116 protein-coding genes and 1 pseudogene (2 of these 117 cut by a window edge) are annotated in these 115,343 nt (G+C 44.4%); 83 read left to right on the forward strand and 34 right to left on the reverse strand.

Going from position 1 to position 115,343, the window contains the following annotated elements:
- Positions 1-273, forward strand: the 3' portion of a protein-coding gene (locus INP83_RS10990; protein ID WP_219123949.1) for a hypothetical protein. 240 nt of this gene lie to the left of the window's left edge; 273 of the gene's 513 nt are visible here — the last part of the coding sequence; the start codon falls outside the window, past its left edge; its stop codon occupies positions 271-273.
- 652 nt (positions 274-925) lie between these two features.
- Entirely contained in the window at positions 926-1,147 is a 222-nt protein-coding gene (locus tag INP83_RS10995) for a helix-turn-helix domain-containing protein (protein WP_219123951.1), read from the forward strand.
- Positions 1,148-1,447: 300 nt separating this feature from the next.
- Here the strand turns inward: INP83_RS10995 and INP83_RS11000 are convergent, their stop codons facing one another.
- On the reverse strand, positions 1,448-2,620 hold the full coding sequence (locus INP83_RS11000; RefSeq protein ID WP_219123952.1) for a hypothetical protein: 1,173 nt from the start codon (positions 2,618-2,620) through the stop codon (positions 1,448-1,450).
- Between the two features lie 295 nt (positions 2,621-2,915).
- On the opposite strand from INP83_RS11000, the gene INP83_RS11005 reads away from it, so the two are divergent.
- Together INP83_RS11005 and INP83_RS11010 are read left to right on the forward strand one after the other, a co-directional pair.
- The gene (locus INP83_RS11005) at positions 2,916-3,563 is read left to right on the forward strand and encodes a GDSL-type esterase/lipase family protein (protein WP_255563119.1); all 648 of its coding nucleotides are present in this window, start codon (positions 2,916-2,918) and stop codon (positions 3,561-3,563) included.
- Positions 3,564-3,805: 242 nt separating this feature from the next.
- Positions 3,806-4,834 carry a PAS domain-containing sensor histidine kinase gene (locus INP83_RS11010; protein ID WP_219123954.1) on the forward strand — a complete coding sequence of 343 codons (1,029 nt, stop codon included), beginning with the start codon at positions 3,806-3,808 and terminating at the stop codon, positions 4,832-4,834.
- Between the two features lie 6 nt (positions 4,835-4,840).
- Here INP83_RS11010 and INP83_RS11015 read toward each other — a convergent pair whose 3' ends face one another.
- Together INP83_RS11015 and INP83_RS11020 are read right to left on the reverse strand one after the other, a co-directional pair.
- Positions 4,841-5,197: a PleD family two-component system response regulator gene (locus INP83_RS11015; protein ID WP_219123955.1), complete on the reverse strand. Its 357-nt coding sequence runs from the start codon at positions 5,195-5,197 to the stop codon at positions 4,841-4,843.
- Positions 5,194-6,795: a PAS domain S-box protein gene (locus INP83_RS11020; protein WP_255563120.1), complete on the reverse strand. Its 1,602-nt coding sequence runs from the start codon at positions 6,793-6,795 to the stop codon at positions 5,194-5,196. Before INP83_RS11020 ends, INP83_RS11015 begins: the two co-directional genes overlap by 4 nt.
- A gap of 235 nt (positions 6,796-7,030) precedes the next feature.
- Between INP83_RS11020 and INP83_RS11025 the strand changes: the two genes are divergently transcribed.
- The 4 genes and pseudogenes from INP83_RS11025 (at position 7,031) to INP83_RS11040 (ending at position 9,504) form a co-directional block, all read left to right on the forward strand.
- Positions 7,031-7,615, forward strand: coding sequence for a Crp/Fnr family transcriptional regulator (locus INP83_RS11025; RefSeq protein ID WP_219123957.1), 585 nt, complete (start codon positions 7,031-7,033; stop codon positions 7,613-7,615).
- Positions 7,616-7,714: 99 nt separating this feature from the next.
- The gene (locus INP83_RS11030; RefSeq protein WP_255563121.1) at positions 7,715-8,653 is read left to right on the forward strand and encodes a zinc-binding alcohol dehydrogenase family protein; all 939 of its coding nucleotides are present in this window, start codon (positions 7,715-7,717) and stop codon (positions 8,651-8,653) included.
- Between the two features lie 129 nt (positions 8,654-8,782).
- Positions 8,783-9,214, forward strand: a pseudogene (locus tag INP83_RS21360) (DoxX family protein); the annotation flags it as partial.
- 62 nt (positions 9,215-9,276) lie between these two features.
- On the forward strand, positions 9,277-9,504 hold the full coding sequence (locus INP83_RS11040) for a hypothetical protein (protein WP_219123959.1): 228 nt from the start codon (positions 9,277-9,279) through the stop codon (positions 9,502-9,504).
- A gap of 715 nt (positions 9,505-10,219) precedes the next feature.
- Here INP83_RS11040 and INP83_RS11045 read toward each other — a convergent pair.
- Positions 10,220-11,053: an alpha/beta fold hydrolase gene (locus tag INP83_RS11045; RefSeq protein WP_219123960.1), complete on the reverse strand. Its 834-nt coding sequence runs from the start codon at positions 11,051-11,053 to the stop codon at positions 10,220-10,222.
- 718 nt (positions 11,054-11,771) lie between these two features.
- Here INP83_RS11045 and INP83_RS11050 point away from each other — a divergent pair.
- Entirely contained in the window at positions 11,772-11,993 is a 222-nt protein-coding gene (locus INP83_RS11050; protein ID WP_219123962.1) for a helix-turn-helix domain-containing protein, read from the forward strand.
- A 70-nt stretch (positions 11,994-12,063) separates the two neighbouring features.
- Here the strand turns inward: INP83_RS11050 and INP83_RS11055 are convergent, their stop codons facing one another.
- Positions 12,064-12,432, reverse strand: coding sequence for a phage tail protein (locus tag INP83_RS11055; RefSeq protein ID WP_219123964.1), 369 nt, complete (start codon positions 12,430-12,432; stop codon positions 12,064-12,066).
- A gap of 345 nt (positions 12,433-12,777) precedes the next feature.
- Between INP83_RS11055 and INP83_RS11060 the strand changes: the two genes are divergently transcribed.
- The 4 genes from INP83_RS11060 (at position 12,778) to INP83_RS11075 (ending at position 17,230) form a co-directional block, all read left to right on the forward strand.
- Positions 12,778-13,326: a ferritin-like domain-containing protein gene (locus tag INP83_RS11060; RefSeq protein ID WP_219123966.1), complete on the forward strand. Its 549-nt coding sequence runs from the start codon at positions 12,778-12,780 to the stop codon at positions 13,324-13,326.
- 1 nt (position 13,327) lies between these two features.
- Positions 13,328-15,538 (forward strand): catalase, encoded by a 2,211-nt coding sequence (locus INP83_RS11065; RefSeq protein ID WP_219123968.1) that lies wholly within the window; start codon positions 13,328-13,330, stop codon positions 15,536-15,538.
- 14 nt (positions 15,539-15,552) lie between these two features.
- A complete protein-coding gene (locus tag INP83_RS11070) occupies positions 15,553-16,032 on the forward strand; it encodes an ankyrin repeat domain-containing protein (RefSeq protein ID WP_219123970.1) in 480 nt (159 codons plus the stop codon).
- Between the two features lie 703 nt (positions 16,033-16,735).
- On the forward strand, positions 16,736-17,230 hold the full coding sequence (locus INP83_RS11075; RefSeq protein WP_219123971.1) for a TetR/AcrR family transcriptional regulator: 495 nt from the start codon (positions 16,736-16,738) through the stop codon (positions 17,228-17,230).
- A gap of 142 nt (positions 17,231-17,372) precedes the next feature.
- On the opposite strand, the gene INP83_RS11080 is transcribed toward INP83_RS11075, so the two are convergent.
- The 4 genes from INP83_RS11080 to INP83_RS11095 all read right to left on the reverse strand — a co-directional run bounded on the left by INP83_RS11080 (position 17,373) and on the right by INP83_RS11095 (position 19,661).
- Positions 17,373-17,609: a hypothetical protein gene (locus tag INP83_RS11080; RefSeq protein WP_219123973.1), complete on the reverse strand. Its 237-nt coding sequence runs from the start codon at positions 17,607-17,609 to the stop codon at positions 17,373-17,375.
- Entirely contained in the window at positions 17,606-18,712 is a 1,107-nt protein-coding gene (locus INP83_RS11085) for a S1/P1 nuclease (RefSeq protein WP_219123975.1), read from the reverse strand. Before INP83_RS11085 ends, INP83_RS11080 begins: the two co-directional genes overlap by 4 nt.
- A 1-nt stretch (position 18,713) precedes the next feature.
- Positions 18,714-18,947: a hypothetical protein gene (locus INP83_RS11090; RefSeq protein WP_219123977.1), complete on the reverse strand. Its 234-nt coding sequence runs from the start codon at positions 18,945-18,947 to the stop codon at positions 18,714-18,716.
- A gap of 363 nt (positions 18,948-19,310) precedes the next feature.
- On the reverse strand, positions 19,311-19,661 hold the full coding sequence (locus INP83_RS11095) for a hypothetical protein (RefSeq protein ID WP_219123979.1): 351 nt from the start codon (positions 19,659-19,661) through the stop codon (positions 19,311-19,313).
- Positions 19,662-20,526: 865 nt separating this feature from the next.
- Between INP83_RS11095 and INP83_RS11100 the strand changes: the two genes are divergently transcribed.
- The 27 genes from INP83_RS11100 to INP83_RS11230 all read left to right on the forward strand — a co-directional run bounded on the left by INP83_RS11100 (position 20,527) and on the right by INP83_RS11230 (position 41,011).
- On the forward strand, positions 20,527-20,811 hold the full coding sequence (locus tag INP83_RS11100) for a hypothetical protein (RefSeq protein ID WP_219123980.1): 285 nt from the start codon (positions 20,527-20,529) through the stop codon (positions 20,809-20,811).
- Positions 20,812-21,014: 203 nt separating this feature from the next.
- A complete protein-coding gene (locus tag INP83_RS11105; protein ID WP_255563122.1) occupies positions 21,015-21,326 on the forward strand; it encodes a hypothetical protein in 312 nt (103 codons plus the stop codon).
- Positions 21,323-22,255, forward strand: a complete 933-nt coding sequence (locus INP83_RS11110) for a hypothetical protein (protein ID WP_219123982.1) — start codon at positions 21,323-21,325, stop codon at positions 22,253-22,255. The genes INP83_RS11105 and INP83_RS11110 overlap by 4 nt, the downstream gene beginning before the upstream one ends.
- 41 nt (positions 22,256-22,296) lie before the next feature.
- Positions 22,297-22,797 carry a plasmid mobilization relaxosome protein MobC gene (gene mobC / locus INP83_RS11115; protein WP_255563123.1) on the forward strand — a complete coding sequence of 167 codons (501 nt, stop codon included), beginning with the start codon at positions 22,297-22,299 and terminating at the stop codon, positions 22,795-22,797.
- Positions 22,798-23,092: 295 nt separating this feature from the next.
- On the forward strand, positions 23,093-23,998 hold the full coding sequence (locus INP83_RS11120) for a relaxase/mobilization nuclease domain-containing protein (RefSeq protein WP_219123983.1): 906 nt from the start codon (positions 23,093-23,095) through the stop codon (positions 23,996-23,998).
- Positions 23,999-24,009: 11 nt separating this feature from the next.
- Positions 24,010-24,651, forward strand: coding sequence for a ParA family protein (locus tag INP83_RS11125; RefSeq protein ID WP_219123985.1), 642 nt, complete (start codon positions 24,010-24,012; stop codon positions 24,649-24,651).
- A complete protein-coding gene (locus tag INP83_RS11130) occupies positions 24,626-24,949 on the forward strand; it encodes a hypothetical protein (RefSeq protein WP_219123986.1) in 324 nt (107 codons plus the stop codon). The genes INP83_RS11125 and INP83_RS11130 overlap by 26 nt, the downstream gene beginning before the upstream one ends.
- On the forward strand, positions 24,946-25,227 hold the full coding sequence (locus tag INP83_RS11135; protein WP_219123988.1) for a hypothetical protein: 282 nt from the start codon (positions 24,946-24,948) through the stop codon (positions 25,225-25,227). The genes INP83_RS11130 and INP83_RS11135 overlap by 4 nt, the downstream gene beginning before the upstream one ends.
- A complete protein-coding gene (locus tag INP83_RS11140; protein WP_255563125.1) occupies positions 25,224-25,517 on the forward strand; it encodes a DUF4134 family protein in 294 nt (97 codons plus the stop codon). Before INP83_RS11135 ends, INP83_RS11140 begins: the two co-directional genes overlap by 4 nt.
- Before the next feature lie 136 nt (positions 25,518-25,653).
- Positions 25,654-25,959, forward strand: coding sequence for a DUF4134 domain-containing protein (locus INP83_RS11145; protein WP_219127650.1), 306 nt, complete (start codon positions 25,654-25,656; stop codon positions 25,957-25,959).
- Positions 25,960-26,247, forward strand: coding sequence for a DUF4133 domain-containing protein (locus INP83_RS11150; protein WP_219123989.1), 288 nt, complete (start codon positions 25,960-25,962; stop codon positions 26,245-26,247).
- A gap of 94 nt (positions 26,248-26,341) precedes the next feature.
- Positions 26,342-28,639: a TraG family conjugative transposon ATPase gene (locus INP83_RS11155; protein WP_255563127.1), complete on the forward strand. Its 2,298-nt coding sequence runs from the start codon at positions 26,342-26,344 to the stop codon at positions 28,637-28,639.
- Position 28,640: 1 nt separating this feature from the next.
- Positions 28,641-29,306 (forward strand): hypothetical protein, encoded by a 666-nt coding sequence (locus tag INP83_RS11160; RefSeq protein WP_219123992.1) that lies wholly within the window; start codon positions 28,641-28,643, stop codon positions 29,304-29,306.
- On the forward strand, positions 29,303-29,968 hold the full coding sequence (locus INP83_RS11165) for a hypothetical protein (RefSeq protein ID WP_219123994.1): 666 nt from the start codon (positions 29,303-29,305) through the stop codon (positions 29,966-29,968). Before INP83_RS11160 ends, INP83_RS11165 begins: the two co-directional genes overlap by 4 nt.
- Positions 29,965-30,624 carry a hypothetical protein gene (locus INP83_RS11170; RefSeq protein ID WP_219123995.1) on the forward strand — a complete coding sequence of 220 codons (660 nt, stop codon included), beginning with the start codon at positions 29,965-29,967 and terminating at the stop codon, positions 30,622-30,624. The genes INP83_RS11165 and INP83_RS11170 overlap by 4 nt, the downstream gene beginning before the upstream one ends.
- Positions 30,621-31,397 (forward strand): hypothetical protein, encoded by a 777-nt coding sequence (locus tag INP83_RS11175; protein WP_219123997.1) that lies wholly within the window; start codon positions 30,621-30,623, stop codon positions 31,395-31,397. Before INP83_RS11170 ends, INP83_RS11175 begins: the two co-directional genes overlap by 4 nt.
- Positions 31,394-32,548: a plasmid transfer protein gene (locus INP83_RS11180; RefSeq protein ID WP_219123999.1), complete on the forward strand. Its 1,155-nt coding sequence runs from the start codon at positions 31,394-31,396 to the stop codon at positions 32,546-32,548. The genes INP83_RS11175 and INP83_RS11180 overlap by 4 nt, the downstream gene beginning before the upstream one ends.
- 57 nt (positions 32,549-32,605) lie before the next feature.
- Complete coding sequence (gene traK / locus INP83_RS11185) at positions 32,606-33,220, forward strand: conjugative transposon protein TraK (protein WP_219124000.1); 615 nt, start codon at positions 32,606-32,608, stop codon at positions 33,218-33,220.
- Positions 33,198-33,602, forward strand: coding sequence for a hypothetical protein (locus INP83_RS11190; protein ID WP_219124001.1), 405 nt, complete (start codon positions 33,198-33,200; stop codon positions 33,600-33,602). Before traK ends, INP83_RS11190 begins: the two co-directional genes overlap by 23 nt.
- Positions 33,602-34,750 carry a conjugative transposon protein TraM gene (gene traM / locus INP83_RS11195; RefSeq protein ID WP_255563128.1) on the forward strand — a complete coding sequence of 383 codons (1,149 nt, stop codon included), beginning with the start codon at positions 33,602-33,604 and terminating at the stop codon, positions 34,748-34,750. Before INP83_RS11190 ends, traM begins: the two co-directional genes overlap by 1 nt.
- A gap of 1 nt (position 34,751) precedes the next feature.
- On the forward strand, positions 34,752-35,549 hold the full coding sequence (locus tag INP83_RS11200; RefSeq protein ID WP_219124002.1) for a DUF4138 domain-containing protein: 798 nt from the start codon (positions 34,752-34,754) through the stop codon (positions 35,547-35,549).
- Positions 35,550-35,617: 68 nt separating this feature from the next.
- A complete protein-coding gene (locus INP83_RS11205; protein ID WP_219124003.1) occupies positions 35,618-37,591 on the forward strand; it encodes a type IV secretion system DNA-binding domain-containing protein in 1,974 nt (657 codons plus the stop codon).
- Positions 37,592-37,611: 20 nt separating this feature from the next.
- A complete protein-coding gene (locus tag INP83_RS11210) occupies positions 37,612-38,022 on the forward strand; it encodes a hypothetical protein (RefSeq protein WP_219124004.1) in 411 nt (136 codons plus the stop codon).
- Entirely contained in the window at positions 38,019-38,447 is a 429-nt protein-coding gene (locus INP83_RS11215; protein ID WP_219124005.1) for a M23 family metallopeptidase, read from the forward strand. The genes INP83_RS11210 and INP83_RS11215 overlap by 4 nt, the downstream gene beginning before the upstream one ends.
- Entirely contained in the window at positions 38,440-39,630 is a 1,191-nt protein-coding gene (locus INP83_RS11220; protein ID WP_219124007.1) for an ArdC family protein, read from the forward strand. The genes INP83_RS11215 and INP83_RS11220 overlap by 8 nt, the downstream gene beginning before the upstream one ends.
- Positions 39,631-39,632: 2 nt before the next feature.
- Complete coding sequence (locus INP83_RS11225) at positions 39,633-40,406, forward strand: DUF4099 domain-containing protein (protein ID WP_219124009.1); 774 nt, start codon at positions 39,633-39,635, stop codon at positions 40,404-40,406.
- Positions 40,406-41,011, forward strand: coding sequence for a hypothetical protein (locus INP83_RS11230; protein WP_219124011.1), 606 nt, complete (start codon positions 40,406-40,408; stop codon positions 41,009-41,011). Before INP83_RS11225 ends, INP83_RS11230 begins: the two co-directional genes overlap by 1 nt.
- A gap of 569 nt (positions 41,012-41,580) precedes the next feature.
- On the opposite strand, the gene INP83_RS11235 is transcribed toward INP83_RS11230, so the two are convergent.
- Complete coding sequence (locus tag INP83_RS11235; protein WP_219124012.1) at positions 41,581-41,847, reverse strand: hypothetical protein; 267 nt, start codon at positions 41,845-41,847, stop codon at positions 41,581-41,583.
- 198 nt (positions 41,848-42,045) lie between these two features.
- Between INP83_RS11235 and INP83_RS11240 the strand changes: the two genes are divergently transcribed.
- Positions 42,046-42,225 (forward strand): histone H1, encoded by a 180-nt coding sequence (locus INP83_RS11240; protein WP_219124014.1) that lies wholly within the window; start codon positions 42,046-42,048, stop codon positions 42,223-42,225.
- Positions 42,226-42,567: 342 nt separating this feature from the next.
- Here the strand turns inward: INP83_RS11240 and INP83_RS11245 are convergent, their stop codons facing one another.
- Positions 42,568-43,071, reverse strand: a complete 504-nt coding sequence (locus tag INP83_RS11245) for a PA2169 family four-helix-bundle protein (RefSeq protein ID WP_255563129.1) — start codon at positions 43,069-43,071, stop codon at positions 42,568-42,570.
- A 139-nt stretch (positions 43,072-43,210) separates the two neighbouring features.
- Here INP83_RS11245 and INP83_RS11250 point away from each other — a divergent pair, with 139 nt between their 5' ends.
- From INP83_RS11250 to INP83_RS11260, 3 genes are all read left to right on the forward strand, one after another.
- Positions 43,211-43,834, forward strand: coding sequence for a histidine kinase dimerization/phospho-acceptor domain-containing protein (locus INP83_RS11250; protein ID WP_219124015.1), 624 nt, complete (start codon positions 43,211-43,213; stop codon positions 43,832-43,834).
- Between the two features lie 13 nt (positions 43,835-43,847).
- On the forward strand, positions 43,848-44,618 hold the full coding sequence (locus tag INP83_RS11255) for a DUF421 domain-containing protein (protein ID WP_219124016.1): 771 nt from the start codon (positions 43,848-43,850) through the stop codon (positions 44,616-44,618).
- Positions 44,619-44,827: 209 nt separating this feature from the next.
- Positions 44,828-45,301: a DUF421 domain-containing protein gene (locus tag INP83_RS11260; RefSeq protein WP_219124017.1), complete on the forward strand. Its 474-nt coding sequence runs from the start codon at positions 44,828-44,830 to the stop codon at positions 45,299-45,301.
- 583 nt (positions 45,302-45,884) lie between these two features.
- Here the strand turns inward: INP83_RS11260 and INP83_RS11265 are convergent.
- A complete protein-coding gene (locus INP83_RS11265; RefSeq protein WP_219124018.1) occupies positions 45,885-46,976 on the reverse strand; it encodes an ATP-binding protein in 1,092 nt (363 codons plus the stop codon).
- Between the two features lie 255 nt (positions 46,977-47,231).
- On the opposite strand from INP83_RS11265, the gene INP83_RS11270 reads away from it, so the two are divergent.
- Positions 47,232-48,359, forward strand: a complete 1,128-nt coding sequence (locus tag INP83_RS11270; protein WP_219124019.1) for an ATP-binding protein — start codon at positions 47,232-47,234, stop codon at positions 48,357-48,359.
- A 117-nt stretch (positions 48,360-48,476) separates the two neighbouring features.
- Here INP83_RS11270 and INP83_RS11275 read toward each other — a convergent pair whose 3' ends face one another.
- A complete protein-coding gene (locus INP83_RS11275; RefSeq protein WP_219124020.1) occupies positions 48,477-49,676 on the reverse strand; it encodes an MFS transporter in 1,200 nt (399 codons plus the stop codon).
- Between the two features lie 67 nt (positions 49,677-49,743).
- The gene (locus INP83_RS11280) at positions 49,744-50,019 is read right to left on the reverse strand and encodes a helix-turn-helix transcriptional regulator (protein WP_219124021.1); all 276 of its coding nucleotides are present in this window, start codon (positions 50,017-50,019) and stop codon (positions 49,744-49,746) included.
- A gap of 102 nt (positions 50,020-50,121) precedes the next feature.
- Here INP83_RS11280 and INP83_RS11285 point away from each other — a divergent pair, with 102 nt between their 5' ends.
- On the forward strand, positions 50,122-51,087 hold the full coding sequence (locus INP83_RS11285; protein WP_219124022.1) for a hypothetical protein: 966 nt from the start codon (positions 50,122-50,124) through the stop codon (positions 51,085-51,087).
- 816 nt (positions 51,088-51,903) lie between these two features.
- Here INP83_RS11285 and INP83_RS11290 read toward each other — a convergent pair.
- Together INP83_RS11290 and INP83_RS11295 are read right to left on the reverse strand one after the other, a co-directional pair.
- On the reverse strand, positions 51,904-53,082 hold the full coding sequence (locus tag INP83_RS11290; protein ID WP_219124024.1) for an alpha/beta hydrolase-fold protein: 1,179 nt from the start codon (positions 53,080-53,082) through the stop codon (positions 51,904-51,906).
- Between the two features lie 6 nt (positions 53,083-53,088).
- Positions 53,089-53,433, reverse strand: coding sequence for a hypothetical protein (locus INP83_RS11295; protein ID WP_219124025.1), 345 nt, complete (start codon positions 53,431-53,433; stop codon positions 53,089-53,091).
- 103 nt (positions 53,434-53,536) lie between these two features.
- Between INP83_RS11295 and INP83_RS11300 the strand changes: the two genes are divergently transcribed.
- The 8 genes from INP83_RS11300 to INP83_RS11335 all read left to right on the forward strand — a co-directional run bounded on the left by INP83_RS11300 (position 53,537) and on the right by INP83_RS11335 (position 60,677).
- Positions 53,537-54,088 carry an RNA polymerase sigma factor gene (locus INP83_RS11300; protein WP_219124027.1) on the forward strand — a complete coding sequence of 184 codons (552 nt, stop codon included), beginning with the start codon at positions 53,537-53,539 and terminating at the stop codon, positions 54,086-54,088.
- Positions 54,085-54,366, forward strand: a complete 282-nt coding sequence (locus INP83_RS11305; RefSeq protein ID WP_219124029.1) for a hypothetical protein — start codon at positions 54,085-54,087, stop codon at positions 54,364-54,366. The genes INP83_RS11300 and INP83_RS11305 overlap by 4 nt, the downstream gene beginning before the upstream one ends.
- Before the next feature lie 181 nt (positions 54,367-54,547).
- On the forward strand, positions 54,548-54,979 hold the full coding sequence (locus tag INP83_RS11310; protein ID WP_219124031.1) for a hypothetical protein: 432 nt from the start codon (positions 54,548-54,550) through the stop codon (positions 54,977-54,979).
- A 384-nt stretch (positions 54,980-55,363) separates the two neighbouring features.
- Entirely contained in the window at positions 55,364-56,173 is an 810-nt protein-coding gene (locus INP83_RS11315; RefSeq protein WP_219124032.1) for an SDR family NAD(P)-dependent oxidoreductase, read from the forward strand.
- A gap of 8 nt (positions 56,174-56,181) precedes the next feature.
- Positions 56,182-56,949: an alpha/beta fold hydrolase gene (locus INP83_RS11320; protein ID WP_219124034.1), complete on the forward strand. Its 768-nt coding sequence runs from the start codon at positions 56,182-56,184 to the stop codon at positions 56,947-56,949.
- A gap of 71 nt (positions 56,950-57,020) precedes the next feature.
- Complete coding sequence (locus INP83_RS11325) at positions 57,021-57,920, forward strand: SDR family oxidoreductase (RefSeq protein ID WP_219124035.1); 900 nt, start codon at positions 57,021-57,023, stop codon at positions 57,918-57,920.
- Positions 57,921-57,987: 67 nt separating this feature from the next.
- Positions 57,988-59,706 (forward strand): glycoside hydrolase family 15 protein, encoded by a 1,719-nt coding sequence (locus INP83_RS11330; RefSeq protein WP_219124037.1) that lies wholly within the window; start codon positions 57,988-57,990, stop codon positions 59,704-59,706.
- Positions 59,707-59,855: 149 nt separating this feature from the next.
- Positions 59,856-60,677, forward strand: a complete 822-nt coding sequence (locus tag INP83_RS11335) for a glycosyltransferase family 2 protein (RefSeq protein WP_219124039.1) — start codon at positions 59,856-59,858, stop codon at positions 60,675-60,677.
- A 4-nt stretch (positions 60,678-60,681) separates the two neighbouring features.
- Here the strand turns inward: INP83_RS11335 and INP83_RS11340 are convergent, their stop codons facing one another.
- Together INP83_RS11340 and INP83_RS11345 are read right to left on the reverse strand one after the other, a co-directional pair.
- The gene (locus INP83_RS11340) at positions 60,682-61,740 is read right to left on the reverse strand and encodes a glycosyltransferase (protein WP_219124041.1); all 1,059 of its coding nucleotides are present in this window, start codon (positions 61,738-61,740) and stop codon (positions 60,682-60,684) included.
- Positions 61,730-62,815: a glycosyltransferase family 4 protein gene (locus INP83_RS11345; RefSeq protein WP_219124043.1), complete on the reverse strand. Its 1,086-nt coding sequence runs from the start codon at positions 62,813-62,815 to the stop codon at positions 61,730-61,732. The genes INP83_RS11340 and INP83_RS11345 overlap by 11 nt, the downstream gene beginning before the upstream one ends.
- Positions 62,816-63,075: 260 nt before the next feature.
- On the opposite strand from INP83_RS11345, the gene INP83_RS11350 reads away from it, so the two are divergent.
- Both INP83_RS11350 and INP83_RS11355 read left to right on the forward strand, forming a co-directional pair.
- Positions 63,076-63,705, forward strand: coding sequence for an alpha-ketoglutarate-dependent dioxygenase AlkB (locus tag INP83_RS11350; RefSeq protein WP_219124045.1), 630 nt, complete (start codon positions 63,076-63,078; stop codon positions 63,703-63,705).
- Between the two features lie 87 nt (positions 63,706-63,792).
- On the forward strand, positions 63,793-64,878 hold the full coding sequence (locus tag INP83_RS11355) for a spore photoproduct lyase family protein (protein ID WP_219124047.1): 1,086 nt from the start codon (positions 63,793-63,795) through the stop codon (positions 64,876-64,878).
- Between the two features lie 412 nt (positions 64,879-65,290).
- Here INP83_RS11355 and INP83_RS11360 read toward each other — a convergent pair whose 3' ends face one another.
- Positions 65,291-66,166: a hypothetical protein gene (locus INP83_RS11360; RefSeq protein WP_219124048.1), complete on the reverse strand. Its 876-nt coding sequence runs from the start codon at positions 66,164-66,166 to the stop codon at positions 65,291-65,293.
- A gap of 442 nt (positions 66,167-66,608) precedes the next feature.
- On the opposite strand from INP83_RS11360, the gene INP83_RS11365 reads away from it, so the two are divergent.
- Together INP83_RS11365 and INP83_RS11370 are read left to right on the forward strand one after the other, a co-directional pair.
- Positions 66,609-67,118, forward strand: a complete 510-nt coding sequence (locus tag INP83_RS11365) for a hypothetical protein (protein WP_219124050.1) — start codon at positions 66,609-66,611, stop codon at positions 67,116-67,118.
- Between the two features lie 15 nt (positions 67,119-67,133).
- Positions 67,134-67,814 (forward strand): hypothetical protein, encoded by a 681-nt coding sequence (locus tag INP83_RS11370; protein ID WP_219124052.1) that lies wholly within the window; start codon positions 67,134-67,136, stop codon positions 67,812-67,814.
- A gap of 19 nt (positions 67,815-67,833) precedes the next feature.
- Here the strand turns inward: INP83_RS11370 and INP83_RS11375 are convergent, their stop codons facing one another.
- Complete coding sequence (locus tag INP83_RS11375; RefSeq protein WP_219124054.1) at positions 67,834-68,730, reverse strand: hypothetical protein; 897 nt, start codon at positions 68,728-68,730, stop codon at positions 67,834-67,836.
- Positions 68,731-69,022: 292 nt separating this feature from the next.
- On the opposite strand from INP83_RS11375, the gene INP83_RS11380 reads away from it, so the two are divergent.
- Positions 69,023-69,268: a hypothetical protein gene (locus INP83_RS11380; RefSeq protein WP_219124055.1), complete on the forward strand. Its 246-nt coding sequence runs from the start codon at positions 69,023-69,025 to the stop codon at positions 69,266-69,268.
- A gap of 529 nt (positions 69,269-69,797) precedes the next feature.
- On the opposite strand, the gene INP83_RS21365 is transcribed toward INP83_RS11380, so the two are convergent.
- The 5 genes from INP83_RS21365 to INP83_RS11405 are packed head-to-tail and all read right to left on the reverse strand — an operon-like array spanning position 69,798 to position 72,456.
- On the reverse strand, positions 69,798-69,995 hold the full coding sequence (locus INP83_RS21365; protein WP_370630564.1) for a hypothetical protein: 198 nt from the start codon (positions 69,993-69,995) through the stop codon (positions 69,798-69,800).
- The gene (locus INP83_RS11390) at positions 69,995-70,516 is read right to left on the reverse strand and encodes an SDR family NAD(P)-dependent oxidoreductase (protein ID WP_219124057.1); all 522 of its coding nucleotides are present in this window, start codon (positions 70,514-70,516) and stop codon (positions 69,995-69,997) included. Before INP83_RS11390 ends, INP83_RS21365 begins: the two co-directional genes overlap by 1 nt.
- Positions 70,517-70,543: 27 nt before the next feature.
- Positions 70,544-71,233: a hypothetical protein gene (locus tag INP83_RS11395; RefSeq protein ID WP_219124059.1), complete on the reverse strand. Its 690-nt coding sequence runs from the start codon at positions 71,231-71,233 to the stop codon at positions 70,544-70,546.
- Between the two features lie 20 nt (positions 71,234-71,253).
- Positions 71,254-72,144 carry an AraC family transcriptional regulator gene (locus tag INP83_RS11400; protein WP_219124060.1) on the reverse strand — a complete coding sequence of 297 codons (891 nt, stop codon included), beginning with the start codon at positions 72,142-72,144 and terminating at the stop codon, positions 71,254-71,256.
- Positions 72,145-72,195: 51 nt separating this feature from the next.
- Positions 72,196-72,456 (reverse strand): hypothetical protein, encoded by a 261-nt coding sequence (locus tag INP83_RS11405; RefSeq protein ID WP_219124062.1) that lies wholly within the window; start codon positions 72,454-72,456, stop codon positions 72,196-72,198.
- 289 nt (positions 72,457-72,745) lie between these two features.
- Here INP83_RS11405 and INP83_RS11410 point away from each other — a divergent pair, with 289 nt between their 5' ends.
- The 8 genes from INP83_RS11410 to INP83_RS11445 all read left to right on the forward strand — a co-directional run bounded on the left by INP83_RS11410 (position 72,746) and on the right by INP83_RS11445 (position 81,284).
- The gene (locus INP83_RS11410) at positions 72,746-73,141 is read left to right on the forward strand and encodes a TraR/DksA C4-type zinc finger protein (RefSeq protein ID WP_255563130.1); all 396 of its coding nucleotides are present in this window, start codon (positions 72,746-72,748) and stop codon (positions 73,139-73,141) included.
- A gap of 4 nt (positions 73,142-73,145) precedes the next feature.
- Complete coding sequence (locus INP83_RS11415) at positions 73,146-73,907, forward strand: HAD-IIB family hydrolase (RefSeq protein WP_219124063.1); 762 nt, start codon at positions 73,146-73,148, stop codon at positions 73,905-73,907.
- A 40-nt stretch (positions 73,908-73,947) separates the two neighbouring features.
- Positions 73,948-75,189 (forward strand): sodium:proton antiporter, encoded by a 1,242-nt coding sequence (locus INP83_RS11420; protein ID WP_219124065.1) that lies wholly within the window; start codon positions 73,948-73,950, stop codon positions 75,187-75,189.
- A gap of 161 nt (positions 75,190-75,350) precedes the next feature.
- Positions 75,351-77,888, forward strand: a complete 2,538-nt coding sequence (gene uvrA / locus INP83_RS11425) for an excinuclease ABC subunit UvrA (RefSeq protein WP_219124067.1) — start codon at positions 75,351-75,353, stop codon at positions 77,886-77,888.
- Between the two features lie 64 nt (positions 77,889-77,952).
- A complete protein-coding gene (locus tag INP83_RS11430; protein ID WP_219124069.1) occupies positions 77,953-78,582 on the forward strand; it encodes a Crp/Fnr family transcriptional regulator in 630 nt (209 codons plus the stop codon).
- A gap of 77 nt (positions 78,583-78,659) precedes the next feature.
- Complete coding sequence (locus INP83_RS11435) at positions 78,660-79,334, forward strand: NAD(P)H-dependent oxidoreductase (RefSeq protein WP_219124071.1); 675 nt, start codon at positions 78,660-78,662, stop codon at positions 79,332-79,334.
- A 242-nt stretch (positions 79,335-79,576) separates the two neighbouring features.
- Positions 79,577-80,521, forward strand: coding sequence for a tyrosine-type recombinase/integrase (locus tag INP83_RS11440; protein WP_219124073.1), 945 nt, complete (start codon positions 79,577-79,579; stop codon positions 80,519-80,521).
- A gap of 31 nt (positions 80,522-80,552) precedes the next feature.
- The gene (locus INP83_RS11445) at positions 80,553-81,284 is read left to right on the forward strand and encodes a methyltransferase domain-containing protein (RefSeq protein ID WP_219124074.1); all 732 of its coding nucleotides are present in this window, start codon (positions 80,553-80,555) and stop codon (positions 81,282-81,284) included.
- Between the two features lie 2 nt (positions 81,285-81,286).
- Here INP83_RS11445 and INP83_RS11450 read toward each other — a convergent pair whose 3' ends face one another.
- Entirely contained in the window at positions 81,287-82,291 is a 1,005-nt protein-coding gene (locus tag INP83_RS11450) for a hypothetical protein (RefSeq protein ID WP_219124076.1), read from the reverse strand.
- A 378-nt stretch (positions 82,292-82,669) separates the two neighbouring features.
- On the opposite strand from INP83_RS11450, the gene INP83_RS11455 reads away from it, so the two are divergent.
- Positions 82,670-83,134 (forward strand): hypothetical protein, encoded by a 465-nt coding sequence (locus tag INP83_RS11455; RefSeq protein WP_219124077.1) that lies wholly within the window; start codon positions 82,670-82,672, stop codon positions 83,132-83,134.
- A 133-nt stretch (positions 83,135-83,267) separates the two neighbouring features.
- On the opposite strand, the gene INP83_RS11460 is transcribed toward INP83_RS11455, so the two are convergent.
- Positions 83,268-87,026 (reverse strand): hypothetical protein, encoded by a 3,759-nt coding sequence (locus INP83_RS11460; RefSeq protein ID WP_219124079.1) that lies wholly within the window; start codon positions 87,024-87,026, stop codon positions 83,268-83,270.
- A gap of 215 nt (positions 87,027-87,241) precedes the next feature.
- Here INP83_RS11460 and INP83_RS11465 point away from each other — a divergent pair, with 215 nt between their 5' ends.
- Positions 87,242-89,146 carry an AAA family ATPase gene (locus INP83_RS11465; protein WP_219124081.1) on the forward strand — a complete coding sequence of 635 codons (1,905 nt, stop codon included), beginning with the start codon at positions 87,242-87,244 and terminating at the stop codon, positions 89,144-89,146.
- Positions 89,143-90,357 (forward strand): hypothetical protein, encoded by a 1,215-nt coding sequence (locus INP83_RS11470; RefSeq protein ID WP_219124083.1) that lies wholly within the window; start codon positions 89,143-89,145, stop codon positions 90,355-90,357. Before INP83_RS11465 ends, INP83_RS11470 begins: the two co-directional genes overlap by 4 nt.
- A gap of 24 nt (positions 90,358-90,381) precedes the next feature.
- Here INP83_RS11470 and INP83_RS11475 read toward each other — a convergent pair whose 3' ends face one another.
- The gene (locus tag INP83_RS11475) at positions 90,382-91,419 is read right to left on the reverse strand and encodes a hypothetical protein (RefSeq protein ID WP_219124085.1); all 1,038 of its coding nucleotides are present in this window, start codon (positions 91,417-91,419) and stop codon (positions 90,382-90,384) included.
- A 183-nt stretch (positions 91,420-91,602) separates the two neighbouring features.
- Between INP83_RS11475 and INP83_RS11480 the strand changes: the two genes are divergently transcribed.
- Genes INP83_RS11480 through INP83_RS11490 form a run of 3 tightly spaced genes read left to right on the forward strand, consistent with a single transcriptional unit; the run spans position 91,603 to position 98,840 of the window.
- The gene (locus tag INP83_RS11480; protein WP_219124087.1) at positions 91,603-97,956 is read left to right on the forward strand and encodes a hypothetical protein; all 6,354 of its coding nucleotides are present in this window, start codon (positions 91,603-91,605) and stop codon (positions 97,954-97,956) included.
- A complete protein-coding gene (locus INP83_RS11485) occupies positions 97,901-98,602 on the forward strand; it encodes a hypothetical protein (RefSeq protein WP_219124089.1) in 702 nt (233 codons plus the stop codon). The genes INP83_RS11480 and INP83_RS11485 overlap by 56 nt, the downstream gene beginning before the upstream one ends.
- A gap of 52 nt (positions 98,603-98,654) precedes the next feature.
- Positions 98,655-98,840 (forward strand): hypothetical protein, encoded by a 186-nt coding sequence (locus tag INP83_RS11490; RefSeq protein WP_219124090.1) that lies wholly within the window; start codon positions 98,655-98,657, stop codon positions 98,838-98,840.
- Positions 98,841-98,878: 38 nt separating this feature from the next.
- On the opposite strand, the gene INP83_RS11495 is transcribed toward INP83_RS11490, so the two are convergent.
- Complete coding sequence (locus tag INP83_RS11495) at positions 98,879-99,232, reverse strand: hypothetical protein (protein ID WP_219124092.1); 354 nt, start codon at positions 99,230-99,232, stop codon at positions 98,879-98,881.
- A gap of 34 nt (positions 99,233-99,266) precedes the next feature.
- Here INP83_RS11495 and INP83_RS11500 point away from each other — a divergent pair, with 34 nt between their 5' ends.
- Both INP83_RS11500 and INP83_RS11505 read left to right on the forward strand, forming a co-directional pair.
- The gene (locus INP83_RS11500; protein ID WP_219124094.1) at positions 99,267-100,571 is read left to right on the forward strand and encodes a hypothetical protein; all 1,305 of its coding nucleotides are present in this window, start codon (positions 99,267-99,269) and stop codon (positions 100,569-100,571) included.
- A gap of 10 nt (positions 100,572-100,581) precedes the next feature.
- Positions 100,582-101,583, forward strand: coding sequence for a hypothetical protein (locus INP83_RS11505; RefSeq protein WP_219124096.1), 1,002 nt, complete (start codon positions 100,582-100,584; stop codon positions 101,581-101,583).
- Between the two features lie 1,156 nt (positions 101,584-102,739).
- Here INP83_RS11505 and INP83_RS11510 read toward each other — a convergent pair.
- Positions 102,740-103,933: an NAD(P)/FAD-dependent oxidoreductase gene (locus tag INP83_RS11510; protein ID WP_219124098.1), complete on the reverse strand. Its 1,194-nt coding sequence runs from the start codon at positions 103,931-103,933 to the stop codon at positions 102,740-102,742.
- Between the two features lie 77 nt (positions 103,934-104,010).
- Positions 104,011-104,868: an AraC family transcriptional regulator gene (locus INP83_RS11515; protein ID WP_219124099.1), complete on the reverse strand. Its 858-nt coding sequence runs from the start codon at positions 104,866-104,868 to the stop codon at positions 104,011-104,013.
- A 518-nt stretch (positions 104,869-105,386) separates the two neighbouring features.
- On the opposite strand from INP83_RS11515, the gene INP83_RS21370 reads away from it, so the two are divergent.
- The gene (locus tag INP83_RS21370; protein ID WP_370630618.1) at positions 105,387-105,566 is read left to right on the forward strand and encodes a S1/P1 nuclease; all 180 of its coding nucleotides are present in this window, start codon (positions 105,387-105,389) and stop codon (positions 105,564-105,566) included.
- A complete protein-coding gene (locus tag INP83_RS11525; protein ID WP_219124101.1) occupies positions 105,563-105,796 on the forward strand; it encodes a hypothetical protein in 234 nt (77 codons plus the stop codon). Before INP83_RS21370 ends, INP83_RS11525 begins: the two co-directional genes overlap by 4 nt.
- A 144-nt stretch (positions 105,797-105,940) precedes the next feature.
- Here the strand turns inward: INP83_RS11525 and INP83_RS11530 are convergent, their stop codons facing one another.
- Complete coding sequence (locus tag INP83_RS11530; protein ID WP_219124102.1) at positions 105,941-106,477, reverse strand: helix-turn-helix domain-containing protein; 537 nt, start codon at positions 106,475-106,477, stop codon at positions 105,941-105,943.
- 569 nt (positions 106,478-107,046) lie between these two features.
- On the opposite strand from INP83_RS11530, the gene INP83_RS11535 reads away from it, so the two are divergent.
- The 5 genes from INP83_RS11535 to INP83_RS11555 all read left to right on the forward strand — a co-directional run bounded on the left by INP83_RS11535 (position 107,047) and on the right by INP83_RS11555 (position 113,297).
- Positions 107,047-107,349, forward strand: a complete 303-nt coding sequence (locus INP83_RS11535; protein ID WP_219124104.1) for a hypothetical protein — start codon at positions 107,047-107,049, stop codon at positions 107,347-107,349.
- 29 nt (positions 107,350-107,378) lie between these two features.
- Positions 107,379-108,716, forward strand: coding sequence for a TlpA disulfide reductase family protein (locus INP83_RS11540; RefSeq protein ID WP_219124105.1), 1,338 nt, complete (start codon positions 107,379-107,381; stop codon positions 108,714-108,716).
- 61 nt (positions 108,717-108,777) lie between these two features.
- Positions 108,778-108,993, forward strand: coding sequence for a carboxypeptidase regulatory-like domain-containing protein (locus INP83_RS11545; protein WP_219124107.1), 216 nt, complete (start codon positions 108,778-108,780; stop codon positions 108,991-108,993).
- A 29-nt stretch (positions 108,994-109,022) separates the two neighbouring features.
- Complete coding sequence (locus tag INP83_RS11550; protein ID WP_255563131.1) at positions 109,023-111,902, forward strand: SusC/RagA family TonB-linked outer membrane protein; 2,880 nt, start codon at positions 109,023-109,025, stop codon at positions 111,900-111,902.
- 69 nt (positions 111,903-111,971) lie between these two features.
- Positions 111,972-113,297 carry a RagB/SusD family nutrient uptake outer membrane protein gene (locus INP83_RS11555; RefSeq protein WP_255563311.1) on the forward strand — a complete coding sequence of 442 codons (1,326 nt, stop codon included), beginning with the start codon at positions 111,972-111,974 and terminating at the stop codon, positions 113,295-113,297.
- Between the two features lie 34 nt (positions 113,298-113,331).
- On the opposite strand, the gene INP83_RS11560 is transcribed toward INP83_RS11555, so the two are convergent.
- Positions 113,332-113,586: a hypothetical protein gene (locus INP83_RS11560; RefSeq protein ID WP_219124113.1), complete on the reverse strand. Its 255-nt coding sequence runs from the start codon at positions 113,584-113,586 to the stop codon at positions 113,332-113,334.
- A gap of 117 nt (positions 113,587-113,703) precedes the next feature.
- On the reverse strand, positions 113,704-114,126 hold the full coding sequence (locus tag INP83_RS11565; protein ID WP_219124115.1) for a MauE/DoxX family redox-associated membrane protein: 423 nt from the start codon (positions 114,124-114,126) through the stop codon (positions 113,704-113,706).
- Between the two features lie 84 nt (positions 114,127-114,210).
- On the opposite strand from INP83_RS11565, the gene INP83_RS11570 reads away from it, so the two are divergent.
- A protein-coding gene (locus INP83_RS11570; protein WP_219124117.1) for a lantibiotic dehydratase crosses the window boundary here: on the forward strand, positions 114,211-115,343 show its 5' portion. Its footprint extends 1,885 nt past the window's final position; the window shows 1,133 of its 3,018 coding nt (coding positions 1-1,133); the start codon lies at positions 114,211-114,213; the stop codon falls past the right edge of the window.

The raw sequence follows: 115,343 nt of genomic DNA on the forward strand, positions 1-115,343 counted from the left end.
TACGTGGATTCGGCTGATGATGTCAAAATCATGCTTGCGGATAGTAATTCGATCGCTTTGAAAGTTGATAACCGACAACGCTCAGCATTTGGTGGAATGGGTTTCGGCAACTTTATAACCTTGGATTTGGAACTTTCTGATGAGCAGTACGAGCTACTTCATTCCGGAATTGTACAAAAGATCGAAGTACCTTACAGCGAAGGGATTTTTTTGTTCGAACTTAATGACCAGGCTGCTTTGGTGTTCAAAGAAACAATGGGCGGAGTAGAATAGATGCGAAAGCGTCGCATAAGATCTATAATCCTCCGAATTGGCGCGAACAGTCCTGATTTTGACTTAGCGCACGATAATGCTATTGCAGCCTATCCTGGCAACACAGCCAATTGTATAAAGCTTCTGTGAGGTCATACGATGGCCTTATTCGATCATGGGTACAATTTAAATTGCATATTATCATTGCTCTTATCGTTTGGTGGTGATGATCGAACGTCCTCTTTTTGCTAGATATCCTCAATGAATTTTGCCCAATCGAATGCTTATAAAGAATTACTCCACCATCAGTTTTTAGTAGATGATAGGGGGAGTATTTTAACGAAACCCTCTGAAGTGTTTAACGTTCCTTTTACATAACAGAAAAAGGATAGTAAATAATGCTGATTCATAACTACTTATCAATAGCTTGTTAATACTGTTTATAACCATCGACATCGTGTTTCAATGCTTCAAATGCTATCATTTACAAGTTTGCTTAGATTTAACTAGTGAAGTGTCTATATACATTACAATTATGGTTTAGTTTCGTAATTAGGTGTTGTGGTCTTCAAAGGGCTTTGCCATTAGCCCGACTGAATGGCATTAATATTGCCAAAGAACGATTAATGAAAAAAAAAATACCCCTGCTTACTTAAAATCATCAATTCAAGCTGTGACTGACAACATCCGACGTCTCAGAAAAACAAAAGGTATAAGTCAAAGATTCATGGCAGAAGCTCTCGGAATTTCCCAAAACGCCTATTCAAAAATAGAGTGTAACTCCAGCAGATTACAGGTGCAAACGCTGATTGTCATTGCTTCTGTTTTAGAAACTTCTGTAAATGAATTAATGAACTTTACGCCACCTGCAGCTCTGGATAGATCAAGCGCCTGAGGGTAGCATTTCGGTAATCAAATAACATGCGATTTCGCATAAATTTTACTGCTGTCCATGAAAAGCCCGGCTTTATATTTGGTGGGGTTTTTATGTGCTGCATCGATGATTTTGGACGGACTATATTTGCTTATAAAAAGCGAATAGTGGTTAAGGCCCAATTGTCCGCTTGTTCAATCTGATATAAATAACAGGTTCACCACATGTTTGAAAATTTACAAATCATTAGCAAATTTACATTATTATTAGAATGTTGGTATTAAAGATTTGTTGGTATTAATGCTGTCAACCGGCATGTGCTTATTTATGTTCGTGTAACGAATTGCAGGTAACATCGGACAGGAGGTCTCTGATCATGGATAAGCCACTGTTCCACCGCTTTAGCCGGTTAATTTCTCTAATTTTTTGCCTTTCCTTGACGGATTGATCAGGCTCATAGTAATCCTGCATCAATTTTTTCATTTCATTATGTATATCGGTGGCACAACCCTTCAGTACGAGCTCAGGATTTATGGTTGTCAAATCAGCTAACGCCTCAGTCATGCTTGTGACATAGTAGGGGCAATCCCAATCGTGACGGTAAGGCTGATCACCCTTTACGTTAACTTTTTGCAAGGGATGAGACAGGTCCTCGATAACTTCGCTTATTGCATCGCCAAATACATTGGTGTACTCGGCTACGAAGTGAATCCACCAACGCGGATGATGAGGTAAGTCTTTAACTAGTGTATCACAGACTAATACACGCTTTGGAAAATGAGGAGTTGATGGATCAATGATGACCAGGGAAGCGCCGAAATGACCCTCCTTTGGTGAATGCCGGCTGCAAATTACAAAATATTGGTAGCCAAGATTACCGGTGTCGTGCATCGCCATCATTTGCTCTTTGATCTCCTGAAGGCGATCTTCCAGATAGCCCCTTTTAAAAATTACCTGCAAGTGGCCTGCACCTTTCATCGCGAATCGCTTGCTGTTTTCATCAAAAACATTGCTGTTTGCCGGGCGACTGGTAAAATGGTTGCCGCTGTTGTAGCGTAAGTTTTCAGAGTCAGGCGGGTAACTGGCAATATTGGCCGTGTCACCTGGTTCGGTTTGCTTGGCAGGTTGTACCGATCGAAAAGGAACATGTAATCGCTCACTACTCAATCGGTGGGCAAGGTTATATATCCGCTGTTCCGCTTTCGCAAACAGCGGATCTCTGCTGACTTCGTCGAAATAAACTTCATCAGCACGTCGGCTCAGGTGACGCGCAATGACATCCGATTGGAGTAATTCCTTCAACGGATTTTCAGAATGAAGGAAGAAATCCCTGAGTGCGTTGTTTGTTAAATATTCCTCTAATGATTGGTCAAATCGCAGTAATGTTTTGCTTTCATACTGAGAAACCCAGATGCGTAAAAAGGACTGCACCGCTAAGTCAAAATTATAATTCGCAGCTTGTGCGATTTCCAGTGTACAGGTAACTTGCGACATAAACCGTTGTCCTGATAAAGTTTTATTATTTATTGTAAATCAATTGTTGCTGAACCCTTTAAACAAAGGTTGATCGATAATAGTACTTACAGCGCTAAGCATCGAAAGGCTTATGCGGCAACATTTGGGCTCGGAAAAAAGATAACAGTTGGCGCAGTTAATTTTCATCTTATACATTTAATAAAAAGTGATTTGGCCAACGGATTTATGACACTTCTAAAATAAGCAAAAACTTAGGGTTCTACACTCTGAAAAATAAAAAAACACAATCTATATTTAAACTTTTTTAATTAACATGATAGATTCTTTACCTATCATTTTATTAGGTTTGTCTTTTAACTATATGAACATGCTTTGGTACGAAGTCGAGATACAGCTTTTGGAAGATCAGCGTGCCAGTTTCAATTATGAACCTGACACTTTGTTTTACGGAAGTTCTTCAATCAGGCAATGGACTACCCTAGCCGATGATTTTAAAGGATTAAAGCCTGTAAATCTCGGATTCGGTGGTTCTACGTTGGCGGCCTGTGCTTGGTTCTTTGACCGAATAACTGATGGATTTCAGCCTGAACGGATAGTTGTATACGCCGGAGATAATGATCTCGCCGATGGACGCCATCCTCAGGAGGTTGCAATTTCGTTTAAATACTTAGCGGATTGTGTGATGGCACGGTATGGACCAATTCCATGTTATTTTATTTCCCTAAAACCAAGTATCGCGCGCTGGGGGCTGATAGCCCAATTTAAATATGCTAACGAACTCTTAGCGGATGCCATCAAAGGCAGTCACCAGAATTGGCATTGGGTGGATATTTTTACACCCATGTTAAACGTTAAGGGGCAACCGGAGGTGAGTTACTTCAACGCTGACGGACTTCATCTCAACGATGAAGGCTACCGGCTTTGGAGTAGCGTCTTGCTTGATACTTTGAATCCAAAATAAGCATATCGGCCGCAATGTTTAAACGGTATTGCTCCATCCGGAATATAGTCAAACATTGAATGCTTATCGAGTTATTGATCGAAAGAGAAACTACATTTACTAAACATCACAAACATAAGATCAATTAGACGCTTTATATCTTAGATCATGTTTCATCTGATCTAATTTATACGCTTGCTTAACTTATACTAAAGCCATTGTCAAAGTCTTACCTACACCCGTCGGAAATTACCGATAAGCATATGCAGATAGCCCTGGACCAGGTGAAACTGGGTTTCTGGGAGTGGGATTTAAATACCTGCGAATTAAAAGTAACGGTCCAAAACAAGCTCAATTTCGGTTTCTTCCCCGACGACGAATTCAACATCGATAGTATCAAAAATGCGATCTTGCCAGAAGATCTGCGTCGTCGCGATGCTGCACTTAAGGCAGCACTGGATGTAAACTGCGGCATCTACTCATTTGAATGCCGTGTAAGGCATGCCGATCAGCGTGTTCATTGGCTTCAGATCAGCGGAACGACGATTTTCGAAAATGGTATCGCTCAGCGGATCATCGGTACCAGTTTGGATATCACTGAGAAAAAGGATCTGGAAATCCTTCGTGACGAAGTGCTGAATATTGCTAATCATGAGCTGAAGACGCCCCTGTCAGCTGTGAAAGGCTATTTGCAATTGTTACACCGATTTGTGGCAAGATCCGGGAACGGACACTATGAACAGATCGCCTTTCGCGCACTAAGTGCGACCGACAAGATCACACGGCTTCTGGACGATGCCCTGCAAGCCGACAGTGTTCAGGCAAATGAGATGGTCCTCAGGAAAGAGCCGATCGATTTCCAAAACCTGGTAGAAGAAATTATCGCCAATACCATGCTGGTCAGCCAAAGTCATCAGATCGATTTGACGTCAAGCGGAGATTTGCCCAAAATTAGCGGTGACAGATACCGCCTCAGTCAGGCATTGACCAATATCATGAATAACGCCGTAAAATATTCGCCCGATCATGACCGGGTAGAGGTCAGCCTCGATCAGGACGAAAGTAACGTGCGTATCGTGGTCCGCGATTATGGCATCGGTATTCCACCGGGCGAAGCAGATCAGATATTCAACAAGTTCTACCGCGTTCAAAATGGCCACGATGCGATCACCGGAAGCGGCATAGGCCTGTATTTAAGCGCCGAGATTGTCGCTAGGCACGGCGGAAAAATCGGAACAATGCCGTTAAGTGACGGGCATGGCACGTCTTTTTACATTACCTTGCCTCATTAAAGCCGTCTAGCAAAGTCGACCGATCAGCTCGTTAAGCTCATCAAGATCAAATGGTTTGGCGATGAAAGCATTGGCACCGGCATCCATTGCTTTGCTTTCACCATCTTTGCTAGCGGAGAAAATGATCACTGGTATCTCTTTTGTGACCGGTTGATTTTTGATATATCGGGTTAACTGATCCCCTGTGATTTTAGGCATCCACATATCAAGCAGTATCAGGTCCGGCCGAAATGCATCAGCATTCCGCATCAGGCGGGTACTATCAATCTCTGTCTTTACCTGGTAATCGTCTGACAGAACTAAGTCGACTAGATCGAGGATGTCCTGATCATCATCGCACACCAATATTTTCTTTTTGATCACGCTTTTAAGTAAGGAATGGTGAAATTAAAAACAGAGCCATGGCCTTCCTCGCTTTCTACCCAAAGGGTGCCGTTATGTTCTGCAATGATTTGATTAGATACGTATAAACCTACCCCCAGACCCTGGAAACTATATTGAACGCTGTCAGCGCGGTAAAATCGCTCAAAAATCTTTTTTTGATCTTCCCGTTTAACCCCGACACCGCTGTCGGTGACCGCTACTTTTAAAAAACCTCCAAGCACATTCAAATGCACACCGATCTCCGAAGCCGAGGGAGAATACTTGATGGCATTTGTCAGTAGATTGATGAGAACCTGCTCGAGCCGGAAAAAATCGGCTTTGACCTTTTTGTCGGCCGATCCGGTTACCACAACCAGATGGGTGTCCGTGGATTCCCTTACCGCCTCTATTGCATTGTTTACCACGTCCATGAAGTTGAACTCGGTTAGGTTGAATATCATTTTGCCGGACTGTATTTTGGATACATCCAGCAGGTCATTGATCAGCGTATCAAGTCGTTCGATCGATTTGGTGGTAACTGCCAATGACTTCAGATCGGCCTCAGCATGAGCTTTATTCGCACGTTTTGTTAATATTTGTATATGACCTTTGATCGTCGTTAAGGGCGTCTTCATCTCATGGCTGGCTATCGAGATGAAATCCTCTTTGCGCTGTTCTGTCTCCCGGTGATTTGTAAAATCCTCCATGGCCAGTAGGATTCTGTTTTTATATTTACCTTTTAAAGTGATCTGGCGGGCGTTGAGTACGAGTAAACGTTTGCCGATGTGCGGGAAGTTATGTTCCACTTCAAACCCTTCAAATGGATTGCTGTGAGGCAGAATATCTTCGAGTACGACACGCAACTCCGGTATGTCCCATGCTTTGTCACTGATCTCGTAAAGCAGTTTCCCGACCACTTCCTTGCTTTCCAGTTTAAAAAATTTACAGAAATGCTCGTTGACCGACAAGACATTGATGTCTTCATCCAAAACGACGAGGCTTTCCCGGATCGTTTCGACTATACTCCCCAGATACTCTTCACTTTCCTGAAGATCTTTAGTCCGGCTAGCTACTCGGGATTCCAATAATTGTTTCTCTTTCTGCAATTCCTGCTCCGCTTCCCGTCGCCTGGTCACATCATTTTGCACACCGATGAAATGGGTCACCTTGCCATTCGCGTCGGTCAACGGGCTAATCACCAGCTGATTGAAAAAAGGTGTGCCGTCTTTTTTATAGTTTCGGATCTCCACATTACAGTTTTCGCCGCGTTGGATCGTTTCGCGTATGATCTTTCGCTGTTCCTGAGCCCGGTCGTTTCCCTGAAGGAACCGGCAATTGTGACCGATGATCTCGTCCTGACCATAACCAGTCAGTTCCTCGAAGGCCTTGTTGCAATAAATGATCGGATTGTCGGGTTGCCGGTTATCGGTGATGACGATCCCATTTACGGTCGCATCCATTGCTGCGGCGAACAGTTGAATTTCGGATTGGTTGAGATCGGCAAAGTGCTTATTTTCTTCGTTCATAAAAGGCCCGGAGTGACCGGCAGCTATCATAAAAAGTATTGATGTACCAATTTGCAAATACCTGACAATCATCAGGCCAAATATTGCTGCTTGTGCAAGTGGGGCATTGTATCACAATAAATTTAAGGTTATGCCTAATTGAATTAAATTGTACGCATCGATTACTCCCTGGACAATCAGCAGGAGGTCACTTAAGTCTTATACAGCTTATAGTGGGCTGATCCTGACAGGTTTTGTTTGTCAAATGTTGATCCAAACTCCTAGATTTGTGCAGTGCCGACAGTGGTACGAAATAATGTAGCGGACCATGATTTTTCAATTTCAAAAGCAATTTCCGGAGTTGAACAGTTACTGGGAGAGGTATCTGCCACATCAAAAGCGGCTGGAGATCCCGGCCAGAACGAAGCTACTACAGGAAGGCGCGTTTTCACAGCAGGCCATCTACATAGATCGGGGTTGTCTGCGCGTTTTCTTTAACAACAAAGGCGAAGAAAAAACCGTACAGTTTTTTTTTGAAGGAGAGGGGTTGAGTTCACTGGATAGCTTTGTCAATCATTTGCCGAGTCCGTTCACCATCGAGTCCATGGAGCCATCGATAGTATACCTGCTACCTAAGCGTTATGTGTTGGAATTACTGGAAGAAATGACGCTTGGTCCGGGCTTTTTGATGTTGTTCCTGAAAATGATGGCCAGCCGCCTTAACCATTATTCCGGTGAGTTTGTTTCCTTTATCCGGGATACGCCTGAAGAGCGTTACCAGCGCCTGATTAAAGAGCGCCCGCACATCGTTCAGCGGATAAAGCAGCATTACATTGCCTCTTATTTAGGAATCAGCAGCGTGCATCTGAGCCGCATCAAAAGCAAATTGGCCAAAGGGCAGGCACATTTCTAATTTCATAACATATGTTATGGTTCAAGCATGGACACCGCTGCAACTTTGTAAGCAAAACACAACTAAACGAAAGCTGCAGTTATCTATACGAAAGGCGAATTGCCACAATACGTAGAATTTTCCGTTCCGGAACCTCAAAACGAAGATGAGATCCTGGTAAAAGTCAAGGCCGTAGCCATTAAGCATTTTGATAAAGGCCTGGTTAATGGCACGCACTATGCAAGTTCAGAGCCCAGATCCGGTGGAAAAGTTATTGGGGGAGACGGCGTTTGCATGCTGCCAAACGGAAATCGTGTTTATGCTATTGGTATCAGCGGTATGCTGGCTGAAAAGGCGACGATCAATAGGCACCGCTGCGTTGCCATACCTGATAAGCTGGACGATGCAACAGCAGCTGCATTACCTAACGCTGTTTATGGAGCAGCGATGGCCCTGAGATTTAAGGGCAATATACAGTCTGGCGATACTGTACTCATCAACGGCGCTACAGGCTTCACCGGAAGGGTCGCCCTACAACTGGCTAAATATTACGGTGCGGGCAAAACCATCGTTACCGGCCGGGATCGGCAATCTTTAGGTGATCTACTTTTGTCAGGTGCCGACGAAGCTATTTCTGTAAAATTGAATGATGATGCTTTCTTGTCCGCCGTACATGAGCTCCACCAAAAAACGCCGATCCAGGTAGTGATCGATTATTTATGGGGGCGTACAGCCGAAATAATCTTGTCGGCCATCAAGGGTCACGGCGACTTTACTGTTCGTACGAGGTTCGTTTCTGTAGGCAGTGTGACGTGGGATCTCATCAATCTTTCAGCAGCCAGCTTGCGCGGTACTGATTTACAATTGACAGGTTCTGGTCTGGGAGCCTGGAGCGCAGCGCAGGTCGACGAACTGTTCAACAATATTTTACCGGAGACCTTTGCCTTGGCGGCTGATGGCAAATTGAAAGTCGAAACCTTACAGGTGCCAATAGCAGATATTGGTTCGCTATGGGACCTGCAGGTGCCCGGCGGCAAACGGCTGGTAGTCACCGTTTGATCAGCCGGATGGTGAAATGGCTAACGGTTGCGTGCTTGCTGTTAAGATTGATGTTCAGCTTATGGATGCTGTTAACGCCAAAGCTTACCTATTCAGTGAGGAAGCAAAAGTTTTTGCCGCCATTTCGGTTTCCCTGATTATTTCAGGGTAGAACTGGCAATAGTTAAGATACTGGGAACGGTCGTCTTGTTTATTCCTGGTTTGAACCGCATCATGAAAGAGTGGGCCGATGCTGGGTTCACCCTCAAGATAAGCCCAGGTTTTATAGCGCACATCGCATCCGGCGAATCCCTATCATCTGCTTCTACGTCTTTGCTTGCGCTAGCACTGCTGCTGATCGCTTATTGGGAACACCATGCCAGCCAGGATTATTGGGCATACTGCAACCAACCTCGCAAAAACAGACCTGTAGCTGCCATTAACTGTAGCGTGATCCGCCGATGTACAATCATACAAATTACTTCAATATACGGTGTAAACAGGGGCCATTCTTTGTTGTCACAGTCGATTAGCCCTATCATCTTCACCTTCAAACGCTGTAACATGAGGCCTTTGACGTGACTGTAGCATGAAACATTATTTTAATTTATGATGTTAAACTATTAAACCCTTATGATAATAATATGAAAAAGATCCTTTCACTGGCTGTAGCCCTCATGCTCGGAGTGTCAAGCATCACATTTGCCGGAACTTATCAGGACAGCACAAAATTGACCAAAAGCGGCAAGCTTGATCGCAGATACAATGTTAACAAGCACTTAAAAAAGGATGGTACGATGGATATGCGATACAAATCCAGCAAGAATGCCACAAAAAAGACCACCACTACGGTAGTCAAAAAGAAACAATAACAACCAAGCCCGGGAAGCCCGGGCTTTTCTCTGTTCTCTACATGCGCATATATAACGCTGCGACAAAGCCCTTGCCAAATCAACGAGGCTTTGTCGTATCACCGTACATCGGAAAGCGCCGATCAGTCACTACTATCCATAAGCCACGATCGATCGTTAAACGTATGCAGAGGTTTGAACTACCTACTGGCGTAGCCGCCCGGCCTTCATACCGCGCCGGCCGTAAGCCTTTACCAAGTTACAGCCTATAAGATCATGTGCATCAACCGTCTCAAAAGAACGCGTTCGTCAAAGAAGGATATATTGTAGCAATGACGTTCTGATAGTGGTTTAGCGACAGCAGCTTAAAGCATATTTAAGATATTTGCCACGTATCGTTGGAAATATAGATTGCTTAGTCATGGTCACTGCAATTGCTTATTTCGACTTGTAGTGAAACCGATTAGCTGGAATTTCAGATTTTGCAAACTGTGAACGCTTGCCGGTGATACTCGAAAAGATTCATTTGGCTTTTAGTCCGATCCGGGTGGTTTGGACCGATATCCCACTAAGACATTTGCCTGCCGGAAATTCCAGCAATGGCGCGAACCAAGATCAGCAGATTAAAGAAGGACAGGTGAAGTTATTTGCTGCTTTTAGCTAAGTAGCTGTCAGAAAGCTTGCTCAAGAATTTCTGACAGCTAACCTCGGTCTATGCAAACCGATTAGCAGTAAACTATTGGCGTATAAATTCGATCAGGTCCTGATTCAGTTGGTCTTTTGCCGTAATAAATAATCCATGCGGTTCACCCTCATAAATGATAAACTCGGCGCCGCTGATCATCTCAGCTGCTTGCTGACCGGTCGCGGCGATAGGAACTGTTTGATCATTATCGCCGTGAATAACCAACGTTGGCACGTTGATGCTTGACATATAAGGGCGGAGGTCAGTACTCGAGAATGCCGTTGCGCATTGTAGCGTAGATTTAAGTGTTGCCTGCATGGCACATATCAAATCATAAGTGAGCCGCTCGCTGCTAACGGGATTAGAGAGAAGACCTACACCATAAAATTGCTTGCCGAACGTACCGAGAAAGCCAGGTCTGTCGGCTTGTAGGTTTGCAGCGATCTCATCAATCTTGGCTTGTGGCACACCATCCGGATTATCCTCGGTTTGCAACATGAACGGAGCAATCGAACTGATCAATACTGCTTTGGTGACGCCTTTGCCACCGTAGTTTGCAAAATACTTGACTACCTCGCCGCCGCCCATGGAAAAACCAACGAGTACGGCATCTTCGAGCTGCAGTTCATCGATTAACGTTCTCAAATCTTCGGTCAGGGTATCATAATCATATCCATCCAAAGGCTTATTGGATTTGCCGAAACCTCTGCGATCGTAAGCGATGCACCGAAAACCTGCGTCGGTCAATGCTGCAATCTGGTAATCCCACATCGTGTGATCAAGAGGCCATCCGTGTATGAGTATCACTGGCCTGCCGGCACCAAGGTCCTCATAAAAAATTTTCGTTTCGGTTCCATCCGAATTTTTGCTGGTAATGAATTTCATAAGAGATGTTTATTGGTCAACATGGAATGCAAACAAATGTTCCGGTTTCGAAACTCAACTTCTTACAACCAAATTAAAACCAAAATATTGATAGCCTATTCACACAAATGGCAACAAAAAATTATTCAAGATTGTCCATACCATTTGCCTATAGTCATACGAGCACACAATAAATCGTGGTCCTGGAAGGTATGATTATTTGTTTGGTCAATGATTTAGGGTATATCCAATATCTAACCGGATTTTATGTGCTAAAATTTGTTCGCAAATGATTTTACCCTAGTAAAATGATCAAAGTAACCACAGCGCAACAAGTCAGCATTGTTGCCGATCAAATTAAAAATAGACGCTTAGGACTTAATCACACATAGGAATATTGTGCCGGAAGGTTGCACATATCACAGATTTCATACAGTAAAATTGAACGCGGATATAACAACCTGACAGCCGCTAGGCTGTTCGAAATTAAAATTATTTGAAGATTACGGTTAGGACATTTTAGCTATTAAGTAAAATATAAAGCCTTTGCCTCGCGCTCCGGCATTTTCCTATGAAAATCAATGATATGTATTTTTTTCATAAGAAGGAAAAAAACATCAACCTTAGCCAATAGCTGGTGAATGAGCGTCTCGTCAATCGGCACTATTGTTGTAAAGGCATTGTACTTTCAGTCTTATAACCTCTTTCATGGGTATATGATCTTAAAGCCCAGGAAAGGATGAGAAAATTATACATCGAAAAAACAAATCAAACTTTAATCAACGTTCGAAAAATGCGTGAAGCACGAGGACTTAGTCAGCGTTTTATGGCTGATAGATTGTTCATCTCTCAGAATGCTTATAGTAAGTTCGAGTTAGGCTATACAACTGTGAAATTAGAACACATTTATGCTATAGCTGTAATTTTTGATGTAAAGATCAGTGACATAATTATAATTTAATCGCGGAAAACTTTCCTACAAGTGATCAAAAGATTGAAATACCTGCTGAAGTAAAGAATTTCCGCGAAAACTAAGCTGAACATCCGGTTTGAACTAAGCTTCTATACGCCATGGTCACTTCCTCGATCAAAGCCGTATGATCATCTGAAATGCCGGAATTTAGAGAGAGACTTATCGGGTAAGCGCCGTCGATTATCCATTCGATAAGGTCATTACCTTGATTGTCTGCAACGATCAATCTCAGATCAGCTACTTGAATAGGTCTGTTTCCTTCTATGATATTCGATAGCCAATGATATAAGGCGGAATCCTTGGAAATAATCCCATGTTTTAAGGTCAAAGGTTGAGAGGCCATTGCGGTAGGCAACTGGTGTGCGTAAACTCCATCTTCCAGTACGTTTTGTTTGTCCTCATCCTTTTGAATCAAACCTGATGCCATGTCAAAAATTACCTTATTGTCTTGATAATGTAGTTCAAAGTAAAACAGTCATGATTCAGCGGAATATTTCATGATCTCAAGATATCATTTTTTAAACAGCATATGTGGTGAGCTGAATTATGCCTGTTGTTGATGACCGTGTTATCAGATACGCAGGGTGCACTAAAGGGCTTTGATTTAAGGTATCATGTTTTGATAATAATTCAAATGTTTAAATATTAAATAAAATAAAGAACAAATAGTTGATCTGAGGGTTTAGATTGGACTACTCTTTGCCGCAGCCCCAGTTTTTTTTGCAGATCAAACCAATATCCACCATCCATACATTTTTATTTTTTGATTATCATGAAGAAAGAATCAGGGGAACCAAAATTCAGCACTAAAACATCTCCCAAAGAACAGCCGGCTTTGCTGGAGTTGTTCACAGATGGCATCAAAGATATTTATTGGGCAGAGAACCACCTGGTAAAAACCCTGCCGAAGATGATTGCCGCAGCAACGTCAAAAGCGCTTGCCAAAGGCATTACCGAACATTTGGAAGAAACGAAAACCCATGTATCACGACTGGAGCAAGTCTTTGAACTCCTGGATGAAAAAGTACAGGCGCAGAAATGCGATGCCATGGAGGGCCTGTCTAAAGAGGGAGAAAGCATCATTGAAAGTACTGAGGCCGGCACAGCGACACGCGATGTGGGTATAATTCTGGCTTCTCAAAAAGTCGAACATTATGAGATCGCTACCTATGGTGGATTGCATCAGTTGGCAGTTACGCTGGGCTTGGATGACGTTGCAGCATTGCTTGCAGAGACTTTGGCAGAAGAGAAAGCAGCAGATGAGAAATTAACACAGGTTGCAGAGAGCGACATCAACTACACAGCAGCAAACGAAGCATAACATGGCAAAGAAACCCTCACCTAAAACGGGCACCGAAGCAGCTGTCGACAAACAGTTGGCACCGCAACCCGAAAACGCAAAAACGCAAAATCTTGCACACCATACAGCTGATGCTGCTGGCGAAAAGATGAATACCAACACCGGACTACCGATCAATGATGATCAAAATTCCTTAAAGGCGGGAGATCGTGGTCCGTCCTTGCTGGAAGATTTCCTCTTCCGCGAAAAGATGACGCATTTTGACCATGAGCGTATCCCCGAAAGGGTGGTACATGCCCGCGGTTCCGGCGCTCACGGCGTGTTCAAATTGTATAAACCTTTGCCTGAATATACCAAAGCCGCCTTTTTAAATGATACCGAAGTAGAAACGCCGGTGTTTGTTCGTTTTTCCACGGTTGCCGGCTCAAGAGGTTCTTCCGATCTGGCTCGTGATGTGCGCGGTTTCGCGACGAAGTTTTACACGGCTGAAGGGAATTTTGATTTGGTAGGTAACAATATGCCGGTATTCTTTATCCAGGATGCGATCAAATTTCCCGACCTGATCCACGCGGTTAAGCCTGAGCCTGATAACGAAATCCCGCAGGCCGCTTCCGCTCATGATACCTTTTGGGATTTTATATCTTTGATGCCCGAATCCGCGCATATGATCATGTGGGCGATGAGTGACCGTGCGCTTCCGCGCAGTTACCGTATGATGGAAGGGTTTGGCGTTCATACCTTCCGCCTGATCAACGCTGAAGGTAAAGCCAGTTTCGTAAAATTCCATTGGAAACCATTATTGGGTGTCCATTCAGTTGCCTGGGACGAAGCGCAAAACATTTCTGGAAAAGACCCTGATTTTCATCGCCGCGATCTATGGGATGCCATTGAAAGCGGTAACTTTCCCGAATATGAACTTGGCTTACAGATCATCCCAGAAGAGGATGAATTTAAATATGATTTTGATCTGCTCGACTCAACCAAGCTTGTACCCGAAGAATTGGTTCCCGTGCAACGCGTTGGTAAATTGACGCTGAACCGTAACCCGGATAACTTTTTTGCCGAGACTGAACAGATCGCTTACCATATCGGGCACGTAGTGCCGGGTATAGATTTTACAAATGACCCGCTCTTGCAAGGCCGTTTGTTCTCCTATACAGATACGCAGCTGACCCGTTTAGGAGGACCTAACTTCCAAGAGATCCCGATCAACCGTCCAATTGTGCCGGTACATAATAACCAGCGCGACGGCTTTATGCGCCAAACCATCAATCGGGGTAAAACCAGCTACAACCCAAACTCATTAGGTGGCAATGATCCGCAGCAGGTCAAAGAATCATCAGGCGGATTTGTGAGCTACCGCGAACGGATTGAAGCCCGCAAAGAGCGCCTGCGCAACAGGAGCTTTTTTGATCACTTTAGCCAGGCCAGGTTGTTTTTCAATAGCCAGTCAGACCCGGAAAAGAATCACCTTGTTGACGCACTTACTTTCGAGTTGGGAAAAGTAAAAACCATCGCTATTCGTGAGCGAATGTTAGGCATACTGTTACAGATAGACAAAGGCCTTGCAACCCAGGTAGCGTATGGATTAGGATTACACCTGCCGGAAGTGTTACCTACCAATCAAAGTATTCCTGCTGACGGAGATCCGTCACATTACCAATCGGTACAGGTAGATGGCGCGCTCACCAGTTCAGAAGCTTTAAGTATGGCCAATACGGTAAAAGACTCCATCAAAAGCCGCAAAATAGCGTTGCTGGCCGCAGATGGCGCAGATGCTGATTCTATAACTTTAATTAAAGATGCGTTATCGGCTGAGGGAGCGACCGTGGAAGTGATCGCACCGCGGCAAGGTTTTATAACCGCTACGGACGACACGCAGATCATGGTGGATCAAAGTTTCCTCACCGCTGCTTCCGTGCTGTTTGACGCTGTTTATGTCGCAGGCGGCACCAATGCGGTGGCCACGCTGGAAGCAGAAGCCAATGCTATTCACTTTTTAAATGAGGCATTCAAACATTGCAAACCGATTGCTGCGGCAGAAGATGCAACGCAAGTGATCGACGCTACCTACTTCAGTAAAAAGCTGCCTCCTGATTTTTCTGAAGAATCAGTATTACGAGAAGGAATACTGGTTGGGAAGGTCGATAAAAACTTTACAACGTTGCTGATCAAAATGATATCGCAACACCGTTTTTGGGAGCGTGAAAAACCGAGGTTGATACCTGCATAATTGATACCGTATCTATGAATGAAACGATCCAAGCGATCATCAACGCCGCCCGGACGGGCGACGTTGATGCTTTAAAAGACCTGATCAATGCTAAGACGGATTTGAATGCGACTGATGAGAAAGGGTATACGCCGCTGATCATTGCCTGTTACAACAACCGACTGGAAGCAGCTGAACATCTTCTAAAGGCGGGTGCAGACCCTAATGCTGCAGACTTTGGTGGTAATACAGCGCTGATGGGTGCTTGCTTCAAAGGTTATCCGGAGATCGTGGAGTTACTCATCGAAAATGGCGCAGACCTAAACCGGCAGCATGGAAACGGTGGAACAGCGCTTATGTTCGCGGCTATGTTTGGCCGCAATCAGTTACTCAAGTTGTTATTGGAACACGGTGCAGATATAACGCTACTGGATAACCGTGGTATGTCCGTGTTTGATTTGGCTGCGCAGCAAGGCAATGAAGACGGTATTGTCATGCTGGAAAACTATCAATAGGCTGGGTGAATTTGATGTTTGATCAGCGATGACGAATTAACATTGAAAAAGTCTGCTTCTCAACCCTGTATTTCTTAGCGTTTAAACTGGTCAGTTATTCGCTCAGCCGAATTAGCTGAAACTTGCATTCTCGACATCTATAGGTATCGTATTACTTGAGATACGTTATCTATGATGTTGGCTGAGTTTGGAGTATCTTTCCTTAAAAATCCTGCTAAGAAATGCTTGTAGACCACTTTTCGAAACCGATCAAAGCGAGTGAGCCTTTAGACTTTTAGGAAATGAGGTTGAAAACAGATTACTGTTATGCATATTTCACTTGTCGCTGACTTGCGCCATCTGCTGACATCTGACCGACAAGGTCAATCTTGTTGCAGTTAGAGAGCGCAGGCGGATAGAAACCAATCGTTTTGTTTTGATACATTACTCAGAGCTGTTGCTAAACGTCAATTAGCTTTACGATTAAACCTATACAGCCATTTTGGTAATCTTCTGCAAAACCAATAAAAATATAAAAATAAATTCCAAACACCTGCTGTTAGTCAAAGGATTAAATCGTGTCGAGAAATTTGCTCTTTTGATAGAAGAACAAAGTGAAAATAATGCTAAGTTAGCCAATCGACGAAATAGGTAGGTTTTATCACCACGAATATGGAAGCTTGATTATCCAACCACTGTCCAAAAGTTTGCCGCAAGGGCAAATTTGGATCGGGAACTTATTTACAATTATTTTGGAGGATTTGAAGGATTGATCAAGGTATATTTGAACAGCAGGGACTATTGGACAGTCAGCCCGGAAGAAAAAGATGTCCTGATCGCGCAAAGCAAAGCGGATTTCGGCAAAAAAACAGTGAATGAACTTATCGATCAGCAGTTCGATTCTTTGATGTCAAATGAAGAAATGCGAAAAATCATCAACTGGGGACCATCTGAAAATCGTATTCCACTCCAAGACCTGGACATGGAACGCGAAGCGCTTGGTGATGAATTATTCAGGGCACTGATCGATGATCACTTTGAAGGTAAAGGCAAAAACCCCCGCGCGGAGATAGGAATTGCTATCAGTAGCATTTACTACCTGACGCTACAGGCTAGAATGAACGTTGCAACCATGTGTGGGATCGACATCAATACGGAAAAGGGTGCGTCCGAAATCAAAAATGCGCTGAAGCAAATTATCGAATGGGTTTATGAATGATCTTGTCTCAACCGTTAAAATAGCATACCTGATCCAAAGTCACCGATAAGCCGTATACTGTTAATCTTCTAAAGCCGATTTAAAGCCTGTATGCGGTAAAGATGGTAATATGAGACTTCTACAACTCAAAATATCTCTGGATTTAGCGGCTTAGTGCTACCAGTTTCTCGGCTACCCTTTGCAAGATTTCCATTGGGATTTCAGCCGTATCCGCCGTATTCAACGCACGATATCCACCTTCCTCGTCTGGCTCAAAAACGACCATCGTTTCCGCTATCAATACCGAGATCCGGTGCGTATAGCCCCAACGTTCGAACCGCGCTTTATATTCCTGTTCTGCGCCTTGCCAGGTAACCGTAATGAGAAACGGCCCGTTCATCGAATTTTGATGTTTCCAGGATCGCTTACAACAATCTCAGGTTTACCTTTATAATTGACAACATCCCCGGTTACCGTTATGGTCTTATCAGCCAATTGGAGGCCTAATGCTTTAGCTTTACCTTTCAGGGCAAGTGTCAGTAACTGATTGGGGTAAGCCCCGCCCAAATTCACCAACACCATACTGCCGATATCCTTTAAACTATAGACCTTGCCGCTGGTACTAATGCGCTGGCCAACAAAGCCTGCAATGTTTTTTAAAGCAATATTTCTATCAGCTACAGCTTGGGTTGCATTATTCTCGGCCGGTATCGTCAGGTCTGCAGCTGGCGGATTTGCATTATTCAATAGCTTGTTCAGTTCCCCCGCAAGTCGTATTCCCGCCTGTACAATCCGGTGATGGACGACCTGAATGTATTTTTGATAATAAGCATCATTGATCGTTTTCCCTGATTTTGTTAGGGTGTACAGCTCAGCGCTGATCTGATAGCTTTCCCAAAGCCATTCCACCGGGCTGTCGGACTGCCATTTCCTGATCTCTGCTGCAGTTGCGTTATCGTACCGTTTCAAGATCTCCTGCTCCGTCAAGCCTTCGTGTTCGATCAATTTGCTGTCCCACAAGCTGTGCAGGTTCGTCCCCTTGTCGTCGTAGCGTACTTGTATGGTATTTCCGCCCTTGTCCTCTTTCCGACTGACATGCATCGGTTGGTGCGCATCCCCGATAAGGTGGATCAGGTATTTCAATGCCTCATTTTTTGCGTTAGCAGGAACATTTTTGTCCTTTATACTGGCTTCTGTTTTTAGGATGGCGGTGTAAACATTGTCATCACTTTCTATGACCGCCTTCACAAAAGCATCATGATCCAGGCCTGAAGGCAAATTCAGATAGTGCCAGGATGCTGTTTTAGGATCTCGGTGCTCATCTGCCCAGGTGGCAACGTCTGACATAACATCTCCCTTCAGGTATGCGGAAACCACATAGGCCGTATTACTGGACAAATGCTTTTGAGCGATCATGGCAATGGCACGATGGCCTATGTATCCCCAGGAGGCCAGGGTCAAGATGCCGGATATGGCGGCGATAAATAACAAACTTCTCTTCATTTTAAAAAAAATTGATCTGCGAGAGGTAGGGAGCCAGTTGTTGAGTCGCTGTAAAAGAACGCAGGTCCGCGATTTTATTAGTTTTCCGGTCATAATAAACTTCGACATAAAAACCTGTGAGCGCGTATAACTGGACCACCATCCCTTCGGCCTCACGGTCTGCCAGGAACGTGCCAAGCCATACAGCCTCGGCCTTTTCCGGTAAATCGAGTGCGTTGAATTCAAGCTGGGTCATGGACTGCAAAGTAATTGAAATCGCTCCTGAATTTCAAATTTATCCTTCGACGCCGGAGCTGCGAAGATGAACGATGATTCATTTCAAGACTTTCAAACTCACCTTCGCTACATTTTTCAGCAACTCATCATACAAGCTCTCATGCACCAAATAGAAACCCTCTACTTCAAATTTTGACCTCCTGAAAAAGGATTACTCATTTCGTATGGCCTGTACTCAGCAATGGTGTTTTCACACCGCTCCTCAGCGTCGCTCCTGCTTTTGTAGACGACTGTTTTATTTTGTGTAGAGTTGATGATTTGCTTATCCTGGCAAATAATGAACACTTGCCTGAAGCGATACTTCTTTCCCATAAATCCAGTATCAATCAAACTTAAATGCTTGCATTGCCGGAGGACAGAGGCTGGATGTGCGCGGTATACGTTTAACATAAAATTCGGTATCCAGCAACGAGGTGAAAAAAAAATCGACGGCACGATTGAACTCCTCCAAACTCACATCTGCGACAGGCTTGTCCTGACTATCTAAAGCTTCAAACAGGTAACTACAGGTTTGCACAAAACTGCCATCTTCCTTATAGACGGAAGCCTCAAGTAGCGCCGTGCTGCAATCTTGCGTCAACTTCACATTTTTCCTCACCCTCATCTTGAACGGCCTGCTGAAGTTTTCTATCGTAGTCCCTTCAGCAGATAATTGCACCTTGTAGTCACTCATGTTTGTAAGATTAAGCACGACGAATTTATGCTAATATTTTTAGTAATCGCAAATGTCGGGGCACTTTATTTTTCAATCGCGAAAACGATCTGTGACATAACAACTTGTTGAGAGATCGAGGTAAGCGCTGCGTTACTTTGAATATTTATCGCTAGTAGGCTATTTCAATTCGTATCAAAAAAGAAATTCAACACACACGCTCAATAGTATAAGCATTTCATTATCCGCACCCCCGGAAAAGCCGCCATCATCTACATTTGGCACCTCGCGTACTGGCGTAAGATCAGCTAATTTTCAGCGTGACTTCCAGAAAAAAAGGAAAAAAGCGGCGTTAATAGCAATTGCGACTCGTCAGGACCGATCAACGATACGCTGGTTATGCACAAACTCAACAATCCATTAAGGCGTTTTAACAGACTTATAATGGAAAGTGTCCATAGCTGACCGAAACGGGAAAAATGCTTTCACGATTAAACCTATCCCATCTTGGATTGACAGGCGGGCTAGGCTCTTGCTCATCAGGACCTATCACGGTAAAGGCAATTTTACATGCTTTCAAATTATTTGACTTCAAACTCCTTTGGGAATAAAAAGTCTCTAATCAATATCTATCATTGATTTAAACGGTTATTCGGATTTGTCCGCCACAAAATTTAGGTGGTGATTTTTTGCTCCAGAATTTGAATGCTGCTATCGCTTGGTTTGCGGTGCTGTATTTTTTTATCGTAAGTCGTAAAATGTTGATTTACAGATAGAAATTTGGTTTTTGAAGTTCATTTGAACAGCCTTCTCCTAAAGGGGGTGAAAGGATTTTTTCACCCCCTTTCACTGTTTTAGCGATCCCTGATCAGCTTGCTTTGTCCCCATGAACATCGAAGAGATATCATTCCTGATGCAACATGCTGTTCATCGCGGATCGGCGAAAGCCGTTGACCAATGCGGAGCAATCACCGCGTTGGTCAGCAAGGCTGAAGCCTATCGCATTTATGGCAGGAGCAACGTAGACCGCTGGTTGAAGGAAGGCTTGATTTCTCCGATGAAAAAGCCTGGTGAAAAGTCCAAACTATTTCTTGACCGGAAAAAGCTGGCCGGCATAGCAGCTGCCAGCAACAGGCATACTTATTTGCCGGTGGCAGATAGAAAGCTGTAGGCGCTTGGCTTGCGACGCTCTTTGACGTACGGGGATGAAGCATTATCCTGTTAGCCGCAGGAAATTTTGCGAAGCTGAGATCATATCAATAGAGCGAAAACGCATTGGCAGGCGCAAGCCCGGATCGTAGGATCTGACGCTGGTAATCCCGAAATCTCTGCCGGCAGAAATGAATTCACGGGTTCGTTGCCCGCTGCCGGCACATGGAAATCAATCCCTTTCAGCTCAGACTGATTGCGGAAGCCACGGCAGAGCTTGGCGCACTATCCGCACTTATCCTGACAGGGCAGGTAAAACCCTATCTCAACAGATCAGAAGCTTTTAAAAGGTTTGGCCGCGCAAAAGTTGAAAACTGGGTTCACATGGGTTTGATCTCCGTTCATAAAGACGGCGATCATTCAGCCGCCTGGCGTATCGAACGTTTTAGAGATCGAAATTCTCGCCAGATCCGCTGCCATTTCCAAGCTTTTGTAACTGCAATCATTTTATCAAAAATCAAAATTTTTATCGTATGACAGTACAATCAACAGCAAAGGAACTGAAAGAACAGGCGTCTATTGTCAGTTTTCTGGCCAGTTTGGGTTATCAACCCGTCCGCAGGACGGGCAAAGACAAAATGTATCTCAGCATGCTTCGGGATAATGACACCAGCCCATCATTAAGTGTTAACGATGAATTGGGTGTTTGGTTCGATCACGGCACCGGAAAGGGCGGCACCATTATTGACCTCGGTATGGCTATCTGGACCCAGCTTACATTTGGTGAGGTTGTCCGGAAGATTTATCAAACCTGCAACCTTCCCGTAGCCGGCGAACGCCCGCGACGGCCCCGGGTAGCCGTTAAGGTGCCCAATTATATCGTTATGGAAACCAAGCCGATCGGCGGCAATCCCGTCATTACCGATTATTTACAGCAGCGGAGGGTATTTGAGGCAGGGAGGAATAGCTTACAGGAAGTCTATTATTTCATAAAGGATGAAAAAGGGCTAAAAAAAGATTACTATGCGGCGGGCTGGAAAAACGAAAAGGGGGGATGGGAGGTCCGAAACCGGTACTTTAAAGGCTGCCTGGGCAATAAGGCCATCACTTTCGAGCCCGGACATCCCAAAAATGTAGCCGTATTTGAAGGTTATCTTAATTACCTGAGCTGGAAGACGGAGCATCCGGCCGCTGATCATAGCGTGATCGTATTGAACAGTATCGCCCTACTCCGTCAAGGGATTGCAAAAGCAAAATCCTACTCATCCATTGATATTTATTTTGACCGGGACGCATCGGGTTTCCAAGCAACCAAGGATTTTTGCTTGGCACTCCCTTACGCCATCGATCGTTCATCTGTCTTTGCCGGTTTTAATGACTACAATGACAAACTAACGGCTTCCATGCGTCCGGAATGCCTGTCAGCCTCCGCGTCGCCCTCCAGGAGCAAAAACTTTGGCCGTTAACACGCATTTGCGCATTGCATTGTCTAAAGTATGGTTTGATTTTGAGACGGCAAGATGTCTTTTTGTCCGACAAAAAGGATCTTGCCCTCGCCCTCGAGGGGAATGGAAAACATCGCAACTCGTTTTTTCAGGAGGAGAGTGAAATGCCAAAGGGAAGGCCTCGGATAGACGTTGGAAAACGAAGCAAGAAGTTCGACGTCAGGTTCACTGAAGATGAATACAAAACGATCCTCTCCCTGGAAAAGGCGCTGGGGATCAGTAAAACTGAGCTGGTCCGTAAGCGAACCTTGGACAAGGCGGCAATAACCCTTGTCAACGCCAAAGAGCTGATCGTCAGTCTTGACCATATTTTTGCAGAAATGGGCAGGATTGGCAATAACATTAACCAATTAGCCAAACATGTCAACACCCTGAAATTGCGAGGGGCTTTGTCACCGCTGGTCGTTGCGCAATTCGATGCACGCCTTGACCTATACATCCAAATTCAGCAGCAGCTTGAAGTATCGCTGAGAAAGGTGATCCGGTTGATCGGAAAATCCTGATTGTGTTATACAGCTATTCAGTTATAGCTATATGTTGATATAGTGGTAGACAGTTACACCGGTGTCTCGTTATCGCGTTATAAAGTTACGAATTTATGTCGTTATGTGGTTACAACGCTAGCCAGCTAGTTAGTTACATCGACAGGCGATTATAAAGCTAGCCGTTTACCAAGCTACTCATTTACAAGGGTATACCGCTACTCGGTTAGCCATTTCTACAGATCGGTAGCTATTCAAGTCTTCAGTTATATCCATGATCGTTAAAATCCTGTCCTCCTCGGCGAAGTTCAGCGGTGTGGTCTATAATACTAACAAGGTCGACCTGAATAAGGGCGAACTGATGCGGGTTGCCAATTTCGGTGCGCTCCAGGCGCTGTGCAGGTTAAGGCCGCAGGATTACATCAATTACCTGCAAATGATCGCTGCTCAGAATACACGCGTAAAAAAACCACAGTTCCATGCGGTGCTTTCAGCTAAAGGGAAGATGTATTCCGAACGAGAGTTGACTGATGTTGCCGTCGCCTGGCTGGAAAAAATGGGTTATAGCCAGCAGCCATACCTGATCGTTTATCATAAGGACACAGACAATAACCATGTGCATGTCGTGTCGGTTAGGGTTGCAAAGGATGGCAAAAAGATCAACAGCGCATATGAAAAACTAAGAGCGATAGGCAACCTGAAAGAAGTATTGAGCGTCGAAAAAGCATTAGCCTATACCTTTAGTACCCGCGCACAATTCTTTATGGTCATGGAAAGCCTCGACCTTCCCTGTAAAGAAGTTGACGAAAAAGTATTGGCGGACAAGTTGGGGCATTACGAAAAGCCAACGATTAGAATCGCGGAGCTGCGTGAACTATTAAGGGTGGTTAAAGACCATTCCGACTTTAAGAATTACCTGAAGCATGTCCATCACATTGAATTGATATTTCACTCGTCTGAAGGTAAACAACCCTATGGATATTCGATCATCGACCATGATCATAAACTCGTACTCAAAGGTAGCGAGGTCATGTCGCTCAAAGAGTTACTCGCTGAACGTTCTGCGGAACAAGTTGCAATCATCATTCCCCATAACGAAATAGAAGAGAAGCCTTATGTTGCATCTATAAAGCCCGTATGGATCGCTGATGACGTTGACGACCAGCAGATACATGGGATGCGCCGCAGGCGACAAAAGAAAGCAAGAACTAATACGCGTTAAAACTTACCATTATGATCATCATTATCGGAAATCAAAAAGGCGGCGCGGGGAAAAGCACCATGACGCTCGTTATGGCCAATTACCTCACGCAGGCAAAGAACTGCCCTGTGACCGTCATCGATATGGACTACCAGCAATCCATATCTCAAAAATATGAGAAAGCAAAAATCCTGGAAAATAAAGAACCTTACGAGGTGCTCCCAGCAACGCTGGAAACTTTCCCGGTATTGAAAGAAGTGCTGATGAAGAACTCAAAGGACGTTGTGCTCATCGACCTGCCCGGCAAACTGGATGACGATGGTTTACTTGCAGTATTTACCGCCGCGGACCTTTTCATATGCCCATTTGCCTATGACGAATTCACTTTTGAATCGACGATCCTGTTTACTGTCGTCCTTCGTAAAGTAAATCCTAAGATCAAAATGGTCTTCATTCCAAACAGGATAAAAGCGAATGCGAAATTTGAGATCATGCAGGAAGTGAACGCTCAGCTGTCAAAATTCGGGGTCATTACAGCGGTCTTGCCTGACCGCATAGACTTTCAGCGCACCAACACTTTTCAAACGCCTGTTTCTCTTTACCCGATAATCATACCTGTATTCGAAAAAATCTATGCTGATCATCTTTATGGAAAACATGAAATCGCTGGCTGACCAGCTTAGGCAGGAGTTGACAAAACCTACCAATAAACAAACAAGAAAACAGCGGAAAGTTGAAAAGAAATCCGAAGCCGCCATACTCGACGCAATACTAGCTTATGATACGAGTATCAATAAAAGCATGGTCCATGTACGGTTCGATGAAAAAACCGTCCGGATAATGAACCAGTTTAAAATGGCGACGAGCGTGGATGTATCGAAATTAGTGGCCTTTGCTGTTAAGCACCTGTTCGATACCCAACCGGAAATAAAAACAATTATTAAACACTTTATTCAAAACAATGACTTATGACCTGGTTCAAATTTCTATTCTGGATAAGCGGTCTGTATACTGCGTATTATCTGGTTCTCATTGCCTGGGATCACCTCCGCAGCGGCAGGAAGCTTAAAGGTGAGGAAACGAATGAATTGACATTTTCAGAAGAAGTAAGCGCCGCTTCCTTGGTTCCGGAATTAACGATGGCTGATGTCTTATCGCCCATATACGCCAGCGGCGGCGTATCGCTTAAAGGCTTGTTCAACCTCTGCCGGGATGAAGCGTTTGAGTATATCAAGCAGGTAAGCTATTGAAAAAAACGCTTTTAGTTCTGGCTTGTTGCTTTGCCACCTGTTCGATTTTGGCTCAGCCTGGAATTTCAGAAATGCAGCAGGCCCAGCAGGACTTAAGGTCTGCATTTTTTTCAGCGTTCGATTGCTCCTTGGTGGTTGCCGTGATCCTTGGGACTATCGGTGCATTGCGAGTCTACAAGAACGCACAAATGGGTAAGGACCGGTTCTCAGCTGATGTCGCTGCCTGGTTCTTTGCCGCAATTTTCATAACGCTTGCCGGTGTTTTCCTTCGCGCCATGTTTGGCATTTAACCGCAAGCAACTAAAGCATCCATCTGCAGGGTGTATCGCTTAGGGCGTATTTCGTGATCTGAACGCCTGTTTCTATACCGGCCAATTCTCTATGGGCTTTAAAAGATCACTGCCTCGATTTTTTTTCTCCTTTTTAATGCTTAACAAAACAAAAAAACTATGGGCATCAGCCGTGCTGTTGGCCTTATCTGTACCTGTGTTCGCACAAAGTGGTGTTAACGGCTTGAATACCGCGACCACAACCTTAAAGACTTATGTCGCACCCGTAACCAATATTACCCTGGTGATCGGTGGGATTGTTGGTATCGTTGGCGCGATCCGGGTGTATTCCAAATGGAACTCCGGAGATCAGGATATCAACAAAGAACTGATGGGTTGGGGAGGCTCATGTGTCTTCCTGGTGGTTTCTGCTTTGGTAATCAAGGCTTTTTTCGGTTTGTAAATGGCCAGGAAATTTCCGGTTTATAAGGGGCTCCAGAAGCCCCTTATTTTCAAAGGCTTTAAAGGCAAATATATCTATTGGGGTATTGCTTCCTTGCTGATCGGACTGATAGCAGGCGCGCTTGTCATGTCCCTGATGAATATGTGGCTTGGCGCTTTCGTGCTTGTAGGCTGCATTACCGGTGGCCTTTTTTATACTGCATTGCGCCAAAAGGGTGGCCTTCATACCAAAAGCCGCAACACGAATATTTTAATTCTAAACCACTATGGCCGTAAAAAACTTATTTGACGTTCCTTACGCCGGGGTAGATAGGAACGGTGATTATGACCTGCTCATTGGACTGACGGGCGAATACTCGCTGATTATAGAGGTCGCCAATCCGGTGATCCGATACGCAGCTGACCCATCAGGTTACGAAGCGTTTCATTACCTGTTGATCAATATCGTAAAGATTCTGGGCGAAGGCCATCTGTTACAAAAGCACGATATCATCAGCCGTTCCAAGTATCATGCTCCAGGTACCGGCGAGTATCTTCAACAACACTATAATGCTCACTTCGAAGGCCGTGAATGCCTGCAGGTGTCGACCTACCTGACCATTACCAAGCAGATCAAAAAAGGTAATTTTTACACCTATGATGCTAAAGGCTTACAGGACTTTTTACAGGCTGTTGGGAAGGTCTTGGATGTGTTGCCCGGCGCAAAAGCCTTGAGAGAAGCGGATATCAACCGGTTGTTGCTTCGTATGCTGAGTATGGAATTCAAAGGCGATCATTTTAGCCTGAATAACCTTTCGCCTACGACAACGGAAGTGAATATGGGTGATCGAGCTTGCCGGAGCATCAGCCTGGTCAATATCGATAGCATTGACCTGCCCCCAGAGGTAGCCACCCATATTGAACTTAATGACAGGGATAGCCTGAGGGGCTTTCCAGTCGATTTAATGTCCTTTTTATTTCGTGTACCCGACTGCCATGCGATTGTCTATCACCAGGTGCTGGAAATCCCAAACCAGGTGATGACCCTGCGCAAATTGCAGCAAAAGAAGAAGCGTCATGCGGGTATCCCTGATCCGGCTAACCAGATCTGCGTCGAGGATATCGATCAGTTGTTGACCGATGTGGCCAGAGAAAACCAGTTGCTGGTAAATGCCCACTTCAATATTATGATCTGTGCAGCGCAGAAAACGCTTCCCAAGGCCGCCAATTTTGTCGAGCGCTCACTTTTTCAGTCAGGTATCATTCCCAGCAAGAACGCTTATAATCAACTTGAACTATTCCGTTCCGCATTGCCTGGAAACGCTACGGAACTGAAAGTTTACGATTGGTTCCTGACTACCTGCGACGCTGCTGTTTGCTTCTTTTTTAAAGAGACGCTCCCGCATGATGAACCTTCAGACTTTCTACTGCGCTTCACAGACAGGCAAGGAATTCCCATAGGGATCGATCCTGCTGATCTGCCTATGCGCAGCGGTCGCATTAATAATCGGAATAAGTTTGTGCTTGGTCCGAGCGGCTCGGGAAAAAGCTTCTTTATGAACGCGCTCATCGAACAGTATATGCTGTATAACATGGATATGGTCATCGTCGACACCGGCCATTCCTATTCTGGTCTTTGCGCTTACTATAACGGTAAATACATCACTTATACCGACGCTTCACCGATCACCATGAACCCGTTCAAAATAACGGAGCAAGAGTATAACATCGAAAAAAAAGATTTCCTGTGCACACTCATCGGGGTAGCCTGGAAAGGTGCTGACGGCACCATGACTGCGGTAGAACGGGACGTTATTTCCAATGTGGTATCTGCCTATTATGCGGAAAACTTCCCGGTTAACGGCGTGCTGAAGTTTGACACTTTTTATGATTTCGCGCTCCTCAAAATACCGGAGATCAAGCAGGAAGAGAAGATCGTCTTTGACTTTGACGAGTTCCGGTACGTGCTCAAAAAATTTTATAAAGGTGGTGAGTTCGCAACGATGCTCAATAAAGAAACGGATAAATCTTTGTTCACCGAACGGTTCATTGTTTACGAGATAGATTCGATCAAAGAGCACAAAATTCTTTTCCCGCTGGTCACCCTCAACATCATGGATGTATTTATTCAGAAGATGCGTTACCGTTCGGATCGACGCAAAGCACTGGTGGTCGAAGAAGCCTGGAAGGCCATAGCAAGCCCGCTGATGGCAGGTTATCTGCTGTATCTATATAAAACCGTACGGAAGTTTTGGGGAGAAGCAATTGTCGTTACGCAGGAACTGGGCGACATCATCGGCAACAGTGTTGTTAAGGATAGTATCGTGAATAACTCCGACACGATATGCTTGCTCGATCAAACCAAATTCAGGGATAATTATAATGACATCGCAGCGTTGCTGGCCATCAGCGAAACAGAACGCCGAAAGATCTTTACCATCAATCAGCTCGATAATGCGGAGAATCGCGGCCGTTTCAAAGAGGTATATATCCGACGCGGATCGACCGGCGAGGTTTACGGCGTAGAGGTATCGCTTCACCAATATCTTACCTATACAACGGAGAAGCCCGAAAAATCTGCGGTCGAAAAATACATTGCCAGGCACGGTAGCTACGCCTTGGGCTTAGACGCCTTTGTGAGTGACTTCAAATCAAGCGGTAAAACCTTGCCTGCTTTCATTAATCAAGTAAATCAATCGTAACATGAAGAAGCTATTATTCACCATGCTGGGTTGCCTACTGTTTGCCCCAACCCAGGCGCAGGAAATTGTCATTGACCCATTGGTTTCCGGTGCTATTGCAGTCAATGCGTCAACTATTAACGGCCAGTTAAATACAACGATTGATAAATTAAATCTTATCCAGAAAGGTCAGTTGGCGGTAAGCGGGCAGCTCGTTATTGTCAATAACCTGCAGAACAAAATTTATGAGGGATTAAGCCAGGTCGCCTCCGTTATCAACAACCTGACCACGATACGGGAGATCGCTGAATGCGGATCAGACATTGTTTCTGATGTTCAAAGCTCCGTTAAGCTGGCTGCTTCTGATCCCATATTGCTACTGTTTGCTGAACAAGGAGCCCGTGATTTCCAGACGCGAGCCACACTATTAGCCGCAGATGTCAGCGCTTTTGTCCTGAAAGGCGGTACGAATAACCTGATGGATTCGGGTGAACGGGGAAAGTTGCTGAATCATATCGCTACAGAAATGCGCATCCTTTGCGGGATTGCCTACGGCATGAACCGGGCAATGTACTGGGCCAAGATGGAAGGCATTTTCCATGCGCTTAATCCCTGGGCCGAATGGCAGAATCAGGATGTCCGTATCGCAACCGAAGTTTTAAATAACGCCAAATACCTGAAGCCATGAAGCAGTTGATCATGCTATTATTACTTTTCGGCTTAAATGCAGCTGCATTCGCCCAGCAAAAGACGCTCGATATTGTCGGCATACACCAGCTGGTATCCGAATCGCAAGCCGAAAATAAATTGCAGGTCAAGGCCAGGGATCAGCAGGCAGCCGTCGATGCCAATGAGCAAGCCAACCTTAACCTGCTGGATAAACTAAAAAAGACCTACCGCGAATTACAACAACGCTACAATGCACTTGGCACGGCGATCAATTTGGCCGATATCGGAATTTTAGCCAGCCCGATGGTCAGTCGTATCGTGAGTAACCAGGCGCAGATCATTCAGCTGGCACAAAAGAATCCGGCGCTGATCGCCATCGGTTACCAATCAGAATTACAATTTATCACACAGGCGAAGGACCTGATGGGTTATGTGGCCGGTTTGACGCTGTCACTAGGCGATGTGAACCAGATGAAAGCTTCTGATCGCAAAATACTCTTTGACTATGTGCTGGCAGAATTAAGTAACATCCAAAATCTTTCCGGTAACATGTTGAACCTGATGCAGTATTCCAACCTTGCTGCTTTACTGAAGGCAGCCAATCCTTTTCAAAACTTTATCGATGCGGATATTTCCATTGGTAAGGACATTATACAAAACGCTAAATACCTGAAAAAATGAGATGGATCGTTTTATGCTTACTGCTCTGTGCTCATATTGTTGAAGCACAGCAATACGTCGTCGACCCCTGGCATTTTGCCGCAGTTACTGGGAACGCAGCTGTAAGAAGCAGCGCCGAAGCGACCCATAACCAGTACCTGGGTAAGATCAATAACAACATCAATGATCTTAACACCAATGTAGGTTCTGTGGTTGTCGCGCAAACCATGATCTATAACTCCCTGTCGAATGTTAACTCCGCACTTAAGGATGGACTGGCTGTTAAAAATATCGCGGTCATCGTAGCCGACATGACAAGCTACATTCAGCAGGCATTGGCATTGGCCCGGTCGTCCCCGGAGTTGCTGCTTTTTGCAGGCAACATCAGCTCGCAGATGAGGACGCGCGCCACCATGCTGGCCGCTGATGTATCGGGCTTTATCTTAAAAGGAGGTGATCATATGCTCGCGGATTATAACGCGCGTGATGAGCTGCTGCGCAAGGTCGTTCAGCAACTTCAGATTTTGGACGGTTTGGCGTACGGCGCCTGGCGCGCCATGTATTGGGCTAAAGAACGTGGCGTCATCAATTCCTTAAATCCCTTTGCTGCCTATATCAACCAAGACAAAATTTTTGTCAATCGGATCATTCAAAACGCTAAATACTTAAAACAATGAAAAACATGATCATATGGCCAATGCTGCTTTTGCACTGGCTATGCGCTTCTGCACAATCTGTTGTGCAGGATCAGAGTATCCGTTACCAGCAGGAACGCATGGTGTACCTGCAATGGGATCAGAACAAATTCACACCCAAGGCTGGCTTCCTCAATCTTAATCCATACTACTGGCTGACCTGGGGATTATTTTATCCCAACTACCATAGGAAAGACCTCCGGCCGCTAAGTGCTACCGGTCCTCAGACACAACGTTTGGCTTTGGTCGGCGCACTAAGCAACACGGATAATCATTACAAATTAAAATCCGATACGGTTCGCAATACTGCCGCCTCGGAAATTGCCAACCAGTCCGGGCTGCTCAGCGATGCCGACCCTTTGTGGTTGCTGTATTACAAAAACCAGCTCTCGCCGGTACTGAATAATTCTGCTGAGCGTATGCTGGCGGGTTTATCGCCGGCAGTTTCGGCAAAAATGGTTTCGGAAGCCTTATACAACTGGTACAAAAATGAACTCGATATGCTTAAAGAGCGGATCAATGCGGCGCACGCTTCGGACATGGATCGGGGTGCCCGTATAATGGCCTATCATCGGTACCTGATGGAATACAAACGCCTTTCCGGTGTATGGGCGATCAGAACCGCTTCAGCAGCAGCTACTTTAGATATGGCTGCCCAGCAGAAACGGCTGAGCACTAATATGGTGAACGTGACAAATTGGACACCGCATTGGGATATTGATATTGCTAACCAGGTCTTAAAGCATGTACAATGAAAAAATGGATCACTTTAATCGCACTGCTTTGCTTAGGGGCACCAGCAGTGATCGCCCAAACGACCGCACCGGACAATACCAAAACACTCGAATTGCTGCAGGGCGATGGTGTTTACGAATACGGTGTTATGTATTTTCTGAAAGGCCTAAAGGATTCGGTCTGGACCCATTTTGATCTGTTCATTACGGATGCAAAAGCTTTGGCCGCCATTTTTATGATCATTTTTTTTGCCATCAAAAGCTACGAAATGATGGTTGGAGACAAACAACTGGAGATTATGCCACTGATGCGTCCATTCGGATTAGCCATGGTTATTCTCTGGTGGGGAACCTTTGTTAAAGTCCTGGCTTTTCCCACGGACCTCGTCGCAAACCAAACGGAACAAATGTTTGACAGTCAGCAAAAGACGGTCGACAATCTTCGGATCAACCGGTCTAAACTGATGCTGGCCGTTGCGAACTCACTTTATACTTACCAGGCCCAAACGCAAGTAGCCGAAAAGGAAAGTGATACCTGGTATGGTCAGGCTTGGGATGAAGTAACCAGCACCGTAAAGCAAGGCATCAGTAGCGTGGTATCGCCGCTGCTCGAATTAAAGAACCGGCTGGAGGTAGGCATGCAATTGTTGTTCACGCAAATGCTGGAATTGATAGGGATCTGGATTTTACGGATCGCGACCTACGTGATTTTCATCATTCAAATCATTTATTCCACCATACTGATCATACTGGGTCCGTTTGCTGTAGCGGTCAGTATTCTGCCAGCCTTCAGGGACAGTTTCAGCACCTGGATCGCACGATTTATTTCGGTCAATCTTTATAGCGGAATAGCTTATCTGATCATGTACCTAACGGGACTGATGCAGGAATACGCAATGACATCAGAAATAAGTAAATATCAAGAGCTCGTTGGTCAGGATGGTCTGAATGCGGATCTGACAAAAATGGCAGTCTTTGCAGGAAACGGCATACTATCGTTCGGAACGGTGATCATCGTCTTTATTGTTGGTGCCATATGTATGTTTACGGTACCGAGTATTTCTACCTGGATCATCTCGACTTCGGGCATCAGTTCGGCTACTTCTACTTTCGGAAGAAGTGCTGGGTTAGTGGCTGCCGGTGCGCGCCGCGCTGCTGGTCGTTTTATCTAATCCATTTTATGTACGATTCAGGGCCGCATTTAAGCGGCCTTTTTAATTCCCATCAACATGATCATCAAAAACATCGAAGCCAAGATCAAGCTTGCGACGGTCATCGCTATTGGCAGTCTTGTCACATCGCTGATCATCGTCGGAGTTAACTGCCTGTATGCTTTTAAGCTGGTCAGCAGTGCCCAAAAGAGCATTTACATCCTTGATAAAAATGTGCCTATCCTGGCCAGACAAACCGACGTCCAAATGAACAGGCCGGCGGAATACCGCGCACATATCGATCTATTCCATTCCCTTTTCTTTTCCCTAACGCCGGATGACGGTTACATGGAATATCAAATGAAAAAGGCGATGTACCTCATCGATGAATCCGGAATGCAGCAATATAACGACCTGAAAGAAAATGGTTTTTTCAATTCCATTCTTTCATCGAGTTCGGTTTTGACCCTTCAAACCGATTCCATTGCAGTGGACGTAGCGAAAAAGTATTTCAGATACTACGGTAAGCTCAAGATTGACCGGCGCAGTTCGACGGTGATCCGTTCACTGGTTACGGAAGGCTATCTTAAAGACATTCCGCGCAGCGATAACAATCCGCACGGGGTATTGATCACCAATTGGAAAACCCTTGAAAATAAAGACTTACAAGATGTGGAGAAAAATACATTCTAACCGCGATCCGCGTAATACACTCTATTCAGAATTGCGCAGGGAATTTGGGTGCTATTTCTCGGCTTTGAGTGCCTTCATAAGCGAATTGCTTAACACTTACCCCAGACTGGTTTTCTGGCTCATGATCGTACTGCTGCTTTCATCGGCCAGCTTATCGTTCACCATTTTCCGGCACCCTGAAAATAAACCGGATCCCCAGGTTAAAGCTATCAGTCCTGTCACCGAAGGCTTTTCCAGGATCATGGAATCCGCGGCTAAGATCAGGAAAGGGTTACAGCTGAAAAGAATGGTGGACAGCCTGATCGCTAAAAAAGTGCTGACCCACCAAGACAGCATTACGCTAGAGAATGCGCTTGACAGTCTTCAACAAATTCAAAAGTAATGATGATGAAAATCAACTTTAAACAACCCAAGTATATACTGCCTTTGGTGTTGCTGCCCTTTTTTTGCCTCTTCTTTTACGCCTGGCGGAGCAGCTTCGCAAAACCCAAGCAGGACACGGCACCGCAAGAAGTTCTAAATCCGAGCGTTGGCAATGTTTCCAGCGAAGTCCGTAAACGGCAGCTTGCGGATAAACTGGATGCTTTCCGCAACACCTATAAAGAGGCCGATGGGATCTCAGCAGTGGCCGTTATCCCTAAAGAAACGACCAGTAATCCGGCGTATAACAATGACTATTCGGAAAAACAAAGGCGGATGCTGGATTCACTAGCCCAACGGGCAAAGGTGCAGGAAGTCACCGATAATCAAATGAAAGCCGAACGGCAGTTAGTGCGCGTGATCTCGGCAAGATCGCAACCCCCGAAGGCAGTGACGGAGAATAACATTACCAAAGAAAAAGATCCGATGGAGGTCTTCAAAATGCAAATGGCCGTGATGGATAGTATCAACAAAGCCAACGATCCGGCGTACAAAGCTGAAAAACAAAAACGTGATGCGGCGGATAAATTAGCCAAAGGAAAAGCTGCACAGGTTAAATTTACGGTGGTTAAAGCCGGTAGCCCATCCAACGAATTCAATACGGTCTTACCGGAAAAACAGCAGGATTTGATCAGTGCGGTCATCGACGAAAACATCACGGGTTACGCCGGTTCAAGGCTGCGCTTGCGACTGCTTGAAGATGTCCGGGCCGGTGACATGCTCATCCCAAAGGGCACTTACCTGTATGCGCAGATCAGCGGCTTTTCAGAGCAGCGCGTCACCCTGACGATCTCTTCAATACTTTTTAATAGTAGGATCGTGCCGGTCAAGCTGGATGTCTATGATCTGGACGGTCTGCCGGGACTTTATGTGCCTGCCTCATCCTTTCGAGAGTTTACCAGAGACCTTGGCGGCAATACTATACAAGGGGTAACGATCGATGGCAGTTCGGGCAATCAGTTCCTGATGAGTACGGCCAGTAAAATTTTTCAGTCTACTTCGTCGGCCATTGCGGACCTCATTCGGAAAAATAAAGCCCGGCTTAAATACAATTCTTACCTCTATCTGATCGATACAGATGCCTTACAAAACGCTCAAAAGAACTATTAACATGAAAAAGCTAATATTAATTGTTTTCCTCTTTTCTGCTGCCTTAGCTCACGCACAGGAAACTTTGCCGGTTGTTGACCTCCCGGAAAATTCAACGATCCATTTCATATCCCCGGAACCGGTTCAATACGTGGACATATCGGACAAGAACCTTGTTGGTGACCTGCCGCTCAAAAATGTATTGCGGATCAAACTTAAAGATTCGCTTAAAACCTTCACCGGCTCGGTGCTAACCATCGCAGGTGAAAAGTTTATTGCGCAATACCGGTTATTACCCGGACGCCTGGGTGTGCCTACAGCAATAAACATCGAGCCCGAGGATGTCAAACCTTTGGACATTTCTGACATAGGGCTTTCTCAGAACCAGTTAAAATTGCTGTCATTAAAGCTGTATACGACACGAGCAGGTAGCGCATTAAGCAAAACAAAAGCCTTCGGCATGAAGGGACAAGTCAATCATATCGCGACATTGAGCGACTATATTTTCCTGGACGTCTCGTTTAAGAACAAAACCAATCTGAAGTACGATATCGAAGATTTTCGTTTCAGGATCGATGATGAAAAGGTAATAAAGGCAAGCAATATGCAGTCCGTAGAGATCAGGCCGGTATTCGTTTTGTCCAATGTGCCTTCTTTTTCAAAATACTACCGCAACGTGTTTGTGTTCAGAAAGATGTCATTTCCCGGAAATAAGGTTTTACATGCTGAACTGAGCGAAAAGCAACTATCCGGACGGATTATCACTTTGAAGGTCAATTACAAGGATTTACTGGAAGCTGACACGATAAACATCGAATAACGAGCCCAATAGCTGTAACTGTGGACAAGGATCTCATGTCACTATCACTGATAAATTAATTGATCCCTATGGAAGAAACCAGAGAACAGCAGAAATTGCATGGGTTCATGCGGTCTGCGATATACCTGTCCGTGCTGTTTGAAGTCATTGTCTTCGTTTATCGTGAAGCCCCGGTCTGGGGCTTTTTTTATGTCCCGCTGATCAAGTTGTCCCGCCTCGTCATTTACAGGGATCTGGTCTACAGTAAGCTCTTTACCTTAACATTGATGTGTCTGGTAAGTATCGGGACACTGGCAAAAAAGGAAAAAGACCTGAATCCTAAAAATCATATCGTTTACCCGCTTTGTTTCGGTCTTTTATTATTTTTTGGCAGCATTTGCTGTCGGGGACGGGCTTCGCCATTGATATTTGCTTATACGAGCTGGTTTGATCTAACCTATATCGTTTGCTCCTTTACCGGCGCATTGATGACGAGTATGGCAATGGATAACATATCCAAAATGATCCGCTCCGGCCTTGGCAAGGATCAGTGGAACACGGAAGCGGAAAGCTTCATGCAGCAGGTTACCAAAACAGAGACCCCTTACTCGGTAAATATTCCCATGCTTTTCTATTATAAAGGCAGGGTACGTAAGGGCTGGATCAACATCGTTAACGTGTTCCGTGGAACGATTGTCATCGGTACGCCGGGCTCAGGTAAGTCCTTTTCCGTAGTCAATCCGTTCATTCGCCAACTGGTCGCTAAGGAATTCGCCATCTGCCTGTATGATTTCAAGTATCCCGATCTAGGCCATATCGCTTATTATCACTATTTATTAGCCAAGCAGCAAGGTAAACTCAAAAATTTCACCTTTCATGTACTGAACCTCAACGAAGTGGAGAAAAGCCGCAGGATCAACCCCTGGCGCGCAGATTACGTCCGTTCTTTGGCTGATGCTGCGGAAACTGCCGAAGCATTGTTAGAGGCACTTAAAAAAGGCGACCGATCCGGGGGCAGCGATCAGTTCTTTACGCAGTCGGCGATCAACTTCCTGGCCTCCTGCATCTATTTTTTGAGCAAACATGACGGTGGCAAGCTGTGCAGTTTCCCGCATGTGCTGGCTTTGCTGAACCGTTCGTATGAGGAGATCTTTAATGCCCTCGTTTCCGAACAGGAACTGAAATCGCTTTTATCGCCCTTCATGAGCGCCTATCATGCGAAGGCATTTGACCAGCTGGAGGGGCAGGTCGGTACCCTGAAGATCTTTATCAGCAGGCTCGCCACCAAAGAAACCTTTTGGGTCTTTTCAGGTGACGATTTTGACCTCAAGATATCAGCTAAAGAAAATCCGGGCATGCTGGTGCTGGCCAATGACCCGAACACGCAAAACATCAACTCCGCCTGCTATTCGATCATCACCAACAGGCTCACCAAACTGATCAATACGAAAGGTAATCTCCCATCCGCACTGATCGTTGATGAGGTGCCAACGCTTTTCCTTCATAAGATAGAGAACCTGATCGCTACCGCACGAAGTAACAAGGTGGCCGTGCTGATGGGCCTGCAGGAGTTGCCGCAATTCAGTCAGCAATATGGTAAAGATACGGCAGCCACCATCACCGCTGTCGTGGGTAACGTTCTGTCGGGATCCGTGCGCAACAAAGAAACGCTCGAGTGGCTGGAAAGACTGTTCGGGAAATCGAAACAGCTTGGCGAGGGGCTGTCCATTGACCGGAATAAGACCTCGACCTCCTTAAACGAAAAACTGGAGGCTTTGATCCCTGCCGGGAAGATCGCATCGTTGAATGCAGGGGAAATGGTGGGCGTTATAGCCGCAGATGCCAAGGAAATTTATACAGGTCAATTCGAAACGTCTGCCGTGAATTGCCGGGTAGCGCTTGACCTCAAAGAGATCGCTGCGGAAGAAAAGGCTTACAAACCACTGCCTACCTATTACAACTTCCGGGACAAAAAGGACGAGGTCCTTCGCCAGAATTTTTCGCGTATCAGCCTGGAGATACAGGAAATGGTCAACCAGTTCCGTCCGAAGGCTAACCCTTAACCGCAATAAATCCCCAAATTATGGAAAATGGAAGTTTGAACGGGACGCTCGTACTCGTGCGTCCTGACCTGACGTTCGACCCGGCTGGTGGCCAGAGAAAGGTCGGCGTGGTCAACTATGACCGGCCGCAATCGAACGAAATCTATGTCGCCTTTGATCATGGCCGAGAGGCGATCTATCCCCCGGAGGCACTGGTCAGGCTCAAGGATACGCAAACGATCTTAAATGATCTGACCAGTAATGGCTCAAAAATGCCCCTTGACGTCTTCAAGGACCTGTACAAGATCATTATGCTCTTGGACAGGGGAACGAATACCGGTTCCAGACAGGCGCTGGAGATCGCCGGTAAGAATCCGGCCGTCTGGGAGCGGGCTTTGCAACCGGCCAAACCTGCTGAAAAAGAGGTGCTGAAAAAGAGCTATAGCGGATGAAGGCGGTGGTGATCTTTTCATTCGTTTGCCTGCCGCTGCGGTCACTGACCGTTATTTCACCATTCGGTTACCGAATACACCCGCTCTCCGGAAAAATAACCTACCATCCCGGGGTAGACCTCCGTGCACGGTATGACTTTGTGTATGCCATTTTTGACGGCATTGTAGACCGGGTTTCCTACGACCCATCGCTTGGGCTTGCCATACAGATCCGTCGGGGCAAGGTGGTGGCCATTTATGGACACCTGAGTAAGAGCTTAGTCTTACCTGATGATACCGTCCGTGCCGGTCAGGTGATCGCCATCAGTGGAGCGAGCGGCCGTGTCACCGCAGCTCATCTGCACTTCGCTATCCGTTACGGCGGACGCTATCTGAACCCATTAAATTTTTTATACGAACTTTTAAAAACAACACATCATGAGTAAAAATTTTGCACTCCTGCATGAGCAAATTGCCAATAAGCTCATCGCAGAATTGAAAGAAGGAACCTCACCTTTTCAAAAACCCTGGAATGATTCGACTTCTCCTGCCTTCACAATTCCGATAAATCCGACCACGAACAAAAACTACCGCGGAATGAACGCGCTGTGGCTTTCCATGCAAGGGCATCAGGATCCGCGCTGGATGACTTTAAAACAAGCCGATTTTGCCGGTTACACCGTCGAAAAGGGTGCAAAAGCAACGCTGATCAACTTTGTGAAGACCTCCAACATGGAAGCGATACGCGATGTAGACGGTAACAAAATCAAAGATGAAAACGGCGTTACGCAAACCAGGGTATCGAACTTGGATAAACCGATTATCACCAACGCATGGGTATTCAATGCGGAACAGATCAAAGGCATACCGCCGCTTGGTGAATACCTGCAACAGCACCGGGATGAACAAAAATGGGCGCCGGTCGAGCGGGCAGAAAATTTGCTCGCAGCCAGCCAGGCCACCATCAATCACGGCGGTAATGAAGCCTACTATAACAAAGGCAAGGATTTCATCCAACTACCTTTCAAGGAGCAATTCGACAATGAGACCAAGTACTATGCTGTGGCACTTCATGAATTGGGTCATTGGTCCGGGCATGAAAGCCGCCTGGACCGTCCGATGGAAGGCCGCTTCGGTTCGGAAGCATATGCCAAGGAAGAACTTCGCGCGGAAATTGCTTCCCTGATGATCGGCAGCGAGCTGCAGATAGGACACAATTTCGGTCAGCATGCGGCGTATGTCAATAGCTGGGTCAAGATCTTAAAGGACGAACCGTTCGAGCTGTTCCGTGCTTCGGCAGATGCGCAGAAGATCTATGATTTTGTCCTGGACCTCGGCGAGAAGCGGGATTTGAAACAAGCCACAAAAATGGATGACCGGGTGACAGAACTGCCTGCGCTGGTCAAAGGGGACGAGATCGCTTACAATAATAATGTCTACAAGGTGCTGGATATTAAAGGGAAGACCTTCAAGATGGAAGATACGGAAGGTAAGAAGTTCAGTATGAAGCAAACAGACGGCTTATTCAAATCGCTGGTGGCCGCTAAAAATGATCCGGCGGAGCGACAATTGACGGCCGCTGAGGCGGTAGGGGAAGACGCAGGCTTTTCCAGAAAGGTGGGCAGATAAAAATGGATATCATACATTACAACGAAAAATTGCTGCCAATGAAAGATTTCGAAACGATTGGCCTGGCAGCAGGCGGCCAACTGCTCCTGAATGTGGATGATCTAAAGGCACTACTATCCGGAAGACGGACAGGATTGATGCAATTGCATAACCTCGAAGGGGAAAACATCCGCATCAAGTCCATGGATGCCAAGATATCGCTCAAACCAGATGAAGCAGGGAAATTGAATCTGATGATCCACCCGGTTTATAAAAAGCCTGTAACGCCTTCGTTTCTGGATGATGCTGAGGCCGCAAAACTGGAAAAGGGCGAAGTGGCCAATTACCTGAAAAAGACCACTGACGATCTGGGAAACACAAAGGAAATATTGGTGGAATTCGACTCGGAAACACGTGAGTTTATCGTTTCGGATACGGAGAAGATCCTGGCGCCCGATATGGTCAACCTGCAATTCCTGACGGCGGCGCAAAAGGAAAATTATCGCAAAGGCAAGGAGGTAACCCTGACGGATAAAACGACGTTCGCTTATTCCGGGGCAGATGCGAAGGGCATCCGGGCCAATAAATTGGCCCTGGTGGCTTCGATATTGATCGACGGCGGCCTCACTTATGTAGTTTACAAAGGCCTGAACCGGTTATTTAACCAACAGCGGAATGATGTCGAAGCGGGAAAGCTTAGTCCCGGATATTACAACGCTGTCCAGGACGCAGAAAGCGAAAGGCAACGTGTGCCTAATCAAATGAGCCGGTCATACACCCGCAACGGTCACCGTTGATGATCAGCGAACTTTTACATTTTGGGGTCCCTCCGCAGGTCTTAAAGTTTTTTGCTGCGGAGGAACCCATTTTCGACTTCGGAGATGATGCTGAGTACTTTACGGCTGATTGTCACCGTTTGCCTGTTACCCGCAATCTCTGGACGGCAGGTGATCCACTTGCAAGGCAAGTGGTCATCACTTACTCGGCCATGGAAGCGATCGCCTTTTTGACTGTTAAACGATCAGCTTACCGCAACCATCAAGACCTATTCTTCATTGCCATCGGTTCAAGATTACGTCCTGAGCAACTGCAATGGATCCGCCAAAACCTCAAAGGCCGGAATTTCACGCTCGTTTTTGGTAATGATCTCCTGGGTAAACTGACGGATATCAAGGTGGCGGCTGGCATCCGTAATAAAATGCTGTCAATATGTTATCAGGCCGGAGAGGTGGAGATCCGGCTGAAAGCAAGAAAGATCATTTTCGAAGCCGAAAAGCTGAGCTTGCACGTGTTCGAAGAAGCTTTCGGCATACGAACAAAAGTAAGGACTTGTAAACCTGCCTGCGATCTTACTTTTTTGAACCAATTGAAAAATGAAAAATCAAGCTCCTATTATGCTTAAACCAGCAAGGGGATGCTTTTATAAAAGCTTTCCCTTGCTGCTACAGGCACTGACCTTTTGCTGGCCTGGACGCGTTCACCGCTATTCATTACATTTCCCTTTTGCGTCGCTGGTTTGGCTGTATTCCGGAGCCCGTTCTGGAGAAGCTGCAAGTATCTGATCGCGGCAGAATGCATCGAGGCCACATCCGGTGTTTTCTTCAAGCGCACCGACCGGTAAAAATGTCCTGGGTCAAAAATTAGGTCATGACCGGGCGTTTGCTCATGAAAGCTTTTAGGCTCATGGACCTGACGCTAAAAACGACAGATGCGAAAACGCCAGTCATTTGGATGCGGGGCATACCGCCATCAGCTATTATCGGAATAATCGGAACACGCGTTCAGCGAGCCAGAGAAAGGGAGGCATTGTCGAACAAGTCCTTAATATTTCTTGATTTTGACTAATAATATTAGTAATTTTAAGTCATGAAAGCCATCATCAAAAACGTTTTGTTAGCCTTTATCCTATCGACTTTTGCGTTTTTCGGCTTGTTAGGATCGAGTGACGCACATCGAAAGTTAGACGCTAAGCTAACCGGTGAGCAAAAGGAGATCAGGCAAGCCCAGGTCGATAAGCAAACGTTTACGTTGTTCGCCGTCATTGGGGTGACGTGGGTGATTTGCTTTTGGCGTTGCAAAGTGATCAACAAACGGTTGAACACGGAACGCATGTACCAGCAACGTTTCAATGAATATATGAGAACGTCTGCTTTCCGGCGGCAACACTATTAGTATTAATGGTTTTAGCTGATCACGTATCCGCGCGCTGAAAACGTCTTTATGCTTTTTTTTGCTCAAAATGAGTTTGGCAGGAAATCTCTTGTGAGGCTTTATCCTTTAGGTTTGAACGAAGATTCAAGACCCCTTGTACATCTCATGCTACGGCCAACCCGTTATTAATGAACTGCAAAAGCCACGCACAGCAAGGTAAGGGATTGTCAAATTTGCAGCCCAACCAATCCTATTTGTTATATTAGTCGCCTTAAATTAATGAATATGGAAAAATTAGCGGAATTGAAAGCGCTCGTTGAAAGCGCTGAAAAAGAAGGTCAGGCCTTCTATGAGAAAAACAACAAGGCAGCCGGTACGCGTCTGCGCAATGCTCTTCAACAGATCAAAGCGATCGCTACCGATTTGCGTAAAGATGTGACCGATAAAAAGAACGCAGGAAAATAATAAGGTGTTGACACACTGTTTTGGGAAGTCCCTGTCTTTTGACAGGGACTTTATTTTTAGTTTGAGCGTAGATTCAACACCAATTATTAGCGCTTAGGAAGATGTTCAGTTGCACCGGCTTGGAACTCGTTTCGGAATATTCCTGTAAGTAGCTGGCGAAACTTTTTTTTGAAAATCTGATAATTAGCAAAATTAGGTTAAAAGTGATGAGTGAGCTTAAAGCGATCTCCGGCGCGAATCTATATCCGGATCCCTGATAGCTTTTTTATTCCAATCGAATTCACACTTGATCATTCAAAAATCAATATAAAAGGCGGCATCGCTGCAGCCCTTGCGTTTCTACTACCGATGTACGATACGCTTTTCAATCTCTGCCAAAGCATTTTGAATGCCGTCTCGTTGCTCAGTCAGCAATTTCATGTGGTCAGCGTGATCGGCATAGTCTTCGATACATTTATCATAGGCCTCTATAGCAGCTCTTTCCCCGGTCGTGATGGACGTCAGGATAGCTTTATCGTCATTGCTGCTGATGTTGTGTTTGATGGCCAACCAGGCTCGGTGTAACCCGCCCAGTATGCCACCCTTATCATTGTCGGCATTCGCACCGTGCAGTTCGATATGCTCCTTCAATTCCGATGCATAGACGATACGTTCTCCAGAGATTCTTGAAAATAATGCTTTAAGTTCGGGGTCTTTGGCAGCGTCGGCAGCAGTCTGATAACCTTCCCTACCATCATTTACCAATTCCAGTATTTCTTTCAGGTCGCTGATGACCTCACCTTTATTTTTTAACGAAGATGTTTGGATCTTTTCCATAGGATCTATGTTTGTGATGACTAATCGCAATAAAGCGGCCAATCAAGGCATAATTATAATTAAATCTACCCGCTATCGATCCAAGCGAATTTCTTTTGAGAAAATATTATAAATTAAAAGTTACCTTGCGGCGTGGTGCTTTATTTACTGCATACCTAATTAATCTGCTATGACGTCCGAATTTTTATCCTTTGAACGAACCGTTCAGCTGCTTGCTGGATCCCCAAATTTTTATCTGGTTAAGGTCAATACTCAAGGGGATTATGTGTACATGAATGATCTTTTCATATACCGGCACAGTTCGTTTTATAATGCATCTGAGGTCCGCTCAGCCGCGTTAGCCCTCCACCCGGACGATCATGCGGCGAGTTATCAAGTTTATCAGCATTGCGTTGCACATCCTGATAGGAGTTTTCCCACTACGTTAAGAAAGTTGGATGGCAAAGGCGGCTATATTGTAACCTATTGGGAATATAGAGCGGACATTGATAGCGACGGAGTGCTCAGCGGAGTTATTGGGATAGGTCATGACGTAACCGCATTTGAATCCCGGAAGGAGCACCTGCATTTTTTAACAGCAACACTTAATCAGCTTGCTGAACAGCAGTCACATGAGTTTCGACGTCCGTTGGCCAATGTACTCGGTTTGGTCGAAGTGCTTAAAGATCTGGGACAAGGTAACGACCAAATCAAAGAGATCACTGACAGATTGATTGCGAGTTGCGAGCACCTTAATAAAGAATTTGAGGTTTTCCTGATCAAGGATCTTACTGGAAATAGGCGGTTCGAATAAGTAACGCCTGTTATTGCATCAGATCGAAACAAAGCGGTATGTATTTGCTTATCAATATAACAATACCCGCTATGCTAATGCTGACAAGATATACGTGGATAAACAGGAAATAAAGATATTAGATCTTCATCGCATTCTATTTGGCCAGGAACCGCCCTATTTCTGGGTAGAGGTACTTATTCGCGCACTTTTGACCTATATTATTTTGCTGGTCATCGTACGGTGGCTTGGTAAGCGGATGAGCGGACAGTTATCCATCCTTGAAATGGCCGTAATGCTTACGTTAGGTGCTATCGTATCTGTAGGGATGCAAATCCCCGATCGTGGTGTGTCGCTTAGCGCTATCGTATTGCTATTTATCCTGGCATTTCAGCGTGGCTTAGCCTGGCTTGGGTTTAAACAGCGAAAGGTAGAAAACCTAACCCATGGAACGTTAGACGTCTTGGTGATCAATGGGATCATGCAGTTGCAAGCGCTCCAGCGCTGCAATATTTCCAGGCAGCAGTTGTTTGCCCACTTAAGAAGTAAGAATGTGACTAACCTTGGTGCCGTAAGGCGTGTTTATCTTGAAGCAAGTGGCTTGTTCAGCATCTATGAATTTGACAAGCCCAAGCCGGGACTTCCGCTTTTTCCGCCGATCGACCATAAGGTGCTGGAAAGTCGGGTCGGGCTTAACCTGGTATCCTGTAACCATTGTGGACTCACCTGCGATAGGCAACCATCGCAGCCGCACTGTTCCGACTGTAACAGCAATGACTGGACCTCTGCTATTGACGAAAGATGAATGAGCCGATAAAATTAAATGAATGGCAGCGTATCCTGGTAGGTGAAGTACCGACGGGCTTCTTTATAGAACTGTTAATCCGAGCGATCATTTGCTACCTTATATTAGTTTGCTCCATGCGTATGATGGGAAAGCGCATGTCGTCCCAACTCAGCCGTAATGAATTGGCAGCGATGGTTTCACTTGCGGCAACGATAGGCGTACCGTTGATGGCGCCCGATCGCGGCGTGCTGCCCGCCATGATCATTGCGCTTACTGTCGTATCCACGCAGCGGATCATCGCACGATGGGCGTTCAGGGATCAGCGGTTCGAACGCATTTCTCAAGGTAACGTCAGTATACTGGTTTGCGATGGCGTGGTGGATGTAAAGGAAATGGAAAAAACGGGCTTATCCCAGGAACGTTTGTTTGCAGAACTCCGGTGTAACGCCATATTGCACCTTGGCGAAGTAGAGCGATTATATATAGAGGCCAATGGTGCCTTCACGTTGGTCAAGGCAAAAGAACTATCTCCCGGACTATCTGTTCTGCCGATACAGGATGAAGCGTTCGTTGGTGAGTGTTCCTTCGACGAACAGCATAGCGTATGCGGTTTTTGCGGCTTAGCGCCCGCTCAAGAGAACAAATCGAGTACTTGTGACAATTGCGGAAAACAGGAATGGAAGCCGGCAATGCAAATATGACAGCTCCATACAAGTGCTTGGATTTTTAAATGTGGGTGCAAGGGCAGTTATTTTGTCGATATGTCATAGATTAATTTTGTGTTTAAAGTTTAATAGCCAATTGATTATCGAAGCTTTTTCAGGTCAATCATTTCGCCTTTCATCGTATAAGCGCGATAATCTTTTTCCGGAGAAATGCACTGTCACCTACTGCTCTTCCAGCATCTTTTAGAAGGACTGTAAGTCTTTTGGACGTTGTCAGTTTGTGCTGCCTCTTCAGGTGTCAGTTTTTTTGGGTTATCAGTGGCTGGGCACAGAGCTCAGCAATAAAATCGGCCAAGCTGCCGACGGTCTGGAAATTGATTAGGATGTCATCGAGAAAACGATCATGTAGCTTAAATAGCTTGCCCAGGTTCTCGATGTGCAAAGCTTCTTTTTTATAACTAAGTTTTAAGCCGCGTTTGCTGAATTCCTGCTGTAGGTAAAATTTGAAGATAAACAGTGATCGATGATAGGGCAACGGTCACACTTGTTGATCATCATCAAAATAAGTTCTCCGGGCGGTTGGGCCTGCATACTGATTAAGCGGAAATAACTGCAGTTATCAATTAAACTCTGAGCTCATCAACGTCTTATCGTTAAGTTGCACTTGTTTTAACGTGAACCAAAAAGTACTTCCAACACCTATAACACTATCTACTCCAACCTCACCGCCATGCTGCTTAATAATTTCGGAACAGATGTACAATCCAAGACCAAGCCCATCGCTATTTTTTCCATCAGCGGCCCGATAATACCGGTTAAAAAGGAAGGGTAATTTCTCTGCAGAAATTCCTTGACCATGGTCGATAATAGCTACGCGGATCCGGTCCCCTTGTGTTTCCCAAGCGATCTCTATGCTATTTGAGTCAGGTGCATATTTAATTGCGTTATTAAGCAGGTTAACGATCACTTGCTCTATTTTGTTGGTGTCAGCCAGAACCATCACACACGGGTCTCCCTGGCAAGTGATCTTATAACGACTTTCCATATTGATATATTTGACACATTCTTCGATCAGCGAAGCTATCGGAAATACGGAACTCTTTAACGTAGCGTTCCCTTCGGTTAGCCGGGAAGCATTTAATAGATCTTCGACCAAAGTGCTTAGTTTACTCAGGCTTTTGTTGGCCTGGTCAACCAGTTTAGGCAGCATAGGACCAGGGTTGTCTTTGAGCCTGTCAAGTAACTGCAATGCCGCTTTTAACGTGGTGATCGGGGTACGAAGTTCGTGGCTGGCAACACTAATAAATTCCTCTTTTTGGCGAATGACCAGGCGACGCTGCGTCACGTCCATAAAAGTTCCGATCCCGCCTATGATCACTCCGTTTTCATCCCGGATAGGGGCAGCGTTGATGGCAAGATAAAATACTTCGCCATTTGGCGGCCGTACGCCGATCTCATGGTCATATACGTTTTCTCCCGTTGTGAGCGTGATCGACATCGGGTGTTCTTCTGCCGGTAAAAGCGAGCCGTCAAGCCGAAGGTTTGTCCACTTCTCGTCATGATAGGTTCGCTTTTTGATCTCGTCCTCTTTTAACCCTAAAATCTTTTGCGCCATAGGGTTGGCATAAAGTAATTGTCCGTCGATGTCAATGATACCCACGCCCTCTGCCATGATCTCCAACCCGGCAAGTCCTGCCTGTAGTCGCGGCATGACTTGGTTGATATCAGGAATGACGGGCTTTTGGTTTGGGATCATCATGCAAATATAATCTAAATATAAGCATTGATAGGGTGTGGACAATAAGGGGTACTGTTAGACCATCACAAAATTGAATATAAATGCTAATATGAATCTTACTAGCCATAACTGGCAGTTAATTTGCACTTGCCAAAGAATATAATTTTTAGTTACGATTGCAGCTGGTTCTGAGCCCAGTGTATTGGATAAGGCGCAAATTGATAATAAATGGAGCATCAAGGGCACAATAACACGGTACGCGATCCCCAAGAGGAAATCAACGATTTAAAAAAAGAACTGGAAATCTTAAAAAGTCAGCAAAATCGTTTCAAAACTATATTCGAAACCTCAGACGTTGCTCAAAAGATCATTGATAAAGACCTGAAGATCATGGAAGCGAACCAGGCGATGGCAGACCTGTTGGGCTATAGTTTGCAAGAGCTACTTGGGACTGAGATCATGACTTACACGCATGCTGATTTTAAAGAGCGTTGGCAGCAGTTGCAGGTCGCTTTATGGCATCGTGAGTTACCAAAGTTTCGCCTTGAAGCATGCTTGCTGAAAAAAGATGGGACAGAGGTATGGTGTATAATACATACCATTCTTTTTACCAACGACGGGAAGACGTTTGGCTACACCCTACTTGAAGACATCACCAGCCGAAAACAGTTGGAAAGACATAAGGACCAATTTGTGAGTGTAGTGGCGCATGAATTGCGCACCCCGCTGACGACGATCAAAAGCCAGAGTCAATTGCTGGAACGTGGGCTAGCGAAAGAGTCCGAAAGTAGATTACAGGAGTTGACAACCGGTATTAATAAACATGTCAACCGGCTGACCCGGCTGATCGACAATTTGGTAATGGTTTCAAAAATAGAGAAGGGTTTAACTATATCTGCGGTCGAAAATTATAGTCTGACAAGTTTGATAAAAGATGTCTTAGGAGATTTGCGGCTGACCAACCCTCACCGGGAATTTTCAGAAAAGTTTTCGGGCGACCTCCAAACGAATGGAGATGAGGATAAGATACGTCAGGTATTGTACAATCTGGTCAATAACGCGATCAAGTTCTCATCGGCCGGTACTAATATCGATATTTCCCTTCATCATGAAGAACAACAGGCTGTGATCTGTATACAGGATCACGGAGCTGGCATCCCTAAAGAAGACCATGATCAAATATTCAAACGCTTTTACCAGGTGGAAGGCAATGCAGACAAGCACCTTGCCGGAATGGGACTTGGGTTGTACATTGCTGACGAGATCATACGTCAGCAAGGTGGAAAGTTATGGGTGGATAGTGAAGAGGGCAAAGGTTCCACTTTCTGCTTTACAGTACCATCGTTATCAGCTTAGGCCTAATGCCGGCGTATTTAAGGGCTCGCCTTTAGCAGGCTATACAGAAGAGTTATTTGTCAATTCAAAACAGCTCGACCTACGTGAAGCTTATGCCCTCGTGTTCAACGAGATGTATTAAAAATGTCCGCTTACTACTGCAACAGGCTCTTGTTCTACCATTTCATCCGGAATCTTTTCATCACCTTCTCGTGGTCCCGGACCAACGACAAAGGTCATGCCGTATGCCAGAAGCAATAAAGGTACAGACATCCAAATAATTTGATGAATACCAAAGGATGCTATCATAAGGCCGCCTAATAAAGCACCTAGTGATATGCCTATATTGTAACATGAGGTCAAGAGGCTGTTAACGAACTCTAATGCCGAATGTGGCACGCTTTGGGTGGTGCGTATATTGGGAACCAGGAACCCGCCTGTATGGATCATTCCCCAAAGTGAAATGATAATCACCATCGGTATAAAAAGGCCGCCGAAATAATATGCTAAAATTTGAACGCTGATCAGTGAGATATAAAATGCCCGGCTTGTGAGCATTACATTTTTGGCGATGGCCCTACCGATCAGCCAATTTCCGATGATACCTGTGCTGCCGAATAAAAGCAGCATAACGCTGATTTGCGCGCCGTTCATCTGCGAAATTTTTTCGAGATAGCCTGCAAGGTAGCTGTAGCTTGAAAACATAGCAGCAAGTGTCAGGACAGTGGAAACAAGATTGATCCATAATTTAGGCTCCCGCAGAACATGTGTTTGGCTCTTTGCGCCTTGCTCTTTATTGCCAGGGATTGAAGGAATGAAAAATAGTAAACCCAAAAAGGCGACAGTGCTGATCATACTGGTCAGAATAAAAGATGCCTGCCAGTTATGAAAGAAATCCGCAGCATAAGTAGTTATTGGTACGCCCAATACCGTAGCAATGCTCAATCCGGTCATAACTACAGAAACGGCTTTGGCACCATTCTGTTTAAACGCCACGGCAAGTGATATGTTCCAGAATAGCGGATGGAAAAATGCCGGCAGTATTCTGGCGATCAATAGCACCGTAAAATTAGGTGAGAAAGCCGAAAGCAGGTTTGACAGGATAAAGACGCCCAATACAAGGCATAGCAGAAATTTTCGGTTAATCTTTGTTGTTAAGGCGGTTATAAACGGAGATGATATAGCTACAGTTAGCGCGAAAGCGCTTAGCAGCCATCCGGCTGTTTCAAGTGATACTTTAAACTCCCGACTGATAGTCGGTAGTATTCCAATAACACCGAATTCAGTGGTAATGATGCCAAAAGCACCTAAGGCAAGTATGTATATAGAACGGTTCATCTATTCATGTATTTAAATATGTCGATATATTTGAGATGCAGCATTTTTTTTGCTGGATCGAAAGATCTTAATCTTTAAGTTCGTTTAAGCAGTTAATATAGTCGTCAAGCACCTGCTGGTTGAGCATGTATTTAATGTTGCGGCCTTCTTTTTTCGAAAGCAATAATTCGGCGTCTACCAGTTGTTTCAGGTGATGCGAAACAGAAGGCTGCGCAAGATCAAGCAAGTCATTCACTTCAGCACAATACAGACAGTCCTTCTTCTTTTTAAATTCCTGCAAAATAGCTATCCGGTTGGCATCGCTTAGTGCCCGGGATATTTTCTCTATTTTTTTGATGTCCATATTTTGTTACATCATAAGAATGATGATCTACTTTGACAAAGGTACTGCAACCATTGATATATCGAAATCTATCTATCTATTTGAATTTAAAGTGACAAATTGTTGCTACACTTCATCAAGCATATCGTCAAAAGAGTATTTAAAGCACATCGATCATTAAATGTTACTAAAGTATCTTTAGAGCTGTGTTTCAAACCATTTGGAATCACTACATTTATTGGAACGTTTATTATGAATCATTTACAAAAGATCGCATTAGCTTATTTGTACTCAGTCCCTCTGGCTACAGCGGTTATTGGATTCGGGATCGGGCATGCAGAAGTACCGCTTTACGTAACGCTATGGGCTCTAAATTTCTGCCTGATGTCAATAGCCATTTGGCAGCTTAAAAAAACTCGATCAATAGGTACTGACCTGGGCTGGACAAGCGCTGCCTTGCTTTTAATTATCCCCTGGATGCTGTTTCCACTATTTGCTGGCATGGGCCCGCCACCAGTAAAACTGGCCGATTGGGTGACTACGGGAACTGAGCAACAGGTCAGGTATACCATCCTCATCGCAGGAGGAATTATCGCTTGTATGGGTTTTGCTTTGCTTAGAGTGAAATTACAAGAACGAGGCGAAACGGTATTCTCCACTTTAGGTGTTACAGCTATAGGTATCGCTATTCCTTTATTTATTTTGAACATGATATTTTGGGGCTATTACCTTACTGATGCTTTCAAAATTTTTGTCACAGTACCACAAGGCAAACGGCCAGATTGGTATCCGCCTATCAAAACACTTTTTTATCTTATCTCCGTGATTGAAGTCGTTCTGATATACTTTGCAATAGGCCTTTTTGCAATTGCGTTACAAAAGATGCAAGTATTAAGCTATCGAGCTTGCTGTTGTTACGTAGTAGTTGCGTTAATAGGAATGATTTTGGTCGCATTACCAGCGTCTTCACCTGAGCCCTTCTCGACACTGGGCTATTTAGCAGCTATACCTGCCATTCCATTCGTTATGCCTTACCTGATGGGTATCCGTCTCTTGCTACTTGATAGGAGATTTAATAATGCCCAATGAGCTGAAAGGTGATCTTATACACCATAGATCGGCAATACCTTCCTCCGGAAGTGGAACGCTATGTTTGGTTAGGCTATCTTCCATTGACGAAATGGAAGAACACTTGAACATAATGGCCCCGAGTGTAGCTCTGACCAACTCCGAACAGCTGCGCAAATTGATCTTTAAATAGCTAATTATCAATTGATCAAGTACTCAGGCGGCGGGTTCGGTATTTTTGGAGTTTTGTCAGCATAAAAAGTGTGAGCCATATTCACTGACTTAAGATACACATAAATTTATGTAAATGGATGAAATCCTCTAATCTTATGATAGGTAAGTTGGCAAAGTCAAAATGAAACTGAACCCATCGTTCATAATTACGGGAAATGCTGGTCACTGCCAATATAATATAATCTTTTACATAAGTCCCTACGTTGGCTCGAACCATTAGTCTAGCAGTTAATTTAGTTCAGAAGAGGGAGAGTTCCGAACTATGCCCTTGAGCGTCTGCTATTCAATTCATTACTTAACTTGACTGGTTTAACTCCGCGAATCACGCAGTATATTTATGATATAAATATGCCATTTCAATCTTAATAAGCGAGAATTATTTTGAACGCTGTTAAAATTGTTATTTATTTAATTGGCGGTAGGGTAAAGGAGACCGTCCAATCTAATCATAAATTGTCATGTAAGTTCTTAACCCAGGACTAAAGATTTATTTATTCTAGAGAGTAGAACTGATCCCCAGGCTGGACATAATTCGAACCACTTAATTCTACAACTGAAGACTTTGATTGGAATAAAAATGCCTTAAGAAAAACAAACATCTGTTTAGTCCTTACGTTTTTCAAGATCCGATATTTCTTTCAGATATTTTTCAGGATTCGACTTGGATCGAGCTATCTTGTAGTATCTTAGAGCGTCAGGCCTGTTGCCCTGTTTTGCTAATATTCCACCCATTAGACCATACGAATCAGCATCTTCAGGATATTGTCGGGTCATGGCCATGCAGATTTCTTTAGCTTTATCCAGATTGCCTTTCTGGACAAGAAAATTAGTGAATTGGTAATAGCAACTATAAGGCAGAGCCAGATCAGTATCATAATTCTTCTTGATTTGATCCTTATGTTTGTTGATTGCATCTATAGGATCAGTATTTTGCTTTAACAACACCTCCATCGCCAGACTGTCCGTAAAATGCCAATCTTTAAATAGAAATACCAGTCCGGCAGGGATGCTTTGCAGCGGAGTTGTCATATGGTTGAACCCTGGTAAAAAATCAAACTTCCAGTTTAAGGACTTGTTCGGAAATAGTTTCAATAAGCTATCAGCACTTAATGCGCCTGCTTTAAAACCGCTTTCCTGATAACCGTCGCTGCCTGCCGAAAAATAATATTTCTGCTTAGTAGGAATGCCGCTTTGATTGTTGATCAAGTGTTTTTTTAAGCCGTTCAGTACTTTTCCTTTATAGAAGGTGTAGTCAGCAGGATAGTTTAATGCGCCGCTAATACTAATAACCGACCTGAAGAAAACAGGGTCATTGATCATAGCATTGGTAACAAACTGCCCACCTAATGAGTGCCCGATGAACGTGAAATAGCTGCCTGCATTATACTTCTTTTGAAGAATGTTATATAACTCGGTCTTAAGGAAGTGCTGAAATCTTAAGGCTGTTTCCTCGTTCCTTTCAACGCCTAACTCTTTCACTCTATCGTCCTGAACGACGCCAACAAATATAGCTTCTGGTATATCGTTGGTAAACATAAGTCTGTCAACAGCGGCGGAAGCATAATTGAACAATGTTCTGTCTTGCGCATCAAGCAACAGAATAACCGGGAACTTTGTATTTAATTGGCCGTAGCTTTTTTGCAGTTGTATCAAAACGGTATGATCTTCCTGTTCTGAACTAGAATGCAGTTTGATCTCGATCTTATCATTTAACTTTAATTGCTGTGCGGACGCAAAGAAAATGGCCATAAAAAAAATTATGGTCAGGCTGAGCTTTTTCATTTTAACTTAATTATTGATAGTCTTTCTGGAGAGCAGCAGATAATAAACAAAGAGACCTGCTGAAATAAAAATAGCTTCGATGCCATAGGGAAGCGGATCATTTAACTCATACCGGAAATATTGAAGTACGATCAACCCCAAGCCACCAAAAAAAACCAACAAAGCCCATTTTAACACTTTGCGTCTGGAATCAGCGCTAACCTGGTCGATCAACTTCAGTATCTCTGTGTCCATTAAACCTGATCTTAACAGTTTTGATTTTAGCCTGTAGTCAAGTAAAAAGTTAACGATAAATGCAGCAGCGCTAAATGCACTTGAAAACATGATCGCTACGCTGGTATTACTATCCATAGTGTTTATGTGTTGATATGCCCCGTTAGACAAAGCTTAACCATAAAATGTTGCATAAATTTAATTGCAACATTTAGGGGATATTTCTTGTCTAACAAAGCTCATGTATACGGACAAAGTGCTTATAGATAAAATACTGGCCGGGAACCTTGGTGCATATAAGCAGTTAGTTCAGGAACATGAACGGTTGGTAACGCACATGGTAGCACGTGTTATCGGCAACGATGAAGATATCAAAGATGTTAGCCAAGAAGAATTTATCAAGGTTTATCAAAACCTCAGCAAATTCAATTATCAGGCTAAACTATCTACCTGGATAGCGAAGATTGCGTATAGCAGCTCAATAAATTATATCAAGAAATATAATAACAAAAACGTTGTTCATTTGGATCTGAAAGAAAATGACCTGACCGAGCATGAAACGCCGGAACATATTTTGAATTTAAAAAGCGAAGCAGCTTTTTTGCAATACCTAATCAGTAAATTACCACTGGCTTATCGCACGATTTTAACGCTTTATCACTTGAATGAATTTTCGTATCAGGAGATAGAGGATATAACCGGCATGCCGGAAGGAACAGTAAAAAACTATTTATACCGGGCGAGAAAAATGCTTAAGGTGAGATTACAGCACTACTTAGGAAAAGTAAAATGAAAAAATTAACAGATGAACAAATTCAACGACTTCTGGAAGGCCATGTAATTATTGAACCAGATGATGAGGTGCTAATATATCAAACGGTTTACCGAGAATTGTCGAAATTACCTGATGTCAGTGTTGACAACCTAGCACAGGAGGTAATGGTATCTGTTCAAAATAACGTTGAACGTAAAACTACAATAAAGACTTATTTAGCTGTAGCGGTTAGTTTGACAATTGCTTTTTTATTCTTATTGTCGTATCACTTTCCATGGATAATTTGCTTACATTAAAAATCGTATCTGTTTTGAACAATTTTAAATGGGTTATCGTATTCTTAATTACTATCATCGGTATTTCGAGCGTGAGCGAAAAGCTTAATCCTTTTGCAAAAGATATTAGGTAATATGTGAGATCGACCGGATAGTGGTCAAAGCAGTTGAAGCATTGTTTTTTTGTTTTCAAAACACAACAATGGGAAAATCAACTTGGATAACGCTTACCGTTTTAGCAGCCCTATTTAGTACCTACCTCTTCGCCGGAACAGACGTTATTGGTCTTTCAGGCAAAAATCCATCATCCGACAGCGTCCTCTTACAAACTCATTGCAAGCAAATGGGGGGATTCGAACGTTACACCCCTGATCATATGCGATTCGGTTGTTGGAGTACGGCGCTGGCTCAAATCATCTATGATTATAAGCTTAAATCATTCGGCCGGGTTAGATATACCTCACGCGAAGGTTTTGCAATTGATGAACAGCTGAATAGCAGCGACGATGGTCAAAATTTCTTTTCTAAGCGCTGGAACCAGCTGCTCCAGATAATCGACCCGGTAATTGATCATAAATTCCTTGTTCGACGGCAGAAAAAAAAGTGGCAAGTAAAAATAAAATCATTTGCTTAAAGGCGCAGTTGTGAGGACTGCGCCTTTTTTTATGCTTAAAAAATGCTTAATGCGATGGCTTCCACAGGATAATTGAATTGGTAGAAGACAATCTTATTTTTCTTACAAAATCCGATAGGTTGTGATCCAACTTAATACCACCTACCTTACATTCCTACACGATTCATATCGAAAGGTATGTCCGTTTAATTATAGATCAGATGCTTTTACTATACATTAATCATAGTGTCAAACCAGGGTTAGCCATAAATTTATCGCGCTGATGGATAATTACTATAGCTATTGGTTGTGTTTTGAGTTGCTGTAATTTTCCCTCAATGAAAATGAACATTTACCTCGCAAAACGGCAACATCATTGAAGTGTAGAACACCTAATCTATACTTATGAAATTCAATATTGAAAACAAAGTGGCCGTGATCACCGGAGGAGATTCGGGAATTGGTTACGCTACAGCTGAACTATTGGCAGCAGAGGGCGTTAACATCATCTTAGCTGACAAGGAAAAGGATAGCGTTTCAGAGGCTGCAGAAAAGTTAAAAACTGCATATCCGCATGTGGAAATCCTCGCGCTTGCCTGTGACCAGGACGATAATCAAAATGTTTTAGATCTTGCCGAACAAGTAAAAAGCAGGTTTGGCGGAGCACATATTCTGATTAACTGCGCAGGTGCCAGAGGTGCGGCCGGCGACTTTCTGACTTTAACCGATGAAGACTGGATGCAGACGATCAATACAGATCTGATGGGTGCCGTACGCTTATGCCGGGCTTTTATCCCTCAACTGCAAGCTAATGGTTGGGGAAGAGTGGTACTGATCGCCTCTGAGAATGCCTATCAACCTTATGAAGAAGAAAGTCCTTATAATGCCTGTAAAGCCGGTATTATCAATTTGAGTAAGTGTTTGTCCCGCTCTTATTCCAAAGATGGTTTGCTTTTTAACTGCGTATCACCAGCTTATGTAGAGTCACCAATGACCAATGCAATGATGGATGAACTTGCTGAAAAACGCGGTACAGATCGTGAAGAAGCTGTCAAATGGTTCCTGGCAAACAAGCGTCCGCACATTGCCGTAGGCAGGCGGGGTAAACCCGAGGAGGTAGCAGCTGTAATCGCGTTTCTTTCATCAGACCTTTGCAGCTATGTTAATGGCAGCAATTACCGCGTAGATGGCGGAGCCGTGGAATCAGCGTTTTAAATATGCTGATGACAACAACAGATCAATCTTCACTAAGGTCGGCAAAGCCGGCCCTGGTGTTTTTACACTACTTCGGTGGTGCTGCAAAAAGTTGGCAATGGCTGATCGATGAACTAAGCCATGATCATGATTGCCTGGCTTTAGACCTTCCCGGATTCGGCGGATCAGAACCTTTAGTTGACCTGTCTATTGAAACGATGGCCAAAAATGTGATCGGACAGGTGAAGCGTCAATACCCAGACCGCGCATTCATACTGGTGGGCCATTCCATGGGTGGCAAGATTGCTATGAAGGTTGCCCACCGTCTTAATTTAGATGAAAATTTGCAGCGACTGCTATTGTTAGCACCTTCGCCACCAACCATCGAGCGCATGCCTGATGAAGAGAAAAAGCGTATGCTCATCCATCCTAATGAAAAGCAGGCTCTGGTCACAGTCGATAAAGGAACAATTCAAAAATTATCCGGTGAACGTTTGCAAACGGCAGTTGAAACGCAGCTTGCTGTTGACAACGGGACCTGGCAGTGGTGGCTCAACGAAGGTATGCGTGAGTCGATCGCTGATCACGCAAAGAATATCCATATACCGGTAGATCTCATCGTATCGTCAGATGACCCGGCCATCAAAACGGAAATGACCGAGGAAGAAACCATCCCTAACTTACCGAAGAATTCAAAAGTGATTTGGACCTCTGGCATCGGTCATTTGATGCAACTGGAAAATCCCATCTGGCTGGCTATTACGATCGGGAAATTATTATCACCAGCAATTAATTAAAATTAAAAGCCAACAATGTAGTAGAGAATCCTGTTGCGTTATAACATCAAAAATTATCCAATAAGAAAAACATGTCAGAAACAACAAAGAAAAAACTGGAAAACCCTGCAGGTAAATATCCTGCACCACCGTTTGACAGGCAACCGCAGGAAGTACCTGGCCTTGCATCGAAAATGAAACCGCTGCCAGATCATGGTGAAGAAAGTTATAAAGGGTCGGGAAGATTGGAAGGTCGTAAGGCGCTCATCACCGGTGGTGACTCTGGGATAGGTCGTGCTGCTGCAATTGCCTATGCACGTGAGGGTGCAGATGTCGTAATTAACTACCTTCCGGAAGAACAAAGTGATGCTGATGAAGTAATTGCTTTGATACAGGCAGCCGGACAAAAAGGCGTGGCCATTCCCGGGGATATCACGGATCCGGAATTCTGCAAAGAATTGGTTGCAACCGCTGTGTCGGAACTTGGCGGACTAGATATATTAGTGAATAACGCCGGCAGACAGCAAGCCGTTGATTCTATTTTGGACATCACGGAAGAAGGTTTTGATGCGACCATCAAAACGAACATCTACGCGCCATTCTGGATCACCAAAGCCGCGTTACCTCATTTGCCGGAAGGATCAGCTATTATAGCTACTACCTCTGTTCAAGCCTATGATCCATCAGAGAACCTTTTTGATTACGCCCAAACCAAGGCTGCGAACGTAGCTTACGTTAAGTCATTAGCAAAGCAGCTTGGGCCAAAAGGAATCAGGGTCAATGGCGTTGCACCCGGCCCGGTATGGACACCATTGCAGGTAAGTGGCGGGCAACCTCAGGATGCTATCGAAAAATTCGGCGCAGTGACGCCACTAGGCCGTCCGGGCCAACCTGCAGAGCTGGCTTCAATATTTGTACAATTAGCCGATGCTGACGCAAGTTATGCAACCGGCCAGGTTTATGGTGCAGCAGGTGGCAATGGCCACCCGTAAGCCAATTATTTAATCATCCGTGCCGGGCTGTGTATCAGCCCGGCTTTTTATTAGCCCATCACATTACATGAAACAACCATTCATATCTTCGCTGGCCGTCATAAGTGACAGGCACACCTGTGCGATACTTGATAAAGAAGGTACGATAAGCTGGTACTGCCCCGGTGCCTTTGACCGTGATGCCATTTTTTCTTCATTGGTTGATGAGAAGAAAGGCGGTTACTGGGAGATCAAATCTCAAGAGCGGACTTATGAATCACGTGCATATGAAGATAGAAGCAGCATATTAACTACGCAATTCAAGGTAAAGGACGAAACATTCTCGTTAACAGACTTTATGCCGATCGGCACACCGTTTAAAGGGATTTGCAGGATGATCTCGAAAGCGCCTGCGGATATGACCGGACATATTTACTTGAGAAAAGTATACGGAACGAAGGATATGCATATCAGACAGACGGATTCCCATACCATCTATCTGTCAGATCCGGATCTTTGGGTGCATAGCACGCATGAGCTTTCGGTTGATGGTGATATGATCAAGTATACTATTCCGGCTGGCCAGCATGGCTGGGCTGCCCTGGTCGATACTGACCAAATGGATGATGACATGTTGGAGAATGCGCTATTATCAACGCTTGCAGCCTGGGAAAAAATAAAAGGGCATATTGATTATGAGGGGCCTTTTGAAAATGAGGTCCGTAACTCACTACGCGCTTTGCAGCAAATGGTTTATGAACCGACCGGCGGTATTATCGCCGCACCGACCACCGGCCTGCCGGAAGTAATTGGCGGTGAAAGGAATTATGATTACCGGTACGTGTGGATGCGTGATGCAGCGCTCATCACTTCCTCGTTGGTGGGCTTGCGAACAGACGGAAAGGTTGAGAGAGCTTTCATGTCATTCGTATCAGGCGCAATGCACAAAAATCGGCAATCCCATGTATCCTGTTTTTACGGTATTGACCAGTCCATCAGGAAAGAGGTGAAATATCTTCCGGTAAATGGTTATCAGAACAGTCAACCTGTTATGGCTGGTAATACGGCTGCAGACCAGTTTCAATTAGACGCTGAAGCCAGTATTCTTTTGGCATGTGGCGCCATTTATGCCAAGACCGACGAACGGCCGGAATGGGAAACGGTTGAAGCTATTGCTGACTACATCTGCAAGAATTGGGAACGCAAAGACAACGGCATATGGGAAGAAGAGCAAGTGCAGCATTACACCTCCAGTAAAGCCTTGGCTGCCCGGGCGCTGGAAGTAATGGCACCTTATCAAGACGACAAAGAGGTTGCACAACGATGGCGTCATAATGCTGAATTGATCAGGAATTTCATTGAAGACAATTGCATAACCAGCTACGGTGCTTTTGCTGTTCATGCGGGTTCTGAAGATGTAGATATTTCCTGCGCGTTATTCGCGCCTTTTGGCTTTGTGGATGCCGGTAATGATCATCTCAGAGCGAGCGTAACGGCTATTGAAGAACGTCACAGCGAAGGTGACCTTTACCACCGTCATTTACTGGAATTTGACGCAGCTAAAGAAGGAGTATTCCTGGCCGCCAGTTGTTGGATGGCTCATTATTATACGCTTGCCGGAAGGCTAACGAAAGCTGAAACTATATTGAAAGCGGTGATCAATTGCGCTAATGACCTTGGTTATTTAAGCGAAGAATATGATCTCAAGAATAGGATCATGCTGGGCAACTTCCCGCAAACATTTGTGCATTCTTCCTTTATATGTGCTGTAAATGCATTTAAAAATTTGACAGCTGATCATATATAACTTGTTATAAGACATCATCCATTACGGCTATGCCATGGATGCACCCATCAACCGCACACACACTGACGATGAATAGATTTGTAACATAATATATCGATTGACTAAAACTTCATGCAAATACCTTTGATGCTAAACAGCAATACTGAACTATGACACCTATATCGATACTTACTATCGTCCACGACAGGCTACCTGCGCTGATCAATATGCTACATGGACTTGAGCTATCCACGCATCTACCCGATGAAGTGGTAGTCATATTCATGAATGAGGATATTTCCGAATTGCCGACTACACAATTTCCCGTCAGAACTGCCCGGATCGATCGTCATGGTTTTTTGCCGCTTGCAGAAGCACGGAATCTCGCGGCCGAGCAAGCCAGCTTTGAGCACCTGATATTTTTAGATGTTGATTGTATACCGTCAACTGACCTTGTTGCACAATACCTGCAAACCGCTGCTCTACCGGAAACCTTGTGGACAGGGTTGGTACGATACCTCAGAAAAGGCGCGACGGAAGCTTCTGATTTATTCTCCAGCCTGAACGAAGTGAGTGATGCCGACCCGATCAGGCAGGTGGACGAAGAGATCACCTATGAGCTTTTTTGGTCGCTCAACTTTGGATGCACAAAAACGACATTCAAGCGTATTGGTGGTTTCGATACTGCTTTTACAGGGTACGGCGGAGAGGATACTGATTTTGCCTTTTCTGCCCGTGAAAAGGGCGTTCCCATTCATTGGCTGGATGCGGTCGCTTACCATCAGTATCATCCTAGCTATGCGCCTCCCTTAAATCATCTGGAAGATATCATCAAAAATGCAGCAATCTTCAGATCCAAATGGGGGGTGTGGCCAATGACCGGCTGGCTAAAAAAATTTTTAGACGGCGGTTACATTAATTGGAAGCAAGATCACATAGACTTGAAAGTGCTGCCAACTGCCAAAGAAATCGAAGCGTGTTTGAAAGTCTGATAAATCAGTTGAATAAGGACTTGTATACCGAAAGGATGCCGTCAGCCGCACGCTGTATCGCATCAGGAACGATGATGCCTGTCCAGTTCGGTAAGGATTGAGCGGTTTCAGACAGCAATATCGGCCAATCGGTATGATAAAAAGCTTTTGGTTCAACGACAGTTGCTAGACCAAGTTCCTGTAATAATAAGGCCTTTTCCAATTGTTCATTGAAAGGCCGGTCTTCCGGAATAGCGATAAAGCGCTTATTCAAAGAACCCATTTCCATTACGGTATTGTGCCCTGCATTACCTATAACGATCTTGGCACTGGTCAGTAATTCGAACGGATCCCGCACACGGCCATGAAAAGTTATGTTATCGGGCATACCACTTATCTCAGGTGTTCGTAGACCAATAACCACAAAATGCCAATTTTTACAGCTATACGCGAGGTGTGAGATAAATTGCAGATCAATACTTGTTCCGCCGCTGCCGGTCAGCACGGCAACCGTGAGATCCTGTCCGGGTTTTTCATCCTCCATGAATCCATGATAACGGCTAAATCCGCCGGTATAAATGGTTTTCTCCGTCAGCCATTTCGCTTCACGTCGTTGCATGACGTCGGGATATGGCGCCATTAACGCGCTAGCACTTTGGTAGGCAGCCAGGTGCGCCTGATCGTACCGATCGCCATGCTGCCGCATCACAATGGTAGGTACGCCGCAAAGGCGCGCTAGTAGTGTAACCTCAACAGATACATCCACAATGAGTAACAGCGGGTAATGCGCATTAAAGAATTCCGTGATCATGCCGATACGTTCACGAAGACCAGTTACGTTCAAAGGCGCATAATGAAGTGATCCGACCGGGTTATGCGGCAGGTGATGCTTGTCCCTTTCGGCAGCTGTATCCATTGGTAAATGGATACACTTTACATTTGGAGGCATCAGGGTCATATAGCCCTCCAGATTACTGCCTAAAAAGGTGATGTTGTAATCGGCGAGCGCACGGCAGATGGAAATAGCGCGCATCACATGACCCGAGCCGTGATGATGTACGTAGTAGGCGATATTAACTGACATCGGCCAAATTGGACTTTGACACAACTTTTTCAAAGAGTGCTTCATACGCATCGACCATATGTTCTGCGTCCAATGTGAGTTCGGCTCTTTCCCGGCATTTTTGACGGTCAAGCGAAGCGGCTTTGTCGATGCAAGCTGCAAGTTCATCAGTTCGGTTACTTGTGGTCAGACAGCCGGTTTCTTTGCATAATATAAAAGGCAGCGCGCCGCGTGATATCCCTGCTACCGGCGTTCCACATGCCAGGCTTTCTGCCACCACCAGCCCGAAAGGTTCGTCCCAGCAAGGAGTGATCACACTTACATCAGCATTGCCGATCAATTCGTTGAGTTGATCATGGTTACAGGCGCCAAGTACGTCTACGTTTTCATCGAGTAAGGGCGCGACATACGTGTCATAATAGTTGCGATCAGCTATTGTCCCGGCGATCTTGATCCTGCGTCCAGCTTCTTTGGCAGCCTGAATAGCTAGGTGAGTTCCCTTGTCAGGGTGAATACGACCAAACCAGATTACATAACCGCCGGTCGGCTTGGCGTTGAAGGTCCAGCTCTTTGTATCAACTCCGTTGTGGATCACCTGGCAATCTTTCAAAAATGGCTTCCAGGCATCTGCGTTCGGTCTGGAAACGCTTACATACCTGATCTGCCCTAATTTCTGTTCATGCGCCATCGCCCTTTTGAGTTCGAATATAGGTGGCGTATGCAGTACCGTGACCATGGGCGTACGGATCAAGGAGGCCATAGTGATCGGAACATAGTTCAGACTGTTATTGAATATGATATCGTGTTCTTGACCGTCAATATCCTGCATGGTCTCCAGGTATGCGTGGTGGGTCGAAATAAAGTCCTCGCTCAATTCGTGGGAACGGAACCGGCTAAAGGTTTCCCTGTCATAGTCGGTATCGCTCAAGATGACTTTTACGTTCAGTTCCGGATCAGAAAGTTCACTCGCATATAGGGTGATCTGGTGTCCCCGGGTTTTCAGCCGGTGGCAGATATCATGTGTGAAAGCTTCAAGACCCCCCATGTATGGTTTGCGGATCGGATGTTTAAGATGAGCGATAATGCCTATATTCATGTACCGAGTTTTGCTCATTACAACTGTAATAACGTTTAGATGTTTTACTCATCGCATCGGATGTGTGATAATAAATTCGTTATGAACTTAAAATGATATGAAAATATATTTATTAATAAGAAAGAAAAACATTCATGGTTGGAACTGTTCTTTACCTAAAGTGCATCTGGGACACCATTCATGCATACTTGGTGAATTGATACAATAACAAGCGTGTTGAGCTTGCTACACGCTTATCATGCGCAACTATAATTAAAAATATGACAGCAACAGCAATTGCGGGATTTACGCTTTTCAAAGACTATATAGATCAAATGCAGGAGGTACTCTTACTAAAAAAAATCGATGACCAGCCCTGGATCGTGGATTATGCCCGCAGGTTACAATACTACGGTTATCGTAATGAGTTGGAGAAGCCGTATGCATTGGTGGAATTCCCGGTGCCCATGCCTGATCTGTTACGTCAACTTGCTCAGCGCATACATGACGAAGGCATTCTCCAAAACATGCCGGATCAGGTGATCATCAACGAATACGTGCCGGGAGAGGGGATCAAGCCGCATAAAGACCGTAATTATTTCGAAAACCAAATCTGCGGCGTGAATCTGGGCAGTGATTGCATCATGCGTTTTATAGGTCCGGACTATGAGGTTAATGATATCCTGATACCCAGAAGGTCAGTATATCTAATGCAGGATGATGCGCGATATAAGTTCAGCCATGGCATCGCACCAAGGAAAAAAGATGTGGTAGATGGCGTTGCCACTTTGCGGGAACGACGGGTATCTATTACTTATCGCAAAGTGATCGCTAAGAAGGTCAAGCCGATCGATCCGAATGGCCGGGTAGCAGGGATTTTAGCAGAGCAATTTGGCGTGACCTCCGTTTAGCCCAAAGGATATCGCTTCAAAGAACAATAAAAATGGCGAAATCGGCACCGCTTTTGTCTGCATAAAAATATGAGCTTAACAGACATATTGGATAAGATAGATAGGAGTGCAGCGCTGCATCATGATACTGATAAGCCGTTTAAATTATGGATGCCTAAGCGGGTGGTATTCACAGCCGACGCTATGAAAGAACCGTACGGGCAGCAGATCCATGAAAGGATTACCAGCTATAATTTACCTGTTGAGGTAGCTAAGAATAACCGCGTCACCGGCCTTCGCGGTAAAGACGACAGAGAGACCTACCGGATTGCTAAAAATACGCTGGCCATTGTGAATGCGCCGCCAAGCGCCATGAACTTACGACCCATCCCACCGTCCGCGGATTGGCAATATCATCTCGCCGAAGGTTGCCCGGCGCATTGTCAATATTGTTATCTCGCGGGAAGCCTGCCCGGACCGCCTGCCATACGCGTATTTGCTAACCTTCCACAGATATTGGAGCGCACGAAGCGATATCAACGTCTTGGTCAGCCGGTATCGTACGAAGCCAGTTGTTATACCGATCCGCTAAGTCTGGAACACTTAACTGGCGGACTCTGCGAATCCATCCGTTTTTTTGCTGAACAGCCGTTCACACACTTACGATTCGTTACTAAATTCGACAATGTGGAGCCCTTACTGCAGCTAGCACATAACAGGCAGACCAGGTTCAGGTGCAGTTTGAATGCAGAAGTGGTTGCTAAACGTCTGGAAGGAGGAACCTCCGGGATTACGACGCGTATCCATGCGTTGAGAAAAATGGCTCTTCCCAAAACGCAGGGTGGTGGGGGATATCCGGTCGGCATCGTCCTTGCACCAATTATCCCGATCCCGGAATGGGTGATACATTACAGTGCGTTACTTGATCAGGTATCGGCTGCACTGAATTTTGAGACCGACCTGACCTTTGAATTAATCACTCATCGGTTCACTCCTGGATCCCGAGACACATTGTTGAGCTGGTATCCAAATACAAGCCTGGATTTCAGTGAAGATCTACGCAGTATAAAAAGAAACAAATTCGGCGGGCAGAAATACGTCTTTGTTAAAGAATTGATGAAAGAAATGCGTTTATACTTTGAGGGGGAAATTGCAAGACGATTTCCAAAAGCTAAGATTTTGTACTGGACGTAAAAAGGAAGTAATCGGGACTGATCTGATCTTATGCTACCTCAACGTAAGATGCTGAATATTTATAGCAGCTAACAGACGTAATGCCGACTACCTGATGATCAAAAAGTGCGTATTTATTTTATGATAGACCGTATTGGCCTGGTATGTTTGGATGCATATCATTGAACATCACCGATGATGGTGTTCCTCACCGTTGTATAAAAAATCAGTTATTGTTGATTGTAGCGGCTTGGCAAAGGTATTACTGATAGTCTTTGCGCCTGACCGCGCGGACCTATTTAAGCACTTCGTATAGGTTTTGAAACACAAGCCATTCTACTTACATGCTTAGGCATCACGACCATCATCTAAGGAGAAGTCCGGCAATGGGTAGGTTTGTATTGAACTGGCTGGCGGACCTGATTTCCACTGATTATCTTAGCCCCGACTCAAATCGACCTTTGTAAACACGGATTAGCCTTTCCAGTCTGATTTTACTTATGTTAAAATCACTGATATCAATATTGACCAGGCCACCGGGATGCTGAAAACTGAAAATGAACAAGACGCCCCTTTTGCCGCGATCCACCTTCGTGATTTTATCATTATAGATCAGGTCCCAATTCAAAAAACCGGTCTCCTGGGTCGTGATCCCCTGATCCTCCAATACCAGTTCCGGTTGCTTTTTCAGCATCCGTTTAATATGGATCACCATAGCGTATAACGCAACGATTGCGATAACAGGAGCAATCAGTGTTAAGCTGATGTTACCGTTATTTTTTATCGCCAGATATTCCAGTCCGCAACCCATGACCATAAACAGCAAGCTGAACAGGATATACAAAGATAGCCGCGCTTCACTATAAAAGATTACCGTTACAGAAGGTATAGCAGGGTCATCCTTGAATGTATCGGGAAAGTCGAAGCGGTCCTGTAATTTATGCCATTGCTCCCTTTCTTCGAAAGAATGGATTTGTATTTTATCCATAAATGTGCCGTAAGCCGGACATAGATTGGCCTGTATGGCTGCGATCTTTAATTCGTGAACATTGTCTACGTTGTCGAATGCCCATAATTTCCATCGTGTTGTCCGCTTACTCCACAATCGAAATGGCAGGTAGAAGCCTATAACAAAGCCCATAAAGATGATACCTGCGGCGATCAGCCACTCATTAATCGTAAAAGTAGGACCGTCTTTAACAGCTATAAAAAACAGCGCGATAGAAAATAGAAAGTAAAACAACCCGATAATCATCAGGATGCGTGGAAACAGCAACATTTTTCGCCCTCGAGTGATAGCTTCATCCACGGAAATCAAGCTGGCTTTCTGATACGGACCCATCGGTAATTATACTTTAACCACAATTTGAACAAAACGTTCACCAATTGTTTATATAAAAAAACGAACCGCTTTGAGATGAGTTTTTGATGAGGATAGCATGGAAATTCTTACGGTTGCTAAAGGCCTTCATGGAGAGCTGCAAATTCAATTTCCGGTGATTTGTGAAATTGGTCAAAAAATTATAACAACGGCGCCCCTTGACCTAGACACTGTTGACACAAACCCAGGAACTGGTAAGTGTTTGGCAGGCTACTGCATATGTACCCCGATGTTAAGCATAGTTTATTGTACGAATATATTTTGATAAAAGGACAAACGGTGCTGGATGTAAAATCATTTCTGTTTCTGCGAACGGAAATCATAGCTACCTTGACCATCACTCAGCAAGTACGCTTATCCGTTGCATGCAATGAAAAGAAACGCTCTTTTTAGGGACTATACACTCCTGATTTTGACTGGCATCATGTGTTGGTCCTGTAAGCATGGCCATGTTTCCCGCGATCGTGTTGACAAAAACATACTGTTGGAGTTGGTAAAGCAATTGGCTGACACGAAAGGTAGCCACGCGCCGGAAGCCAGCAGGGCTTTATTACACGACTATGCTGGACGCTATGAGATGGTGATGGTTGACAGTTTATTCAAGCCTGCAGCTTGCAACCTGGTACAGGTACGTATCGTACCGGACAAAGATTTTTCCTATATTGACATACGGTTGCCAACACAGCTGGAAGGACAGCTAACCTATGCAGATTTTGATCACGTTTTTGGTGCGGGGACAGAACCGCCGCGACCAAAGGAGCCGGTCGGTTTTAGTGTCATGTATTCTGCTTCCAAGCGCGCCGATATTCGCGTGGCCGTTAACAGTCATCAGCCGCCAGAAGCCGTCCATCCTGAGATTTATCAAATTTTGATTTTGTAAATGAGAATAACCTTGATGAAGAACCTGATTCCTTTTCTATTGATAGCCTTCATGGGATGCCAATCAAATTCCAAAACAGGTCCCGGCGGTGACAGTATTCCGAAAACGATGGAAGTCCCCTTAAACTTTACCGGATCATTTGATCTGGCAAGGTTACAACTAAAGGAAAATGCGCCAGAACTATTGAAAGCTTATCAGGTAAAACTTGAAGCCGTTACAGATACGGATGCAACCATGCTGGGCCTGGAGCGCATCAAAAGCCGGGCATCGGAAGTGCTGCGGTATGGTGGGGTGAATCTTTCCGGAAGTGACGGTAAAGTCAGCAATTATGCGGTATTCCATTATGAAGAAAATTCAAAAAGACTGGTTTTTTTTCAAGTAATCTTGTATACACGTGTCGAAGCTGCCGCCCTGAGCAAGGAGCTTGAAAAAATGGGAAACCCCGTTTTTGAAAAGAAATGGCCCGATGGATCGCTGACCTTAGATGCTGAAGGGAATGCCGTCCAGCCAAAAGCGGATGAAAAACAGCGTTTCCGCGTTTGGGAAGATAAAGCTACCGGGATCAGCCGCATTTATAATATTGTAGAAAACAGTCACAGCCTGGTTGCAGAGTTGACGGTAATAAAAAGGGCCGACAAAGTCTCAAGAGATTGGATGCAGACGACCGACCTGGACTGGTACAAGAAGGACAATTGATTTTTGTATCGTTTATCTCTTAGTGTTTAGTGTTCAGGGTGGTCAACCGCAGAACTTCCGCCGGAGTCATTTTAGCTTGGGCTATCTGACCTAATTCCTGTCGGATCAGCGTGATTTCGGCACGAGTTTCACGGTCTTTTCCTGTTTCATAAACGTCCTCTTTCAAACGGACGCGGTCTGGACGATCACCGATATAGTATACTGTCTGGTTTACAGTCTGCCGACTCTCGATATTGCGATAGTTGCAAACCGTAACGCGCCTTCCATTATAGCTTGTTTTTTTGGTAAATCGTATACCTTCTTCACTGGCTGCACGCACGGTGATCAGCCGATGATTACGATAGCTGTATGTGACGTTCCAATGGTCGGTCACAGCTGCCTGGCTGCGCCGCGTAACGATCTGGGCAGATCGGATGTGTTCAGTGTTCGAGGGTGCAAAGAGCAGTAAAGGTATCATATCGCCAAGCGGATAATCTCCAATCCCGTCGGATAAGAGTTGGAGTAACCGCATAATCTGGTGTCGCTGAACCAACTGTGCTTTGACTGTTGGGTAAATGTCGGGAAACAGCGCATATCGGTCGCTGCGGTTGACGATCAGCGAGTTCGTCTTGTCATCAAAAGATAACAATAAGCTGTCTTTGCTCAATTGCCCGCTGGTCAATGGATTGATCAGTAATGTCAATCCGAGGGCAGTTGGGTTTGCTTTGAATTCGGTAGCGGAGCTCACCATACCGCTCTCAATCTTGTAAACGTAAATGCGCTCGCCTGTTCTTTTTTGGCAATACAATATCCGGGTTGTATCCTTGTCTGCGGTCCGGGTAATCATTGTAGCGATGTAACCTGCATCGTTTTGTGCCTTTAATTGCGTAAAACAGAAAGAAATCAGCAGGATAAGATAGTATTTTAACTTTCGCATGATCGTAGGAGCTACTAAATTAAGATTTTGTTTAAAGATTTTCGAAAGGTATTGTAAGGGTGAAGCCGACTAATTAACGATACTCGTCATATAGCTGCGATTAATACCCTTGCCGCTTCTTTATGCACTCATCACCCATGGCGCTGACCGTGTTGCGACTTGAAATGAATATGATCATTTGCCTTTTCCGGGAGGGAATCCCAGAAGATGTAAGTGTTAAAGATAAAACGCTAACTTTGCACGTGTCCAATAAGCTATTGAATCACGATCTCCTAATTAATGCCATGGTACAATGATCACTTTGTATGATTTTCATGGAATGAATATGCATGATAAGGCGGCCGCTACGTGGGAAGGCGTCTATCTGGGATATCGCACAGACGATCAATTTACGATTCAACTTTACAGTATCGGCTCGTTCTACGCTGAAATTTTTTATGACAACCTGCAAAACAAAATTGTAAAGATCAGGGGATTCAGATCAACCACCTTGGTAGAGCCTTATCTGGTTAGCATTACTTTAAACGCTTTTGAATGATAAATCTTCACGGAACAGCAATCATCCGAATGCATTTTATGAAGAGCCGGTATAAATGAACGCTGCCGACGCGCGCTGACAATACCAGTTTACCAATGCCCAATAGAGGCGTTAAATGCAAGTCAATCGGATCAAGGAAATTCCGTAATCATCAAAGCGTCCGGTCATCAGGCTGCCGGGAGAGGATTAGCTGCGCTGGGGGTACGGTGGACGAACGTGAGCCGCACGGCATATTTACCACCGCTAAAGACCGGCTAAATGCTGATCGGATTGATGCGATCAGCTGACAGGTAAGCCAGAAATGATCCCTGAGCCATCTTTACTTTTTGCATCCGGATCTGAAGATGTCTGATGCAAGTCAAGCCAATAAAAAAAGCCGCCTGAAGCGGCTTTTTTTATTGGCCGGGAATTTTTGAACGATCCTTGTGATTTCAACGGCCAGATGCAATTAAACAGATTGTATCTCGTGACGTAATTGTTTCAACTTAAAGCCATGCGGCCTATCTGAATAATATTCACCCAACTCAATTTACCAAGAAACTTCGCCGCCGTCGTTAAAAAATCTTGCGTTTATATGCTTTTCCGTCCCGTTGGCTAGCTTAACAATAGGCTGGGCACCTTGCGCAGGCGTTTTGGCGCCCTGGAATTGGTTGAGGTCGGTCGCAGTATAGCCAGGCGTGACACTGTTGACACGAATACAGTCAGATTGAAGCTCGTTGGCCAGCATCACCGTAAAAGCATTAAGCGCTGTTTTCGAGGCGCCATAAGCTTGTATTGATCGCGGTTCAGGTTTCGGTCAGATGCGGTCCGTAAGGTGATCGAGCCAACCTCGCTCGATACATTGATGATCTGAGCATCCTCGGACCTTTTTAACAAAGGCAGAAATTCCTGGGTAGTCTGTACCGTTCCGAAAAAGTTGGTATCAAAGATCTGGCGAACATTTTCAATGGAGACGCTGGCGAAGTCTTGTGGCATCCCGCCTGCAATTCCGGCGTTGTTAATCAGCACATCCAGGGCCTTAACGCGCTGCTCCAATTGCTCCCTCGCTTGTTTTACAGACTGGCTGTCTGAGATATTGATGATCAGTAATTCCACATTCAGCCCTTGTTCATTTAATTCGGCAACGGCTTTTTTACCCTTGTCCGCGTCCCGGCTCCCCATAAAAATACGGTGTCCCTGCTGCGCGAGTTGTCTGGCAGTCTCAAAGCCGATGCCCTTGTTCGCACCGGTGATCAAAATATTTTTCATGATAGTCATTTCAAATTAGTAATCCTGTTATCTCCAAAACCCTTTGACGCGTATCTGCCCAAATCCTTCAGCACGCAGATGCTGCCGCAGGCCGCTAACCAGGCGATTCCCACCTGTGATATAGAAGTTGGTATGCTGCTGGCAATAACGCTGTTCTTTTAGCCATAATGCTAGTTGTTCCTGATCGTGAAAGGTAGCGAATTGCACACCGAAATGGTTGCGCATGAATTCCGCCTGTGCCGGGTTGCCCAAGATGACCGCGCCGTCAAAGCGGCTATGCGGCAGGGTCAGCCCGCGCAGGGCAAGCAGATGCGCCAGGCTGCTGCTGTCACCCAATCCAACTACCAGGTCAGTGGGATGCGGAATTTGGCGCGTAAAGTCAACCTTCAGGTATTGCAACTTGTCCTGAACCCTCAGTTGTCTGGCCCAGTTGCTCCCTGCCCCGGCGTGCCCCGTATCGATCAGCAAGGAACAGGTCGATGTGTCAGCATCCCAACCGAACGGTGTATAATCGCGATAGGCGAACTGCCCGACCTTGAATTTGATATATGGCACATCTTGCCATTGTCGCATATCAGCCTCAGGGAAATGCACGTCAACCGCTGTTACGCCTGCATTGGCCCAATGCCGTACATCCAGCACGCTGCCATGGTGCAGCAATCGGTCGCTCAGCAATCGGGCGGCTTTTTTAAAAGGATTGATTGTTGTCGTTTCCATACCACAAAGGAACAACGGCCCTAATTGCCTATCAAGGTAGCCAACAGGGTATTGATTGCACTATTCGCGGTAAGCGCCTCGAAAAGCCAGCGGCGTCTGCCCAACCTGTTCTTTAACAGACGTGAGAAATACGTATGGTCTTCATAGCCCAACTCGAAAGCGATCTCTTTGACCGTGGTATTGGTGTAGTATAATAACCGTTTGGCTTCCAGCATCAACGCTTGAATGATCCAGTAGCTGACAGGCAGGCCTGTCGTATGTTTAAGTGCCTCGTTTAGGTAAGCAGTGGAAACATTCAGTAAGCCGGCATAAGCGGAAGGGCTTTTCAATGTCTTGTACCTTTCGGTCAGCAGTGACTTGAATGACTGGCTCAGTTGTGTTTTACGATTTGAAGAAAGGCCGGTACCAGCTGCGTTTTGGTATAAAACGGCCACCATACCGGTAAAGACCTGTGTAAAGCTGTAAAGGATAGGCCGATAGAACGGTTGTCCGTCCTGCTCCAGATAGTGTCGGTAAAGGAGGCTAAGTACCGCTGAAAAACGCTGCTGTTCGTACGCATTCAGGCCGGCCGGCTGTTGTAGCGCTAGCCGGGCTTCGAATATATGCCGCTGTTCGGCGCTCAGCAAACCGTTATCTATGGCGAGATACCACCCATAAGCCTTTTCGGCCTTGATACGATGATGGACCTGCCCTGGCAAAATGAAATAGATCGCCCCGGGTGTCAGGGGTACGACCTGAAAGTCGATCATCAACTCAGCGTTACCGGATTCAACGAGGAAAAAGATGTAATGATCATCGCGGTGCGCACCCAGCGGCACTTCTTCCTCATAACTATCGCCAGGTTGAAAATGATCGATCTCCACGCCGCAATCGGCGCGATCATACAGTTGGTGCCAGGGAATATCGTTCATCTTCAACTTAATTTATTGCCTGTTGAAAGCCAAACCATGGTAATATAATCATTACCAGCCTATGGATGGGTGCAGACCGCTGCCCCTGATGCGTTCTTCGGTACCTTTTACCGACAACTTTTCACTCCTTCCACAGTACAAATTGCTTCCGGTTCTTGACACACTCACCGTAGCGAAGTTAGCAATTACGGCCTGATCGTCAAGCTGAAGATCGGAACGCCCGATCAGATCAGCAGCAATCGCTTTTTTTAAAGACCTCTGCCACACGCTGGTTCGCAAATAAGTATTCCGGTTTTTTAAAATCTGCCTCATTCAGCCTTTGCTATTACCTCCCGATCCGCCATCCCACTGCTCATTCTCCGCGGTCAGAGGCCCATCATTCACGACAAGCTGTTACAAACATGGTTGATATCCACCTCGCTGATCATCACTTATGGGACGAGTCCGATAGCGTAAGTGGCTGTTTACCCGACACCATCGCGCTTCAGGCCGGTCAAATACGGTGGCTCTTTCCTGCACCAGCACCGGAGGCTGGTGAAAGCCTGGTGAAGACGGCGGACCGCGCTTGCGAACCTTTTTACAAAAGCATTGTTAGGGACAGATGCAACAAGAGAACATGAATCAAGGTGGTAAGAACAAATACAGTGATAGCGAACTAAATGAGTTCAGGCAACTGATCAACGAAAAAATAAAAATGGCACGTGAAGAATTGACGGAGCTGGCCAGCTCGCTCAGCGCGTCCAATTCCAATGGTGACGATGCGGCCATTGCCGGTAAGACACTGGAGGATGGTTCCGCTACCATGGAAAAAGAGCAGACCAACCAACTGGCAGCACGTCAAAAGAAATTCATCGAGCAACTGGAAGCTGCCCTGATGCGCATCGATAACAAAACTTACGGCATCTGCCGCACCACCGGTAAACTGATCCCGAAAGAGCGCCTTCGCGCGGTGCCCCATACCACGCAGACCATGGAAGCCAAATTAAAACAATCCTGATCGTATGAAAAAACTGGTCATTTTCGATCTTGACGGAACACTCGCTGAAAGCAAGGCGGCAATAGACGAGGAGATGGCACGCCTCTTGTCTAACTTGCTCACCGTCGCCCGGGTCGCTATCATTTCGGGTGGAGACTGGCCGCAATTTCAGAAACAGGTTCTGGCATACCTGCCACGTACCGATCTCCAAAAACTTTCGATACTGCCGACCTGCGGAACGAAATATTATCATTATGATCACGGATGGCAGCAACTGTATGCCGAAAACTTTACTGCACAGGAAAAAAAGCTGATCATCGAGCAGTTGACCGATGCTGTAGCAACATCCGGCTTCAAAGCCGAAAAGACCTGGGGCGAGCAGATCGAAGACCGGGACAGCCAGATCACATACTCCGCATTGGGACAATCGGCTCCGATCAAGGAAAAGAGTAAATGGGACCCTGATTTTGAAAAGCGCAAACAGATCAAGAAAAAATTGGATAAGACCCTGAAAGGTTTTGCAGTGAACATGGGCGGTGCAACTTCCATCGATATTACCAAACCGGGCATCGATAAAGCTTACGGCATCAAAAAGCTAAAGAAAACCCTGAACATCAAAATAGATGAAATGATCTTTATCGGCGACGCACTGATGGCAGGTGGTAACGATCACCCTGCCTACAAAACCGGTGTAAGCTGTCTGCAAACGCGCGGCCCCGAAGATACCAAGCGGTTGATCGAAGGCATCATGGTCTGCCTCGGTTTTAAGCCGCCGCAGCACAATTAAGCCATATTTTAAAATGTATCCTAACATCTAAGCGATCCATATGAATACGATCCTGATCATTACCTCCCTGATAGCGATAAGCACAGGCTTTAGCTTCATCAACGCTCGCTGGATAAAGTTGCCGGGCGTGATCGGTGTAATGGTATTGGCCATTTTAGCCGCTCTGGTTACCGTCGCCACCGGTTCGTTGTTCCCCGGATTCAGCCGCTTGATCCTGGGGCTGGCCAACGCGATCGATTTTTCAAAAACTTTGCTCGATATCATGCTGGGATTCCTGTTGTTTGCCAGCGCGCTGCACTTCGATGTTAATAAACTGAAAGAGAATCTCAGAGGGGTGTTATTGATCAGTACCGTGGGTGTTGTCATTTCGACGTTGATCTTTGCGGGAATACTATTTGAGCTGCTGCATTTAACGGGCTTCGGACTGCCATTCATCTATTGCCTGGTCTTTGGCGCTTTGATTTCGCCCACAGATGCCGTCGCGGTCGCCGCTTTAATGACCAAATCGAAAATGCCAGACCGCTTAAAAACGATCATTTCAGGCGAGTCATTGTTCAACGACGGGATCGGAATCGTTCTGTTCGTCAGTTTTTCGGAAGTGGCCAGTATCCCTGATAAAAATTTTTCACTTACAGAAGCCTTAAAGCTTTTTGGCCAGGAAGTTTTCGGCGGCCTGCTCTTAGGGGGCGTACTTGGTTTGCTCGTCTACCGTATGATGCGGGCGATCAGTGACTTTCAAACGATCGTGATGCTCTCGGTGACCCTCGTACTAAGCATTGCTGCTATTGCAGGCTTATTACACGTGTCCGCACCACTTGCCGTGGTCACTGCCGGGCTGATCATTGGCAGCCATTCTTTTAAAAGGAACGAATCGATCGCAGAAGGAGAAAACCTTGAAAAAGTATGGTCACTGGCCGACGAACTACTCAATACCATCCTTTTCGTACTGATCGGGCTTCAACTGGTGAGCATCAACGTCCGCCAGGATTACCTGCTCATTGGCGGTGCTGCGGTGCTGATCCTGTTGATCGCCCGGGCGCTGAGTATCGTACTTCCTGTTGCCTTATTGAGAAGAACACTCGCCCTGCAATACAGCAGTGTGGCTATCCTCACCTGGGGTGGTCTGAGAGGAGGAATATCCGTCGCGCTTGCGCTGTCGTTACCTGATTCGGACTATAAGCCACTCATCCTGACCGCTGGCTTTGTCATCGTTATCTTCTCGATCGTCGTCCAGGGATTGACTTTGAATAAATTTATAAATCTCCTGGTCAAACCAACATGATCCGCAGGGTCCGCTCGAAAGATGATCGTTTATCAAGCGATCGCCAGTCCAGCATATGACCGGATATTTACAATGGAGCACATCGCACTTAGCGTCCTGTTCGACCCGAATCGCAAAACGTACAGATCCAAACTTCGGCCTTGTTTTCCTGTTCCCTATTCATGGCAAGAAACGACAAGGACCTTTCCGGCTTTGTGCGGGTGCGCGGTGCCCGTGAGCATAATCTGAAGAATGTGGACCTGGATATTCCCCGCGACGCCCTGGTCGTCTTCACGGGGATCTCCGGCTCCGGCAAATCCTCTCTAGCATTCGGGACATTATACGCAGAAGCACAAAGACGCTACCTGGAATCGGTATCGCCTTATGCCCGCCGGTTGTTCAACCAGATGGCTATCCCGGAAGTGGATGAGATCGAAGGACTGCCACCTGCGGTCGCCCTGCAGCAGCAGCGGGGCGCGGTCAGTACCCGCTCTTCAGTAGGCAGCGTAACGACCCTGTCCAATTTATTGCGAATGCTTTATTCCCGGGCAGGCGATTACCCACCGGGCCAAGCCATTATTTATGCGGAGTCTTTTTCACCCAACACGCCTGAAGGTGCCTGTACGGAATGCCATGGCCTGGGCCGGGTCTACGAGATCACCGAAAAAACGATGGTGCCGGACGACACCCTGACCATCCGGGAAAAAGCGATTGCCGCCTGGCCATCGGCATGGCAGGGACAGAACCAGCGGGATATCCTGACCACCCTGGGTTACGATATCGATATCCCCTGGAAAGACCTGCCCAGAAAAGACCGGGACTGGATCCTTTTCACCGAAGAACAGCCTGTCGTCCCGGTCTATTCCGGGCATACCCACGACGAAATTCAGCGCTTGATCAAAAACAAGCGCCAGCCAGATTACATGGGCACCTTTACCGGCGCGCGGAGGTACGTCAGGCACACGTTCGCCAATACACAAAGCGCACTCATGAAAAAAAGGGTCGCGCAATACATGATCAGCAGCGAATGCCCCGTATGTCATGGAAAGCGCCTGCGGCAGGAATCCTTGTCAGTCAAGTTCGCCGGCTATGATATCGCTGAACTATCCCGGCTGCCTTTAAATAAACTTGCGACAATATTTAAACCCTATGCCAGCGGCGAGGCCAAAGCCCTACAACAGCTGGAAGAAAAGCACCCGGAGAAGGTCGTGGTTGCCAAACGTATCGCCGAGGACTTTATGGCCCGTGTGCAGGTGATGCTGGACCTGGGCTTAGGTTACCTGACCGTCGAACGAAGTACACCGACCTTATCGCCGGGGGAATTGCAGCGTTTGCGGCTAGCCACGCAGGTGCGCTCGAACCTTTTCGGTGTGGTCTACGTGCTGGACGAGCCATCGGCAGGCCTGCACCCGGCCGATACCGAGGCACTGCTAAGTGCATTGGATAAATTAAAAGCATCCGGTAATTCCTTATTCGTCGTTGAGCACGAGATCGATGTGATCCGGCATGCCGACTGGATCGTGGATGTCGGCCCTGCAGCGGGTGAGAAAGGCGGTCATATTCTCTACAGCGGCCTACCAGAAGGTCTGCGCGATGTAAAGGGATCGCTCACGCGCCGCTATATCTATGACGACAGGCCTAACAGGCACAAAACCACCAACGACCGCAGGAAACCTAAAGCATGGCTTAAACTGGAAGGCGTCAGCAGGAACAACCTAAAGAAGCTTGATGTCGCTTTTCCTTTAGGCGTATTAACCAGCGTAACCGGTGTATCCGGCTCCGGGAAAAGCAGTTTGGTGAGCCAGGTCCTGGTAGAATTGGCGGCTCAGCATTTGGGCTTGCAGCTGGAGATCACCGGCGATAGTGAGGCGGATCCGCTGGAAGACACACCGGTACAAACGCTGGGCGGTCAGATCACCAGTGGTATACAAAACATCAAAAGACTGGTGGTGGTCGATCAGAAGCCGATCGGGCGTACACCGCGGTCCAACCTCGCTACTTACACCGGCCTGTTCGATCATGTCCGTAAGTTGTTTGCTGCCACGGCCATGGCCAAAGCGCGCAAGTTCGATGCCGGCCGCTTTTCGTTCAATGTCGTCAAAGGGCGCTGCCCGCATTGTGAAGGGGAGGGGATGGTCATGGTCGAACTGCTGTTCCTGCCAAGTGTCTACACACCTTGCCCGACCTGCGGCGGCACCCGCTATAACCCAAAGACATTAGAAGTTACCTATAAGGACAAAAATATCGCAGAAGTGCTGGGCCTGACCGTAGATGAGGCGGCCAACTTCTTTGATGAAGAACCGGCGATCAGCCGTGCCCTGCAGGTCGTGCGTGAAGTTGGCCTGGGTTACCTGCGAATGGGGCAGCCCGCAACCGAACTCTCGGGCGGCGAAGCGCAGCGGATCAAACTGGCCACAGAACTGCAGCGCGCCCAGCATGGTCAAACGCTGTATGTCCTTGACGAACCCACCACGGGGCTGCACCCCTCAGATGTGGAGCGCTTATTATTACAGCTGAACCGCCTGGTGGGTGCCGGCAATACGGTCATCCTGGTGGAGCATGACATGGAAGTGATCGCGGCCAGCGACTGGGTGATCGATATCGGGCCTGGCGCAGGCGAAGCCGGCGGCCGGATCGTTGCTGAAGGTGAGCCTTCAGCGATCGTCAAGAGCAATGAAAGCCGTACCGCACCCTACCTGAGTAGGCACTTAGCATGCTAACAATTTACAATGCGCTGAAATGAAATTTAACGGCTTCCGGTAGTTTTGTTTGAAAATAATGAACATGAAACGTCCCGAGGTCTTACCCATAACTGATGATCACCTGCTGCAATTCAGAAAGGAAATCGATAATTGGGTGGTATTCAGTGACCAGGAGTGGGAGATCTTGAACGGTCACGTCAGGCTAATCAAGATCAAAAGAAAAGGCCATTTCGCTAGGGTAGGATCGGTATGTGCACATCTGGGTTTCCTGATATCAGGTTCGGTGCGACTTTTTCATATCAAAGATGGCGTTGAGATCACCGCGTATGTGACCCTTCCCAACGAATTCGTCAGTTCCTATAAAAGTTTTATTCGTCAGGAGCTTGGTCAACTTGGGATCCAGGCATTAGAAGATTCTTTAGTGGCGGTCTTTGACCGGCAGAACTGGGAAAAATTATTGGATCATCCTGTTACCGCACACAAAACTGAACGATTAGGCAGGCTAATCACCGAAAAACTCGTATTCTGTTATGAGGATAGATTAGAGGCTTTCATCACCAAGACTCCCGCCGAACGGTACGAAGCGATGCTCAGTTGCCGGCCGGAAATGACCCAAAATATACCCCAGCGTTATCTCGCCAATTATTTAGGGATCACGCCAACATCCCTGTCGCGCATCCGGAAAAGAATTACCCGGTCCGGTAAGCTTTAGTTGTTTTTCTTGTCTTTTGTATACGATCTTAGGCATGGTGACCTCCTAATTTTGTGAAAACAAATAAGATAAACATCATGCAAAAAGATCAGATAAGAGAGCTACCAGCAGGTAGCGAAGCATTAAATGAAAGATTACAATGGCGCTACGCGACCAAGAAATTCGACGCGGCAAAAAAAGTGACTCAGGATAAGATCGAGCGCATCATCGAGGCTGTAAGGTTAACACCAACCTCCAGCGGGCTGCAACCATTCGAGTTGATCCTCATTACCAATGACGAGATCCGCCAGCGTATCCGGGAGGTAGCCTGGGGCCAGGCCCAAATAACCGACTGTTCGCACTTGCTGGTGTTCGCAGCTTGGGATGATATCACCCCTGAACGGGTTCATATGATGTTCGATCTGACCAACGAGATCAGGGGCTTTAAAAATGAAGGCTGGGAAAACTACAGGCAACAACTTCTCAAGATCGTAGCCAATCGTGGCCAAGAGGGGAACTACCAGGCCGCCGCCCGTCAAGCCTACATCGCCTTAGGCACAGCCCTGATCGCCGCTGCATTCGAAGATGTGGATAGTACACCCATGGAAGGATTCGACCCTAAAGCGGTCGACGAAATCCTGGACTTGGGAAGTAGAAACTTACGGAGCGTCATCTTATTACCTTTAGGTTACCGTGCAGAAGATGGAGACTGGCTGGTCGAACTAAAAAAAGTAAGGCGAAGCCGAAATGATCTGGTAACAGAGATCCATTAAATGACTTAGTTCAGACACCATGCCTCCACATACTTAATATCTAAGAGCCGCCTCATTCTTGCTGATCTGAGGCGGCTTGCTTAAAGGTCGTGATTTGAAAACTATTTGATAGGCAGTTGTTCGGTGACCAAGTCAGGCTCGGGTATGTCAGCAATGTCTTTTGGAAGTATTAAGGGTTTAGTATTGCGGCTTGTAAAAGATTCAATCATCTTCCGCTTTTACTCACCTTCAATTACACGATTATGCTTTCTTTTAAAAATGCAATGACAGAATTTTTTCATCATTGCCAGTACGAAAAAAACCTTTCCGCAAAGACTATCAGATGCTACCAAATTGATTTGGTACAGTTTAGTACTTTTATTGAATCGAAACGTTTTCCCTTAGTAGTCAATGCAATAGATAAGACACATCTGAAAGCTTATCTTAAAAAAATCTCGGAATGGAAACCTAAGACTGTGAAGCGAAAAATTGCAACTTTAAAAGCATTGTTCAACTATCTGGAATTTGAAGATTATATCGTTGCTAATCCGCTACGTAAAGTTAAGATCAAGATCAAAGAGCCTGTCTTGCTTCCTAGGGCCCTGACACTATTAGAATCTGTTGCAATTTTGAAATCTATCTACGCTTCTATTTCAGATAAAAAAAAGTCAACTTACTCCTATCTGGCGGCTTTAAGAAATATAGTGGTTATTGAATTATTATTTGCAACCGGCGCCCGGGTGTCGGAAATCGCGGACTTGCGGCGAAATGCCCTGGATTTAGAATCGGGTAAGTTAATCATCATGGGCAAAGGGGGGAAACAACGGATGATCCAAATATGCAACCAGGATACATTAAATGCACTGAAGGTATATTGCGAGCTGACCGAAAATAAAAGTGTGGTAAGTGGCGACTTTCTGCTTTTTAACCGCTTGGGTAATAAACTTTCCGACCAGTCCATCCGGATTATGGTCGGTAACCTAGCAAATAAGGCCAAAATTGTTAAAAAGGTCACCCCTCATTTCTTCAGGCATACGTTTGCAACATTGCTGTTGGAAAATGATGTAGATATAAAATATATACAATCAATGCTCGGACATAGTTCGATTGTTACCACTCAAATTTATACGCATGTTAATCTCGAAAAGCAAAAACAAATTCTTGCTGAAAAACATCCAAGGATGAACTTCTCGCTGGCGGTGCAATAAGTCAATGTAAGATAACTAATAATTATCGTGCATGCACAGAATTGATCCGAACGAGACCGCTAATAGATATAACTCACTTGAACAGATTATAGATGCTGATGATAAGTGGCATTTAGAGACCGAACGAATTATTGAGTCGTTTGTACATGAATCTGTTAGAAAAATTCCTGGATTTGAACAATTTGCGATACTGAATGCTGGCTCGGCTGGCCATAGCTATGGCCTTAATGAAAATCAGATACTGCATGTAGATATCGCAGACAAGCATATAGCTCATTTGCCAAATGCGCTCGTTGCTAATGTAGAGGCACTTCCTTTATCTGATGCAAGCTATGATTTAGTTCTTTGTGTAGGTAGCGTTCTTAATTATTGTGACCCCATCAGAGTCATAAAGGAATTTTCTAGGGTTTTGAAAAGTCAAGGATATATTGTTTTGGAATTTGAAAATAGCAAGACATTTGAGTTGTTGTTCAAAAGAGGGTACAATCAAAGCGCGGTCTATCATGAAACCTTTTTTGATGCACATGGCGATACCGAAAAGATCTGGTACTTTTCCGGAAGTTATGTTATTCAATTGTTAAAAAGCTATAAGTTCGAAGTAGTGGACTTAAAACGCTTTCACGTTCTATCACCTCTTGTCTTCCGTTTGACCGGCTGGCCCTCCTTCTCAAGCGCTTTTGCAAAACTTGATGGTATTCTTAGAAGAATACCTTTCGTAAAGACGCATTCCTCTAATATAATTGTTCTTGCTAAGGCCTTTTAATGCTAAAGCTTTTCCAAAATCTTCTCCAACGTTTTGGAAAAGACATTGGAGCTATTTTCGAAGAGAAGCGCTACTAAAAATAAAGTAAGTCCGATCGAGCCTGTAAGAATTGTTGTTGTTGTACTGCTATCCCATCCCAGTTTCCGTTTCAGAAAGTCAAATATTAAAGCTACGGCCGCGAATGAGATCCCAAAAAGAAAAATGCCAGTTACGACTTTTAAGAGCGTTCTGCTCTTCCCATTTTCACTAAAGTTTGTGTTAACAGCAAATAGTCCTGTTAGCCCATTTATTTCTATTGTCTTCTTGCGAATGAGTTGCTTCTCCATCTTTTCGATGAGCGCTTTAAGTTCTACGGTATATTTTGCCTTTTCCTGATCGTCAACGAATAAGTTATGCCAGCGTTGATAGTATTTAAAATATATGGCATTAACGATTTGAAAAAATGTTTCTTTCCTTATTTGATTACTTTCATTAGCAGAGTAAACCATCAGAATTGAGCGCATCTCGCTCTCAAAATCATGGATACCAACCCTGGGGACGTAATAATTACATTTGATCACCCCAAAATGAGACATTTTTAATAACCTAATCAATAATTTGGAAGACTCTGGTGGTTCTAGATTTTCTTGATAGCAGGCTACCTCTGCTACTATGTAGTTAAATTCTAGGCGTAGCTTACTAATCAAATTTCTTAGCTCGTCGATAAATTGGTAAAAGGTATTATTTCTGCGGTAGCTCTCATGGATTACTAAATAATCAACAATAATGAGCTTCTCAACTTGGAAATAAGCGAACTCACAAAATCCGATCAACTTATCATTTAGAAAAAGGCCAACTACGTAAAACTTATCATCAAAGTCCTGATTCCAGTGATCAAGGCAATGCATGATTTCCTTTGTATCAGTTCGTAAAGCAGGCTCAGTATAATCAACATATAGCTTAAGCGCATTCAGTAGATCTGGATGTCTTGAATTCTTGAAGCGCTTAAGCTCGTAAACTGACTGCATGATAATTATTAGTTATCCTGTATTGGTTCGCTAATATATCAAATGGTTTGTTAAATAATGATGCGGGCTTTTCAATAGATAATGTTCAGTTATCCTTTCTTGCATTAACCCCGTTAAAATTAAAAAATTAAATACATCCATATCAAACTTTGAAAGTTTAGATAACTAATTCTTATAACTCGAAACTTCCAAATCCTCGAGAGTCATCATATCATTTTTTAGCTTTTGCCTTTTTTACCTCCATGCTAGATTCCGTAGCTAAAACATTCGTCACAAATCTTTTCCCATGATTTTGAGCTACAACAGCAAAAACGAGATATTGGATGATCAGTCCGCCAAAATAGAGCCATTTAATTGGCGACGTCCCTAAAAACAATAGTGGAACTCCAGCATATCACGGATTTTGAGGACACATTAACGGAGGACCTTGGCTTTATAGTGAGCGCTGTTACTCAGCTCTATAAAGTATATGCCAATTACAAGGATAACTTGATTCCTGGCCTGAAGTATATGAATTCTAAAAAGTTTATCCCGTTAGTTGTGACTTTAGAGGATTGGTTTGCGGGGGGACCCGACACAGACGATGTAATTAAAGCTGGTGTTGAAGCAGAGTTGATAAAAAATGGAATTGATAGAGAGTATATGATTGAGTTTCCTTTCAAGACATATTCGATTAATCAGTTGGAGCTTGATCTGCAGCTTATATTCAGTTTGGGGTTTATCGAGTATTTTGAAAGGTTGAAGACCGGAAAAATCTCTGAAGAGGAGCGCCATAAATTTCCATACATTGATTATTTTACTGATGAATTTAATCAAGTTTTTTTAGATCCTATAAAGGAATGACCTCTAAATAATGCGAACCGAATTACTTACAGCAATGTTTCAAATTTCTGGATGGTGTGCTTTAAGGAGTTTGAAATTTAGATGGACGATTTTTACCATAGTCTGTTTATTTACCTAAACATGTAGGATAAACTCAATCGTCATCTCTCATAAAACTTTCGCGCCGTTCTTTTTCCGCGTACTTCTTATAATGATCAATTTGACTCATCACAAAAACTTTATGATTTGCAAATTTGTAAGCACCCCTTTTTATTTCATTCAGATTATCCAACACAATTTGCCAATTAGCGGCACGAAGTTCATTGACATTAACCCTGGCTGGTCCAAAATAGGAAGTTTCTACCCAATCAATCTTTTTAAAAAGCTCCAAGTCATTATTAACGGATAAAAACAGGCTTAAAAACTCTTTTTGGCGATTTCGGAAACCTGTATGCACAATTTCCATAATCAAAACCACTTTTGATGATTGCGCCGAGTATTTTTTAAGCATAGCTTTGAGAAAATTCAACGCCCGTATCTTCATTGCTTCGGTCAACTGCTCAAAAAAGGCATTTAGAATACTGTTGCTAACTGAAATGAGGGCTTTGCTTTCTACCAATATAAAGGCATCCTCCATTAATTTCTCTGCATTTTGTCGCTCCCAAATATGATTCAGATTTGAGTATTCCCGGCTCGTTACATATTGTCGTTCACCAATAACAAAATCGATGTAGGTATTAAGGAATGTCGGCGAATGATCAACCAATATAAATAATGACTTACAATTGAAATCGAAACTGTTTTGCAGGTCATCCTGTAACAAATAAGCTTTTTGAAGAACGTTGATGTCCTTTCGAAAATATTCGAAATAGTTCTCAAATACATGATGTTCAAAAGTCCATCGCAAGCCCAGCTTTTCGATTTTCCCGTTTATGATGCGTAGAGTATTTAAGAAAAAGTCTGGATCTATTTCCAAATATTTATTGAGGGCAGTAACCCTGATATAGAAATTATCTTCATTAGTGGTTTCCAAAAAATCCAGAAACCGTGTCATAGCTTGTTTATTTACTTGTCGGCCCGTCAAAAAATCAAAATAAAGGATCATCCAGGCGGAACGCTTCTTAAAAGGATTCTTATTTAAAAGCTTATAGAAATTGTTGGCCTCTCGCACATTAGCCTGCTCCAAGGCGGCATTGATCAGTCGCCAGGCATAAATTTCTGCGGTGTTTCCCTCTTTAATAATATATTTGATCATCGCCCAGCCAATAACTGGATTTGCTCTAAAATTGGCCTCCAGGATCAGGTCTAAAGGTTCAGTAAAGTCAGAGTGCCTTTTCTGCCAACGCCACTCACGAATAAACAAATAGCGTTTATAGAACAACTTGAACTGAGACAGTGAGGTAAATAACGATGTTGTTCTTAACTCCGATTCTTTAAGTTTTTGGTATTCATCGTAATCTTCGTAATCATATTCGGTCTTATCCTTTAAGTGATCAAACTTAAGCAGTCGAAATTGGCGGTAAGTTTCATTTTTAAATATTGGCTTTAGTGCGTCCAATTCGGGAGTGCTTATTTCCAGCCTGTTAAACCACCAGATAGCCTGTTCAACCAGGTAACAATGAACAAAATTAGCAGGCTTGAATTTTTTAAAAATAGCCAGTAAATAAGGTAGGTCAAAAACAGCTATTGGCTTTTCCCAATCAGGTGAAGTGTACAAATAGTTATCGACAAAAGCTTCCGTCTGTAAAGGGTATTCTTTGAATTTGCTTTTTGCCAAGCTCCAAATTTTTCTTCTGAATGTTTTGATTGGTGCTGATAATGGGATGGTATAATGGTACCAGGATATTGTATTTTTTTTGCGGGAAGCAGTATGTACGCGGTAAACCATTCTTAGAAAGTTCGGCGCAAGCGAATAGAATGCCGCGTTGTACAGTTGATCTTCAAAATTTTCGTAGATCAGGCTGAAAAGTTTTTGCTGGCGGCTAAATCTCGTGTAATGGTCATCGTGGCTAAAAACAAATTTTTCCTGCAAAGACTTTATAAACGTCGTAAAATGCTTTGGTTTTTTTCTTACAAATTCAAAACTCAATTCAAGTGCTGTATCTGTTTGAGGTAAATTGTAGGGGAAAAAGTTGTCCAAAAGATCAAGATAGGGAGCAGGCATTCTCGTAATCTTTTCTTTTTGATCCTCATCGTAAACAAAATCAGGGTCGACCCTTGGCAACGCCTCAATCTGCTCCCAGAGATATGCAAAGACATTTTCAAAACGATAGAACCAAAAAGTTTGCAGGAATTTCAATGCTACTTCCGGATCTGATTGATTCTCTTCCCAAAAATCGTTTAGCGAAGGCGTTATCTTTTCTAAGACTCGCTCATAACCGAAAGTGTTGTTCGCGGGTAATATTGAATCCTTAACCCTGTTCGTGTAATTCCTGAAATAACGTTTAAGGATATGACCAAAATCGAGGATGTTGTCTTTGAAAAAGACTTTGTAAAAAAAGAATGTGGACAGAACCTGATCGCTGACCTTTACAATCGTAAAATCAACTGACGTTTCAACTAATTCCAAACGTTCCAGGTGATCAACCGCTTCCTTGAATTGATGCCCCTCAAAATTGGCGGTCGTCATCAAATCATTCATCAACGCAGAATTCGTCAGATCGATGGCATTAAAAAATGAAATGAGTCCCATTGCTTTCATCAGGACTTTATTATCAAAAAGGCTATGATCCGGAATAGCATTCTGAAAGTACTGATCGTAAATTTCTGAAGCATCATGAAGTTTCATAAGGTTCTGACTTTCATTAGCCACTTTAGCAGCCATGATAGCCAACCTTGGATTACCTTCGGCAATTTCTAGTATGCGGTTTATATATTTTGGCGACTGGATGTTGATATCAGGGCTTTTAAGAATTTCCGTCAACTTTTCATCTGTTAGCTTAGGAATATCCACGGTCACTGGCTGAAATTCTCTGCAGGTGTGATAAATTTCGTCGAACGCATAGTCCCTGACAGTAATGATTACCCTTATTTTGCCAGCTCTTTGTTCATTTAACATTGGCAGCAGGCTCCTCAAGTTTCCGGCCTGGCGATTTGCGTCATCAATAAATAGGAGAAAATCGTCATCCCCTTTCAAATATGTGCGTAGGTCATCAAATATTGGCGCATTTTTGTTAGAGATACAGAATATTTGAGTTTTCGGATTTTCCTTCTGATAAGCTTGCAAAAACGCTACGGCAAGTTTAGACTTACCGGTACCTGGCGGACCTTTTAAAATAAATATTTTATTTCTTTGGACAGCCTCCGTTAGCTGATCGAATTCATTTTGTCGCCCTATAAACTGGTTGCTCAAGACCGTTGCAAATCCTGATGCCTCGTATTCCTGTATAAATTGATTTACCGGAATAACCTGAGCTGTATCAATATTTATCCCCAAAAACATCTTAGCTGCATAAGCAGCCCTGCCCATAAGTAATAAAGCGATCTGATCGATACCCTTTAATTCAAGGGAAACCCCGACTTCATTACAGATAGAAGTTAGTTCCGCATCTTCAGCAGGTGTTAAGGTACTGTTGTGACAATAAATTATCTTAATAATCTTGGCTACCGGAATTCCGGTTTTAGTTTCATCCAGGCATTTGGTTAAATCATTTCGAACTTTAGCTAGGAAAGAAGAAGGGCTGTCTTTTTTCGATTTTGTTGTGTATTCAATGAATCCGTATCTGCCGTTAGGGTAGGTAAAATAGGCGTCCGGAGTACCTTTTATAGTTTTTTGCTTGCCTTTCTGGCTGCCAGTTCTGCTTATATTTTCAGCGTTCCTTTCAATTACAAAAAGAATGGCGTCGCAAACATTTTGGAAAACCGCGTCGTTGACCGCTAATAACTCACTTTCAATTTCTTGTAACTTACTCATAGATTTCAATTAAACCGAGATTAACGGAGTGTTATAAGGCGGTTATAAAATCACGCCACATCAAAATTAATTATTTCCGAGTTTACAAATGTTTGAGATAATTAGATTAGATGGTATCATTTGTCTGATTATTGAATCGGGAGATCCATTATCTAAAATCTGAAGCGAGGAATGTAGAAGTGTTGTATATTGCGATGTCACATCCTAAACTTTCGATGAAAGCACAACTGCTATTTGTATACATACATAAATACAGAACTATCTGCGAACAAGGTTTCAATCTAAGTTCGAATTATCAATTCCAATTCACGGCAAATTTTCAGAACAAAGAATATGGAGCCCCCATACTTAGTGTCACCACAAACGATCAGAATATTGCTGGTTTGTTTAATGGTACGTTTACTGACGTCAAAGCTGTTTTAGGCGAAAACGGGGCTGGTAAGAGTACGCTAATTCAATATCTGACTTTTCAAAGCAGTCAGCACCCGGATTATATGGAATATCCTAAAAATGAATTCAGGGATATTGCAGTTTATTCATTAGAAGACCCTTTATACCCATTTCAAATTGTTGCCGGTCGCGATTGGAAGCCAAACGAGAATTTGACTTTACAAGGTTTTGACAACGGAAAAACCCCGATGATTCATGAATGTCAAGAATTAACATGGGATGATTTTTATCATTTTCCTTTCGAAGTGATATACTATTCAAATGTTTTTGATAACAAACCTGAATATAATTATAATGGGTTAAAAAATATTAGCACCAATTTTCTCATCAGGCAAGATTTAAAAGATTTTTTAAATCGAATAGAAGGAAACGCTAAGGTAAATGTACCAGAATCTGTCGCACATGCCTTTCAAGAGGATGGCCGAAGACTTTCGTTTGCGTTACGCTTTAAAAACTTGCTTCCATTTAAGTTACCCGAATATATAAATGTCTTTTACAACAGGACGTCAAGGGCTGACTTAAAGGACAAATTGGCGGTATTTAAATCGCAACGTTCTAAGATAGGTAAAGCAACTTTCCAGCTAATTAAATCTTGGTTAGAAAAAACTGAGACTCAAGAAAACATACAGGTAAGCTTTCGTGCGCAGTTCCAACTGAACTATTTTGAATATTTTATTCTAAATTATTTATTAAGCGAAAGTGATACAACCAGGCAATATCATAAGCAATATCCAGCTTACAGGATTAAAATTTTTGAAAAGCTATACAACCTGTTTGATGTTGAAAAGGGAATAAATAATTTTAATAGCCTTATTGATTTTGCACATTTAGAAGAAGTGCAAATTAATAATAAACGAGGTATCGGACTTGGCGATACATCTTTGTCCAGACCTCTTAGCCTTTTCAGTGACTTCGATCGGATGCTGAGCGATGTTTTTGAGAGTAGCACTGATTTTTCCTCAGGGTTTAGACTTAAGATTGACGATAGGGCTTTGGATATCCACGATCATTATAAATTAACGCTCTACGCAACCAACTATCTGAACTTTAACTTCCCAGGTATGAGTTCCGGCGAGTTTGGATTTTTGACGTTGTTTTCAAGATTTTATTATCTTATTGACCATCGTAATTTTGCAGGGTCTAAGCTTCAAAAAAAGAATCTATTGATTTTTATAGATGAAGGTGAACTGTACTTTCATCCCAAATGGCAAGTTAAATTTCTGGATTATATTAACACAATATTTCCAATCATATTTTGCGAGGATTATAAAGTTCAGCTTGTACTTACAAGTCATTCACCATTTATTGCCAGTGATCTTCCATCCGGAAACCTTTTGTTTTTGAAAAAGGGAATAGAAGGTCAGCTTTTACCATTTAATCGTGAACCGGCAGAAGGTAATTGTGTCGTCGCTGATGCACCAGAGTACACGTTTGGCGCTAATGTGCATGAGTTGCTTGCGGATTCTTTCTTCCTGGAAGGTGCACATATTGGGCAAATTGCAAAAAGAATCATTTATAACTTGGTTGACTTCTTTGAAAGTAAAGAGAATATTCAACAATATAATCAGGAACAAGTCCTTAGTATAATTTCCCAAATCGGTGAGCCATGGGTGCAAAGTCGCTTATTTGAACAGTATAACGAGTATTACGAAATAAATCCTGAATTATGATAGACTTGAAGTTTCTTCCTTTAAATAAACTTGCAAATGAGCATTACAATGAACTTAACCAGTTAACATTCGCAAAATTATTGGCAGTTGAAGATTATTTTTCAGAATTGAATCGCTTGTCGAGTCAAAGGAGATTTCCTAAAAGTAAAGTTGCGTTGGCCGTTAACAAGTTCAGCAAAAAAAGCACTCAAAAACTTCTTCTGCCAAACAAAACACAATTTCACACTGTCGGACTTTATCAGGATTGTCTGAATATCATAAATATATTAAAATCAAATTTCGACATAACTCTGAAAGGAACTCCGCAAGATATAGATAACCTTGTAAATACGATTAAATCAGAATTCCTGCGCCACGGAACTGTTAAAAAGAAGCAATTTACTTATGACAGCTACTTTAATCACTTTCTTGAAGGCTTAAAATATGTATGGGATTATGGTGACTTTACTCAAAAACAGCCCAATTTATTTAGGTATAACGCTTATCAATTAGCGAAGAAATTATCCGTTAATACCTGTCCATATTGTAATCGGTCATTTACATTCACAATTAATATTGACAACCCAATCGGCAAAAAAATAAAAGTCGATGAAATTGCCCGGCCTGAATTCGATCATTTTTATTCTAAAGCAAGATACCCATTTTTAGGTATTAGCTTTTATAACCTTGTTCCGAGCTGCAGTCTTTGTAATCAGACCTTTAAGGGTGATAAGGAAATGACCATAAACACGCATTGCCATCCTTATGTCGAAGGCTATGAGCAAGTATTTAATTTCACCACTGGAGTAACCGTTAAAGCGTTTTTGTCGCAAAGACGGCCCAACGTCCCAATTATTTTCAAACAAAACCCAAAGGCAGATGCCTCTCATGTTTCAAGAGCACAGGCAACTCAATCGCTTTTTTGTATAGGGCAGATTTATCCTTATCATTCAGATATCGCCGAAGAATTATTTAGGCGATCAACCGAGGATTCTAAACGCCTCATTGAAAGTTATTGGAATCAAAAAAGTCCAAACGGCAAATATCTTTTTCCCACCAAAGATGATTTATACAGACATTTTGTTGGTAATTATTATTCAACAAAGGACTTTATCAAAAGGCCTCTATCAAAGTTTTATTATGACATACTCAAGGAAACCAGAATTATCTCCTACATCAGGAGTCTGCCTGATCGGCCCTTGCCATCAGTTTCTATACCTATAAACAAATAATTATACTAAAGAACGTGAAAACCTCTATTGTGTGTAGCTTTTTATAGAAGCTTTTAAGGCTTTAATATACAACTCATCGAACTGAATTCCGAACTTTCCATCCTTGAATGTTGTGAAATAAAGCGCTGGAGATGTGTCATCAGGATTTCTGTACAAAATCACCACATCATCAATAACGCCATCATCATCAATCAGATGAATACAGGAGATGGCATCTCGGGAAGCACAAAAAGGAAAATTTTCCGGATTTATACTTCGGTCATTTAATTGTCTGATATAATGTATTTTAAACTCCCCAATAGTCAAGTTTCGCACAATCACGTTTTGATTAACGTAACTATTGTCAATTAAAGCAACTACTGTGAACTTATCTATCGTTTTTATATTGACTACCCAAAATATATAAGCTACCGGATCTATGCGATGAAACCTGCCACCCTCGTAGTATATGACATCAAAACCGCCACCCCATCCGTCCATTAACTGATTGGTATTGGCACGCTCACGAGCAATAAAAGACATACAAATAAGCAATGCACGTTGCTTACAAAGTGTAACTGACGGATGAGTTTCTTCTATCTTGGTGATATTTTCTATCAAGTGCTCTGTCCATTCTCTTGCACCACTTCCAGCTGAATGAACATCTAAATTGTGACGCTCATCATAATGGATCCAATTTCCAATTCTTATTACCTGAGTTTGATTATTCGAAAATTCCGGCCCGCCTAAAACGAAAAGCCATGCACAGTCCTTGCTTTTAACAAACTCGTGTGTATCCAACAGTTCCGTTAGGTTTGCTATTGTAACGCTTCTGTGCATAAAGAAATCTAATATTTCGCTATGTCCCTGTTCTAATATGGTAAAATTGCCCACAAAACTGACGCTTAAAATATCCTGCACAATCAGTGACTTTACATTAAACTCCGAGACCGGGGTTTCTGTTAACGTTTCTCTGTTGGTGGTTGGTAAAACGACCTTTTGAAGTTGACCGGGTGTTGAAACAGCCCTATCACTAATTATTACCGGATATCCGTAACCACTTATAAGGGAAACCAAAGTCATAAGTGTAAATATAAGTTTTGATAATGCTATATGCTATAATGTTGTTAGCCGGAGTTATAGTTTTTTAGATTCTTAACAATTGTGCCACACTATAAAATCTATCTAATATTGTTTATTATTAGTCTAATACTATTTCAATGGCACTTACAATATTTATTATTTTTGAAATCCTAAATCCTTGTGATGGCAAAAAAACAAAAAACACCAGATGGCCCCGAGTCCTCAGCAGGAGATGATTTCCATATTTTGTGGTCGATCCGGAAATCATTGGAGTTATTCAATTTTAATCAAGATGGCCTAAAAGCAATAACCATTGAAGGTGCTGCACCCGAAGATGCCAAGATTTTGGATCCTGACGAGGACTTACTTCTTGGGGTTGATGTAGGAGAATATTTTGGCGGCGAGAAATTTGAAGACTATAATAAACTGGTATTTTCTCAACTTAAATACAGTACTCGCCATCCGACGATGCCCTGGACCATTGCCCGAATTTGTCAGGGTAAAAAAGCTGGATCTGCGGGATCAATTATACATCGCTTAGGTGATGTATTTAAATCACATATTTCGGCGTTTGGCGAAATCGCCGTTCAAAAAAAATTGACGTTGAAGCTGGTCAGCAACCGTCCGGTGGCGATAGAGGTGTTAAATATTATAGCTGCTGTAAAAGTGATTGTTACTAGTGATGGGAGTTTGCCGCCATTCGCTAAACTCAAATCTCAGATCGACAAAACTTTTCTTTCCGACCTTGAAAAAATAAAAAATGCTTCCGGTTTGGCGGCAAAGGATGTAGCGCTGTTTATATCATTACTGGACTTTGCAGATTGTGGAGCAAGTTCGAGAGCAATTTTGAAAGAGGACACAATTTGGGCAATTAATAAAGTAAATTCTATTACTCAGATTGATCATTACAATGCCCTGCACGTTAAAATATCGTCAAAAATGATGCCCGAAAACCGGGAAAATAACAAGTTGACGATGATTGACATGCTCAAGGTTTTCAATGCAGGAACACCCTTGCAATTATTTCCTGTACCACCACAGTTTGAGCCTCACAAAAATTTAGTTATAAGAAAGCAGTTGGGTCAAATCAAGGAAAATGTGTTAAATGCCGGTTCGCTACCAGTATGCCTGCACGCTGGCGCAGGTATGGGCAAATCATCCGTTGTACAACAACTTAGCGGCCAGCTACCTGAAGGTTCCGAGGTTCTCCTGTTTGACTGTTATGGCGGTGGTACTTATCTCGATCCCGATGACGCGCGACACAAACCGGAGTGGGCACTTAAACAGCTGTCAAACCAAATGGCACTTTTACTTGGGTCTGATTTTTTCCTTTTGCCTGCCGGTCAGCCAAGTGAAGTGTATTTCAGAGATTTTAGTTTGCGGGTTAAAGAAGCAGCCGCCATTTTACAGCAAAAGAATTCGGAAGCGATTTTAGTAATAGTTATTGATGCGGCTGACAATAGTATCGCTGCCGCTAACCTAAAGGCGGAACGTTCTTTTGTACTCGATCTTTTACGGATTACATTTCCTTCAAACTGCAGGCTATTAGTAACAACTCGAACTTATCGCCTTACGTCTTTAAATCTGCCAAATCATGTGTCGATCGAGTTACTTCCATTTTCAGAAGAGGAAACATTTGAGCGCATTAATCCAATTTTTGAAAATCTCGACTTCGATAAAGTCAGGGCATTTCACGAACTAACTTTTGGCATACCCAGGGTACAAACTTATGCTTTGGTGAATAAAGAAAGTGGCATTGATTCGATTATTGAGCCACTGAAACCAAATGGAAAAAATTTGGACGATATCATCAATTTTAATATTGATTTTGTAAAAACTAAACTTGGAAATAGTTTATTGGTTGATACTATTTTAAGGTACTTAATTGCGCTGCCAAGACCAGTTTCAATGGATGCACTGGTTTCTCTAACATCGACAACAAAAGAGGTGCTAAACGATATTGCTACTGATATTGGGCAAGGTATCATACCGAACAATGGAAACTTTAATCTAACGGATGAGGATTTTGAGGACTATTTAGAGAGGAAATACCCGTTTACCAATGAGGTAATTCAGGAAGTTGCAAATTACTTTTTAACGAACGCTGAATCTGACGCCTATGCCAGCAGGCATTTAGGTAACATGCTTCGGAGGGCAGGACGGTATGATATTTTAAAGGACATTGTTTTTAACGGAAAGTACCTTAAAGTACCGCAGGATCCTGTTGTTTTGAAGGAAATGGTCATCGAACGGACTATGGCGGCAATGAATTTAAGTATAGCCGAAAATAATTCTGTTGATTTCCTTAAAATGCAGGTGGTGGCTGCCGAGGCTGCTAAAACTAACGATCTCTTGGAGCAAACTTTGATTTCAAATGGGGATTTAACTGCATTATATGGAGATCAACAAACAATTGAAAAACTTATTCAGGCAGATCGTTTAAAGTGGTACGCCCCAGTTCACTTTAGGTGCGCAGCAATTTACGCAAGAAATAAAGAAACTCTGCCAGAGGCAAAAGAGCATTTCAAAGCTGCACAATCCTGGATGGAATGGCGTGATCGCCAAAATTCGCGTGATGTTCAGCAACCTAGCATGAATTCCACCGATTTTATCTATGCCGCCGAAGCGTTTTGCAGATTGACGAACCTTAAATCATGCCTGGATTTTTTGGGTAGTTACAACTACCATCGGATGTCAACTGCAACCAGAGGTTTTTTACAACATATGCTTTGCGAAGCTCCGGAAAGCGAGGTGACAAGTGCAATTTTGCAACTTGATTGGTACCTGCCGGCAAAAATCAATATAACAAGAACATATTTTCGTTCAGGTCGTCAATCACCTATTGATGGAGGAAATGTAGCAAAAGAATTTATTGCCGGCTTTGCTGGTCGTAAATTATTAGGTACTCAGGGAAATGCCGCAGCACTTGAGTTAGGTGAATATCTTGCATGGCAAAGAAATTCTGTCGAAGAGATAATGGGCTTAATTAGCGCTATACGAATTTCCAACCCCTCGTATTTTCCAAAGTTTTACGCATCCAACTACCGGGAAGATAAAGAACTAATAAAGCTTGACCGCATTTTTAAAACAAAAGCGCTTTTCGCGGCTTTGACAGAAACTGCCCTTTCTATAAAAGATTTTTATTCTTCAAAAATTAAGGCGATCGATCCTGAGAAGTATTTACCGGATAATTCGATCAGAGAAGAACGCCAGCGTGCGGACATTTTGTTCGGTCCTATTATAACCTTGTATGCCGCTCGGGCGAGGTTTCTTGCAGGTAAAATATCTGAAGATAGTTTTTTAGCTGTTTTTAAAGAATATCCTAACATTCAATACCGAAATTATGAACGTTATCGGTATAATAGGGAGCTGGTTTACTTTAATCAGCATTATGCGGCAATTTTTAGCGATATTCTTTTTTTCGTAAATGCTAAAAGCGCTTTTTGTGATGCTTTGTTAGCCTGTTTCTCAATGAAGGAAAATGCAATAGGTGTCAGGCTTGATATTGCAACCACTCTTTCACGCAATTCATCTGGGCATTTGGTGGCTCTTAATCTACTAAAAGATGCGGCAGACAAGATCTTCAATTCAGAAACAGGTGCCGGAGCCAAAATTGATGATTATCTCCGTTGCGTTCGGATAGGCGGAAGATTGGACAAAACTGTGGGTGGGGCTTACTTCAAAAGAATGATCGAAACCGTTGGAGAAATGGATTTGGAAGGATTTGAGCAGGTTAAATTCATTGGTGAACTCGCAAATTCAATTTCAGGAAGATATCCTAAGCTCTCCTTTGATTACGCTCATTTTACACACTTTGCTCATAGTCGTTTACGCGCCTGGGATAATTTTCCGTGGCGGGAAAGTATCGGTGGTTTGGCGGCGCTTGACCACTTCGGCGTTTGGGCAACATTGGCACGTTGGGATCATCTTAATTTGGTTAAGATAGAAGATCACCTACTTACTTCCATTGCACCATCAATTAGGAGAGGCTTTTTAAAACCTGGGACACATGCAGTTTTCCTATTGGCCGCTGGAGTTTATAGCGATGAATTTAACCGGCAACTGGAGGTTTTGATTGATAAAGAAAACCTAAAAGAGTCTTCAGCACTTTCTGCTTTAGGACGCTATTTTTATCGATTAATAAAGTTCGAATCCGTTAAATACCTTCAGCGTAATATTTTAGAAAATTTGAAAAGGTTGCTTTTAGAAGCAAATTGCAAGGATGATAGTCTTTATAAGGATATCGATGAAAGCGTATCGTGTTTAGATGCCAGTGATTACGAAGAAACTGATTTCCGAGAGGTCATAAATTTAACGGGTAAATCAGGCATTTCGATACCTGACATAGATTGGGCTGATATTCCGTCCCTTCATAAAAATATTGCAGGATGGTTGACGAAGGAAGAAGGTTCAGTTTTAGACTATTTACTGGCGATGCGGCAAGCCTGCAGTATTGGACAATTTCTGCCCTTCTTAAATCTTGTCAGTGAGTTGGAGAACGACATTATTGGAAATTATGACAGAGAGCGATTACTTAAAGATACATTAGAACTCTGGAAAGATCACCCTGGACTCCCTGAATGGAAATTACTAAACTTTCTTCCTTATTTGCAACGTGTATTTCCGGCATATATTGAGCATCAGGATTTATATAATATTCCAGGTTTGAAGAAAATAGCGAACCTTTTTGACGCAACGGACGATCAGCTTGCGCAAGCTATCAAGGTCATTCTCTCCAAAAATATTGAGCGGATGGATGCAGAAATGATCTATCACCTTGCAAAATTTACAAAATTGAGTTTAACAGAGGATCAACTTATTTCAATTATCGAATGGGTTCTGAATCGATGGATCGCCAAAATGCCGTTAGATTGGCAAACTAACCTATGGGAGGAAAAATTTAATGTCTCTGATGATTCTCAAAATGCGGCTGCTGGACTAATTAGGTATATTCTGGGTCACCCAAGAAAAGAGCTTCGTTGGCGCACAATTCACGGACTTCGGTTAGCAGGAAGAATGGGTGACCTTTCCTTATTGCAGCCACTGCTATCCTTGCAGAATGACAAACTTGCTATTCCATTTCAGCACACGCCTTACACATTTTACTGGATGTCCGCAAAATTGTGGCTATGGATTTTCATGAAAAAAGCCGCAGAAGAAAAATTAAATGACATCGAACAATTTGCCGCGGTCGCCTTTCAATCTTTACAGGACAAAAGTTTACCCCATTCCCTTATTATTTATCATATACAGCAATTTTGTCTTTCAATTCAGTCAACCTATTCCGGCACCTATTCAGCGGAACAGCTATTAGAAATCGAATTTGCTTTAAAACCCAAACCCGGCCAAAAGAAAATAGGAATCAAGGCAAGTTCTCTTATTTCCCCAAATGACTTAAAATTCCGATTTGACACCACCGATACCATACCATATTGGTATCAGCCACTTTGCCAGGTTTTCGACATTCCTTATTTAACCATTGCAAACAGAGCCAATGAGGTCATCACTGGAGATTGGAACTATAACGGAGATGTTAATGAAGATGATCACGTAGATACAAATGATCGCGCTTATAATTCCACATCAAATAGCCATGGCGATATTCCAGAAGTAGAAAAGCTGAGGCATTATTTCGAGTTTCACGCGATGTTTTGTGTAGCGACTCGTTTGGTTAAAGAATCTTCCTCCGCAGGAAAAAGTGCCGCGAACCTGAAAGAATGGCTCGAAGATTGGAATACGACATACGACCAGCTATGGCTTTTTGATTTAAGGGACGTCACACCAATCGATCCCATTTTGCACCGTTCTGAACGACCCGATGATTGGGAAAAGTCGATTAACAATGATCATGTTCTTAGCTTTCTCCAAACCGCTACGGGTTTTTTAACCGTAGCGGCCATTATTAAATTAACTTACGGGTCTTATTACGAAACTGTTCATCTTAACTCGGCTTTGGTAAGAAAAATGACAGGACAATCACTGCTTTATGCTTTGCACGACATGCCCTTACATCGGTATAAACTACCGGAAGAAGATGAAGACAGTCATGAGATCAATGAAGACGGCTTTGTGCTAAAGGGATGGTATTATGACGTAGGCGGGCGTAACGAAGTCCATGACAGACTCGATCCACTGGCTAATCATATAAAACAGCATTATTTAAAGGTTGGCGATTTATTTATGAAATGGGGTAAGTTCGAGCTTTCAAAAGATTTTCGTTGGGTGAGGGACGGAAAACTTAACAGTATTGCGCACTTCGAAAATTGGGATGACAGCACCCCGTATCCTGATTATCACAATATTGAAACTGATGGGCAAAGGCTAAGTGTGAGCCCTGGAGTCATACTAAATTATTTGAAAGACCACGATTTTAGTCTGTTGGTAGAAATTAAAGTTGATAGGGATGAGAGCCGGCGGTCATATTCAAAGAATGATGAACGTCTCGATATTGAATTTAAAAATATATACTTAATTGAATCTGATGGAACCGTCAAAACAGTCGAAGGAGATTTTAAACTTAGGCCGGAAAATCGTTGAGCAACTTGGTCAGGAGCAATCACATGATGTTTTAGGGCATTGGCTCTCATATCATTTGGCAGAACTGATGAAAACAGCAGAGTTGGCCGAAGGCAAGTCAAAAAAAGCGCTTGAAAAGGAATGCGTGGAGCTTATTTTAAAGATCTGGAAGAATCGCGCCAATGCACCAAGAGCACTAAGACCATTGACGGACTTAGAATCGGCCATCCGCCTTTTGCAAGAAATAGGCAATTCCAGGGACCATACCTGGTCAGCCTATTTATTCAGGGGAAAAGATCCATGGCATAAGTCGGGTGCAACTATTCACGAAACAGCTAATCTTATGATGGGCCTTTTGTTGTACACCCAGACGTTAGAAACTGATTGGGCCAATCTCGAAAGTTGGCGCGAGTCACTGCCAACAATGTTAAACGAGGAAGAAGTGTCTTTGATTGATGGCATAAAAGGATTAGCCGGGCGTGTTCAATATTATTATGGACTTGATAAACTCGGAAATGATAAGGCATTAATCAATAAAGCCGTTATAGAAAAGCTACGAAAGGAGCTTGAGCGTCAAAGTAAAGCAATAGATGAATTGGAAATCGCATTAGCCATGGATCAATCGTCAAAAGGATCATCGGTTGAAGGTGATCTTGGAACCGAGTAAATTGCGTAATTTTAACCTGATTGGTCGTATGTTGACCATTCACTTTAACATAATGAGAAAATTCGAAATACAAAAGCGTTTAAACCAGGAACAGTATATATTGGATGGCATTCGCCCAAGTTCAAAAAATTATCAGGCGCAACGCCAGAAAGTGATTGATCTAAAAACCGAAATTGAGTTTTTGAAAATTCAAGAGCAAAATCAAGCAAAGAATAACGCTGATAAAAAAGATAATTAATATAATACAAGGGGCTGACCATACCACTAAGTAGAAACTTAATGGTATACCCCTTCATCTCCGTTGAGCAGTAATATTTCGAGTACATTAACTTTTAGATGCTGAAAAAAGCCCTCGTCTGGCAGTTCACTCCAATAACTATTCCGAACGACGCCAAGTGCGCAATCTCCCAAGAAAACTATAAATGTCATTCCTTCGAAATTTACCGTAATTTCTTCAGGTAAGGCAGGATGACTGGTAACGCCAATTTCATACGTAAATCCGACATATGTAGTCGATTCCATATTTTCAATAATAAAATCTTCATCCACCGATTTGATTGCGGCAATGATGCCGTATTCCTTCTCATCATCAAACCATGAAAAGGCCACAGTCTTGTCAGTTCTGTTCATACGAGCTAATTTACAATTTTTCTTATCTTAGATCATGGACAATTTGAAGGACGAAATCGATAAAGGCAATCTCGGAGAGGAGTTTGTGAATAATCTCGCCTACAAAACTTATCTTAAATATTGGTGCTATCCAGGCCCTTGTGATGAATTTGGGGATCGTAAGGAAATTGTTGACCTGATGATATTATTTCGGGATACCTGCCTATTAATCTCAGTAAAAAACTATGAATTCAACGGAAAATATGACCGATATTTTCGCAATACTTTGGAGAAGGCGACCTCTCAGTTGTATGGTGCTGAGCGTAAATTATATGGACAACGGGATATATTCATTCGGCACCCTGATCGTCCGGAGGAACGCTTTGAAAAGGAGAAGCACCCCCACATTATAAGGTTAATAGTCAACTTAGGTGAAATGGTTCGTTTTTATCCATTTCACACAGAAACAAATACAGGAGGTTATGTCACTGTGATGGACAAAGAAGCCTTCGTGAAATTGATAGGTGAGTTGGATACAATTCCTGATTTAATAGAATATTTGAATAGCCGCGAAAAGCTTTTGGCTGGAAAAAGTGCTTATTTATTGCCAGGTCCCGAGGACGATTTCGATGTTGATACTGCTAATCAATTTTTTTCTCGTGACCCGGACGCCGATCCAACAATTATACCCAGGCTTATTTTATCAGGAACCGAGGCAGACCTGCTGGCCCATTATTTGCGCAATGAACGTAAATTTTCAACGCAGTTGACTGACAGTACAGCCTCCGGAGTATACCTCGACCTAAACGGGGGATGGGATGGATTTATAGCAGAAGAAAAGGTAAAACAAAAAAAGGCAGCGGATAAGTTCAGCTATTTCATTGACAAACTGGTAGAAAATGAACTACTTCGCGCTGAACCAGATTGGGCAAAGGATATGTCCCTTGACTTATTATCCCTGAACCGATTTGAACGTCGGATTCTGGGAAAAAGCTTTTTGGGTTTTGTTCAGGATAATGCCGAAAAGGGGCCAGACTATATGGCCCGACGTTATCAAAAGATTGGAAACACAGCTTTTCTTTTTCTTTGGCTCCATAAATCAAGAGCTATTCCTCAATATCTTCCACGATTTTTAGAAATTGCTGCAGCCGCACATTTAATTCACGATGGCTATCAGCCAAGTAAGTTGTTAACAATCGGGACCTCTGGGTTTATGCAAGGATTCTATTTTTACTATTTGCCAGAAATTCAATTTCCGTCAGCGTATGAGCAAGATATTTTAACGGATTGCAAAACTCTCGGTTGGTTCACAGACATGAAAAAGTTTGAGTATACCGAATCTGAACATCCGAAAACATAATTGACCTTTAATGGAAAAGACATTTGTATATATAGCCAAAGAGGATAGGCAGATTGCAGACACCTTTCGACAGTCTTATGACCCTTATGTATACCAAGGATCATTAGAAGAAAATCTGAAGGAAGCCAGGCGCTTGAAAAAGGACATTACTCATTGTCGTTTTTGTAAAAGATCTCGCCAGGAGACAAAGTTTAAGGAAAATACGCACATGCTGTCGAAGCTTTTAGGCAATTATAACTACTATAGTCATGATGAATGCGATACCTGCAATAGACTTTTCGGCACACGGGAAACTGATTTGTCTTGTTTTTTAGGAACTGCAAGGACCTTTGATCATCTTTTAACGGAGCGAAAGGCACCTGGTTTTGAGTCAGGCTCTGGCCAGGTTGGAGTGAAAAAAATCGGACCTGAAGCATTTTATGTTTTTCAAAAGCGTGAAGGGGAGGATTTTAAAGTAGATATGGAGAGTGGCCAGGCAAAAATTAACCTGGATTCACAAATATATCGCCCAGATAATGTTTACTTGTCCCTTTTAAAAATGGCTTTGGGAATAATGCCAGAAAAGGACATTTCAAATTATGCACTTGCGTTTAAGATATTGCAGGAACCCGAAAAATACCCTGAAGTCCGACATTTATTTAAAGCCAACGTAACAGAAACAGAAATGGTTATCGCCCGGCCATTCGCGCAGTTGTTCCGGAGACGATCAGATCTAAATTCGCCAGATTTGCCGCAGATGTTATTCTGTTTGTCAGTGGGGCGTTTCATGTTTCAAATTATTGTACCAGGATCAGAGTTAACCGAAGCGAATATGGGCAAATCATTAGACATGCGCGTGGCACCATATATACAATTAAATCTACAAGAAACACATGATCGTGTAGTGCAAAAACGTTATATGAAAGATCTGTCCTCAAATGAACCGATAAAAAAAGAGGATCGAATGCAATTTAGCTTTGCAACCGATAATTTGGTGAGCATTAAAATCGAAGGTTTAACAGATCTATTCTAATCGAAAATGTTGCTCCCTAATACAAGTCTATTCAATGATATAAGGAGCCGGAAATTATTTCCAAGTAACAAATATGTAACAGCCTTCTCTTGACCCAATCGCAAAATAGTCTTAAATTGGCCTCTGTAAATCGCAAATAGCGATTGTGCCGGTAGCAAAAGGGGCTACAATAGAAGACTCATAATCTTTTCGTCCGAGATCACTGCTCAGGTAGGAAAATCATCCAGAAAGTGGTCATAGTTTCCTATGAACGCTATTTTGTTGAGGTAAAACTGATGTGAGGGTCGAAAGCGTCTACAAATAATATTCTTCTGGCCATGTTACATGCGATATGAGTGCCCAACAATAGATAACTATTTATTATCTTTTGTAGAGCATTTTGTGATAATTTAAAGGATTTTTCTCGTCTGAATCAAATCTTTGTGCCATAATAGGATGTGCAACCTCAAAGGTTGAAGCTCTTTAACGGAAATACCCTTAATTACTTTAATATCAAAATGATTATGGAACAAAAAGTATACGTCACGAGTTGACCAACTCACTTAGCTTCTACGCTCTGTAGCTTCATCTTATAACCTGCGCCGACCATCCCAGATGGCCTTTACAATCTGCATAATAGAAATCACCTGAGGAAAGCCGCATGCCTATTACTTTCTAAGTTGATGCTTTTTCCGATACGAAATGACCTTCGGTCACTTCTTTACTCTCTACTTTACCTATCCATTTATTTCAAATGGCAAGCCCATCAGATTCGGAAAGGTTGCCCTTTGTCTGCATAGCCAAGCACAGGCCAGGGTTTTCGATATTACCGTGGTCTCTTTATCAAGGAACTAAGATGCTCTGTAATCCTCACACATGCCAGTAATGGCAGATAAATCTGCAGCACAGTCCATAGGTTGCAGGCAGCGGTTTAAAGCGGGTTGGCAAAGTGTCTTCGGGCTTAACTGAAGAGCTTTTTGTAGCGCAATTTACAGCTGATAGGTCTAGGCGATCAAACGAGTTAAATAGCAATAAAGTATTGTGCTGTTCTTTAAAAATATGGATGGGCCACTTACGTTTGAGATATGCTGACGCGTGTTTGATATATGATGGTTCCATAGCCTCAACTATCCCTCATTAAATTGCTGCCGATTTTGCACTTCCTCTTTAAAATATTTTAAGCTCTATCCTGACCTTCTTTTCGGCCAAGCATTTCAATTAGCTTCTGCACGGATGCGTCAGTTGGCGCAGCAAAGTCTTCGATCCCTTCCAAGGTTTCTGCAGTTAGTGCGGCAGCTCTGGAGATCATGCGGTCTTCGTAAGCGGCAATCGCGCTTTGTAGATCGGCGTAACTGGGGTTTGTCACACATTTACTTAGGTCCAGCGCATCCAACATGGCTAGATTAACACCTTCACCATTAGGTGGCATTAAATGCGCCGCATCACCCAGCAGGGTTAGATTTCCTTTAGTAGCCCATCTTTCGTCCAAGGGGAAATAGTTAAGCGGCCGAACGACAAACTTCTCGCAGGCTTTAAAAAGCGTAAAGAACGCGGGATGCCAACCGTTGTAAAAGTTAGTCAAATAAGTATAGACATCTTCCGGATCACCAAAGTCGATACCACTCGCTTCGGCCCAGTTTTCTGGATACATTGATGCGGCATAAAAAGTCAGGCCGCCATCGCCTCTGGGCTGTACCACAATTGTTTTACCATTACCCATTGCCATGAGATTGGCCTGATTCAGTAAGCTGTAGATTTCAGGACACGCCGTTTCAGGATGATCGATCTCGCCCTGAATGATCGTCGCGCCGGAGTATTTTGTTTTCACTTCTGTCAGGTAGGGGCGGACTTTGGAACGATAGCCATCAGCACCAATCACTATATCCGCATTTGCACTGCTACCGTTATTGAATTCCAGTTTCCATCCCCCAGCTTCCGGTCTTAGTTGCACTAATTGACTGTCCCAAATCATAGTACCAGGCAAAAGCCCTTCGATTAACAGATCGCGCAGTGCACCCCTGTCTATTTCCGGTCGGAAGGCGGGGTCGCCAAATGTGATATGATCACATTGATTATCCTCATCCAGCAGGATGTTCGCTTGTGGATCAACTAGTCGGTATTTATCAGCTCCAACCATGTAATTTGCCTTGAATGCATCCAGCAATCCGGAGGCTTCCATTGCTTCCAATCCCGAATCAAAGTGTAAATCCACTATCGCTCCTTGCACACGTGAGGCTTGGCTGAAATCACGTTCATATACATTCACGTCTGCACCCTTCATTTGTAAAAGCCTAGCCAATGTCAAACCACCAGGACCGCCGCCTACAACGGCTATTTTCTTTTCATTTATCAAATTTGTTGCTACTTCCATTACATTTCATTTTTAATAGGCACAAAGAAATGTGGTTTTGATAGCGAAAAAAATGGTGACAAGTGGTAAGTATAGCACTAAACGCGGTGATGGTTGCGAAACGTCAATGGTGTCATACCAGCAATTTTGACAAACAATCTTGTAAAATATGAATAATCGTCGTAGCCCAATTCAGCGGCGATCTCTTTCACCGATTTGTCAGAATGACAGAGCAGGCGCTTGGCTTCCAGAACCACGCGCTCATGGATATGGTTGGTAACCGTGCGTCCACTGCTGGACTTTACACATTCATTAAGATAAGCTATAGAAAGGTTAAGCATGGCGGCATAGTCGGCCGGACGCTTCACCGATTTGAATCGTTGTTCCAGCGTTTGCCTGAAAGCATTAGTGACTACCTCAAACCGATTATGATTGGGCTTTGCCAAAGTGTGCGCCACGTACTGTGATGCTGTTACTCCGACCAGGGTATTGCAAGCATCTTGAAGGATGGTATGATGTAATTTCTCCTCTTTGCCTTCAAATATCCGTAAGCACATCGCGGCGATGGCTGTGAGGGTGGCACGTCCTTGTTCACTCAACGTTAAGGCGTTCACAGGCGCGAGGTTGTTCAAAAGGTTAAGGTATTCCGGACGAAGGTTCTCTTCAGTCACCATCCAGGTGCTGATTGTCGCATGCTCGAAACCGATCACGCGGTGCACCTGGCCCTGTCGGATGAAGATAACTGCAGGTGATTCTACTCGATGGGATTGAAAGTCGATCTCGATGTGCATAATACCTTTTTCCTGTAAGATGAAGGTATAGCCTCCGTCCCGGTGTGGACGATCGACGTGGTCAATATCCATCGAACCGTCAAACGAATTTCGCATTATCATGATGCCTGAACCGGTTCCCGGCGGCAACGTGTAAGTTGGTATGTGATTGCTTTTCGTTGGCATCAATTTAAAGCAAAGATGAAATATATTCGCAATTTTCGGAGCACGGTAGTGAAATATCGATTTATAGCAGCATAGCTTTTCAGTATTTTATTAGTCCGGACAATGAGGATTACTATTTTGGCTGGGTAAAACAATTTCTTAACGATAAATTGCGTTCTGTAAATCTAATTATTGAAATACCTTCGTGCTAAAAAAGACTTTTGACAACGATAATTTTTATCACTGCGTTCGCTCTCATATCGTAGGGAATCGTAGGTCATAAAACCATTGCAACTATAGCGTTTAAATAACTTAAGCCTCAAGCAAATCAGGCACTAAAAAATTGCTTAGAGATACGAGTTTAGCTAGTAGTCCCTCCTGGGCCGACCAGGTAAAAAAGCAACCTGCTTACCGGTCTATCGATAAATGGCATTATCTAAATATTCCTGACAGTCTTACATTCAATCCAATTGAACAGGCCATTGGATCGAATGACAATAAACTTTGCAATGCGTTACTAAAAAAACGAATATGAGATTATCCAATCGGACAGGACGAAGAAACAAAAAGTTGTAGCTTTAAAACTTATTGTTCATTTGATTGGCGACCTACACCAACCAAAGCACGTGAGTACGGCGGAAGACAAAGGTGAAAATACCATCAATTATAGTACAAAGGAAAAGGAACCAATTTGCATTCTTTATGTAACAGCCATTTGATCCGTATACACAACAAATCTTTTGACCAGTGGGAAATTGACATTAATAAAGCAACGCCGGAAGAAATAAAAGATAAACAAGCGTTGGCCCTATGGAATGGCTTTGGGAAAGTTACAATCAGCAGTATTATCTATAAAGAATTTCTGAGGGGAAACAAACTTCAAGATCAATTTTACCAAGCGCATATCGCTATATTAAACGATGAAGTTGAAAAAGCGGAAATTCGTTAGGCTGCTGTTATAAACGAGATTTTTAAAGGATATCAGATTAATGGTACACTATTACACCGCCTCCTGTTTATAGTTTAAATAATGACAAAAGAAGGATTTTAACGTTTTTATGTAGCGCAATTTTACGCTAATTAGAAACGTTGTTTATTCGAAAGTTTTTCTAATATATAGTTTTTTTCGACCTGATTTGCCCGAAACTTTAAGTAATTCCCTATCAACTAATGTCAGAAGTATTCTTGATATCTGGGATCGAATTGACGCCGTAATTGACATTATGGTTTTCTGTTTTATTAATCGCTGTGCTACGTCGTCTACAGAACGATTTTGGGAAAAGAAATTATCTTTTATGAAAAGCGCTTTTATAGTATCGGTTAAATATATCCTAGCCTTCTTTTTTTCGGATAGGGGGAATCTAGGTCCATAATGTAATTCTAAATCAAAAAGTTCCTTCAAAGGATAAAACAATGTAAGAGCATAAGTGATGTAGTAATTTATATCGCTAGTATACCCATTTTCCATATCCACAATTGTCGCAGTAGATATTCCGATCATTTCGGAGACATCACTCAGGGAATATTTTAATGATATTCGTTTTTTTTTGAGTCGTTGACCAATAATTTTGGTAACAGATGATAATTTTATTTTTTTATCCTTTTTGCTGTCAGCAGAGTGTTTGCTCATCACTCAAAAGAGGATAACAATTATATGTATATATAAAGTTATTTGACTGTTAATTTGCATATTTAAAAATTAATTCTATATTTGCTTAAAAAAGAATTGGTTTTGAGGTTATACCGAAAATCTTGCGGAGAAAAGTAGGACATTCGAACGCGGGAGTAGGTATGTACTCAATTCCTATGCTATCTTTGTATAGCATAAGGATTTGGGTCGCCTGCTTATTTGTGTTCGGCTGCTTAGGCAGTGGCTGTCCTACGCCTTCTCGGCAAATAAGCGAATGGCGGCCCTTTCCTTATGTTTTCGGTATCATATAACGTATGTATGGATACTGATAGGAAACATCGAATAGAACTAAGTGGAACACGACTAACGTTTCGCTTTTTTGAATTTGCAACTAAGATTTCCTTTAGTCGTTCGCTGCAAAATCCTATAAAAAACATTATCAAGTCCCCCACATGATTGACGGCTTGCGGCAGCTGATCAGTTAATAGTTAGGCTTTTGGCTGCCGTTTGCTTTCTGGAGCATGTCTCTTGTTTCTGTTTAATATTGCCGTTACCTTTTTATTTGACTTATGGACGCGATTGTCGTTGACCTCAAGGATTTTGGAGACCGTACGCCGGAACAGGCTGTGCGGGTTTTTGTATCGATGTATGGCAACGGTAAAACGCGCGATGAGCTTTTTGGCCTGTTCAGGTTCTTGGCTGTGAATAAGTTGCTTGATCAAAATGATTTTGATATTAATTGGAATGCACAACGCATCTCAGTTTTGTTTGATCAGCTGATCGCACTGGCAGAGGCAGTAGAAAAATTAATGGCGAGGGAACATACTGATCAGCGCTGCGTCATCTGCGGCGCCTCCCCGGAAGTTAAATAACCAGTTTTTTACTATCCCAAGTTATTAAAATGAAGCGAATTTTATGCTTCCTGGCCGTGCTTTGTTCTTTTTTTAGCACTCAGGCACAGGAAAATATCAGTGATCAGGGCATCCGGATAGGAGCGGAAGTGCCCGACGTTCTTGTAAATAATATCAGCGGACTGTCCTTAGCAGGGCAGCCGGTCAGATCAGTTAACTTATCCCAGTTCAGAGGCAAACTCTTACTGCTTGATTTCTGGGCATCCTGGTGCGCGCCCTGCCGTCGAATGACGCCGGTGCTGGATAGCCTGCAAAAGGAATTTCAAAATGATTTACAGGTACTGCAGGTGGCTTATGAAAGCGCTGACCAGCTTCGGCCGGTCGAGCTGGCCATGCAGAAAATTAAGCCATACCGCCTCGCCGGGGTAACCGGTGACCAAGTGCTCAATCACTTATTCCCCCATAAGAGCCTACCGCATTTCGTATGGATCGATCAGCAGGGTATTGTCCGGGCCATCACCGAAGAAAGCGAAGTGACGGCCGAACATATCAGGGCGATGGTGCAGCAGCCGCGGTCAAGCGGATTGGCTGTTAAAAGGGATTTAAGTATTCCTTATAACAGGGATCAGCCTTTATTCATCAATGGTAACGGCTCAGAGGGGGCAAGTATTACCTACCACGCAGCACTATCCGGTTATGTGCCGGGGCTTCAGGGTGGGATGGATGTGTTTCCTACCGACAGTAGCGGCGCAAGGCGGGCAAATATCCGTAACGCGCCGCTGGCCTGGGTCTTCCTCATGGCTTTCAGCGATCACGACCGCTGGTTTTCAGGACCTGCGATGCGCTTCCTGACGAAAGATTCGCTTTTGATGCGCAGCCGGCTTTCCGGCTCGGCGTACGATCAATGGCTCGCCACCGGCAACGGCTATTGTTATGAGCTGATGGTGCCGAAACGCCTGACCCCCCAGTTCTTTTCCCTCATGCAACAGGATGTGGCCAGGCTGTTTCCGCAATACACCGTAAAAGTTGAACCTACCAGAACCAGATGCCTGGTATTGGTACGCACCTCGAAGGCCGATAAACTCCGAAGCAAAGGGGGAGAGGCAGCTGTGGAGGTCGGTCCATTCCAGGCTACCCTGCGCAATGTCAGGCTCGCACATCTGATCAAACGGCTGCAGGTGCAATACCTCGAAGGATCAAAACTGCCTGTCATGGACGGTACCGGTTATACGCTTCCGGTAGACCTGAAGCTGGACGCTGAAATGAGCAATGTTGCCACCTTGAATAAAGCCTTGGCTGCTTACGACCTTCAGTTGCAGGAAATAGATGCAACAGTAGACCTGTTGGTCGTCCGGGATAATCCAAAATCACTGCTTACTCAACCTTAAACCGAACACCATGAAATCTTTTATACTCTTCATCAGTTGTCTTTTGTCCACTGTACTCGGGATGGCTCAAAGTGCCCGTTTAACCGGGGCGGTGACCGACAGCAGCGGCGTCGCACTCAAAGGTGCAACGGTTTCGCTGGGCAGTAGCCAAACCGTTACCGATACTGCCGGAAAATTTTCAATCGTAGCAGCGCCGGGCGACTACATCTTAAAAGTAAGTTACCTCGGTTACCGCAGCGTAAGCGAAGCGGTCCGCTTGCCAAGGGTCGCTCCTTAAGGATAAGTTTGAGCGCTGCTACGGGCCAGATGCATGAAGTGACCGTTTCGACCGGCTACCAGGAACTCCCGAAAGAACGGGCGACCGGATCCTTTGTCGCCGTAGATAAGGCACTGATCAACCGGAGTGTAAGCACGGACATCCTGGCGCGGCTGAAAGATATGGTGCCCGGCCTGAGTTTCAACACCATAGGAACCAGGATCAGCATCCGCGGACAGAGCACCTTGTTTTCCAACGCCGATCCGCTGATCGTGGTGGATGGATTTCCGTACAACCAGCCTGTCGAAAATATCAACCCGAATGATGTAGTCAGCATCTCGGTGTTGAAGGATGCAGCAGCGGCTTCCATATGGGGTTCACGCGCGGGTAACGGCGTCATCGTGATCACGACCAATAAGGGGGCTTACAACCATCCCATGAAGGTATCGGTCAACAGCAACATAACCGTTGGCGGGCGGCCGGATCTGGATTACCAGCCGCAGATGTCATCCGCCGATTATATCGATATCGAAAAGCGGTTGTTTGCTGCCGGTTATTTCGACGCTGCCGCGCAATCCATCAACCATCAGCCGCTTTCCCCGGCGGTTGAACTGTTGTATGCACACCGGGATGGTTCATTGGATCAGTCTGCCCTGGATGCGCAGTTGCTGGCCTTATCCCAACAGGATGTGCGCAAAGACCTGAGCAGGTACTTTTATCGCCCAAGCGTCAACCAGCAACATGCCTTCAGCCTGGACGGCGGATCAGCCACCCAAAAATATTTCTTTTCCGCAGGATATGACAAGAACCTGGATAATGCCGTCGGCAACGGTTTCGACCGGCTGACGCTGAATGGCAGTAACACCTGGACAACACAGAATGGGCGCCTGAGCGTAAGCGCTGCCGGTTACCTGACGGAAACAAAAACTGCGCTTGATAACCCCGGCCCGCTGACCTGGAATAATGGCTACAAACTATTTCCTTATGCCACCCTTGCAGATGGCAGCGGTACGCCGCTGGCAGTAACGCACGACCTGCGGGAAGAGTTTGTGAATGCAGCACCTGCAGCTGGGTTACTCGACTGGCAATACCGGCCTTTGCAAGAGCTACGGACAGCCGACAATCACCAGCAGTCTACCGAGGTCCGTTTCAACACCGGGATCAAATACCGGTTGCTGCCGGGTTTAAGCACACAATTGTTGTATCAGTACGATCATTTGCTCTCGGATAGCAGGCACCTGTACGATCAGAACAGCTTCTTTGCCCGAAACATGATCAATCAATACACGCAGGTGGACCAGGATGGCGTATTATCCTTCCCGGTACCCAAAGGAGGGATCATCGATTTCGGAACGGGAACATCAGTCAACCACGACGGTCGTTTGCAATTGAATTATGATGGGAACTTTGGCAGCAAACATGAAGTATCCGCCATTGCCGGCTATGAGGTGCAAAGTCTCCGGGTGCAGGGCAACGAACATAGGGGCTATGGTTACGATGCGGAACATGGCACCATGCAGCAGATGGATGGCGTCGATTACTTTGGCTACTACGATAATCCCTATGGTGGTGATATCATTCCCCTAGGACTAACAGAGCGCGATGCAACCGACCATTACCTTTCCTACTATGCTAACGGGGCCTACACTTTTGATCGCCGGATCTCTGTTTCCGGCAGTGCCAGGTTGGACCGCTCAAATCTTTTCGGCGTAAACGCTAACCAGAAAGGGGTACCCTTGTGGTCAACCGGTACAGCCTGGGAGATCAGCAAGGAAAGGTTCTATCATTTGCAGTTCCTGCCCTATCTCAAACTCAGGGCAACTTATGGGTACAATGGCAATATCAACAAAAGCCTTTCTGCCTACACGACCGCAAGCTATTTCGATGGCAGCGGGAACATCACGCAACTGCCTTATGCTCAAATCATCAATCCGCCAAACCCGAACCTGCGCTGGGAACGCAACCGGCAGATCAACCTGGGTTTGGACTTCGCAACGGCACAAAACCGGATCAGCGGCACGATCGAGTTTTATTTCAAGAAGGGGCTCGATCTTATCGGCAATACCAGTTACCCGCCTTCCTCAGGGATCAGCCTGTTCCGGGGAAATAATGCTTCGACGTCCGGGCACGGATTTGACCTGAACCTCAGCAGCCGGAACCTGATGGGTGCCCTCCAGTGGTCGACGGTGTTTTTGGCCAGTTATGTGACCGATAAAGTCACGCAGTACGGGCAGGAATCTTACGCAAGTGATTTTCTGGAATCCGGCTATCTCGGCGGTTTTGCGCAGGCCGGCAGACCCTTGTTTGCGGTGTACAGTTATGCTTCCGCCGGACTGGACCCGAAAACCGGCGATCCACGTGGCTATGTCAACGGTCAGCCCAGCAGCGATTACGCTGCGATCATTAACGGTGCCACGCCCACCAATATCAAATATGACGGCCCATCAAGGCCGGTGGTTTTCGGCGCCCTGCGTAACACACTCGCCTACAAAGCGCTGAGCCTTTCATTCAACATCAGCTATCGCCTGGGTTACTATTTCCGCAGAAGCTCCATTTTCTATGGCAATGACCAGGGCCTATCCAGCCAGCATGGGGATTACGCCCTGCGCTGGCAAAAGCCGGGTGACGAGTTACACACCACTGTGCCTTCATTACCTGCCCAGACCAATCTGCAACGGGATCAATTTTACAGGCTTTCGTCCGACCTGGTCGACAAGGCCGATAACATCCGTTTGCAGGATGTCAATTTGAGCTATCGTTTTGCTAAAGGTAGCATTGTACTGTTACCCAGAGCAGACCTGCAGGTCTTCCTTTATGCGAACAACCTGGCAATACTTTACCGCGCCAACAAGAGCGGTCTTGATCCCGACGCAGGGAGCGGCTATCCCCAGCCAAGGACGATCGCCGGAGGATTACGCTTAACCTATTAACCAAAGAAAATGAAAATCACCGCCTTAAAAAAAATAGCATCGTGCTGTTTGTTCACCAGTATTCTTTTCATGGCTTGCAAAAAGGATTTTTTGGATACCCGTCCCGATAAATCCCTTTTGGTTCCGACGACATTGTCCGACCTGCGGTCATTGCTGGACAATACGCAGGTATTTAACAGCAGGTATAACCTGACCGCCATTGCGGATGGCGACTTCTTTACCGACGAAAATGGATTCTCCGCCTACTACCTGGACCAGGAGCGAAATAGCTATGTCTGGGCAAAGGAGATCTTTGCCGGTAACCTCACGCCGGACTGGACAAATGCTTACCAGCAAGTCTTTTATGCAAACGTGGTACTCGAAGGGATCGCCAGATTAAGCGCAGAGGATGCCCGGTCCGCGGAGGGAAAGGCCATAAAAGGCACGGCCCTTTTCCATCGTGCTTTTGCCTATTACGGCCTGCTCTGTGAGTTTACATCACCTTTTAACAAACAGAGCGCTGGTACCATGCCCGGTATTCCGCTCAAGTCAAAGGCAGATGTTACGGAGAAAGTAGGGAGGGGCACTGTCGAGGAAGTTTTCACCCGGATATGGTCGGATCTGAATGCCGCACGTACGTTGCTGCCGGCGACAACCGCCTATAAGACGAGACCGACCCTTACCTCGCTACAGGCATTGAAGGCAAGGATAGCCTTAAGTACCGCAGATTACGGGCAGGCTGAAAAGTTCGCGGACTCTGCGTTGCTGTCCAAAGGATCGCTGATGGATTACAATCTACTGAATCCGCAAGCCAGCCGGCCCTTCCCAAGAATATTGCCGAACGGAAATGATGAGGCTATATTTTATACGGCCCTGAACCCTTACAGTTTTAACCTTGCTTCCTCAGCAACCTATATCGACACCGCGCTATATGATAGTTACGATGCACATGATCTGCGTAAGCAAATTTTCTTTCAGCAAAAGTCGGCAGGCAGGTATCAGTTCAAAGGGAATTACACCGGCACGCTGGCACTTTTCGGCGGGCTTGCAACGGACGAGCTTTACCTGATCAGGGCGGAATGCCGGGCACGGACAGGGAATACCCAGGCGGCATTAACCGATCTCAACGCCTTACTGGTCAAGCGGTGGGAGAAGGGGTATTTCAAGCCGCTGCAATCCAACGATGCGGGCCAGGTTTTGGGGTGGGTCATTGCGGAGCGCCGCAAAGAACTTATAGGCCGGAACCTGAGATGGGAAGATCTGAGAAGATTGAACCAGGAAAACCGCTTCAGCGTCACATTGCTCCGGTCGATCAACGGACAGCGATATGAACTGGCGCCCAATGACAAGCGGTATGCTTACCCGATCCCTGACATGGAAGTGAAATTAAACGGCCTGGTACAGAATGAACGGTAAAAACAGGCTGCCGGCATCCGGCAGCCTGCAAATACTACAAACCGCTGAAAGTACCGCTAGTGGTGCTGATCGGGTTGGCAGGGTTCACATTTGGGTTTTGGTTCTGCGGATAAGTGGCCGTACAAACCGCAGATGAGCTGGTACAGCTGTAATCTGCGGGCGTCTTGCCGGTCAGATCGACATAAGAACCATCGCTGCGATGACCCCACACCTTGTTGGCAAAATGTGAAGGTGCCGCAGCACTGATTAGTGCGGAACCCACGCCTAGGATCATAGCGACTGCGGCCATTTTACTTTTTAAATTTTTCATGACGATGAACGCTTTTTTGCTAAAAAACGAACGAAAAACTTTAATGAATGACGGCCTACTCTTTTTGCAGGTTTTCGGCCTTACCCTGGCTGGTGACTATCCTAAGTCACGAGTATCGTATGCTGAAAGCCACAAGGCAGACGCTGAAATGGCTAGAAAGATGCTGTTGAAAACCAGGTGGCTGCCCCAGGAAAGACGTCCGAGCACGCCGCCGCAGGAGCAGGGAATCCTTTTCCAGAAATGGAGCAGCACCAGCAAGACATACAAGGTAAAGGCAGCCATCAGGATGGTGGCCAGCCATAATCCGAGTCGCTGCGTGCGGATAAAAGATAATAGTACGGCTGTCAGCAATTCCAGGGGTATCAGGATCCGCCAGAGGACCTCCGCAAGCCAGTGGGGAAACGACTGGTTGTACAACTGCCCGTAGAAATCATCTATGGCCAGCCATTTACTGGCAGCTGCATAGGCAAACAACAGGATCAAAGCTGAGGGGGCAAACTGTTTGATGAGATTATTCATAACAAGAGAAATGATTGACACAAAGAAAATGGCCCCGGTGAATGCAAAACAGTTACAAAAGGGTATAGGACTTTTAATGAATAAATGATGATCAACGAAGAATACACATTCTTAAAGCAAGTATTGGTCAGGGTGCCACTTTACACGGTAGATGACTATCAGCTTCATGCCATTGACAACTGGATCAGGCGCCAGGATTTCCTCAACGCCTTGTGGCTGGCCAGTCCGGATTTTTACCGGTCGCTTTCGTCTAAATCATTTGATTGGCAACTGCTAACGAGTGCTGAAAAAGCAACGCTACGAAAGTATTACAACCGGATGTGTTTCAGGGCAACGCCATTCGGCGCTTTTGCAGGCTTTTTGATGTCGGAATGGGGGGATCGGGATCAGCTAAAAATCGCCGGCGTTTCACAAAGTATCTTGCATCTGTTACCATCGAGCGAATGGGGAAGGGCGATTGCTGTCAGCCTCCGGGAGCACGCCGAAGATTATCAGCTTAGGCTCAATCCCACACTATTCCGGCTGGGTAGGGATTATTCTTTTGTGCGTTCATCTTTTGACGAAAATGGCAGGAGTTCTTTTTCTGTAGCCAGTATTCCGGGCGAACCACTGAACGACCGCATTGTGGAACTTACCGGTAAAGCTGCTGCGGACGCCAGCGAATTGATCAGGTCGATCGTCGATTGGACAGGGTGTAATTTGAAAGAGGGCGAAGATTACCTGAAATTTTTAATTGACACGGAGTTTCTGCTGACCGAGCACCATCCCGCTGTGATCGTTGGAGAGCGCTTTTTCGATGAAGCCCGTCAACAACCGGCTGTTTCCATACCATTTAGCGCTGACCTGGATCTCAGAGAAGCGACCGCAGGACTTTCCCGCTTTTCCGGGATAGAACAAAGCGGCCCCCTGCCGCTCTCCGATCGGATAACCTATGCCGGAATGGAAAGAATCCTGCTGGATGGATTGCTCTCCGCGGACTGGCAGCAGGAAATCTGCGCTGCGCTCGATTTGCTGCGCAAAATTATCATACCTTTTCCCACCCCCGCACTGGAAAAATTTAAACAGGCTTTTGAAGAGCGCTTCGAAAATCGCAAAGTGCCATTGCTGGAAGCGCTAGATCCTGACATAGGCATCGGTTATGCAGACCTGTATGCTTCTCCGCAGGACCCGCACTTGCTGAAGGATATTGTCTTCCCTGCCACGGAGGCGAGTCGTGC

The organism is Mucilaginibacter sp. 21P, from assembly GCF_019331605.1.
GTDB classification, from domain to species: domain Bacteria; phylum Bacteroidota; class Bacteroidia; order Sphingobacteriales; family Sphingobacteriaceae; genus Mucilaginibacter; species Mucilaginibacter achroorhodeus.

What these genes read in the sequence shown, in the direction of transcription:
- INP83_RS11000 (WP_219123952.1), bottom strand. Translation starts at nt 2,620, where the DNA reads ATGTCGCAAGTTACCTGTACACTGGAAATCGCACAAGCTGCGAATTAT.
- INP83_RS11005 (WP_255563119.1), top strand. Translation starts at nt 2,916, where the DNA reads ATGATAGATTCTTTACCTATCATTTTATTAGGTTTGTCTTTTAACTAT.
- INP83_RS11010 (WP_219123954.1), top strand. Translation starts at nt 3,806, where the DNA reads ATGCAGATAGCCCTGGACCAGGTGAAACTGGGTTTCTGGGAGTGGGAT.
- INP83_RS11020 (WP_255563120.1), bottom strand. Translation starts at nt 6,795, where the DNA reads ATGATTGTCAGGTATTTGCAAATTGGTACATCAATACTTTTTATGATA.
- INP83_RS11025 (WP_219123957.1), top strand. Translation starts at nt 7,031, where the DNA reads ATGATTTTTCAATTTCAAAAGCAATTTCCGGAGTTGAACAGTTACTGG.
- INP83_RS11040 (WP_219123959.1), top strand. Translation starts at nt 9,277, where the DNA reads ATGAAAAAGATCCTTTCACTGGCTGTAGCCCTCATGCTCGGAGTGTCA.
- INP83_RS11045 (WP_219123960.1), bottom strand. Translation starts at nt 11,053, where the DNA reads ATGAAATTCATTACCAGCAAAAATTCGGATGGAACCGAAACGAAAATT.
- INP83_RS11050 (WP_219123962.1), top strand. Translation starts at nt 11,772, where the DNA reads ATGAGAAAATTATACATCGAAAAAACAAATCAAACTTTAATCAACGTT.
- INP83_RS11055 (WP_219123964.1), bottom strand. Translation starts at nt 12,432, where the DNA reads ATGGCATCAGGTTTGATTCAAAAGGATGAGGACAAACAAAACGTACTG.
- INP83_RS11060 (WP_219123966.1), top strand. Translation starts at nt 12,778, where the DNA reads ATGAAGAAAGAATCAGGGGAACCAAAATTCAGCACTAAAACATCTCCC.
- INP83_RS11065 (WP_219123968.1), top strand. Translation starts at nt 13,328, where the DNA reads ATGGCAAAGAAACCCTCACCTAAAACGGGCACCGAAGCAGCTGTCGAC.
- INP83_RS11070 (WP_219123970.1), top strand. Translation starts at nt 15,553, where the DNA reads ATGAATGAAACGATCCAAGCGATCATCAACGCCGCCCGGACGGGCGAC.
- INP83_RS11080 (WP_219123973.1), bottom strand. Translation starts at nt 17,609, where the DNA reads ATGAACGGGCCGTTTCTCATTACGGTTACCTGGCAAGGCGCAGAACAG.
- INP83_RS11085 (WP_219123975.1), bottom strand. Translation starts at nt 18,712, where the DNA reads ATGAAGAGAAGTTTGTTATTTATCGCCGCCATATCCGGCATCTTGACC.
- INP83_RS11090 (WP_219123977.1), bottom strand. Translation starts at nt 18,947, where the DNA reads ATGACCCAGCTTGAATTCAACGCACTCGATTTACCGGAAAAGGCCGAG.
- INP83_RS11095 (WP_219123979.1), bottom strand. Translation starts at nt 19,661, where the DNA reads ATGAGTGACTACAAGGTGCAATTATCTGCTGAAGGGACTACGATAGAA.
- INP83_RS11100 (WP_219123980.1), top strand. Translation starts at nt 20,527, where the DNA reads ATGAACATCGAAGAGATATCATTCCTGATGCAACATGCTGTTCATCGC.
- INP83_RS11105 (WP_255563122.1), top strand. Translation starts at nt 21,015, where the DNA reads ATGGAAATCAATCCCTTTCAGCTCAGACTGATTGCGGAAGCCACGGCA.
- INP83_RS11110 (WP_219123982.1), top strand. Translation starts at nt 21,323, where the DNA reads ATGACAGTACAATCAACAGCAAAGGAACTGAAAGAACAGGCGTCTATT.
- INP83_RS11125 (WP_219123985.1), top strand. Translation starts at nt 24,010, where the DNA reads ATGATCATCATTATCGGAAATCAAAAAGGCGGCGCGGGGAAAAGCACC.
- INP83_RS11130 (WP_219123986.1), top strand. Translation starts at nt 24,626, where the DNA reads ATGGAAAACATGAAATCGCTGGCTGACCAGCTTAGGCAGGAGTTGACA.
- INP83_RS11135 (WP_219123988.1), top strand. Translation starts at nt 24,946, where the DNA reads ATGACCTGGTTCAAATTTCTATTCTGGATAAGCGGTCTGTATACTGCG.
- INP83_RS11145 (WP_219127650.1), top strand. Translation starts at nt 25,654, where the DNA reads ATGCTTAACAAAACAAAAAAACTATGGGCATCAGCCGTGCTGTTGGCC.
- INP83_RS11150 (WP_219123989.1), top strand. Translation starts at nt 25,960, where the DNA reads ATGGCCAGGAAATTTCCGGTTTATAAGGGGCTCCAGAAGCCCCTTATT.
- INP83_RS11160 (WP_219123992.1), top strand. Translation starts at nt 28,641, where the DNA reads ATGAAGAAGCTATTATTCACCATGCTGGGTTGCCTACTGTTTGCCCCA.
- INP83_RS11165 (WP_219123994.1), top strand. Translation starts at nt 29,303, where the DNA reads ATGAAGCAGTTGATCATGCTATTATTACTTTTCGGCTTAAATGCAGCT.
- INP83_RS11170 (WP_219123995.1), top strand. Translation starts at nt 29,965, where the DNA reads ATGAGATGGATCGTTTTATGCTTACTGCTCTGTGCTCATATTGTTGAA.
- INP83_RS11175 (WP_219123997.1), top strand. Translation starts at nt 30,621, where the DNA reads ATGAAAAACATGATCATATGGCCAATGCTGCTTTTGCACTGGCTATGC.
- INP83_RS11180 (WP_219123999.1), top strand. Translation starts at nt 31,394, where the DNA reads ATGAAAAAATGGATCACTTTAATCGCACTGCTTTGCTTAGGGGCACCA.
- traK (WP_219124000.1), top strand. Translation starts at nt 32,606, where the DNA reads ATGATCATCAAAAACATCGAAGCCAAGATCAAGCTTGCGACGGTCATC.
- INP83_RS11190 (WP_219124001.1), top strand. Translation starts at nt 33,198, where the DNA reads ATGTGGAGAAAAATACATTCTAACCGCGATCCGCGTAATACACTCTAT.
- traM (WP_255563128.1), top strand. Translation starts at nt 33,602, where the DNA reads ATGATGATGAAAATCAACTTTAAACAACCCAAGTATATACTGCCTTTG.
- INP83_RS11200 (WP_219124002.1), top strand. Translation starts at nt 34,752, where the DNA reads ATGAAAAAGCTAATATTAATTGTTTTCCTCTTTTCTGCTGCCTTAGCT.
- INP83_RS11205 (WP_219124003.1), top strand. Translation starts at nt 35,618, where the DNA reads ATGGAAGAAACCAGAGAACAGCAGAAATTGCATGGGTTCATGCGGTCT.
- INP83_RS11210 (WP_219124004.1), top strand. Translation starts at nt 37,612, where the DNA reads ATGGAAAATGGAAGTTTGAACGGGACGCTCGTACTCGTGCGTCCTGAC.
- INP83_RS11215 (WP_219124005.1), top strand. Translation starts at nt 38,019, where the DNA reads ATGAAGGCGGTGGTGATCTTTTCATTCGTTTGCCTGCCGCTGCGGTCA.
- INP83_RS11220 (WP_219124007.1), top strand. Translation starts at nt 38,440, where the DNA reads ATGAGTAAAAATTTTGCACTCCTGCATGAGCAAATTGCCAATAAGCTC.
- INP83_RS11225 (WP_219124009.1), top strand. Translation starts at nt 39,633, where the DNA reads ATGGATATCATACATTACAACGAAAAATTGCTGCCAATGAAAGATTTC.
- INP83_RS11230 (WP_219124011.1), top strand. Translation starts at nt 40,406, where the DNA reads ATGATCAGCGAACTTTTACATTTTGGGGTCCCTCCGCAGGTCTTAAAG.
- INP83_RS11240 (WP_219124014.1), top strand. Translation starts at nt 42,046, where the DNA reads ATGGAAAAATTAGCGGAATTGAAAGCGCTCGTTGAAAGCGCTGAAAAA.
- INP83_RS11250 (WP_219124015.1), top strand. Translation starts at nt 43,211, where the DNA reads ATGACGTCCGAATTTTTATCCTTTGAACGAACCGTTCAGCTGCTTGCT.
- INP83_RS11260 (WP_219124017.1), top strand. Translation starts at nt 44,828, where the DNA reads ATGGCGCCCGATCGCGGCGTGCTGCCCGCCATGATCATTGCGCTTACT.
- INP83_RS11265 (WP_219124018.1), bottom strand. Translation starts at nt 46,976, where the DNA reads ATGCCGCGACTACAGGCAGGACTTGCCGGGTTGGAGATCATGGCAGAG.
- INP83_RS11270 (WP_219124019.1), top strand. Translation starts at nt 47,232, where the DNA reads ATGGAGCATCAAGGGCACAATAACACGGTACGCGATCCCCAAGAGGAA.
- INP83_RS11275 (WP_219124020.1), bottom strand. Translation starts at nt 49,676, where the DNA reads ATGAACCGTTCTATATACATACTTGCCTTAGGTGCTTTTGGCATCATT.
- INP83_RS11280 (WP_219124021.1), bottom strand. Translation starts at nt 50,019, where the DNA reads ATGGACATCAAAAAAATAGAGAAAATATCCCGGGCACTAAGCGATGCC.
- INP83_RS11290 (WP_219124024.1), bottom strand. Translation starts at nt 53,082, where the DNA reads ATGAAAAAGCTCAGCCTGACCATAATTTTTTTTATGGCCATTTTCTTT.
- INP83_RS11295 (WP_219124025.1), bottom strand. Translation starts at nt 53,433, where the DNA reads ATGGATAGTAATACCAGCGTAGCGATCATGTTTTCAAGTGCATTTAGC.
- INP83_RS11300 (WP_219124027.1), top strand. Translation starts at nt 53,537, where the DNA reads ATGTATACGGACAAAGTGCTTATAGATAAAATACTGGCCGGGAACCTT.
- INP83_RS11305 (WP_219124029.1), top strand. Translation starts at nt 54,085, where the DNA reads ATGAAAAAATTAACAGATGAACAAATTCAACGACTTCTGGAAGGCCAT.
- INP83_RS11310 (WP_219124031.1), top strand. Translation starts at nt 54,548, where the DNA reads ATGGGAAAATCAACTTGGATAACGCTTACCGTTTTAGCAGCCCTATTT.
- INP83_RS11315 (WP_219124032.1), top strand. Translation starts at nt 55,364, where the DNA reads ATGAAATTCAATATTGAAAACAAAGTGGCCGTGATCACCGGAGGAGAT.
- INP83_RS11320 (WP_219124034.1), top strand. Translation starts at nt 56,182, where the DNA reads ATGACAACAACAGATCAATCTTCACTAAGGTCGGCAAAGCCGGCCCTG.
- INP83_RS11325 (WP_219124035.1), top strand. Translation starts at nt 57,021, where the DNA reads ATGTCAGAAACAACAAAGAAAAAACTGGAAAACCCTGCAGGTAAATAT.
- INP83_RS11330 (WP_219124037.1), top strand. Translation starts at nt 57,988, where the DNA reads ATGAAACAACCATTCATATCTTCGCTGGCCGTCATAAGTGACAGGCAC.
- INP83_RS11335 (WP_219124039.1), top strand. Translation starts at nt 59,856, where the DNA reads ATGACACCTATATCGATACTTACTATCGTCCACGACAGGCTACCTGCG.
- INP83_RS11340 (WP_219124041.1), bottom strand. Translation starts at nt 61,740, where the DNA reads ATGTCAGTTAATATCGCCTACTACGTACATCATCACGGCTCGGGTCAT.
- INP83_RS11345 (WP_219124043.1), bottom strand. Translation starts at nt 62,815, where the DNA reads ATGAATATAGGCATTATCGCTCATCTTAAACATCCGATCCGCAAACCA.
- INP83_RS11350 (WP_219124045.1), top strand. Translation starts at nt 63,076, where the DNA reads ATGACAGCAACAGCAATTGCGGGATTTACGCTTTTCAAAGACTATATA.
- INP83_RS11365 (WP_219124050.1), top strand. Translation starts at nt 66,609, where the DNA reads ATGAAAAGAAACGCTCTTTTTAGGGACTATACACTCCTGATTTTGACT.
- INP83_RS11370 (WP_219124052.1), top strand. Translation starts at nt 67,134, where the DNA reads ATGAAGAACCTGATTCCTTTTCTATTGATAGCCTTCATGGGATGCCAA.
- INP83_RS11375 (WP_219124054.1), bottom strand. Translation starts at nt 68,730, where the DNA reads ATGCGAAAGTTAAAATACTATCTTATCCTGCTGATTTCTTTCTGTTTT.
- INP83_RS11380 (WP_219124055.1), top strand. Translation starts at nt 69,023, where the DNA reads ATGATCACTTTGTATGATTTTCATGGAATGAATATGCATGATAAGGCG.
- INP83_RS21365 (WP_370630564.1), bottom strand. Translation starts at nt 69,995, where the DNA reads ATGCTGGCCAACGAGCTTCAATCTGACTGTATTCGTGTCAACAGTGTC.
- INP83_RS11390 (WP_219124057.1), bottom strand. Translation starts at nt 70,516, where the DNA reads ATGAAAAATATTTTGATCACCGGTGCGAACAAGGGCATCGGCTTTGAG.
- INP83_RS11395 (WP_219124059.1), bottom strand. Translation starts at nt 71,233, where the DNA reads ATGGAAACGACAACAATCAATCCTTTTAAAAAAGCCGCCCGATTGCTG.
- INP83_RS11400 (WP_219124060.1), bottom strand. Translation starts at nt 72,144, where the DNA reads ATGAACGATATTCCCTGGCACCAACTGTATGATCGCGCCGATTGCGGC.
- INP83_RS11405 (WP_219124062.1), bottom strand. Translation starts at nt 72,456, where the DNA reads ATGAGGCAGATTTTAAAAAACCGGAATACTTATTTGCGAACCAGCGTG.
- INP83_RS11410 (WP_255563130.1), top strand. Translation starts at nt 72,746, where the DNA reads ATGCAACAAGAGAACATGAATCAAGGTGGTAAGAACAAATACAGTGAT.
- INP83_RS11415 (WP_219124063.1), top strand. Translation starts at nt 73,146, where the DNA reads ATGAAAAAACTGGTCATTTTCGATCTTGACGGAACACTCGCTGAAAGC.
- INP83_RS11420 (WP_219124065.1), top strand. Translation starts at nt 73,948, where the DNA reads ATGAATACGATCCTGATCATTACCTCCCTGATAGCGATAAGCACAGGC.
- uvrA (WP_219124067.1), top strand. Translation starts at nt 75,351, where the DNA reads ATGGCAAGAAACGACAAGGACCTTTCCGGCTTTGTGCGGGTGCGCGGT.
- INP83_RS11430 (WP_219124069.1), top strand. Translation starts at nt 77,953, where the DNA reads ATGAAACGTCCCGAGGTCTTACCCATAACTGATGATCACCTGCTGCAA.
- INP83_RS11435 (WP_219124071.1), top strand. Translation starts at nt 78,660, where the DNA reads ATGCAAAAAGATCAGATAAGAGAGCTACCAGCAGGTAGCGAAGCATTA.
- INP83_RS11440 (WP_219124073.1), top strand. Translation starts at nt 79,577, where the DNA reads ATGCTTTCTTTTAAAAATGCAATGACAGAATTTTTTCATCATTGCCAG.
- INP83_RS11445 (WP_219124074.1), top strand. Translation starts at nt 80,553, where the DNA reads ATGCACAGAATTGATCCGAACGAGACCGCTAATAGATATAACTCACTT.
- INP83_RS11450 (WP_219124076.1), bottom strand. Translation starts at nt 82,291, where the DNA reads ATGCAGTCAGTTTACGAGCTTAAGCGCTTCAAGAATTCAAGACATCCA.
- INP83_RS11460 (WP_219124079.1), bottom strand. Translation starts at nt 87,026, where the DNA reads ATGAGTAAGTTACAAGAAATTGAAAGTGAGTTATTAGCGGTCAACGAC.
- INP83_RS11465 (WP_219124081.1), top strand. Translation starts at nt 87,242, where the DNA reads ATGAAAGCACAACTGCTATTTGTATACATACATAAATACAGAACTATC.
- INP83_RS11470 (WP_219124083.1), top strand. Translation starts at nt 89,143, where the DNA reads ATGATAGACTTGAAGTTTCTTCCTTTAAATAAACTTGCAAATGAGCAT.
- INP83_RS11475 (WP_219124085.1), bottom strand. Translation starts at nt 91,419, where the DNA reads ATGACTTTGGTTTCCCTTATAAGTGGTTACGGATATCCGGTAATAATT.
- INP83_RS11480 (WP_219124087.1), top strand. Translation starts at nt 91,603, where the DNA reads ATGGCAAAAAAACAAAAAACACCAGATGGCCCCGAGTCCTCAGCAGGA.
- INP83_RS11485 (WP_219124089.1), top strand. Translation starts at nt 97,901, where the DNA reads ATGGAACCGTCAAAACAGTCGAAGGAGATTTTAAACTTAGGCCGGAAA.
- INP83_RS11490 (WP_219124090.1), top strand. Translation starts at nt 98,655, where the DNA reads ATGAGAAAATTCGAAATACAAAAGCGTTTAAACCAGGAACAGTATATA.
- INP83_RS11495 (WP_219124092.1), bottom strand. Translation starts at nt 99,232, where the DNA reads ATGAACAGAACTGACAAGACTGTGGCCTTTTCATGGTTTGATGATGAG.
- INP83_RS11500 (WP_219124094.1), top strand. Translation starts at nt 99,267, where the DNA reads ATGGACAATTTGAAGGACGAAATCGATAAAGGCAATCTCGGAGAGGAG.
- INP83_RS11505 (WP_219124096.1), top strand. Translation starts at nt 100,582, where the DNA reads ATGGAAAAGACATTTGTATATATAGCCAAAGAGGATAGGCAGATTGCA.
- INP83_RS11510 (WP_219124098.1), bottom strand. Translation starts at nt 103,933, where the DNA reads ATGGAAGTAGCAACAAATTTGATAAATGAAAAGAAAATAGCCGTTGTA.
- INP83_RS11515 (WP_219124099.1), bottom strand. Translation starts at nt 104,868, where the DNA reads ATGCCAACGAAAAGCAATCACATACCAACTTACACGTTGCCGCCGGGA.
- INP83_RS11530 (WP_219124102.1), bottom strand. Translation starts at nt 106,477, where the DNA reads ATGAGCAAACACTCTGCTGACAGCAAAAAGGATAAAAAAATAAAATTA.
- INP83_RS11535 (WP_219124104.1), top strand. Translation starts at nt 107,047, where the DNA reads ATGGACGCGATTGTCGTTGACCTCAAGGATTTTGGAGACCGTACGCCG.
- INP83_RS11540 (WP_219124105.1), top strand. Translation starts at nt 107,379, where the DNA reads ATGAAGCGAATTTTATGCTTCCTGGCCGTGCTTTGTTCTTTTTTTAGC.
- INP83_RS11545 (WP_219124107.1), top strand. Translation starts at nt 108,778, where the DNA reads ATGGCTCAAAGTGCCCGTTTAACCGGGGCGGTGACCGACAGCAGCGGC.
- INP83_RS11550 (WP_255563131.1), top strand. Translation starts at nt 109,023, where the DNA reads ATGCATGAAGTGACCGTTTCGACCGGCTACCAGGAACTCCCGAAAGAA.
- INP83_RS11555 (WP_255563311.1), top strand. Translation starts at nt 111,972, where the DNA reads ATGGCTTGCAAAAAGGATTTTTTGGATACCCGTCCCGATAAATCCCTT.
- INP83_RS11560 (WP_219124113.1), bottom strand. Translation starts at nt 113,586, where the DNA reads ATGGCCGCAGTCGCTATGATCCTAGGCGTGGGTTCCGCACTAATCAGT.
- INP83_RS11565 (WP_219124115.1), bottom strand. Translation starts at nt 114,126, where the DNA reads ATGAATAATCTCATCAAACAGTTTGCCCCCTCAGCTTTGATCCTGTTG.